At 65.6% G+C, this 87,383-nt stretch carries 92 protein-coding genes and 2 tRNA genes (1 of these 94 only partly in view); 52 read left to right on the top strand and 42 right to left on the bottom strand.

All coding sequences use genetic code 11. From position 1 onward, the window contains the following. The 4 genes from IEW02_RS17575 to IEW02_RS17560 all read right to left on the bottom strand — a co-directional run. Positions 1–195, bottom strand: a 195-nt coding sequence (locus tag IEW02_RS17575) for a hypothetical protein (RefSeq protein WP_188546093.1), incomplete at its 3' end; no start/stop codon positions are given. Between the two features lie 315 nt (positions 196–510). Beyond that, on the bottom strand, positions 511–1,038 hold the full coding sequence (locus IEW02_RS17570; protein ID WP_188546092.1) for a hypothetical protein: 528 nt from the start codon (positions 1,036–1,038) through the stop codon (positions 511–513). A gap of 93 nt (positions 1,039–1,131) precedes the next feature. Further along, positions 1,132–1,533 carry a DUF1801 domain-containing protein gene (locus tag IEW02_RS17565; RefSeq protein WP_229746106.1) on the bottom strand — a complete coding sequence of 134 codons (402 nt, stop codon included), beginning with the start codon at positions 1,531–1,533 and terminating at the stop codon, positions 1,132–1,134. A 2-nt stretch (positions 1,534–1,535) separates the two neighbouring features. After that, positions 1,536–2,261: a CPBP family intramembrane glutamic endopeptidase gene (locus IEW02_RS17560; protein ID WP_188546091.1), complete on the bottom strand. Its 726-nt coding sequence runs from the start codon at positions 2,259–2,261 to the stop codon at positions 1,536–1,538. A 46-nt stretch (positions 2,262–2,307) separates the two neighbouring features. Between IEW02_RS17560 and IEW02_RS17555 the strand changes: the two genes are divergently transcribed. After that, positions 2,308–2,904 carry a TetR/AcrR family transcriptional regulator gene (locus IEW02_RS17555; RefSeq protein WP_188546090.1) on the top strand — a complete coding sequence of 199 codons (597 nt, stop codon included), beginning with the start codon at positions 2,308–2,310 and terminating at the stop codon, positions 2,902–2,904. Between the two features lie 21 nt (positions 2,905–2,925). On the opposite strand, the gene IEW02_RS17550 is transcribed toward IEW02_RS17555, so the two are convergent. The 4 genes from IEW02_RS17550 to IEW02_RS17535 all read right to left on the bottom strand — a co-directional run bounded on the left by IEW02_RS17550 (position 2,926) and on the right by IEW02_RS17535 (position 7,450). Further along, a tRNA-Arg gene (locus IEW02_RS17550) sits at positions 2,926–2,998 on the bottom strand. 19 nt (positions 2,999–3,017) lie between these two features. Then, on the bottom strand, positions 3,018–5,501 hold the full coding sequence (locus IEW02_RS17545; protein WP_188546089.1) for an FtsX-like permease family protein: 2,484 nt from the start codon (positions 5,499–5,501) through the stop codon (positions 3,018–3,020). Further along, complete coding sequence (locus tag IEW02_RS17540; RefSeq protein ID WP_371829971.1) at positions 5,498–6,205, bottom strand: ABC transporter ATP-binding protein; 708 nt, start codon at positions 6,203–6,205, stop codon at positions 5,498–5,500. Before IEW02_RS17540 ends, IEW02_RS17545 begins: the two co-directional genes overlap by 4 nt. 45 nt (positions 6,206–6,250) lie before the next feature. Beyond that, entirely contained in the window at positions 6,251–7,450 is a 1,200-nt protein-coding gene (locus IEW02_RS17535; RefSeq protein ID WP_188546197.1) for a PucR family transcriptional regulator, read from the bottom strand. Positions 7,451–7,878: 428 nt separating this feature from the next. Here IEW02_RS17535 and IEW02_RS17530 point away from each other — a divergent pair, with 428 nt between their 5' ends. Then, the gene (locus tag IEW02_RS17530) at positions 7,879–8,829 is read left to right on the top strand and encodes an acyl-ACP desaturase (RefSeq protein ID WP_188546087.1); all 951 of its coding nucleotides are present in this window, start codon (positions 7,879–7,881) and stop codon (positions 8,827–8,829) included. Between the two features lie 119 nt (positions 8,830–8,948). Here IEW02_RS17530 and IEW02_RS17525 read toward each other — a convergent pair whose 3' ends face one another. The 3 genes from IEW02_RS17525 to IEW02_RS17515 all read right to left on the bottom strand — a co-directional run bounded on the left by IEW02_RS17525 (position 8,949) and on the right by IEW02_RS17515 (position 10,692). Then, entirely contained in the window at positions 8,949–9,275 is a 327-nt protein-coding gene (locus IEW02_RS17525) for a cupin domain-containing protein (protein WP_188546086.1), read from the bottom strand. A 140-nt stretch (positions 9,276–9,415) separates the two neighbouring features. Beyond that, positions 9,416–9,895 carry a dihydrofolate reductase gene (locus IEW02_RS17520; RefSeq protein WP_188546085.1) on the bottom strand — a complete coding sequence of 160 codons (480 nt, stop codon included), beginning with the start codon at positions 9,893–9,895 and terminating at the stop codon, positions 9,416–9,418. Continuing rightward, a complete protein-coding gene (locus IEW02_RS17515; RefSeq protein ID WP_308933192.1) occupies positions 9,892–10,692 on the bottom strand; it encodes a thymidylate synthase in 801 nt (266 codons plus the stop codon). Before IEW02_RS17515 ends, IEW02_RS17520 begins: the two co-directional genes overlap by 4 nt. 26 nt (positions 10,693–10,718) lie before the next feature. Here IEW02_RS17515 and cobF point away from each other — a divergent pair, with 26 nt between their 5' ends. After that, positions 10,719–11,474, top strand: a complete 756-nt coding sequence (gene cobF / locus IEW02_RS17510; protein ID WP_188546083.1) for a precorrin-6A synthase (deacetylating) — start codon at positions 10,719–10,721, stop codon at positions 11,472–11,474. 5 nt (positions 11,475–11,479) lie between these two features. Continuing rightward, entirely contained in the window at positions 11,480–12,346 is an 867-nt protein-coding gene (locus IEW02_RS17505; protein WP_188546082.1) for an Fpg/Nei family DNA glycosylase, read from the top strand. A 6-nt stretch (positions 12,347–12,352) separates the two neighbouring features. On the opposite strand, the gene IEW02_RS17500 is transcribed toward IEW02_RS17505, so the two are convergent. Further along, the gene (locus tag IEW02_RS17500) at positions 12,353–13,912 is read right to left on the bottom strand and encodes a carboxylesterase/lipase family protein (RefSeq protein WP_188546081.1); all 1,560 of its coding nucleotides are present in this window, start codon (positions 13,910–13,912) and stop codon (positions 12,353–12,355) included. 53 nt (positions 13,913–13,965) lie between these two features. On the opposite strand from IEW02_RS17500, the gene IEW02_RS17495 reads away from it, so the two are divergent. Next, positions 13,966–14,517, top strand: coding sequence for a molybdenum cofactor biosysynthesis protein (locus IEW02_RS17495; RefSeq protein WP_229746105.1), 552 nt, complete (start codon positions 13,966–13,968; stop codon positions 14,515–14,517). Positions 14,518–14,556: 39 nt separating this feature from the next. On the opposite strand, the gene IEW02_RS17490 is transcribed toward IEW02_RS17495, so the two are convergent. Further along, the gene (locus tag IEW02_RS17490) at positions 14,557–15,999 is read right to left on the bottom strand and encodes a dihydrolipoyl dehydrogenase family protein (RefSeq protein WP_188546079.1); all 1,443 of its coding nucleotides are present in this window, start codon (positions 15,997–15,999) and stop codon (positions 14,557–14,559) included. Between the two features lie 37 nt (positions 16,000–16,036). On the opposite strand from IEW02_RS17490, the gene IEW02_RS17485 reads away from it, so the two are divergent. Then, complete coding sequence (locus IEW02_RS17485) at positions 16,037–16,789, top strand: SDR family oxidoreductase (protein WP_188546078.1); 753 nt, start codon at positions 16,037–16,039, stop codon at positions 16,787–16,789. A gap of 7 nt (positions 16,790–16,796) precedes the next feature. On the opposite strand, the gene IEW02_RS17480 is transcribed toward IEW02_RS17485, so the two are convergent. The 5 genes from IEW02_RS17480 to IEW02_RS17460 form a co-directional block, all read right to left on the bottom strand. After that, on the bottom strand, positions 16,797–17,042 hold the full coding sequence (locus tag IEW02_RS17480) for a DUF2630 family protein (RefSeq protein ID WP_188546077.1): 246 nt from the start codon (positions 17,040–17,042) through the stop codon (positions 16,797–16,799). Positions 17,043–17,074: 32 nt separating this feature from the next. Then, a complete protein-coding gene (locus IEW02_RS17475) occupies positions 17,075–18,331 on the bottom strand; it encodes a hypothetical protein (protein ID WP_188546076.1) in 1,257 nt (418 codons plus the stop codon). Continuing rightward, positions 18,328–19,089 (bottom strand): crotonase/enoyl-CoA hydratase family protein, encoded by a 762-nt coding sequence (locus tag IEW02_RS17470; RefSeq protein ID WP_188546075.1) that lies wholly within the window; start codon positions 19,087–19,089, stop codon positions 18,328–18,330. The genes IEW02_RS17475 and IEW02_RS17470 overlap by 4 nt, the downstream gene beginning before the upstream one ends. A gap of 184 nt (positions 19,090–19,273) precedes the next feature. Then, positions 19,274–20,917: a glucose-6-phosphate isomerase gene (gene pgi / locus IEW02_RS17465; RefSeq protein ID WP_188546074.1), complete on the bottom strand. Its 1,644-nt coding sequence runs from the start codon at positions 20,915–20,917 to the stop codon at positions 19,274–19,276. Between the two features lie 123 nt (positions 20,918–21,040). Further along, the gene (locus IEW02_RS17460; protein WP_188546073.1) at positions 21,041–21,355 is read right to left on the bottom strand and encodes a chorismate mutase; all 315 of its coding nucleotides are present in this window, start codon (positions 21,353–21,355) and stop codon (positions 21,041–21,043) included. A gap of 387 nt (positions 21,356–21,742) precedes the next feature. Here IEW02_RS17460 and pcrA point away from each other — a divergent pair, with 387 nt between their 5' ends. Then, complete coding sequence (pcrA, locus tag IEW02_RS17455; protein WP_188546072.1) at positions 21,743–24,178, top strand: DNA helicase PcrA; 2,436 nt, start codon at positions 21,743–21,745, stop codon at positions 24,176–24,178. Between the two features lie 65 nt (positions 24,179–24,243). On the opposite strand, the gene IEW02_RS17450 is transcribed toward pcrA, so the two are convergent. Continuing rightward, entirely contained in the window at positions 24,244–25,419 is a 1,176-nt protein-coding gene (locus tag IEW02_RS17450; protein ID WP_371829965.1) for a M23 family metallopeptidase, read from the bottom strand. Between the two features lie 220 nt (positions 25,420–25,639). Here IEW02_RS17450 and IEW02_RS17445 point away from each other — a divergent pair, with 220 nt between their 5' ends. From IEW02_RS17445 to purH, 10 genes are all read left to right on the top strand, one after another. Then, entirely contained in the window at positions 25,640–27,463 is a 1,824-nt protein-coding gene (locus IEW02_RS17445; protein WP_188546070.1) for a hypothetical protein, read from the top strand. Between the two features lie 149 nt (positions 27,464–27,612). Next, positions 27,613–28,776: an ADP-forming succinate--CoA ligase subunit beta gene (gene sucC, locus IEW02_RS17440; RefSeq protein WP_188546069.1), complete on the top strand. Its 1,164-nt coding sequence runs from the start codon at positions 27,613–27,615 to the stop codon at positions 28,774–28,776. A 7-nt stretch (positions 28,777–28,783) separates the two neighbouring features. Then, complete coding sequence (gene sucD / locus IEW02_RS17435; RefSeq protein WP_188546068.1) at positions 28,784–29,677, top strand: succinate--CoA ligase subunit alpha; 894 nt, start codon at positions 28,784–28,786, stop codon at positions 29,675–29,677. Between the two features lie 94 nt (positions 29,678–29,771). Continuing rightward, on the top strand, positions 29,772–30,728 hold the full coding sequence (locus IEW02_RS17430) for a zinc-binding alcohol dehydrogenase family protein (protein WP_188546067.1): 957 nt from the start codon (positions 29,772–29,774) through the stop codon (positions 30,726–30,728). 125 nt (positions 30,729–30,853) lie between these two features. Beyond that, entirely contained in the window at positions 30,854–32,074 is a 1,221-nt protein-coding gene (locus tag IEW02_RS17425; RefSeq protein ID WP_188546066.1) for an acyl-CoA dehydrogenase family protein, read from the top strand. A 12-nt stretch (positions 32,075–32,086) separates the two neighbouring features. Then, a complete protein-coding gene (gene sfnG / locus IEW02_RS17420; RefSeq protein ID WP_188546065.1) occupies positions 32,087–33,211 on the top strand; it encodes a dimethylsulfone monooxygenase SfnG in 1,125 nt (374 codons plus the stop codon). Between the two features lie 59 nt (positions 33,212–33,270). Further along, positions 33,271–34,290 (top strand): DUF5336 domain-containing protein, encoded by a 1,020-nt coding sequence (locus IEW02_RS17415; RefSeq protein WP_188546064.1) that lies wholly within the window; start codon positions 33,271–33,273, stop codon positions 34,288–34,290. Between the two features lie 53 nt (positions 34,291–34,343). Next, positions 34,344–35,750, top strand: coding sequence for a cell division protein PerM (locus tag IEW02_RS17410; protein ID WP_188546063.1), 1,407 nt, complete (start codon positions 34,344–34,346; stop codon positions 35,748–35,750). A gap of 70 nt (positions 35,751–35,820) precedes the next feature. After that, complete coding sequence (gene purN, locus IEW02_RS17405; RefSeq protein WP_188546196.1) at positions 35,821–36,432, top strand: phosphoribosylglycinamide formyltransferase; 612 nt, start codon at positions 35,821–35,823, stop codon at positions 36,430–36,432. Beyond that, a complete protein-coding gene (purH, locus tag IEW02_RS17400; RefSeq protein ID WP_229746104.1) occupies positions 36,425–37,981 on the top strand; it encodes a bifunctional phosphoribosylaminoimidazolecarboxamide formyltransferase/IMP cyclohydrolase in 1,557 nt (518 codons plus the stop codon). The genes purN and purH overlap by 8 nt, the downstream gene beginning before the upstream one ends. Here purH and IEW02_RS17395 read toward each other — a convergent pair. Beyond that, a complete protein-coding gene (locus IEW02_RS17395) occupies positions 37,978–38,454 on the bottom strand; it encodes a glutathione peroxidase (protein ID WP_188546061.1) in 477 nt (158 codons plus the stop codon). The two genes, purH and IEW02_RS17395, sit on opposite strands and share 4 nt — an antisense overlap. Before the next feature lie 81 nt (positions 38,455–38,535). Here IEW02_RS17395 and IEW02_RS17390 point away from each other — a divergent pair, with 81 nt between their 5' ends. From IEW02_RS17390 to IEW02_RS17375, 4 genes are read left to right on the top strand one after another with little or no spacing between them, the layout of a single operon-like run. Then, positions 38,536–38,892, top strand: a complete 357-nt coding sequence (locus tag IEW02_RS17390; RefSeq protein ID WP_188546060.1) for an ArsR/SmtB family transcription factor — start codon at positions 38,536–38,538, stop codon at positions 38,890–38,892. After that, positions 38,889–39,809: a cation diffusion facilitator family transporter gene (locus tag IEW02_RS17385; RefSeq protein WP_188546059.1), complete on the top strand. Its 921-nt coding sequence runs from the start codon at positions 38,889–38,891 to the stop codon at positions 39,807–39,809. The genes IEW02_RS17390 and IEW02_RS17385 overlap by 4 nt, the downstream gene beginning before the upstream one ends. 38 nt (positions 39,810–39,847) lie before the next feature. Continuing rightward, the gene (locus IEW02_RS17380) at positions 39,848–41,227 is read left to right on the top strand and encodes a sigma 54-interacting transcriptional regulator (RefSeq protein WP_188546058.1); all 1,380 of its coding nucleotides are present in this window, start codon (positions 39,848–39,850) and stop codon (positions 41,225–41,227) included. Continuing rightward, positions 41,227–43,203: a vWA domain-containing protein gene (locus IEW02_RS17375; protein WP_188546057.1), complete on the top strand. Its 1,977-nt coding sequence runs from the start codon at positions 41,227–41,229 to the stop codon at positions 43,201–43,203. The genes IEW02_RS17380 and IEW02_RS17375 overlap by 1 nt, the downstream gene beginning before the upstream one ends. Here the strand turns inward: IEW02_RS17375 and IEW02_RS17370 are convergent. From IEW02_RS17370 to rpmB, 6 genes are read right to left on the bottom strand one after another with little or no spacing between them, the layout of a single operon-like run. Continuing rightward, a complete protein-coding gene (locus tag IEW02_RS17370; protein WP_188546056.1) occupies positions 43,190–43,645 on the bottom strand; it encodes a hypothetical protein in 456 nt (151 codons plus the stop codon). The two genes, IEW02_RS17375 and IEW02_RS17370, sit on opposite strands and share 14 nt — an antisense overlap. 19 nt (positions 43,646–43,664) lie before the next feature. Further along, positions 43,665–44,588 carry an AEC family transporter gene (locus IEW02_RS17365; protein WP_188546055.1) on the bottom strand — a complete coding sequence of 308 codons (924 nt, stop codon included), beginning with the start codon at positions 44,586–44,588 and terminating at the stop codon, positions 43,665–43,667. A 14-nt stretch (positions 44,589–44,602) separates the two neighbouring features. Continuing rightward, positions 44,603–44,860 carry a 30S ribosomal protein S18 gene (gene rpsR / locus IEW02_RS17360; protein WP_188546054.1) on the bottom strand — a complete coding sequence of 86 codons (258 nt, stop codon included), beginning with the start codon at positions 44,858–44,860 and terminating at the stop codon, positions 44,603–44,605. Between the two features lie 9 nt (positions 44,861–44,869). Beyond that, positions 44,870–45,175, bottom strand: coding sequence for a 30S ribosomal protein S14 (rpsN, locus tag IEW02_RS17355; RefSeq protein ID WP_188546053.1), 306 nt, complete (start codon positions 45,173–45,175; stop codon positions 44,870–44,872). Beyond that, on the bottom strand, positions 45,175–45,345 hold the full coding sequence (gene rpmG / locus IEW02_RS17350; protein ID WP_188546195.1) for a 50S ribosomal protein L33: 171 nt from the start codon (positions 45,343–45,345) through the stop codon (positions 45,175–45,177). The genes rpsN and rpmG overlap by 1 nt, the downstream gene beginning before the upstream one ends. Next, positions 45,342–45,578 (bottom strand): 50S ribosomal protein L28, encoded by a 237-nt coding sequence (gene rpmB / locus IEW02_RS17345; protein ID WP_188546052.1) that lies wholly within the window; start codon positions 45,576–45,578, stop codon positions 45,342–45,344. The genes rpmG and rpmB overlap by 4 nt, the downstream gene beginning before the upstream one ends. A gap of 53 nt (positions 45,579–45,631) precedes the next feature. On the opposite strand from rpmB, the gene mrf reads away from it, so the two are divergent. From mrf to rpmF, 3 genes are read left to right on the top strand one after another with little or no spacing between them, the layout of a single operon-like run. Further along, positions 45,632–46,783 (top strand): ribosome hibernation factor-recruiting GTPase MRF, encoded by a 1,152-nt coding sequence (gene mrf, locus IEW02_RS17340; RefSeq protein ID WP_229746130.1) that lies wholly within the window; start codon positions 45,632–45,634, stop codon positions 46,781–46,783. Continuing rightward, the gene (locus IEW02_RS17335; protein ID WP_188546050.1) at positions 46,780–47,061 is read left to right on the top strand and encodes a type B 50S ribosomal protein L31; all 282 of its coding nucleotides are present in this window, start codon (positions 46,780–46,782) and stop codon (positions 47,059–47,061) included. Before mrf ends, IEW02_RS17335 begins: the two co-directional genes overlap by 4 nt. After that, positions 47,061–47,228, top strand: coding sequence for a 50S ribosomal protein L32 (rpmF, locus tag IEW02_RS17330; protein WP_188546049.1), 168 nt, complete (start codon positions 47,061–47,063; stop codon positions 47,226–47,228). The genes IEW02_RS17335 and rpmF overlap by 1 nt, the downstream gene beginning before the upstream one ends. On the opposite strand, the gene IEW02_RS17325 is transcribed toward rpmF, so the two are convergent. Next, the gene (locus IEW02_RS17325) at positions 47,221–48,078 is read right to left on the bottom strand and encodes an aldo/keto reductase (RefSeq protein ID WP_188546048.1); all 858 of its coding nucleotides are present in this window, start codon (positions 48,076–48,078) and stop codon (positions 47,221–47,223) included. The two genes, rpmF and IEW02_RS17325, sit on opposite strands and share 8 nt — an antisense overlap. A gap of 56 nt (positions 48,079–48,134) precedes the next feature. Between IEW02_RS17325 and IEW02_RS17320 the strand changes: the two genes are divergently transcribed. The 3 genes from IEW02_RS17320 to IEW02_RS17310 are packed head-to-tail and all read left to right on the top strand — an operon-like array spanning position 48,135 to position 50,678. Then, entirely contained in the window at positions 48,135–49,016 is an 882-nt protein-coding gene (locus IEW02_RS17320; protein WP_188546047.1) for a DUF3089 domain-containing protein, read from the top strand. Between the two features lie 9 nt (positions 49,017–49,025). Next, entirely contained in the window at positions 49,026–49,505 is a 480-nt protein-coding gene (locus tag IEW02_RS17315) for a cation:proton antiporter regulatory subunit (protein ID WP_188546046.1), read from the top strand. A 3-nt stretch (positions 49,506–49,508) separates the two neighbouring features. After that, entirely contained in the window at positions 49,509–50,678 is a 1,170-nt protein-coding gene (locus IEW02_RS17310; RefSeq protein WP_188546045.1) for a cation:proton antiporter, read from the top strand. A gap of 3 nt (positions 50,679–50,681) precedes the next feature. On the opposite strand, the gene IEW02_RS17305 is transcribed toward IEW02_RS17310, so the two are convergent. Genes IEW02_RS17305 through IEW02_RS17295 form a run of 3 tightly spaced genes read right to left on the bottom strand, consistent with a single transcriptional unit; the run spans position 50,682 to position 53,943 of the window. Continuing rightward, the gene (locus IEW02_RS17305) at positions 50,682–51,161 is read right to left on the bottom strand and encodes a DnaJ family domain-containing protein (RefSeq protein ID WP_188546044.1); all 480 of its coding nucleotides are present in this window, start codon (positions 51,159–51,161) and stop codon (positions 50,682–50,684) included. 15 nt (positions 51,162–51,176) lie between these two features. Next, positions 51,177–52,676: an HNH endonuclease signature motif containing protein gene (locus IEW02_RS25365; protein WP_188546043.1), complete on the bottom strand. Its 1,500-nt coding sequence runs from the start codon at positions 52,674–52,676 to the stop codon at positions 51,177–51,179. Between the two features lie 34 nt (positions 52,677–52,710). Continuing rightward, positions 52,711–53,943, bottom strand: a complete 1,233-nt coding sequence (locus IEW02_RS17295) for a L,D-transpeptidase (protein ID WP_188546042.1) — start codon at positions 53,941–53,943, stop codon at positions 52,711–52,713. Positions 53,944–54,100: 157 nt separating this feature from the next. Between IEW02_RS17295 and zwf the strand changes: the two genes are divergently transcribed. The 5 genes from zwf to IEW02_RS17270 all read left to right on the top strand — a co-directional run bounded on the left by zwf (position 54,101) and on the right by IEW02_RS17270 (position 60,083). Beyond that, positions 54,101–55,579 (top strand): glucose-6-phosphate dehydrogenase, encoded by a 1,479-nt coding sequence (zwf, locus tag IEW02_RS17290; protein ID WP_229746103.1) that lies wholly within the window; start codon positions 54,101–54,103, stop codon positions 55,577–55,579. Positions 55,580–55,637: 58 nt separating this feature from the next. Beyond that, complete coding sequence (locus tag IEW02_RS17285; RefSeq protein WP_188546040.1) at positions 55,638–56,573, top strand: endonuclease/exonuclease/phosphatase family protein; 936 nt, start codon at positions 55,638–55,640, stop codon at positions 56,571–56,573. A gap of 115 nt (positions 56,574–56,688) precedes the next feature. Next, positions 56,689–58,011 (top strand): hypothetical protein, encoded by a 1,323-nt coding sequence (locus IEW02_RS17280; RefSeq protein ID WP_188546039.1) that lies wholly within the window; start codon positions 56,689–56,691, stop codon positions 58,009–58,011. Beyond that, on the top strand, positions 58,008–59,321 hold the full coding sequence (locus IEW02_RS17275; protein ID WP_188546038.1) for an outer membrane protein assembly factor BamB family protein: 1,314 nt from the start codon (positions 58,008–58,010) through the stop codon (positions 59,319–59,321). The genes IEW02_RS17280 and IEW02_RS17275 overlap by 4 nt, the downstream gene beginning before the upstream one ends. Before the next feature lie 117 nt (positions 59,322–59,438). Continuing rightward, complete coding sequence (locus IEW02_RS17270) at positions 59,439–60,083, top strand: LysE family translocator (RefSeq protein ID WP_188546037.1); 645 nt, start codon at positions 59,439–59,441, stop codon at positions 60,081–60,083. Positions 60,084–60,104: 21 nt separating this feature from the next. On the opposite strand, the gene IEW02_RS17265 is transcribed toward IEW02_RS17270, so the two are convergent. After that, entirely contained in the window at positions 60,105–60,752 is a 648-nt protein-coding gene (locus IEW02_RS17265) for an MSMEG_1061 family FMN-dependent PPOX-type flavoprotein (RefSeq protein ID WP_188546036.1), read from the bottom strand. A 23-nt stretch (positions 60,753–60,775) separates the two neighbouring features. On the opposite strand from IEW02_RS17265, the gene IEW02_RS17260 reads away from it, so the two are divergent. The 3 genes from IEW02_RS17260 (at position 60,776) to IEW02_RS17255 (ending at position 64,035) form a co-directional block, all read left to right on the top strand. Beyond that, entirely contained in the window at positions 60,776–61,444 is a 669-nt protein-coding gene (locus tag IEW02_RS17260) for an ABC transporter substrate-binding protein (RefSeq protein ID WP_229746102.1), read from the top strand. Continuing rightward, the gene (locus IEW02_RS25175) at positions 61,441–61,752 is read left to right on the top strand and encodes a TroA family protein (protein WP_229746101.1); all 312 of its coding nucleotides are present in this window, start codon (positions 61,441–61,443) and stop codon (positions 61,750–61,752) included. The genes IEW02_RS17260 and IEW02_RS25175 overlap by 4 nt, the downstream gene beginning before the upstream one ends. A gap of 180 nt (positions 61,753–61,932) precedes the next feature. Continuing rightward, a complete protein-coding gene (locus IEW02_RS17255) occupies positions 61,933–64,035 on the top strand; it encodes an FUSC family protein (RefSeq protein ID WP_188546035.1) in 2,103 nt (700 codons plus the stop codon). Between the two features lies 1 nt (position 64,036). Here IEW02_RS17255 and IEW02_RS17250 read toward each other — a convergent pair whose 3' ends face one another. After that, entirely contained in the window at positions 64,037–65,131 is a 1,095-nt protein-coding gene (locus tag IEW02_RS17250; RefSeq protein ID WP_188546034.1) for a PucR family transcriptional regulator, read from the bottom strand. Between the two features lie 76 nt (positions 65,132–65,207). On the opposite strand from IEW02_RS17250, the gene IEW02_RS17245 reads away from it, so the two are divergent. Further along, positions 65,208–65,801, top strand: coding sequence for a TetR/AcrR family transcriptional regulator (locus IEW02_RS17245; RefSeq protein WP_188546033.1), 594 nt, complete (start codon positions 65,208–65,210; stop codon positions 65,799–65,801). Here the strand turns inward: IEW02_RS17245 and IEW02_RS17240 are convergent, their stop codons facing one another. Further along, complete coding sequence (locus IEW02_RS17240; protein WP_188546032.1) at positions 65,802–66,788, bottom strand: fumarylacetoacetate hydrolase family protein; 987 nt, start codon at positions 66,786–66,788, stop codon at positions 65,802–65,804. A gap of 22 nt (positions 66,789–66,810) precedes the next feature. Beyond that, positions 66,811–68,655, bottom strand: a complete 1,845-nt coding sequence (gene ilvD / locus IEW02_RS17235) for a dihydroxy-acid dehydratase (protein ID WP_188546031.1) — start codon at positions 68,653–68,655, stop codon at positions 66,811–66,813. 89 nt (positions 68,656–68,744) lie between these two features. On the opposite strand from ilvD, the gene IEW02_RS17230 reads away from it, so the two are divergent. From IEW02_RS17230 to IEW02_RS17220, 3 genes are read left to right on the top strand one after another with little or no spacing between them, the layout of a single operon-like run. Continuing rightward, complete coding sequence (locus IEW02_RS17230) at positions 68,745–69,872, top strand: alpha/beta hydrolase family protein (protein WP_371829970.1); 1,128 nt, start codon at positions 68,745–68,747, stop codon at positions 69,870–69,872. 8 nt (positions 69,873–69,880) lie between these two features. After that, complete coding sequence (locus IEW02_RS17225; RefSeq protein ID WP_229746100.1) at positions 69,881–70,705, top strand: helix-turn-helix transcriptional regulator; 825 nt, start codon at positions 69,881–69,883, stop codon at positions 70,703–70,705. Beyond that, the gene (locus IEW02_RS17220) at positions 70,702–71,046 is read left to right on the top strand and encodes an MmcQ/YjbR family DNA-binding protein (protein ID WP_188546029.1); all 345 of its coding nucleotides are present in this window, start codon (positions 70,702–70,704) and stop codon (positions 71,044–71,046) included. Before IEW02_RS17225 ends, IEW02_RS17220 begins: the two co-directional genes overlap by 4 nt. Here IEW02_RS17220 and IEW02_RS17215 read toward each other — a convergent pair. Then, a complete protein-coding gene (locus IEW02_RS17215) occupies positions 71,043–71,417 on the bottom strand; it encodes a VOC family protein (protein WP_188546028.1) in 375 nt (124 codons plus the stop codon). The genes IEW02_RS17220 and IEW02_RS17215 overlap by 4 nt on opposite strands. Before the next feature lie 197 nt (positions 71,418–71,614). Here IEW02_RS17215 and IEW02_RS17210 point away from each other — a divergent pair, with 197 nt between their 5' ends. Beyond that, positions 71,615–72,121: a hypothetical protein gene (locus IEW02_RS17210; protein WP_188546027.1), complete on the top strand. Its 507-nt coding sequence runs from the start codon at positions 71,615–71,617 to the stop codon at positions 72,119–72,121. Between the two features lie 9 nt (positions 72,122–72,130). Here the strand turns inward: IEW02_RS17210 and IEW02_RS17205 are convergent, their stop codons facing one another. Then, positions 72,131–72,550: a hypothetical protein gene (locus tag IEW02_RS17205; RefSeq protein WP_188546026.1), complete on the bottom strand. Its 420-nt coding sequence runs from the start codon at positions 72,548–72,550 to the stop codon at positions 72,131–72,133. Between the two features lie 70 nt (positions 72,551–72,620). On the opposite strand from IEW02_RS17205, the gene IEW02_RS17200 reads away from it, so the two are divergent. From IEW02_RS17200 to IEW02_RS17175, 6 genes are all read left to right on the top strand, one after another. After that, on the top strand, positions 72,621–73,307 hold the full coding sequence (locus tag IEW02_RS17200) for a response regulator transcription factor (protein ID WP_188546025.1): 687 nt from the start codon (positions 72,621–72,623) through the stop codon (positions 73,305–73,307). A 2-nt stretch (positions 73,308–73,309) separates the two neighbouring features. Next, a complete protein-coding gene (locus IEW02_RS17195) occupies positions 73,310–74,764 on the top strand; it encodes a HAMP domain-containing sensor histidine kinase (RefSeq protein ID WP_188546024.1) in 1,455 nt (484 codons plus the stop codon). Positions 74,765–74,868: 104 nt separating this feature from the next. Continuing rightward, positions 74,869–76,353 carry a S1C family serine protease gene (locus IEW02_RS17190; protein WP_188546023.1) on the top strand — a complete coding sequence of 495 codons (1,485 nt, stop codon included), beginning with the start codon at positions 74,869–74,871 and terminating at the stop codon, positions 76,351–76,353. Between the two features lie 74 nt (positions 76,354–76,427). Next, positions 76,428–76,967 carry a MogA/MoaB family molybdenum cofactor biosynthesis protein gene (locus IEW02_RS17185; RefSeq protein ID WP_188546022.1) on the top strand — a complete coding sequence of 180 codons (540 nt, stop codon included), beginning with the start codon at positions 76,428–76,430 and terminating at the stop codon, positions 76,965–76,967. 751 nt (positions 76,968–77,718) lie between these two features. After that, the gene (locus IEW02_RS17180) at positions 77,719–78,360 is read left to right on the top strand and encodes an MspA family porin (protein ID WP_188546021.1); all 642 of its coding nucleotides are present in this window, start codon (positions 77,719–77,721) and stop codon (positions 78,358–78,360) included. A 184-nt stretch (positions 78,361–78,544) separates the two neighbouring features. Then, positions 78,545–78,979, top strand: coding sequence for a hypothetical protein (locus IEW02_RS17175; RefSeq protein WP_188546020.1), 435 nt, complete (start codon positions 78,545–78,547; stop codon positions 78,977–78,979). 445 nt (positions 78,980–79,424) lie between these two features. Here the strand turns inward: IEW02_RS17175 and IEW02_RS17170 are convergent, their stop codons facing one another. The 5 genes from IEW02_RS17170 to IEW02_RS17150 all read right to left on the bottom strand — a co-directional run bounded on the left by IEW02_RS17170 (position 79,425) and on the right by IEW02_RS17150 (position 82,159). Further along, complete coding sequence (locus IEW02_RS17170) at positions 79,425–79,742, bottom strand: ANTAR domain-containing protein (RefSeq protein WP_188546019.1); 318 nt, start codon at positions 79,740–79,742, stop codon at positions 79,425–79,427. Positions 79,743–79,905: 163 nt separating this feature from the next. Further along, positions 79,906–80,349, bottom strand: a complete 444-nt coding sequence (mscL, locus tag IEW02_RS17165) for a large conductance mechanosensitive channel protein MscL (RefSeq protein WP_188546018.1) — start codon at positions 80,347–80,349, stop codon at positions 79,906–79,908. Positions 80,350–80,397: 48 nt separating this feature from the next. Then, positions 80,398–81,039: an SAF domain-containing protein gene (locus IEW02_RS17160; RefSeq protein WP_229746099.1), complete on the bottom strand. Its 642-nt coding sequence runs from the start codon at positions 81,037–81,039 to the stop codon at positions 80,398–80,400. Between the two features lie 78 nt (positions 81,040–81,117). Next, positions 81,118–81,471 carry an FmdB family zinc ribbon protein gene (locus IEW02_RS17155; protein WP_188546016.1) on the bottom strand — a complete coding sequence of 118 codons (354 nt, stop codon included), beginning with the start codon at positions 81,469–81,471 and terminating at the stop codon, positions 81,118–81,120. Between the two features lie 109 nt (positions 81,472–81,580). Next, entirely contained in the window at positions 81,581–82,159 is a 579-nt protein-coding gene (locus IEW02_RS17150; protein ID WP_188546194.1) for a 5-formyltetrahydrofolate cyclo-ligase, read from the bottom strand. 108 nt (positions 82,160–82,267) lie between these two features. Between IEW02_RS17150 and IEW02_RS17145 the strand changes: the two genes are divergently transcribed. The 6 genes from IEW02_RS17145 (at position 82,268) to IEW02_RS17120 (ending at position 86,685) form a co-directional block, all read left to right on the top strand. Beyond that, on the top strand, positions 82,268–83,224 hold the full coding sequence (locus IEW02_RS17145; RefSeq protein WP_188546015.1) for a UTP--glucose-1-phosphate uridylyltransferase: 957 nt from the start codon (positions 82,268–82,270) through the stop codon (positions 83,222–83,224). Positions 83,225–83,244: 20 nt separating this feature from the next. Then, positions 83,245–84,504, top strand: a complete 1,260-nt coding sequence (glp, locus tag IEW02_RS17140) for a molybdotransferase-like divisome protein Glp (RefSeq protein WP_188546014.1) — start codon at positions 83,245–83,247, stop codon at positions 84,502–84,504. Positions 84,505–84,547: 43 nt separating this feature from the next. Then, positions 84,548–85,198 carry a GNAT family N-acetyltransferase gene (locus IEW02_RS17135; protein WP_188546013.1) on the top strand — a complete coding sequence of 217 codons (651 nt, stop codon included), beginning with the start codon at positions 84,548–84,550 and terminating at the stop codon, positions 85,196–85,198. Positions 85,199–85,334: 136 nt separating this feature from the next. Next, complete coding sequence (gene sepX, locus IEW02_RS17130; protein ID WP_188546012.1) at positions 85,335–86,084, top strand: divisome protein SepX/GlpR; 750 nt, start codon at positions 85,335–85,337, stop codon at positions 86,082–86,084. Between the two features lie 65 nt (positions 86,085–86,149). After that, a tRNA-Ala gene (locus tag IEW02_RS17125) sits at positions 86,150–86,225 on the top strand. Between the two features lie 43 nt (positions 86,226–86,268). Then, on the top strand, positions 86,269–86,685 hold the full coding sequence (locus IEW02_RS17120) for a phosphate acetyltransferase (RefSeq protein ID WP_188546011.1): 417 nt from the start codon (positions 86,269–86,271) through the stop codon (positions 86,683–86,685). 7 nt (positions 86,686–86,692) lie between these two features. On the opposite strand, the gene IEW02_RS17115 is transcribed toward IEW02_RS17120, so the two are convergent. After that, positions 86,693–87,383, bottom strand: partial view of an SDR family oxidoreductase gene (locus IEW02_RS17115; protein ID WP_188546010.1) — the 3' portion only. Its footprint extends 239 nt past the window's final position; only the last 691 of its 930 coding nucleotides appear in the window; its start codon lies beyond the right edge, outside the window — the gene reads right to left on this strand; the stop codon is at positions 86,693–86,695.

Genomic DNA, 87,383 nt, shown 5'->3' with positions numbered 1-87,383 from the left:
CGCCAACCACGCGTTCGATGCGCCCTCGAGCACGCGGCCCAACCGAACGGCCTCCGCCCACACCTTCTGCAGATCCTCGGTGTGCAGCATCGAGGACTGGGCATCGGTCAGCGCGAGCACCGACTTCTGCGCCGCGGCAAGCAGATCGGCGAACACGACGTCGCCGACCTCACCCGATGCTCCCCCCGAAACCATGCCCACACAGTAGCGAGCACCACCGACAATTATTCGAACACACGTGCGACGTTTCTCCCTCGTGAACCACGGAACAGCACCGCGATGGACGGACAATCCGCGATCTGCCCGGAGCGAAGAAGAGTCAGCTCAGAGGAGAAGTCGGAGGCCGAGGACGCACACACATCTGCCGGCCTCATAGTGGCGGGTGTAGGCCTGTCGAGTCGTCCGATGCCGACGTCCCCAGCACGCACGAAAACCGCTGTGTCTCTCGATGTCCGACCGATCGGGAGGTCGAACCGGTCGCCCTGGAGGGTGATGTACCGAGGAGCGACCTCACCGGTTCCGCAAGCCTGAAACCCACATCGGCACGTACCGGGCCGTCATGTACACGAGCGGACCGACCGCCAGGCTCCACTTCGCCACCGCCAAGGCGGATGCGGCGCGGACGGTCGTGTCGGTGACCGCGGTGTCGTCGTCGAGCATCCGCAGTCGGAAGACGTTCTCGGTGATGTCGGCCGCCGCACCCACGCACGGTCCCAGTGTCAGCAGCTTTTCGACGGTCGGTGACAGCGGGGTCAACTGGGCGAGACGTTGCCCGCCGGTTCGCAACGCGATCGCGTACAGGAGTGGGTGTCCGAAGTTCGGGATGTAGTGACTGCGCAGCTTCGCTTTTGTTGTCGGAGTCAGTCGCGCAACGGATGTGCGATACGACGCTGCCGACGGTGAAGTCTGGATTTCCTTGTAGACCGCACCCGCGGACGGTCCGACCATCCGGATGATGTTGAGCTCGGAGAGGGCGTAGGCGGTGCCGAATCCTATGAGCTTCTTGTCGATGGGCTCGAGCTGGGAAGTCAGTGACATGCGGAGAAGGTAGCGGTGATTCGGTCTGTTTCGATCGCGGTTGCGCAGAGTCCGTGCGGTCTCACAGCCGAGCGTCGGCAGTGGTGGGGGCGGTCACTCAGCCAGCCGCTTTACGCACACGATGGCGGCGATCCGCTTCTCGGTCGGTCCGTCCAATTCCTTGATGAACCAAGCAGATTCGATGAGGAGATCGGGTGCGCCGTCGTCGACCGACAACTGCGCCTTCTCCGTCAGGCCGAACGACATGTACTGGTCCACGCGAAAGAAGATCTGCACGGGACCGCTCACGGCATACCCGGCTTCGCCGTACCAGAGCTTCGGCCGCAGGGCCGGCACAGCGTCGAGAACGATTTGATGAATGCGCTCGCCGACCTCGCGGTACGGGGCCGGCCAGGATGCGAGCTTCGCAAGCAGCTTCGTCGTCTGCTTCTTCTCCACCACGGTGGTCCCGCCCTGTTCGCCCGATAGTTGGTTGGATCGGTTCGACGGTGTCACAGTCAGGGCTTCGCCGCCGCGGAAGAAGTCGTGGTCGGCCTCAGCGCCTGTCGCGCCGCGAGCAAGAGAAGGCCGAGTAGGACGATGCCGACCAACGACGCTTCCGCACCGAAGTCGCCGCCGGTGAGCCATGTCGGTCCGTCCAGCCGGATGCCGACGAGCGGAACGTCGAGCCGAAAATCGCTGTCGGGCCAGCCCAAGGCGATCATTCCACCGTTCCACGCGATTTTGAGGGCGAGTCCGGCCCAGATGCGGCCGGTGCGGATTCGGGCAGCACCGAGAACGAGGTTGGACAGAATTTGACTGACGACCGCGAGCACGCTGGACGCGTCGTTGAATGCGTATGCAAGCGCAACCAGCACGTTGACCACGATGGTGGCAGGCCAGAGTCCCACGAACGCGGCAAGCCCGCCGGTCCCGAGCCCTCGAAAGACCACCTCTTCGATCAGGAACAGCACGGCGAAAAAGCCGATGACGCCGGCCGACGCGGCCAGTCCCTCTCTGCCGCCGAACGGGCCGGCGTGCGCAAGTCCGGTGACCACGACGGTGAGCCAGAGAACGAGCAGCCCCGACAGTCCGACGACCGCACCCCTGGTGAGGTCTACGCCAAGCCTTCCTGCGGGGCGAAGTCCGAGATCGGTCCGCTGTCGCCGCGTCGCCAAGGCGACGCCAGCGATTGCCACCGACGCGATTCCGACCACCAGGGTGGTCGTGTCCTGCATGTCCATCGTGTCCTCCCACGGTCGAGTTACTCGGTCGAGTAAAGTGTTACTCATGCAAGTAAACGACGCAAGCCCCGCACGGTTGTCCCGACGACGACAAGTGGTCGACGCGTACATCCGACTGGTCGCGGCCGAGGGGTACGACGCAGCGACGTTCGCGCGCCTCGCCGCCGAAGCCGGCCTGTCGTCGACCAGGCTGATCAGCTACCACTTCGACGGGAAGGACGACGTTGTCGGCGCGGCCGTAGGTGAGATCTACGAACGGATCGGAGCCTACTTTTCCGACGCCGGCCCGCTACACGATCTCGCCGGTTACATACGTTCGGCGATCGGGCTGAATGTTGCTCTGGCGGCCGAAGTGCGCGCCCTGACAACCACATTCATCAGGCATCGGTTTCCCGCCGAGCAGCCGGTGTACTCGGGTGCACAGGAGGACGGTGCAATCGGTCGAGTCGCCGACATCGTGCGCGAGGGTCAACGCGTCGGTACGGTCCGGGCAGATCTCGACCCACTCGTGGTGGCCACCACGGTTCAGCGGTCCGTGGACGCTCTGCCGTTCACGCTGCAGAGTGATCCGGAACTGGACCTCGATCACTGGGCGGAGCAGTTGATCTCGCTGTTCGAAGACGGAACACGACATCGAGAGTGACGTCTGCCAGGACGAGCGCGGTGCCCTCGGCAGGATTCGAACCTGCGACCTACCCTTTAGGAGAGGGTTGCTCTATCCCCTGAGCTACGAGGGCGCAGCTGTGAGTGTAGCGGTCAATCCGCAGCAATCGCGTCCACGATTCCGAGCCTCGCCGCGTGGAGGGCCGGTGGGATTGAGCCGAGCAGGCTGAGCAGCAGCGCGATCAGTCCGTAGACCAGCACCGACGGTCGCAAGGTGTACGAGATCTGAATTCCTGTGCTCGCCCCGAGGATGAAGGTGCTGAGGTATTGCAGTGCTGCGCCGATGGCCAGTCCGAGCAGCCCGCCGACGACACCCACGGAAACTGCTTCGGCGAGCACCATTCGGGCGAGGGTGCCTCGGTTGCCGCCCATGGCCCGCAGTACGCCGAGCTCGCGTCGCCGTTCGAGAACGGAGAGCATGAGGGTGTTCAGCAGGGCGACGGCGGCGACGAGCCCGACGATCCACTGCAGCGCCACAGCCAGAGCGCCGGCTTGTGCGATGGAACCGCTCGCTCCGTCCAGAGCCTCTTGGCCGGTATAGACGTTGAATTGCGACGGCAGTTCGCCGACCAATGACGCCTCGACTGCGGATACGTCGCCGTCGACGGTCACCTCCAGGTAGGTCGCTCCGGGGCGATCGAAGAACCGCTCCATGGAGTCCAGCGAAATGGCCATGGTGCCGCCGGCGGCATTGAGGTAGTCCACCAACGACAGCACCTCGACCCGCTGAATGCCTGTTGGAGTGGGCAATTCGATGAAGTCGCCCGCCGATATCCCGAGCGCCTTGCCGAGTGTCCGTGAGATGGCGACGCCGTCACCGGCGAGAACTCGTGAGCGGACATCGGGTGTGAGTGCCGACAGGCTGACGGCGTTGCTGCCGTCTGCCACGGCCTGAATGGACACGAACTGCTCGCCGATGGTGGCGTAGGCCCACTGCCCTTCGACGACGCGCGACACCCCTGGTGTTCGTCGAACCTGTTCCACTGCAGCAGGATCGAGAGTATCGCCGGCAGGCACGGCATCTGCTGACTGCAACGAGACGTAGAGGTCGGTACGGCTCAGCGACGACAGTGACCCCGTCGCGGAATTGGTCAGATCGCTCAGTGCGCCCGACACTCCGACGCTGACCGCGACCGCGATCACGATCGTCATGACCGTTGCCCAGATACGCCGAGGAGCGCGTTCGATGGTTGCGGTCGCAAGCCTCCCCGCGCCGCCCCATCGGCGAGGGAGTTCGGCGGCGCACTTCACGATCGGCTCGGTGGCCGCGATGCAGAGCGCAAGAACGCCGAACAGGAAGACCGCCCCGGCGGCGAGGGCCAGTTGTCCCTCCACCGACCGAGCGAAGATCCACGCGCCGATCACGGCCGACACGCCGAATGTGCCTGCAGCGGCGGTGAAGAGGACCCGGCGTTGGGTCCGCGTCTCACCACCGCCGACGGACAGGGCTTCGATGGGGGAGATGCGATACACCTGGACGGCTGCGAGTCCGGACGCGGCAACACATGCCGCGACACACGCCACCACCGCGACCGGGATGGCGAACGAGGGCAGCACGTACTCGATCTGAGCGTCGAAGGACTGCAGAAGGAACGGCGGCAGACTGCCGATCGCCGCTCGCCCCATCAGGATCCCGATGGGAACTCCGACGGCACCACCGATCAGGCCGACGAGCGCTGCCTCGCCCAGAAGGTCGCGCACGATGGTGCCTCGGGTGCCGCCGATCGACCGCAGCAGCGCCAAGGTAGGTCGCCGTTTCGCGATGGTCATGTTCATGACGTTGAAGACCAGGAACCCGGCGACGACGAACGAGATGAGCGAGACCATCAGAGTGGCGTTGCGCGTCAACGAGAGGGCGGCATTCGCGCGATCGGCTCGAAAATCGGTGTTGTTGACAGCAACTCGCCCCGCCACGGCGTCGTTGATCGCCGCTTTGACTGCTGCCGGATCAGCGCCGTCGTCGTCGAGGACGAAGATCGAGTCGACCTGCCCGGTGCGGTTCGTGATGTTCTGTGCCGCGGGAAGTGGTGCAACCACGAACTTGCCGCCGTTGATTCGCTCGGACCCCGCGTTGTCGATCGTGCCGACCACGGTGGACTCGGTGCCGTCGAGGGTGAGGGTGTCGCCGCTCCTCAGACCCGTTGCGCTGCCGACGAGTACGCCTCCCGGCGTGGAGAGAGCCGACGGGTCGGCCGTGATGCCGTCGCGCAGACCGGAATCGAGTGCGGCGATCGACGGGTCGACGCCGAACAACTGAAGCTCACCGCTGCCGGTGGTGACGGTGCTGCGCAACATCGGTACAGCCGCCTGCACACCGGGAACCGCCCGCACCACGTCGAGTTCCGTTGCTGCGAAACCGCTGTCGGTGACTCCGGTGATCTCGAGGTCGGCGTTGCCGGCGATCGACACCGCCAAGCGTTCCACCGACCCTGTCAGCGAGCCGTACGTCCCCAGCACCGCGATGAGAAGTCCCGCCGCAACGGCCACCACCGCGGTCGAGACGAGCGAACGGACCCAGTGCGCGCGGAGGTCACGCAGACCGAGAACTCGAAACCTACTGAGGGCAGTACGAATCACCGGCCGGGACTCGCGACCACGGCAAGCACGTCATTGTCGATGCGTCCGTCGATCATGCTGACGGTCCGATCGGTGAAGCGGGCGGCCGACGCGTCGTGTGTCGCCATCACCACCGCGCGGGACCCGTCGCTGCGGTGGGCGACGTCCGCGAGAATCTCGAGCACGTTGAGCGAGGTCTTGGAGTCGAGGTTGCCGGTCGGCTCGTCGGCGATGAGCAGCGCGGGATCCATGATGAGCGACCGCGCGATGGCAACACGCTGAATCTGCCCGCCCGACAACTGAGCCGGGCGATGCTCGGCACGGTTGCCCAGCCCGACCATGTCCAACAACGCCAGTGCGTCGGCTTTCGCCTTCTTGATGGGCAGGCCGTCGAGAAGCTTGGGGACGGCCACGTTCTCCCACGCCGACATCGTCGGCAGAAGGTTGAAGAACTGGAAGACGAACCCGACCTGGTGGCGACGGAACTCGGACTGCTCGTTGTCGCTCAGCGACGTCACTTCGACGCCGTTGAACAGGATGGAACCGCAATCGGGCACATCGAGCGCGCCCAGCATGTGCAGCAGCGTGCTCTTGCCGGCCCCCGACGGCGCGACGAGCGAGACGAATTGTCCACCCTCGATCGTCAGGTCGATTCCGTCCAGTGCCCGAACGGGTTCCGACCCGGTGCGGTACTCCTTGACGACACCAGAGAGCGTCAGTTCCAACTCGGCCATACCGTCGACGCTACTGGTCGACGACGAAGCGCCAGCTCAGGCCCCGATCGACGAACCTTCGAGCCGACGTGCGACGAGCGCCGCCTGCAGGTGCCGAATGCCCGACGGACGCGTCGGATCGAATCCGGTGAGGTGTGCGATCCGCTTGAGGCGGTAGTCGACGGTGTTGGTGTGCAGATGCAGTTGCCGTGCGGACCGTTGGCGGTTGAGATCGTGCGCGATGTGGATCTCGAGGGTGTCCAGCAGCTCCGGGCTGTTGTCGAGCGGCTCCAGGATGCGCATCAGGAACTTGCGGCCGGGGCCCGGGCGAGTCAGCTGGTACTCGAGGACGAGATCGTTCATCCGGTAGACGCCGGGCCCGCGGCGGAGTTGCTGGCTGAGGTCGAGGAGCTCGTGCACCTGGTCGGCTGCGGTCGGAATGTCCGACGTGGCGGCCTGCTCGACGGTCATGATGACGGGCACCTCGGCGGCGGCACTGATGCGCGCGACGAGGTCGTCGACCCAGGTGTCGTCGTGATGACCCGGCACCAGCACGGTGCCGCCCTCGGGACTGAGCATCGACAGCGGCGTGCGGCCGCAGATGATCGCGAGTTCCGCCTGAACCCGTCGCAGCTTGCGGCGCGCAGCGACCGGTCGCTGCACCGCGGGGTTGGATTCGTCCGGATGCGGCGGGATGGACAGGGCGAGAACCAAATACGTCTCGGCCAGCTCGATACCCGATTGCCGCGCCATCGAGCGCGCGTTGTGTCCGCTGAGCAGCGAGGTGACGAGAGTGTGTGCGGCCGTATGGTGTTCGCTCGCGACCACCTGCAGCTCTTCGACGTAACTCGTGGCTGCGGCGGTCGACACCATCTCCGAGAGCGAGACGAAGGCCTTCGCTGCTTCGACCACATCGGCGATGTCACCGGCGCCCGCGCGTTCGGCGACGAGATCCCACCCGATCTGAATTCCCTCGTGGTAGACGCTGAGAACAGACTGGAGAGGGACGCCTTCACGGGCCCACTGAGCCGCCTTCGACCCCAGTTCCGTCACCTCGGCATCGGACGGTCCGCGGCGTTCGTCGAGCAGACGCACGGCGAGTGTGAGGCACTTGACCGTGAATTCGGTGACGTCGCCGCGCAACTGCTCGCCGGGAAGGGTGTGGCACGGAGTGTTGGCGGCGAAGTGGCCGACCATGCGGCGTGCGACGGATTCGAGGTCGCGTAGCGGAGTGGACGCAGGTTCGCCCGCAACCATGAGGCCGGACGCGGGCTTTCCGGCCACGGTCAGTCCGGGTGCCGCCTTCGCGGCGGTCTTGGCCGCTGTGGCGGTGTGTCCGGCCGTAGATAGGTTGTGAACGCTCACAGGTCATCCTCTCGTCGTACGCCGACGCTGCCTAAGTTACTGGTTCGTAGCTTTGTGCGGAAGCTCGAAACACGGTCGAGAGTTTTTTACTTCCGTCAAAACAGGGCGTAACTCCGGATACTAGGTCCAAACAGAGCCAACAGCAGCGTTTTGACCATCATGCCTGGAAATTGCTCTGTGACCAATACCAGGTCTGGGTGTGGCGGATTGCGACTTGACCCAACATCGCCGGGAAAGTCTCGAAAGTGTCACGGAAACGGTCTTGAGTTGACGTCGAGGCCGGTGCGTTGTGCCGCCTCGGCTATCCGAAGGGGACTTGCATGGCCAAGCAGATGACGCAGCTCGAGTTGCTGCGCGAGCTTCAACCCGTGGCAGAAGAGAACCTGAACAGGCACCTGGGCCTGTCGAAGGAGTGGCACCCGCACGATTACATCCCATGGAGCGAGGGCAAGAACTTCGCGGCCATGGGCGGAGTCGACTGGTCGCCCGAGCAGTCCAACCTGACCACCGTCGCCAAAGCGGCCATGGTGACCAACCTCCTCACCGAGGACAATCTGCCCTCTTATCACCGCGAGTTGGCCGAGAACTTCACGATGGACAGCGCCTGGGGAACGTGGGTCGGCCGGTGGACCGCGGAGGAGAACCGGCACGGAATCGCGATGCGTGACTACCTCGTGGTCACCCGCAGCGTCGACCCCGTCGCGCTCGAGCGGGCACGCATGGAGCACATGACCGTCGGCGTCTCGTCGCCGCCGATGGAAGGAAACAACCTTCTGCACGGTCTCGCCTACGTGACGTTTCAGGAGCTGGCGACGCGCGTCTCGCACCGCAACACCGGAATCGCGTGCAACGATCCGATCGCGGACAAGCTGCTCGCCCGCATCGCGGCGGACGAGAATCTGCACATGATCTTCTACCGGAACCTGTGCGCTGCGGCGATCGAGCTCTCGCCCGATCAGGCCGTCAAGTCGATCACCGACATCGTCATGAACTTTCAGATGCCGGGTCTGAACCAGCCGAACTTCCGTCGCAACGCGGTGCTGATCGCGAAGTACGGGATCTACGACCTGCGTCAGCACCTCGACGAGGTCCTCATGCCAGTCCTGCGTAAGTGGAAGATCTTCGAACGCACCGATCTCGGTGCCGAGGGCGAGCAGGCTCGCACCACCCTTGCCGAGTACCTCGACGACATGGGCAAGCAGGCAGCGCGTTTCGAGGAATCTCGGGACCGTGCACTCGCCCGCGATCGCGATCGTCAGGTCGCCGTCTGAGCTGCACCCGACGGACCCGGTGATCGAGAAGGTCCCGGGGACGCCGCTGGTGCGACATGCCGTTCTCTCCCGTCAGGTGGGTCGGGAGAGAACGGCATTCGCATGTCTCGGTGGAGCAGCTAGATGGCGACTGTCAGCAGGAAGGCCACGTCTTCCACTGCCTCGACGCTGTGACGTGCATCCGGGATCACCAACAGGTCTCCGGTGGACCCCTTCCACGACTTCTCCCCGCTGACCAGTTTGAGTTGGCCGCTCAGGACCAGAACCGTCGACTCACCGCTCAGGTCGTGCTCGGCCAGGGACTTGCCGGCCGCCAGGCCGACCACCGTCTGACGCAACTTCCGCTGGTGGCCGCCGTACACGGTGTGCGAACTACGTCCGCTGGTCGCGGTCTGTGCCATCTTCAGCTGCTGCCGCGCAAGCGCAGTCAGCGATTTCTTGTCCATGGTCTTCGTCCACCTCTGACTAGTGGCCGACCGGCCTCCGGCCTGCCCGTGCGGTTTTCGGCAGTGCCGCTCCGGGGCTGTGGAGGGGCGTGCTCACCGCAAGTATCTCCCACCGACCCCGCGCCGGTGCTGCGAATCGCTCAGCCGCTCGTGTACCGCACGTACCGGTAGCGAATGCCCGAGGGTGAACTCGTCTGCCAGTCACCGACGGTTGCAGCGAACGTCGACGGAACCTCCGGCGCGACGGTGTCTCCTTCGATGTCGACGTCCACCTCGGTCACCTCGAGGACGTCGGCGAACGGCAGTGCCGCGCGGTAGATTTCACCGCCCCCGATCACCCAGACGTCACCACCGTCGAGGACCTCGTCGAGCGACGCAACGCGCTGTGCACCCTCGGCGCTCCATTCGCTCGACCGCGTCATCACCAGGTTCGTCCTGCCCGGAAGCGGACGAAAACGGGCGGGCAACGAGTCCCACGTCTTGCGGCCCATGACCACGCGACCGCCGGCCGTCACCTCGCGAAAGTGCGCCATGTCCTCCGGGATTCGCCACGGGATTCCTCCGTCGGCGCCGATCACTCCGGAGAGCGACTGAGCCCAGATCAGTCCGACTCGGCTCATACCGCGACGGGCGCCTTGATGGGTGCGTGGTGCTGATACCCGACGATCGCAACATCGTCGAACGTGTAATCGAAGACCGAATCCCGTTGTGCCAGTTGCAGAGTAGGGCTGGGAAACGCGTCGCGAGAGAGCTGTTCGCGAACCTGGTCGACGTGGTTGTCGTAGATGTGGCAGTCGCCGCCGGTCCAGACGAAGTCGCCCACGGCGAGACCAGCCTGCGCTGCGACCATGTGGGTCAACAGCGCGTAGCTGGCGATGTTGAAGGGAACGCCGAGAAAGAGGTCGGCGCTGCGCTGATACAGCTGGCAGCTCAACTTGCCGTCCGCGACGTAGAACTGAAAGAACGCGTGGCACGGCGCGAGGGCCATCGACGGGATGTCTGCCACGTTCCATGCCGAGACGATCATCCGCCGCGAGTCGGGATCGGTTTTCAGGGTCTCGATTACCTGCGAGATCTGGTCGATGTGCTCGCCCGACGGCGTGGGCCACGATCGCCACTGCACGCCGTAGACCGGGCCCAGCTCGCCCGCCGGATCGGCCCATTCGTCCCAGATACTGACCCCGTGTTCCTGCAACCACCCCACGTTGGACTCCCCACGCAGGAACCACAGCAGCTCGTAGACGATCGACTTCAGATGAACCTTCTTGGTGGTGACGAGAGGGAAGCCCTCGGACAGGTCGAACCGCATCTGATGTCCGAACAGGCTGGTGGTGCCGGTTCCGGTGCGATCGGCCTTGGCGGTGCCCGTCTCGAGGACGAGGCGCAGCAGATCTTCGTACGGGGTGGGAACGATCACGAGAGCTGAGTTTAGGCTCATCTCCCATGCGAGTGCTGCACCTCATCGGTATCGGCGCGGGTGATCGCGACCAGGTCACCGTGCAGGCCGTCAAAGCCATGAACACGGTCGACGTCTTCTTCGTGATCGACAAGGGCAACCCCAAGCAGGGCCTCGTGGACGTCCGGACAGAGATCTTGGCCGAGCACGTCACTCGGGAACATCGAGTCGTCGAGATCGAGGACCCGCCGCGTGACCGCACCCCCGCCGACTACGGGAACGCGGTCGACGATTGGCACGCCCGTCGGGCAGCGCGCATCTCCGACGCCATCGCCGCCGAACCCGAGGACGCCGTCGGCGCAATCCTGGTCTGGGGCGATCCGTCGTTGTACGACAGTACGATTCGCGTGATCGAACGGATCCTCGCGCTCGGCCGAGTCGGTTTCGACTACGACGTGATTCCCGGCGTCACCAGTGTGTCCGCGCTCGCCGCGCAGCACCGCATCGTGCTGAACCGAGTGGGGGAGGCCGTGCACGTCACCACCGGCCGCAATCTGCGCGACCACGGACTGCCGGAGGGTGTCGACGCCGCCGTCGTGATGCTCGACTCCGACTGCAGCTTCACCGCACTGCCCGAGTGGGACATCTGGTGGGGCGCCAACCTCGGAACTGCCGACGCGCGAGAAGTCGCCGGCAGGGTCGCGGACGTGGTCGACGAGATCGAGCGGGTACGCGCCGAGGTCAAAAGCCGCGCCGGGTGGGTCATGGACACTTACCTCGTGCGCCGATCCCGCCTATCGTAGAAGTCATGCCCGAGTTACCCGAGGTCGAAGCCCTCGCGGGATTCTTGCGCGAGCACGCTCTCGGCGCCGTCATCGGCCGGATCGACGTTGCCGCGCTGAGCGTTCTGAAGACGTTCGAGCCGCCCATCACCGAGATGCAGGGCAAGGACATCACCGACGCCGCCCGTTTCGGAAAGCACCTTGCGGTGCAGGCGGGCGGATTGTGGATGATCACGCACCTCTCGCGCGGTGGTTGGCTGCGGTGGACGGACAATCCCAGCGCGACGCCGCCGAAACCCGGCAAAGGTCCACTGGCACTGCGGGTTCACCTCTTCACCCCGGAAGGTCTGACGCCCGCGTTCGACCTCACCGAAGCCGGGACCAAGAAGCGGCTTGCGGTGTGGGTGGTGCGAGATCCGCAGGAAGTTCCGGGCATCGCGCGACTCGGTCCCGATGCCCTCGAGGTGACCGAACTCGACTTCGCCGAAATTCTGCGGAGCACCACGGCGCGCATCAAGAACTCCATCGTCGACCAGTCGCTGCTGGCCGGCGTCGGCAACGCGTACAGCGACGAGATCTTGCATCTGGCCAAGCTGTCGCCGTTCGCGACGTCGAAGTCGTTGAGCGATGCGCAGATTCACACCCTCTACGAGGCCATGCGCACGTTGCTGCTCGATGCCGTGGACCGATCGGCCGGCCAGGACGCGGCCAGGCTGAAGGGCGAGAAACGCTCGGGCATGAGAGTGCATGCGAGAACCGGACTTCCGTGCCCCGTGTGTGGAGACACGGTGCGCGAGGTGTCGTTTGCCGATCGGTCGTTCCAGTACTGCCCGACGTGTCAGACGGGCGGCAAGGTGCTCGCCGACCGTCGACTGTCGCGTCTGGTCAAGTAGGGCCGATCAGCCCACGTTGTCCTTCTGGCTCGCGGTCTCGGAGTCGAGGGCACCGTTGTAGCCGACGTACCCGTCCCAGGCGATCCGCTTGCGGAAGTTGGGATCGTTCTCGACTCGGCTCTGCGCGTCCAGGATTCGCGTCGACCTCGAGGTGGTGTCGAACTTCGGCCACGTGGGCAACGGAGATCCGGTGCGCGCGAACGAGATCCAGTGCGCCTGCATTTCCTCGGACACCCTTGCCGCACCCTTGCGGTCCCCGATCAGGGTTACGAACTTACCGAACAGCGTGCTGTAGATGTCGAAGACGGCGAACAATTCCGATCCGTGGGTAGCGTGCAATCCGAGCAGCCGCAGCAACCGCGGGGCGAAGTCGTAGCGGTATGCGAAGGTCGGTGCGAACTCCGAGTGTGCCTCCATCAATTCCACGGACGGTTTCCAGAACGTGTAGTCACCGCCGACGTCGATGGCGGCGGCGGACTTCGGGTAGCCCGTGTACGCGCCGGTCACACGCTCTTCCGCCGCTGGGTCGGTGTTCTGGAACAACGTGTGGATCCGGACCGGGTTGGTCGGCAGGGCGTCGAGGAACCGCGGGAACAGGGTTCCCTCGCGCTTGTTCGTGCCGATGATCAGGGGCACGCGCGTGGCGTCGCCGTTCTCGAACGTGGCGAGCGGCGCGTCGGGAATGTAGTCACCGTCGATGACGGGACCGAAGGGGAGGAGGCCGGGAGAGCGCTCGGAGATGATCTTGGCCAGTGTGTTGCCGGCCTTCCCGAGGGTCTTGGTGTCCAGTGCTTCGAGCCGCGCGGCGGCGTCGGCGCGGTCGATGCCGAGCAACTCGATGTATTCGCGTGCGAAATCGGCGGTCTGCGCGGACGTGAGAACCAGGCCGGGCGCTGCGCTCTCGGCGATGACCTTGTGGAACAGCCCGCTCGCTGCCGGGGTCGCCATCAGCGTGGTGACGGCGGTACCACCGGCTGATTCGCCGAAGATGGTGACGTTGTCGGGATCGCCGCCGAACCGTGCGATGTTGCGCTTCACCCATTCCAGAGCAGCCACGTGGTCGCGGACGCCGAGGTTGTTGTCGATGGGGCGAGTCGGTGTGGAGAACGTCGACAGGTCGAGGTAACCGAGCGCACCGAGGCGATAGTTCATCGACACGTAGACGATCTCGCCCTTGCGCGCCAACGAAATGCCGCCGTACAACGGTGTCGCGGAGGTTCCGAGGATGTACGCGCCACCGTGGATGAAGACCATGACCGGACGCGGCTTCACCGGTGTGGTGGCCGGTGCCACGACGTTGAGGGTCAGGCAGTCTTCGCTGGTCTCCTGGTACTTGCCCGGTCCGAGCATCGTGCCGGCGCGACCCTGTGACGCAGCTTTGCCCCAGTCGAGCGCGTCACGCACACCCGTCCACGGCTGCACCGGCTGCGGTGCGCGCAGACGCAACGGTCCGACCGGGGGAGCGGCGTAGGGAATTCCGCGCCAGGTCACCACGTCTCCCTGCCTGCGACCCCGAAGGGTGCCTTCGACAGTGTCGACGTCGGTGGTCTGCGCTGCGTTGCCCATCCTTCGGACTATACGTAACACCGTTCCACGGGTAACAGGAGACAATGAATGGTGTGACACATGAGTACCCGATCCAGATAATTCAGTTGCTCGTCTCACCTACGCACGCGTATTTCGGCCGCGCAAAGAACGGGCCGGCCGACGTTCCGACGACATTGCCCGACCACGTCGACATCGTGGCCGGCAAGGGCATCCGCGGCGACCGCTTCTTCGGCGTGAAAGCGCACACGGAAGCAGCAGTGACGTTCCTGGCCATGGAGGCGTGGGAGGCAGTGGCGCAGGACGTCGATCCGGCCGTCGCGCGCAGAAACGTCGTGGTGCGCGGGCTCGAGCTCGACCCTCTGCGGGGTGAGGAGTTCGTCCTCGACACCGGCGACGGGCCCATCCTGTTCCGCGGAGGCCGACCGGCGCACCCCTGTTCGTGGATGGACACGATGGTGGTCGACGGCACCCGCAAGGCACTGATCGGTCGCGGCGGACTACGCGCGCAGCCGATCAGTTCGGGAATTCTCCGCGTCGGGCAGGGCATCGTGATCTCACCGGTCGAACTCGATGCCGGGCGCGCCGCCGATTCGGTCCGCCGCGCCCAGCCGCTGGGCCACTGACTGCCCGAGTTCGCCGGCCCGCATCGCCGCGAATTGGGTCTACCTCCGCGACTCCAGCAACCGCAACCAGATCTCGCTGACCGTCGGGTACGACGGGACCGCGTGCCACAGGCTGTCCAGCGGGACCTTGCCGACCACGGCGATCGTCGCGGCGTGCACCAGTTCGGCCACACCCGGACCGACGAACGTTGCACCAACGATGGTGTCGGTGGTCTTGTCGACCACCAGTTTGGCGTGGCCGGTGTAGTTGTCCTGCTGCAGCGACGATCCCGCCACGGCGATGTCGCTCTCGACGATTTCCACGTCGATGCCCTGGTCGCGGGCTTCTTTCTCGAAGATGCCCACCGCCGAGACCTCTGGCGAGGTGAACACGACCTGCGGGATCTGCCCGTGATCGGCCGACGCGCTGAATCGCGATTCGCCGAGTTGTTGTGCCGTCGCGCGCGCTGCGATCACGTCTCCGCACACTCGACCCTGATACTTGCCCATGTGGGTGAGCAGCGCCCGGCCGTTGACGTCGCCGACGGCGTAGAGCCACTCACCGTCGACGCCCCGGACCTGGAGATGATCGTCGACCTCGATGGACGTACCGCCGTCCACGCCGACCGATTCGAGACCGAGATCGCCGGACGCGGGCCGTCGTCCCGCGGCCACGACGATTTCGTCCGCAGTGACCGATTCGCCGTTCACGGTCACGGTCACCGGCCCGCCGTGGATGTGTCCGTAGCCGGTATCGCGGGCGTCGGGTCGATCGACGCCGTCCAGCGAAGCGCCGAACAGGATCCGTACGCCCTTGTCCTGCAGCGACTTCGCGACGGCTTCTCCGGCGAAGGGTTCGTTCCCGGACAGAAGCGACTTCCCGCGCACCACCATGGTGATCTCGCGAGTGCCGAGCGACAGCAGCCAGGTGACCGATTCGCATGCCACCACCCCACCACCAACCACGATGACCCGCTCGGGAACCTTGTGGAGGTTGGTCGCGTCGCGCGAGACCCAGGGGAGCGCTTCGCGCAGGCCGGGGGTGGACGGGATCGATGCCGTCGTGCCGGTGGCCAGGACGACCGCGTGACGTGCGGTGATCGTGCGATCGCCGACAGTGACCGTTCGCGGCCCGGACAGCCGCCCGTGCCCGCGGATCACGTCGATGCCGGCACCCTCGGCCCAGTCCACCTGCGACGAATCGTCGAGGCCGTGCGTGTAGCTCTCGCGCCGGGCGAGGACGGCAGCCGTGTCGAGCTCGCGGTCTCCGACGATCTCCTTGACGCCGGGCATGTTTCGAGCCTGTTCGAGAACCGAGCCGGGCACCAGCAGGGCCTTGCTGGGCATGCATGCCCAGTAGGAACATTCACCGCCCACGAGTTCGGCTTCGATGATCGCGGCGGTGCGGTCGCTGCCGGCGATCGCGTAACTTGCGGCGTTCTCGCCGACGGGTCCACCGCCGATCACGATGACGTCGTATTCGGACTTGGTCTCTTGGCTCATCACACCACGGTATTCCCGCGCCCTAAGGTACTGAACCATGACGCGGCAGAAGATCCTCATCACCGGTGCGAGCTCGGGTCTCGGCGAAGAGATGGCGCGACGATTCGCGGCCATGGGACGCGATCTCGCGCTGTGCGCCCGGCGCGTGGACCGGCTCGAGGCGGTGCGCGACGAGTTGCGAACCTCGGCGCCGGGGATCACCGTCGCGATCGCGCCGCTCGACGTCACCGATCACGACGCCGTGGTGCGCGTGTTCAGTGAACTACGCGACGAGCTGGGCGGGTTGGACCGGGTGATCGTCAACGCCGGCTTGGGCAAGGGGGCGAAGATCGGCACCGGCAAGGCTGCAGCGAATCTCGCTACGGCGCAGACGAATTTCGTCGGCGCCCTGTCGCAGGCGGAAGCCGCTCTGGAGATTTTTCGGGCCCAGAAATTCGGACACCTGGTGCTGGTGTCCTCCGTGAGTGCGTCCCGCGGGCTCCCGGGTTCGAAGGCGGCGTACTCCGCGTCCAAGGCCGGGGTGTCCGCGCTCGGCGAGGCGCTCGACATCGAACTGTCGGGAACGAAGATCGTCGTGACGACGCTGCTTCCCGGGTACATCGCGACCGACATGTCGGCCGGTGCGGGCGACACCGGACCACTTCTGGCCACTCTGGACGAGGGCGTGTCGGCAATGGTGTCCGCGATCGAGAAGGAGTCGACGCGGGTGCCGTTGCCGGGTCTGAAGTGGCGCGGTATCGACGCGGCGTTGCGTTTTCTCCCCACCGAGGTGACGCGACGGTTCGCGTGAGCGACTCCTACTGCAGGTAGCCCTCGACCTGGTTGACGCTGGCCGTCTCCGCATCGTCGGGGGACAGCCCGCCGTCGATGCGAGCGCGCCTGCGACGCAACAGGTCCCACGCCTGGTCGAGAGACTCCTCCAGCGCTTTGAGCTGTGACCGCTCCTCGGCCGGATCGAGGTCACCGGCCTCGGTCTTGGACCTCAGCTCGTGCTCCTGGTCGATCAAATCCTTGATGCGTGCGTGGATGTCCGAATCACTCATACCGACGAACTCTAGTCTCACCGGACTCGCGTTCACCAGAACCGAGGTTCGAGGTTCCACTGCGCCGACGCCTCACGAAGAACCCCCTCGAGCTCGACTCGCGCGAGCGGATCGGTGCCGACGATCGACATCGTGTACCGGTCGTGAAACCGAGAGATGTACGCGGACAGCGTCGTTCGCATCTTCAAAGCCCCGGCTGCGTCGAGGCGGGGATGAATGGCACGCGTCGAAATGCGAGTGCCTCGCCCCAGGCTCAACGTGTCGGGGAGAGGTCCGATGTTGGAGCACAGCGCATCGCGCTGACCGGGCATGGGCGCCAGCTTGGACGCCACGCGGTCCGACACCACCTGCAACAGCTCCTCGGGGAATCCGGCCGGCCCTCCGATCGGAACACCGTAGGCAGATTTCGCCGTCGTCCGAATGGTGGCGAGGGTGTCCGAGGCCCGGACGGCCACCTCGCTCATCGAGACCGAGTTCGCGGCCGACCCGGCGCGCACCATCCGCACGGGGATGCTCAGGGTCACCCGATCCCGTCCGAGAAGCAGTCGCGTTGCGGTGGCAACGACGGCCGCGAACAACACGTTGGAGGTGCCGCCGCCTGCCTTGGCAACGGTGTTCCATTGCGCTGCAGAGTAATCCACGACGAACGACGGGGGAGACCAGTTCGCTTCGGGCGCCGCCGCCACGGGCGCGGACCGGTTGTCGCGCACGTAGGCGATCAGCTCGGCGCGTCGCATCGGGTCGGTGATCAACGTGCCCAGTGCGCGAGCGGTCCCGCCTCCGACGATCCGAAGCTGATCCACCGCGTCGGAGCGGTCGGTGCCGTCCGGTTCGTCGGTCACCGGTGCGGGGCGACCGGTGAGCGCCGCATCTGCCGCGTCGACGAGACCGGCAGCGTCGGCGAGCGCGTGCGAACACACCAGCGAGACGACGGTTCCGCCCCCGGTCACCCGAGCGGTCGACAGCCGCCATCCGACGCCGAACTCGGGGTCGAGTTCGAGGTCGCCCTGCCGGTCGGCCCATGCGATGACGTCACCGTCGGCGAGGGTGTCGTCGACCGTCAGAGGCAAGGTGTCCCGCGACGTCACCCACCGTCTGCGTGCCCCCGGAATGCGCGGTGTGACGACCTGCCGGCCGAGAGTTCCGAGGGCGAGGCGGCGATGGAAGTCCTCGAGGACACCGAGTTCGACCTCTTCGTCGACGACCCACAAACCTTGCAGCGCAACGGGAGTTCCCAGACCACGATGAGTTCTCAGGAACATCTCGTCCACGATGGACAGACGGCTCACTCGTCGAACGATCCGTGTCTGCCGGCGCCGGCGGCGAACCGTGCGGCGCCGTCGAGTGCGTCGACGATAGAGGACGTTCCGTGCCGGAATTCGTTTCTGATCGCCGTTTCCTCGTCCTTGCCTTCCTGCTCGAGGGCAGAGAGGCGATCCCCGCGCATGCACGCCTGCGGGAACGCTGCGAGTTGGTGTGCGAGTTCCTCTGCGGCGTCGCGCGCCGTTCCGGTGGGTACGACTCGATTGGCGAGCCCCATCGCCTGCGCCTCGGCCGAGTCGACGGCCCGGCCGGTGAGGATCAGATCCAGTGCGCGCGAGAGGCCGATCAGGCGGGGAAGGCGCACCGTTCCGCCGTCGATCAAGGGAACTCCCCACCGGCGGCAGAACACACCCAGCACGGCGTCCTCCTCGACGACACGAAGGTCGCACCAGAGGGCGAGTTCGAGCCCGCCGGCGACCGCGTGGCCCGCGACCGCGGCGATCACGGGCTTGGAGAGTTGCATGCGTGTCGGACCCATGGGTCCGTCTCCGTGTTCGGTCGCCGAATTCGATCTGTCGGTGCCGAGGGCCTTGAGGTCGGCGCCGGCGCAGAACGTGCCGCCCTCGCCCCAGAGAACGGCGACGGCGGCGTCTGGATCGGCGTCGAACTCCTCGAACGCCGACACCAGGGCGGCGGCGGTGGGTCCGTCGACAGCGTTGCGGGACTCGGGCCTGGACAGAACGACGGTGAACACCGGTCCCGAACGCTCCACGCGGACAGTCATGTCGCGAGCTCCGTCATACCTTGACCGTACCTCCGGTCACCCGTTGTGGGACGTCCTGAATCGCCGCGAGTTTTTGTTGTGAGAAGTGTGTAACGGATTGTTGGGTGCCGCCGACATACCGGTCGAGTCCGTGCGGCACTGTCAGACCCCCGACCCGGCAGCGCCGCACGGACTCGCCTATCGATCAGCGACCCCGCTGGGTGCGGTACCAATCCACCAGTGCCGAGGTCGACGAATCCAGTTCTGTCGCAGGCTTTTCTGCCTCCGTGAGCACCGGCGTCAGTTCCTGCGCTTGCGTCTTGCCCAGTTCGACACCCCACTGGTCGAACGAGTCGATACCGAACATGACTCCTTCGACGAACACCTGGTGCTCGTAGAGTGCGATCAGTTGGCCGAGAACCGACGGTGTCAGCTTCGGCGCGAGGATCGATGTCGACGGCCGGTTCCCCGGCATCACCTTGTGCGGCACGATGTCGGCCGGAGTGCCGTCCGCAGCAATCTCTTCCGCATTCTTGCCGAACGCCAACACCTTGGTCTGAGCGAAGAAGTTGCTCATCAGCAAGTCGTGCATACTGCCCGTTCCGTCGGCGGTCGGGAGATCGTCGATCGGCTCCGCGAATCCGATGAAATCGGCCGGAACGAGGCGAGTTCCCTGGTGCAACAGCTGGTAGAAAGCGTGCTGGCCGTTCGTTCCCGGTTCGCCCCAGAAGATCTCACCCGAGTCGACCGTGACCGGTGTGCCGTCGTGTTTGACGGACTTCCCGTTCGATTCCATCGTCAGCTGCTGCAGGTAGGCGGGGAAGCGGGACATGTCGTTGGCGTACGGCAGCACCGCTCGTGACTGGGCTTCGAAGAAGGTGGAGTACCAGAAACCGATCATGCCCAGCAGGACCGGCGCGTTGGCTTCGAGTGGTGCGGTGACGAAGTGTCGGTCCATGGTGTGAAAGCCGTCGAGGAACTCGGAGAACTGGTCCCTGCCGATCACCAGCATCACCGACAGTCCGATTGCCGAGTCGACCGAGTACCGCCCGCCGACCCAGTCCCAGAACCCGAACATGTTCTCGGTGTCGATACCGAAGTCCGCCACCTTCTCTGCATTGGTGGACACTGCGACGAAATGCTGCGCGACAGCAGCATCACCCAGGCGTTCGGTCAACCAACGCCGCGCGGCTGTGGCATTGGTGAGCGTCTCGAGGGTCGAGAACGTCTTCGAGGCGACGATGAACAGGGTGGTGGCCGGATCCAGATCGGACAGCGCGGCGATCATGTCCGCGGGGTCGATGTTCGAGACGAACTTGGCAGAAATGCCGGCGTCGGCATAGTGGCGGAGGGCGCGGTACACCATCACCGGTCCGAGATCGGATCCGCCGATACCGATGTTGACGACCGTGGTGATCTTCTCCCCGGTAGCGCCGAGCCAGTGTCCCGATCGGACGCGGTCCGAGAAGTCGCCCATGCGGTCGAGAACCTCGTGCACGTCGGCGACGACGTCCTGGCCGTCCACGACAAGAGTTGCGTCCTTGGGCAAACGGAGCGCGGTATGGAGAACGGCGCGGTCTTCCGAAGTATTGATGTGTTCACCGGAGAACATGGCATCGCGGCGCTCGTCCAGCTCCGCTGCTCGCGCCAGACCGAGAAGCAATTCGATGGTCGTCCGATCGACGCGGTGCTTGCTGTAGTCGATGTACAGATCACCGGCCGTGAGTGTCAGGTCACTGCCTCGCGCCGGGTCGTCGGCGAAAAAATCCCGCAGATGACGGTAGGCGATGCGGTGCTGATGATCCTTCAGCTTCTTCCAGGCTTCGGTGCCCGTGATGTCGACGCTCATACTCGCCAACAGTAGTGCGCCACCGATCCGATCGCCTGCTACGACGAAAGCCCCGAACGAACGCTTTCGCGCCGTCGGGGCCGTCGTGACAGGGAGTCGGTAGTGGGGGTGCTGCGGGGTGGATCAGTGACCGAGTCGACCGCGGCCGAGACGGAGCAGCAGCATCGCGAGGGTGTGGCCTTCCTGACCCAGATCGCTGAAACGCTGGAGGACCTTCATCTCGCGGCTGTGCACCAGGCGAGGGCCACCCGATGCCATGCGAGTGCGGCCGATGATGCGCGAGACCTCGGTACGGCGCTTGACAGCGGCCAGGATCTCGGCGTCGAGTCGGTCGATCTCCTTGCGAAGCTCGTCGATCTCGGCCTCGGAGGTCGGCAGATCGGAGTCAGCCGGCTGGGAGGGCTGGGACGATGACGCGGACTGCAATGTTGTGCTCATATCTACTCCTCGTGTCAGAAGGTGTGTCGTCGGTCGGATGTGGTCTGTTACAACGACCACTGCCTGCGTACCGACACATACCTCGTGACTATCCGTACGCGAACGGTGGAACCGATCGGTTCACATCATGGATCAAGCTGTCTTTGCTGGCGAAACAAACCAACCTTGCCGTAGAGCACGGCCTGCATTGTGCCACCTGGCGGGCGGCACCGGGACCGAGAACAGAATCCCATCGCGGCTCCTCGGGTCGGAAGCGTAGTTCACTACGTGATTCGCACCCGGCGTCGCCGAAGATTACTCGTACCGCTCACTTGTTTTTCTCGATGTGTCGGTGGCGACCTCGTCGTGGCGAACCATGTCGGCACCCGCCGGTAGCCTGTACAGGCGATGAACACCGATCTCCCCGTAGCCCCCGCGACCAGGTCCTCCGATGCGTTGTTGGAGGGTCTGAACCCGCAGCAACGGGAAGCGGTGATGCACACCGGATCGCCGCTTCTCATCGTCGCCGGTGCCGGATCGGGCAAGACGGCGGTACTCACGCGGCGCATTGCGTATCTGCTCGCGGAGAGAAACGTCACCCCCGGCCAAGTTCTGGCGATCACGTTCACCAACAAGGCTGCGGCGGAGATGCGGGAGCGCGTCGTCTCGCTCGTCGGCCCACGCGCCAACTTCATGTGGGTCTCCACCTTTCACTCGAGCTGCGTACGCATTCTGCGCAGCCAGGCGACGTTGCTGCCGGGACTCAACTCGAACTTCTCGATCTACGACGCCGACGATTCACGACGGTTGCTCACGATGATCGGCAAGGATCTGCAGCTCGATCCCAAGAAGTACTCGTCGCGGTTGCTGGCCACCCAGATCTCGAACCTCAAGAACGAGCTGATCGACCCGGATCAGGCGGTGTCCGACGCCGAGAAGGATCCGGCAGAGCTCCCCGCCATCGTGGCCAAGGTCTACTCGCATTACCAGCAGCGGCTGCGCGCGGCCAACGCGTTCGACTTCGACGACCTCATCGGCGAGACCGTCTCCCTGCTGCAGAACTTCCCCCAGGTCGCCGAGTACTACCGACGTCGGTTCCGCCACGTACTGGTCGACGAGTACCAGGACACGAACCATGCGCAGTACATGCTGGTGCGGGAACTGGTGGGCACGGGAGCCGAGACCGGGGGTGACGGCGTCGGTCCGGGAGAGCTCTGCGTGGTCGGTGACGCCGATCAGTCCATCTACGCCTTCCGCGGCGCCACCATTCGCAACATCGAGGAGTTCGAGCGGGACTACCCGGACGCGCGGACCATCCTGCTCGAGCAGAACTACCGGTCGACCCAGACGATCCTGTCGGCGGCCAACGCCGTCATCTCGCGCAACATCGGTCGCCGCGACAAGAAGCTGTGGACCGATTCGGGCGACGGGGAGCTGATCGTCGGCTACGTCGCCGACAACGAGCACGACGAAGCGTCCTTCGTCGCGTCCGAGATCGACCGACTGGTCGACGGTGGGGACATCAAGTTCTCCGACGTCGCCGTGTTCTACCGCACCAATAATTCCTCGCGAGCGCTCGAGGAGATCTTCATCCGGCTCGGCCTCCCGTACAAGGTGGTCGGCGGCGTGCGGTTCTACGAGCGCAAGGAAGTGCGCGATATCGTTGCGTACCTTCGGGTTCTGGCCAACCCGGACGACACGGTCAGCATGCGTCGCATCCTCAACACCCCGCGCCGCGGCATCGGCGATCGGGCCGAGGCGTGCGTCGCCGTGCACGCCGAACGCAAGAACGTCAGCTTCACCCGCGCGCTCTACGACGCAGCCGACGGGCGCGTGGCACTGCTGAACACGCGCTCGCAGAAGATGATTGCGGCATTCGTCGAGATGATCGACGAGTTGCGAGCGGTCATGCACTCCACCGACACCGACGGCAACAGCGTCGGAGACATCGGCGAGGTCGTCGAAGCCGTACTCGACCGCACGGGCTATCGCGCCGAACTCGAAGCCAGCTCCGATCCGCAGGACGGCGCGAGGTTGGACAATCTGAACGAGTTGGTCAGCGTCGCAAGGGAATTCAGCGCTGATGCCCGCAACGCGGAGGACATTCCAGACGTGGACATCTCGGCGGATCTCGCCGAGGAGCAGGACGAGGAGTCCGACGGCTCCCCAGACCCCGGCTCTCTCGCAGCGTTCCTCGAACGAGTCTCGCTGGTGGCAGACGCGGACCAGCTGCCCGACAACGGCGACGGCGTCGTCACCATGATGACGCTGCACACCGCGAAAGGCCTCGAATTTCCGGTGGTGTTCGTCACCGGCTGGGAAGACGGGCAGTTCCCGCACATGCGCGCACTCGGTGATCCGGCGGAGCTGTCGGAGGAGCGGCGGCTGGCGTACGTGGGTATCACTCGCGCCCGGCACCGTCTCTACGTCACCCGCGCCATCATGCGGTCCGCGTGGGGGCAGCCCATCAACAATCCCGAATCCCGCTTCCTGCAAGAGATTCCGCAGTCACTCATCGACTGGAAGCGTGAAGATCCGGGTGTGGGGTCGGGCCGCGGCGGATTCGGGTCGGGGCTGCAGCGTGATTGGACGTCACCGGTGCGCAGCGACAACTGGCAGTCTCGACCGGCGCAACCGGCGACTCCCAGTTTCGGTGCGGCACGAGCGCGCAACAACACCCTGGTGCTGGCGGTCGGCGACCGGGTCAACCACGACAAGTACGGGCTGGGCACGGTCGTGGAATCCGAGGGTTCCGGTCAGCGAGCGATGGTGCTGGTCGATTTCGGTACGTCCGGCCGCGTGAAGATGATGCTGATCGGCGGAGTGCCGATGACCAAGCTGTAGAACGCGGGACTGAAAAACGCGGGCCTGTAAGACGAGAGGCTGTAAAACGCGAAGGTGTAAGGCGCTCAGTCGCGCTCGGGGCCGAGGCTGATGCCGCGGGTCGCGAGCCACGGCAGCGGGTCGATCTTGTTCTCGCCCGCGAGGTGTACCTCGAAGTGAAGGTGCGGCCCGGTCGACTGACCACGGTTGCCCATCTTCGCGATCTCGTCGCCGGCCATCACCTTCTGGCCCACGGTGACCTCGGTGCTGTCGATGTGGCCGTACACGGTGATGGTTCCGTCGGCGTGCTGCAGACGAACCCACATACCGAAGCCTGCGGCCGGCCCGGAATCGACGACGACTCCGTCGGCCACTGCGTGGATCGGCGTTCCGATGGCGTTGGCGATGTCCACGCCGGCGTGCAACGTGCCCCACCGCGAACCGAAACCGGAGGTGTAGGTGCCGATGGCGGGAAGGGAGAACAGCGGACGAAGCTTCTCGGCCTCGGCTGCCGCGCGTTCCTGCATGTAGCGCTGGCCTTTGGCGAGCAACTCGCTGAACTGTCCGAGATCGGCAGCCGACGCGACGTTCAAGATCTGCGGAGCGGCCGAGTTCGAGGCCGTGACCATGGGTGCACCCGTCGACGTGGCGGCAGGAACGAGACCCGCCGGCGTCGGGATGGTGGTGACACGGTCCGCAACGACGGCGGCAACGTTGTTCGCAGCGGTCACGGGGCTCTCGCCCGCGGCAAGCGCGACGTCCGAGGACACCGTCTGCTCGGGAGCGGGGCTGTGGTTCATCGCTGCCTGCCCGGCAGCGACGACGGCGCCGGCGGCCACGGCGACGACGGCCACCCGGCCCTTGAGGGCATTCGGAGGTGCGGGGATGCGGTGCGCTCCGGAGCGACGAACGTTCGTCGGAGGGGTCACGTCACCGGAGACGACCTTGTCGGCCGGGGTGAAGAACGTGCTGGCCGCGACGGACCCGGCCGAGCGGCGGGATTCGCGTCGAGGTGAAACGGGAGTGGACGGCAGCGCCGCAGCCGACGCCGGGTACTCGGCCGACTCGTGGTTGCGGTCCCACGGGGAGTCGAGCAGATCGCGGAACACGTCGTCGGAATCGTCGAAGAACCGATCCATCGTGAAGACGGTGGAGTCATGCTCGTCGGGGGTGGCCGGGGGGCGAGAGGAGGGGTCCGTGTGGTCGGTGACGAAGCCTGAGGAGAATCGACTCGAGGTGAACGGGGTGCGGTGTTGCTGCAAGACCTGCCGTCCTCCTGATTCGTGATCTGCTCGTTATGCGGACTGGGCGACGGTAACGAAATGGTTGCGAGGCGCGCAAGCCAAACGCGATATGGGGTCCAATATGTGGGATGGCTCACATCCTGAGCTGGCAAAACCCGGTTTGAGACTCGAAGACATAACAAGGGCCTGCGTGTCCCTGCACACGACGGACGGTCGCACACCGATAACGTCGGTGCGCGTGAGCAGTTCTTCCGGGCCGTCGGTTCGGCCGCAGCGTATAGCTCCGACGGGTTCGGTCGACGTCCTTCGTGACCCCACCGCGCCGTTGCGTCACGGTGTGTTGTCGTCGTCGCTCGGTGCCGTCTCCGTCTGCGTCGCCCCGATCGTGGGAGTGACTTCCGGAGCCGGGTCCGGTTCGCTGCCTGGGATTCTGTTCGTCGTCTTCTGCACGCTGGTGGTGCCGGTGCTGGCGTTCCTCTCGCTCGTGCGGGGGCGGGTCGGTTTCGGCGGCGCGCTTCTCGCGGGGTCGGGAGCCGTCGCCGTCGGATTCGCGGTGATCGACGTGCAGCTGCTGACGGGCACGATCGACGCCAACCGTCTCGAGCTGTTCCGGCCTCTCAGCGCCGCCGTGCTCGATCCGGGAGCCGGGGCGTACCTCGTTCTCGTCGGACACGTTCTGATCGCTCTCGCCGGCGTCGGTGGGCTCGTCGCAGTGGGCCGTGCGTCACTGCTCGACGGATACGGCGATGCCGGATCCGCCGCCGGCCGCATCGGGGGATGGGCGGCGACTCTGGCGGCGGTGGCGACAGTGGTCCTCGCAGGTGCGCTGTTCGCGCCCCCGTTCGACTCCGCAGATCCGGTGTTCCTCGTCGCCACGGTGGTCGACGGTCCGACCCTGCTGGCCGTCGGCTCCGCGCTGATGGCGGTTGCCGCGCTGGCGGTCGTCGGTGCAGGACTGTCGTCGGTCTCCACGTCCGCGGCATCGGGTGCGCTGATCGGCACTGCTGTCGCGGCCCTCGGTCTCGTCGGCACGCGCTGGATTTCGGCGGCGACCACGCAGGACCGCATCGGTTCCGGTGTCGGGTCGATCGCTGCCACCGCCGCGGCGACGGTGCTCCTGGTGGTCGGTCTGTCCGTACCGGCGCTGGCCCACCGCACCCGCGACGCTCCATCTGTGAAGCCGATTGCAGCGCCCGCGGCCAAGATGGGCAAGTCGGCACGTGCTCGGGCGGCGGCCGAAGCAGCCGCTACGGCACGGGCGCGGTCCACCCGCCGGCATGCGATCGCAGGCGCCACCGGTGTCGCGGCGGGAGTGCTGCTCGCAGCCGGCGCTCTGCTACCGCTGCTGCGTGTTCCGGACGGGCTGGCCGAGCCGAACATTCTCGGCGCTCGCATCGCCGTGCTCGGCGCGGTCGTCCTCGTTCTGCTCAGCGTCACGCTGTTCTTCTCGGAGCTGGCCCCATCGGTTCGGCCGACTGTCGGTGTCTTCTGGGTTGCCGCGGTGATGTGTGCGACGCCGGTCCTGCAGGCGTTGGTCCTGGCACTCGGAGTTCCAGAGGTGCGTATGGGTTCCGGCGCCGTCCTGATCGGCGTCGGCGTCGTTGTCACCGGAGTGACCGGTGTACTGCTGTGGGTTGCTGGGTCGGCCGAGCGTGAGGACGTCGACACCTCGATCGACCAATCGCCGTCGCAGGCCACGGTGTGGACCGGCGCACTCGGAGCACTCGTTTCCGTCGTCGCGCTCGGTCTGCCGCTCTACACGTCCGACGAGACCGCGGCCGCCACCTTCGCCGAGTTTCCGTGGGGATGGGACGCCTGGGGCCAAGCGCTGTTCGGTGTCGCGGTCGTGGTCACGGTGATCGTCGCTGCGCGTGCACGCCCCGCTCGCGGCGCCGCACTGCTGTGGGGAGCCGCGGCGGGAATGGCCGTTCACATCGCCGGCTGGCCGCTTCTCGAAGTACGCGGCGGTGCTTCAGGTCCCGGTGCCGGTGCCCTGGCCGGTGCCGTCGGAGCGGCGATGCTCGTGGCTGCGGGCGTCGCACGACGACGTACTCGTCGGTAGGTTGCGCCTACGCCCTCGGAGGCGTTCGGTGACATGAGCCACAAGATGCACGGGGTGTCGTCTAGGGCTCCTCAGCGGTGGCTAAAGTCCCAAGTCGGACCCGCTCCTACCCCTCGAGCGGGCGTCAACGCAGACGAGATGGTGAGCTGATGGATCTCTTCGAATACCAGGCGAAGGAACTCTTCGCCAAGCACGAAGTACCGACGTCGGCCGGTCGTGTCACGGACACGGTCGCCGGTGCCACACAGATCGCCGAAGAAATCGGCAAGCCTGTCATGGTCAAGGCTCAGGTCAAGGTCGGCGGCCGCGGTAAGGCCGGCGGCGTGAAGTACTCCAAGGACGTCGCCGAGGCGACCTCCAACGCCGAGGCCATCCTCGGACTCGACATCAAGGGCCATGTCGTCAAGAAGCTTCTCGTCGCAGAAGCCTCCGACATCGCGGAGGAGTACTACATCTCCTTCCTGCTCGACCGCACGAACCGCACGTACCTCGCGATGTGCTCCGTCGAAGGTGGCGTCGAGATCGAGGTGACGGCCGAGGAGAACCCGGACGCCCTCGCACGCATCCCCGTCGACGCCGTCAAGGGTGTCGACCTTGCATTCGCGCGTGAGATCGCCGAAGCAGGAAAGCTGCCCGCCGAGGTGCTCGACGCGGCCGCCAACACGATTCAGAAGCTGTGGGAAGTCTTCATCAAGGAAGACGCTCTCCTCGTCGAGGTGAACCCGCTGGTGCGTACGCCCACCGACGAGATCCTCGCGCTCGACGGCAAGGTCACCCTCGACGCCAACGCGGACTTCCGTCACAAGGAGCACGCCGAGTTCGAAGACGCCGACGCGGCCGATCCCCTCGAGGCCAAGGCCAAGGAGAACGACCTCAACTACGTCAAGCTCGACGGTCAGGTCGGCATCATCGGAAACGGTGCGGGACTTGTCATGTCGACACTCGACGTCGTCGCGTACGCCGGTGAGGCGCACGGTGGCGTCAAGCCCGCCAACTTCCTCGACATCGGCGGCGGCGCCTCGGCCGAGGTCATGGCCGCCGGCCTCGACGTCATCCTCGGCGACGAGCAGGTCAAGAGCGTGTTCGTCAACGTCTTCGGCGGCATCACCGCCTGCGACGCGGTGGCCAACGGAATCGTCGGCGCCCTGCAGAAGCTGGGCGACGACGCCAACAAGCCGCTGGTGGTTCGACTCGACGGCAACAAGGTCGAAGAAGGCCGCAAGATTCTCGCCGATGCTGCGCACCCACTGGTGACGCTGGCCGAAACCATGGACGAAGGCGCCGACAAGGCCGCCGAGCTGGCTGCGAAGTAAGGGAACCATGTCTATCTTTCTGAACAAGGACAACAAGGTCATCGTCCAGGGCATCACCGGCGGCGAAGGCACCAAGCACACCGCCCTGATGCTCAAGGCGGGCACGCAGGTCGTCGGTGGCGTCAACGCGCGCAAGGCCGGAACTACGGTCAGTCACGATGGTGGAGTAGAGCTTCCGGTCTTCGGCACTGTTGCCGAGGCCATCGAGAAGACCGGCGCCGACGTGTCCATTGCGTTCGTGCCGCCCGCCTTCGCCAAGGACGCCATCATCGAGGCCATCGACGCCGAGATTCCGCTGCTCGTGGTCATCACCGAGGGAATCCCCGTGCAGGACAGCGCATACGCGTGGGCCTACAACGTGGAGAAGGGCGAGAAGACCCGCATCATCGGTCCGAACTGCCCCGGAATCATCACCCCCGGTGAGGCTCTCGTCGGCATCACGCCGGCGAACATCGCGGGCAAGGGCCCGATCGGCTTGGTCTCCAAGTCCGGCACCCTGACCTACCAGATGATGTTCGAGCTCCGTGACTTCGGCTTCTCCACCGCCATCGGCATCGGCGGCGACCCGGTCATCGGAACCACCCACATCGACGCCATCGAGGCGTTCGAGAAGGACCCCGAGACCGAGATCATCGTGATGATCGGTGAAATCGGTGGTGACGCGGAAGAGCGTGCGGCCGACTACATCAAGGCCAACGTCACCAAGCCCGTCGTCGGCTACGTCGCCGGATTCACCGCGCCCGAGGGCAAGACCATGGGCCACGCCGGCGCCATCGTCTCCGGCTCTTCGGGTACCGCGCAGGCCAAGAAGGACGCCCTCGAGGCGGCCGGTGTCAAGGTCGGCAAGACGCCGTCCGAGACCGCGGCACTCGCACGCGAGATCCTGAACGCGCGCAAGTAGTTTCACCCTTTCCCGACTCGGGGGCACACTCACGTCGATCGATCGATGGGGTGTGCCCCCGAGTCGTTTCTCGAGGCACGGCTACGTTCTTCTCATGACCACCAACCGCACCTTCGCCGCGACCAGAGATTCCTTCGTCGTCTTCGAGGCGCCCGTTCCCGAGCCCACCGGCCACGACCTTCTCGTGGAGGTGCGCGCCGTGTCGGTCAACCCGGTGGACGTCAAGGTCCGCGCCGGACTCGACGAACCTCGGGTGCTCGGCTTCGACGCAGCGGGCGTCGTGGTCGCCGTCGGGCCCGACGTCACGGGTCGCGCAGTCGGCGACGAGGTCTACTACGCCGGTTCGATCGACCGTGACGGCAGCAACGCCCGCTACCAGCTGGTCGACGAGCGGATCGTCGGCCGGAAGCCGGCGACCTTGTCCTTCGCCGACGCGGCGGCACTGCCCTTGACCTCGATCACGGCCTGGGAGGCGTTGTTCGACAAGCTGCACCTGAGCGAATCGTCCACCGGCACACTCCTCGTCGTCGGCGGCGCCGGCGGCACCGGCTCGATGGTGATTCAGCTCGCGCGCGCACTCACCGGAGTGACCGTCGTCGCATCGGCCGGTCGCACGGAATCCGCACGGTGGGCGACCGACATGGGCGCTCACCGCATCGTCGGCCGCGATCTGACCGAGGCCGGCGCTGTCGACTACATCTTTTCACCGTTTTCCGACGGCAACGTCGAGGTCTACGCCGAGATCCTTGCCGTGCAGGGTCAGGTGGTGGCGATCGACGATCCCGAGGGCCTCGACACCATGCCGCTCAAGTCCAAGAGCCAGAGCTGGCAGTGGGAGTTCATGTTCGCCAAACCGCTTCATCTGCCGGAGGATTCGTCCCAGCAGCGGTTGCTGGACCGAGTCGCCGACCTCGTCGACGACGGGACCCTTCGCTCTACCGCGACCACCACTCTGTCGCCGATCGACGTCGAGACTCTGACCGAGGCGCATCGAGTCGTCGAGAGCAGCGGAGCGATCGGCAAAATTGTGGTGGCTCTCGAATCAGCGTGATTCGAACTGTGGTCGCAGGGCCGCCCGACGTCGTCTACTGAGGTCATGACGTCGAACCACTCCTCCTGTCGCCAGTGCCGATCGGTCTGACACCCACTCGACACTCACACAGGAGACACCCAGCAATGACCACCACCGAGAACCGCCCACTCACCCAGAACTGGCCCGACGCCCCTACGACCTCGGAGGGGTGGATCGCACGCGCGGCCAATGTCGCCACCCTGCTCGCGGTCGATGCGGTCGAACGCGACAAGGGCATCGCCGCTCCCGTTCACGAAGTGCAGCTGTTGAAGGATTCCGGTCTCGTCACCCTTCTCGGACCGGCGGAACACGGTGGCGGCGGCCAGGATTGGCCCACCGCGTACCAGGTGATCCGCACAGTCTCGACCGCCGACGGCTCGATCGGTCAGCTGCTCGGCTACCACCTGCTGTGGTTCTGGGCGGCTCGACTGGTGGGCACGCCAGAGCAGATCCAGGCGGTCGAAGAAGCCGCGACGACGAACCGGTGGTTCTTCGGCGGCGCAGTCAACCCACGAGACAACGACGTTCAGGTCACCGAGGAGGGCGACCAGATCGTCTTCACCGGCGAGAAGTCCTTCTCCACCGGAAGTCGGGTTTCGGATGTCACCGTCCTCGAAGGTGCGCTGCCGGACGGTCAGCACGTCTTCGCCATCGTGCCGTCGGACACTCCGGGGCTGTCGTTCCACGACGACTGGGACAACATCGGCCAGCGCCAGACCGAGAGCGGCAGCGTCAGCATCGACCACGTGCGGGTGAACTGGAGCGACGCAGCAGGTTTCGTGGACAAGAAGTTCCAGCCTCGGGTCTACAACACCCTGAACGTGCCCACCATTCAGCTCGTGTTCGTCAACTTCTACCTCGGAATCGCCCGCGGGGCACTCGATCAGGCGGCGTCGTACTCGCGGGACAAGACGCGTGCGTGGCTGCACAGCGGTTTCGACAAGGCCATCGACGAGCCGTACATCATCGACATCTACGGTGACCTGACCGCCAAGCTGTGGTCGGTCGAGGCACTCGCCGATACCGTTGCGCTGGAGGGCAAGTCGATCCACGACAACGCCTGGAACGTCACCGAGCAGGAACGCGGTGAGCACGAGGTGCGCGTCGCAGCCGTCAAGGCGCGGGCCACCGAGGTGGCGCTCGAGGTCACGTCGACCATCTTCGAGGCGCTCGGCGCACGTGCGACGGCAAGCAAATACGGATTCGACCGATTCTGGCGAAACGTCCGTACACACACCCTCCACGACCCGGTCGCCTACAAGCGTCGCGAAGTCGGTCGATGGGTTTTGACGGACGAGTTGCCCGAGCCCACCTGGTATTCCTAGAAAGAAGGTTCCATGACCACCGAGCGCATTTCCGACGAGATCAAGTTCGCGTACTGGGTACCCAATGTCAGTGGGGGACTGGTCACGAGCACCATCGAGCAGCGAACCAGCTGGGACTACGAATACAACAAGAAGCTCGCGCAGACCGCCGAGAACAACGGATTCGAGTACGCGCTGAGTCAGGTGCGCTACGAGTCGAGCTACGGCGCCGAGTTCCAGCACGAATCGACCAGCATCTCACTCGCCCTACTCCTCGCGACCGAGCGGCTCAAGGTCATCGCGGCTGTCCACCCGGGTCTGTGGCAGCCGGGCGTGCTCGCGAAACTTGGTGCGACAGCCGATCATCTGTCGAACGGCCGGTTCGCGGTTAACGTGGTGAGCGGATGGTTCAAGGACGAATTCACCCATCTCGGCGAGCCGTGGCTCGAACACGACGAGCGGTACCGTCGCAGCGCCGAGTTCCTACAGGTGCTGCGCAAGATATGGACCGAGGACGACGTCGACTTCCGTGGTGACTTCTATCGAATCCACGATTTCACGTTGAAGCCGAAGCCGCTCAACACCCCGGAGCGCCCCAATCCCGAACTGTTCCAGGGTGGTAACTCCTCGGCAGCGCAGGAGAACGCCGGCAAGTACTCCGATTGGTACTTCTCCAACGGCAAGGACTTCGACGGCGTGACCGAGCAGGTCGACAACATTCGCCGTGTCGCGCGTGAGCACAAGCGTGAGGTCAAGTTCGGGCTCAACGGTTTCATCATCGCCCGCGACACCGAAGCCGAGGCCAGGGACACCCTGCGCGAGATCGTCGAGAAGGCGAACAAGCCTGCGGTGGAGGGGTTCCGGGACGCGGTGCAGCAGGCCGGCAACTCGACGAAGGACAAGAAGGGGATGTGGTCCGACTCGTCCTTCGAAGATCTGGTGCAGTACAACGACGGATTCAAGTCGCAGCTCATCGGTACCCCGGAACAGATCGCCGAGCGCATCGTCGCGTACCGGAGCCGCGGCGTCGACCTGATTCTGGGTGGGTTTCTGCACTTCCAGGAAGAAATCGAGTACTTCGGGGCGAAGGTGCTTCCGCTGGTTCGGGAGATCGAGGCGTCGCAGTCCGAGAGCCGGGAGCTCGTCGGGGTGAGTTAGGGCGTCGGTGGGTCGACGTAGGGTGGTCGGGTACCGCGAACCGAGGAAGAGGATGAGACATGACCTTCTCGTCAGGGGAACCCGACCAGCCGAGCACGCCCGAGCAGCCTGCTCGTCCGGACCCGACGCCGTCCGAGACCACTTCCACCGACGCGACGGCCTCCGCCCTGCGCATCGTCAGAATCTTGACGCTCGTGTTGGTGGGCTTGGGAGTCGTGAACTTCCTGCTCGGCCTCGCGCCACAGATCACCGTGGCCGGGTTCAGTCAGAACTTCTTCGGGGGCGACCCGACGTCCGTGGCGCTGTTCTTGGCCGCCGGTGCCGTCGCAGGCGTCGGGTTGCTCCCCAAGCAGCGTGGCAACTTCCCCATCGCAGCCGCGCTCTCCGTTGCCGCGTTCCTGACGCTGGTGTTCCAGTCGTTCAACATCACGCCCGACGTGTCCGGCTTCGGTGAGAGCATCGACGCCGGCATCGGCACGGGCACGATTCTGGTGCTCGTCCTGGGATTCGTTCAGACCGCCGCAGCAGTTGCCGGGTTGCTGCTCGAGTCGGGAGTGGTGACGCCCCCTGCCCCGAAGCCGAAGGCTCCGCAGCAGCAGCCGGGTGGGTTCGGCCAGCCCTACGGTGGCCAGCCGTACGGATACGGGAATCAGCCGCAGGGATACGGCCAGCCGCAGGGTTCGCAAGGCTACGGCCAGCCGCAGGGTCAGCCCGGATCCCATGGGCAACCCGGGTCGCAGGGGCAACCCGGACCGCAGGGTTACGGGCAACCGCAGGGCTACGGCGCACCGCAGGGCTACGCACCGCCGCAGGGCTACGCACCGTCGCAGGGTTACGGCGCACCGCAGGGCTACGCACCTCCACAGAACTACACCGGACCGCAGGGCTACCCCGTCGGTCCCGGCCAGCAGGGCCCCGGACAGGGTTACGGACAGCCGCAGCCCTACTCGGCCCCCGGGTACTCCGATCCGCGCCCGTCGAACGAGCCGACCCAGGGTTACCCGAGCACGCCGAAGCCGGCCGACGACAAGACCACTGCGCTCCCCGAAGCGACACCCGACGACGAGCGGAATCGCTAGCCTCTCGGCGCGCCTGTCCTGCAGCTGGGGCGGTGAATGAAACCCTGTGACGGGTGAGTTCCCTCCTGAGTTCCCAGACATCGAGAACCGGGGCACCGAGAACCCAGACGTCGAAAGATCGTCGTACCGGTGGCCCGGGCCCGTCGCCTGAACTTGCGAAGAAGCTGGTGGTCGTCGGTCTTCGGCCCGTCGGTGTTCTGCTGGCTCTCGTCGCCGCACTCTCCATCGTCACGCTGGTCTCCGCGAACAGCGACCTGACGGGCACCTTCGGAGCCATCGCCGGGTCGTGGTTGGCCGTTCACCACGTTCCGCTCGGGATCGGTGGAGCCGATCTCGGCATCCTGCCGCTCCTGCCCACCATCGTGTTGATGGTGTCGGTGGCGCGGGCATGCGCCGGTGCGGTGTCGGAGACCAGCACCAGACGTGACGTCTGCTGGGTGCTGGCGGCCGCTCTGGGTGCGCCTCTCGTCTTCGCGGCCGTGATGCTCGCAATGATCCAGGATGCCTCGTCGGTCATCCCTCTCACGACGCCGAATGCGCTCGTGACGTTCGGCTGGGTTCTAGCAGTGCACGCAACCGCCGCGGCCGTCGGCCTTGTCGTCGGTACGTGGCCCGGGGTGCTGCAGCGAGTTCATCTGGCGCCGTGGGCGGTCGCCGCGTTCGTTCCGGCGGCTCGCGCAGTGGCAACTCTGGTTGCGGGCGGCGCGGTGCTGGTCGTCGCGTCGTTGGTGATGTCGTGGTCCACCGTCGGAGCGCTGCTGGAGACGGGCGACGGAGTCATCGGTTCGCTCGGGCTCACCGTCGTCTCGATCCTCTATCTACCGAACGTGGTGATCGGTGCGGCCGCGGTCGTAACCGGATCGTCCGCCCACGTCGGAGCGGCAACGGTGTCATTGTTCGACACCGCGGGCGGCCCCATCCCGGCGGTTCCGGTGCTGGCTGCGCTCCCCGAGTCCTCTGCGCAGGTCTGGTGGCCGGCGATGCTGGTCGTTCCCGTGCTCGCCGCGTACCTGCTCGGCCGGGGATGCGCGTCTGCGACTCTGTCTGCTCCCGACGCCCTCCGCGCCGCCGCGACCGCCGCCGTGATGGTCAGCCTCGTCGCCGTGATCGCCGGATTCGTCGCCGGTGGGGTGATGGGCACGTTCGGTGACCTGGGCGTCGACGTGCTGATCCTGGGTGTGGCGACGTTCGGATGGTCGCTCGTGGTCGGTGGGTCGACGGCAGCGGTGGCCGGGCATCTTCTGCACCGCGACGAGGTCACCGACGCCTGGCTCGACCATCATGACGAGGCCGACGAGCCGGTCGAGCTTGCCGAACCGATGGCCGCCATCGAGGCTGCTCCGGAACCGGAGGACGACGTCGTAGAAGAGGACGTCCCGGCCGAGGAGCCCGTCGCGAACGACGACGATGTCGTCGACGCCGAGGTCGTGGAGATCGACGACCCCGACGAGACGCGCTGACCTGCTCGCGGTCTAGGGTTTCGGATGGGTCGAGACCGACCCACGCCCCGATTCGTTCAGGAGAAGCGCGCTGTCTGCCCCGCTGTCGCACCCGGCCCGCGTGGTGGTCCTCGCATCGGGCACGGGGACACTTCTCAGGTCGCTCGCCGACGCGGCCGGCGACGGCTACCCCGCGCGCATCGTGGCGGTCGGCGTGGACCGAGACTGCGACGCCGCCCGCTCCGGAATCGAGACGTTCCGCGTCGATCTGGCCGACCATCCCGACCGTGACGCATGGGATGCCGCTCTCACCGCTGCCACCGCAGCGCACCGACCCGATCTGATCGTCTCCGCCGGTTTCATGAAAATCCTCGGCCCGAGGTTCCTCGCCGAGTTCGGTGGGCGCATCATCAACACGCATCCCGCTCTGCTGCCGTCGTTTCCGGGCGCGCACGCGGTGCCCGACGCGCTTGCGCACGGTGTGAAGGTGACGGGGACGACGGTTCATCTCGTCGACTCGGGTGTCGACACCGGACCCATACTCGCGCAGGAGGCGGTCCCGGTTCTCGACGGGGACGACGCGTCGACTCTGCACGAACGAATCAAGACCGTGGAACGACGGCTGTTGATCGATGTGATCGCGGCCGTTGCCTCTCGAGGTGTGATCTCCGATGGACGAAAGGCTCAGATTCCCAGTGAGTGACAACACGAAGGCGATTCGCCGCGCTCTGGTGAGCGTCTACGACAAGACCGGACTCGAAGAGTTGGCTGCCGGATTGCACGCTGCCGGAGTGGAATTGGTGTCGACGGGATCGACCGCCGGCCGCATCGCTGCCGCCGGTGTCCCGGTGACCCGCGTCGAGGATCTCACCGGCTTCCCCGAGACCCTCGACGGTCGCGTCAAGACCTTGCACCCCCGCGTGCACGCCGGCGTGTTGGCGGACACCCGCAAGCCCGAACACCTCGCGCAGCTCGAGGAGTTGGGCGTCGCTCCGTTCGAGCTGGTGGTGGTGAACCTGTATCCGTTCACCGAGACGGTGGCGTCGGGTGCGACGCCGGACGAGTGCGTCGAGCAGATCGACATCGGCGGTCCGTCGATGGTCCGTGCCGCGGCGAAGAACCACCCGTCGGTCGCCGTGGTGGTCGACCCGGCTCGGTACGCGGACGTCCTCGCTGCGGTCGACGCCGGAGGATTCACCCTCCAACAGCGAATCACCCTCGCTGCCACGGCTTTTCAGCACACCGCCGCGTACGACGTGGCTGTCGCCTCGTGGATGACCACTGTCCTCGACACCTCCGATGACGCATTTCCGACGTGGATGGGCGGTACCTGGGAGCGTGCATCGGTGCTCCGATACGGCGAGAACCCACATCAGGGCGCCGCGCTGTACATCGACCCGTCTGCGCACACGGGCATCGCTCAGGCCGAGCAGTTGCACGGTAAGGAGATGTCCTACAACAACTTCACCGACGGCGACGCCGCGTGGCGCGCCGCGCACGACCACGACGCTCCCTGTGTCGCGATCATCAAGCACGCCAACCCGTGTGGGATCGCGGTGGCCGACGACATCGCCGACGCCCATCGCAAGGCGCACGCCTGTGACCCCGTCAGCGCCTACGGCGGCGTGATCGCAGCCAACCGCGAAGTGACGGTGGAGATGGCCGAGCAGGTGGCCGAAATCTTCACCGAGGTCATCATCGCTCCTTCCTACGCCGACGGCGCACTCGGAGTGCTGCAGCGCAAGAAGAACGTTCGCGTTCTGCTGGCCGCTCCGCCCCTCGACGCGGGTTCGGAGCTGAAGCAGATTTCGGGCGGTGCGTTGCTTCAGCGGAAGGACGTTCTGGACGCCGGTGGTGACGACCCGGCCAACTGGACCCTCGCGGTCGGCGACCCTGCCGACGCCGCGACCCTGAAGGACCTGGAGTTCGCCTGGATCGCCTGCCGTGCGGTGAAATCGAACGCAATCCTCATCGCGTCGGACGGCGCGTCGGTCGGTGTCGGAATGGGTCAGGTCAACCGGGTCGACTCGGCGCACCTCGCGGTGCAGCGTGGGGGGGAGCGCGTCGAAGGCGCGGTGGCCGCGTCCGACGCGTTCTTCCCGTTCCCCGACGGCTTTCAGATCCTGGCGAACGCAGGCGTGAAAGCAGTTGTGCAACCGGGCGGTTCGATTCGCGACAACGAAGTGATCGACGCTGCGCGTGAGGCCGGTGTGACGATGTATCTCACCGGCTCACGACACTTCTTTCACTAGAGGATCTTTTCGATGTCCCCGGTCAGCTTCTCGGGCTTCGTCGTGGGACCGAAGCGCTTGACGACGTTACCGTCCTTGTCGACGAGGAACTTGGTGAAGTTCCAGTTGATGCGACCGCCGAGCAGCCCGGACTTCTGCTTGCGCAGCCATTCGTAGAGCGGATGCGACTCGGGTCCGTTGACCTTGATTTTCTCGTGCAAGGGGAAGGTCACGTCGTAGCGCAGGGAGCAGAAGTTCTTGATCTCGTCGGCGTCACCGGGTTCCTGGTGTCCGAACTGATCGCAGGGGAATCCGAGGATGGTCAGGCCCTTCTCGGCGTACTTCTTGTTGAGGGCTTCGAGGCCCTCGTACTGCGGGGTGAACCCGCACTGCGATGCGGTGTTGACGATCAGTAGTGGTTTGCCGCGGTACGCACCGAGGTCGACGGGCTCGCCGTCGATGGTGGTGGCCGTGAAGTCGTAAGCGGTGGTCATATTCGTCCTGTTCCCCGTGGTTCGATCTCGTCAATGGTTCGTTCCTGGTGCGGGGGCGGATCGTAACGCTACTATCTGCGTATGAATGCAGACAAGCGACTTCCGGACGACCAGGTCGACCTGATGGTCGAGGTGTTCCGGATGCTCGCCGACAGCACTCGTGTGCACCTGCTCTGGGCGCTGGTCGACGGCGAGCAGTCGGTGAACGAACTTGCTGCTCACGTGGGCAAAGCGGCGCCGTCGATCTCCCAACATCTGGCGAAGCTGCGCATGGCCCGTCTCGTCCGAACCCGCAAGGACGGTACCCGGGTGATCTATCGGCTCGAGAACGATCACGTTCGGCAGCTCGTGACCGATGCGGTCTACAACGCCGAACACGCCGGACCCGACGTCCCGAGTCACCACCGGAGCGAACTGAAAGCGGTACCCCGCGCATGACGCACGGCCATGGTCATGGGCACGGGCACGGCCACGCGGAGAAGGTAGACGACGCGCTCGAGTCCAGCGAGATCGGCATCCGGGCGGTCAAGATCAGTCTCGTGGCACTCGGTGCAACAGCGGTCGCTCAGGTGATCGTGGTTGCCGTGTCGGGTTCCGTTGCTCTCCTGGCGGACACGATCCACAACTTCTCCGATGCGCTCACCGCGGTACCTCTGTGGATCGCCTTCGTCCTGGGTCGGCGAGCTGCCACCAAGCGATACACCTACGGGTTCGGCCGCGCCGAGGACCTCGCCGGGTTGTTCGTCGTCGCGATGATCGCGTTGTCGGCCGTGATAGCCGGAGTCGAAGCAGTGCGGCGGCTGGTCGATCCGCAGCCGATCCACCATCTCGCAGCCGTTGCCGTCGCCGGCGTCGTCGGGTTCGTCGGCAACGAACTCGTGGCCCACTACCGGATCTCGGTCGGCCGCCGCATCGGGTCGGCCGCGCTCGTCGCCGACGGGCTGCACGCTCGGACCGACGGATTCACCTCGTTGGCCGTCGTGCTCGGCGCCGGAGGTGTCGCGCTCGGGTTTCCCCTCGCCGACCCGATCATCGGCCTGGTGATCACCGTGGCCATCCTCGCGGTGCTGCGGACCGCAGCGCGTGATGTGGTTCGGCGGCTGATGGACGGAGTCGAGCCCGACGTCGTGGACGCCGCCGCGGCTGCACTTGCCGCGCAGCCGGGGGTGCTCGCCGTCCGGACGGTCCGCATTCGCTGGATCGGGCACCGCATGCACGCCGACGCGGAGCTCGACATCGACGCGAACACCTCGCTCACCGACGCACATCGACTGGCGCACGACGCCGAACACGTCCTCGCGCACGCGGTCCCGAAACTCGAGTCCGCGGTGGTTCACGCCTACCCCCACCACTAGCGCGTGCCGATTGGGGCAAAGGCTCGTACGTTGGAGAGGTGACTGCTCCCACCATTGCAACCGTCGGCGCCCTGCGGGCGTCGGGCCACGTGCAACGCTCCATCAAAGAAGAACTACGCGAGAACCTCCTGGGCTACCTACGCGACGGTAAAGATGCCTGGCCCGGCATCCTCGGCTTCGAGAACACCGTCATTCCGCAACTCGAACGAGCCCTGCTCGCCGAACACGACGTCGTCCTCCTCGGCGAACGCGGCCAGGGCAAGACGCGCCTGCTGCGTACGCTCGTCGGCCTGCTCGACGAGTGGACTCCGGTGATCACCGGGTCCGAGCTGGGCGAGCACCCGTACGACCCGATCACGCCCGCGTCGATCCGCCGAGCCGGTGAGCTCGGCGACGACCTGCCGATCACCTGGAGGCACCGCAGCGACCGTTACTCGGAGAAGTTGGCGACGCCGGACACCTCGGTGGCCGACCTCGTCGGTGACGTCGACCCGGTCAAGGTGGCCGAAGGTCGCAGCCTCGGTGACCCCGAGACCATCCACTTCGGGTTGGTTCCGCGGACCCACCGCGGCATCGTCGCCATCAACGAGCTGCCCGACCTCGCCGAGCGCATTCAGGTCTCGCTTCTGAACGTGATGGAGGAGCGCGACATCCAGATCCGCGGATACACGATCCGCTTGCCGCTGGATGTGCTGCTCGTCGCGAGTGCGAACCCCGAGGACTACACGAACCGCGGCCGCATCATCACACCGCTCAAGGACCGGTTCGGCGCCGAAATTAGAACGCACTACCCGCTGCTGCTCGACGACGAGATCGCGGTCATCGAGCAGGAGGCCACGCTCACCGCCACCGTGCCGGGGCATCTTCTGGAGATCCTGGCGCGGTTCACTCGACTGCTGCGCGAGTCCGCGTCCGTCGACCAACGATCCGGAGTCTCTGCTCGCTTCGCGGTCGCCGCGGCCGAAACCGTCGGCGCCGCAGCGGTTCACCGTGCGGCCGTGCTCGGTGAGGCCGACCCGGTGGCCCGTCCTGTCGACGTCGGGACCATCGTCGACGTACTGCGCGGCAAGGTCGAGTTCGAGTCCGGCGAGGAGGGACGCGAAACCGAAATTCTCACGCACCTGCTGCGCCGCGCAACGGCCGACACCGCCCGCGAACGGCTCGGCGGCATCGACATGAGCTCCATCGTGAATGCCGTCGAACAGGGGGAGCCGGTGGTCACGGGCGACCGCATCACCGCCAAGGCGCTTCTCGACGAACTGCCCGATCTGCCGGTTCTCGACGAGATCGCCGAGCGACTGGGAGCGAAGTCCGACGGCGAGCGTGCGTCCGCGGCGGAGCTGGCTCTCGAGGGTCTCTACCTCGCGCGCCGGATTGCCAAGGACACCGGCGACGACGGGCAGACGGTGTACAGCTGATGCGCAATACCCGCTACGGCCCGTACGACGGAGGGCCGGATCCACTCGCTGCTCCCGTCGACCTGCGGGAAGCGCTGGAGGCGATTGGCCAGGACGTGCTGGAAGGGTCGTCTCCGCGCCGGGCGATGCAGGAGATGCTGCGTCGCGGAACGAAGAACATGCGCGGGCTCGACGACCTTGCGGCGCAGGCCAATCGGCGTCGACGGGAAATGCTGAAGAAGAAGAATCTCGACGGCACCCTGCAGGAGGTGCGGGAGCTGCTCGACAAAGCGGTCCTGGAGGAGCGCAAGACCCTCGCCCGTGCGCTCGACGACGACGCCCGGTTCAAGGAAATGCAGATCGAGGACCTTTCGCCGTCGACTGCACAAGCGGTACAAGAGCTCTCGGACTACGAGTGGCGCAGTTCCGAGGCGCGGGAGAACTACGAAAAGATCAAGGACCTGCTCGGACGCGAGGTGCTCGATCAGCGGTTCGCCGGCATGAAGCAGGCTCTCGAGGGAGCGACCGAGGAGGACAAGCAACGTGTCACCGACATGTTGTCCGACCTCAACGAGCTGCTCGATGCCAACGCCCGCGGCGAGGACACGCAGGAGAAGTTCGACGAGTTCATGGACAAGCACGGCCAGTTCTTTCCGGAGAACCCGAAGAACGTGGACGAGCTCATCGACTCGCTGGCGCAGCGTGCCGCGGCAGCGCAGCGTCTGCGCAATTCCCTCAGTCCGGAGCAGCGAGCCGAACTGGATGCGTTGGCGCAGCAGGCGTTCGGCAGCGCCGACCTGCAGGATCAGCTCAGCAAGCTGGACGGTCACCTCCAAGCGGCACGGCCCGGTGAGGACTGGAACGGATCGCAGGACTTCCGCGGGCAGGAGGGCATGGGTCTCGGTGACGGCACCGGCGCTCTGCAGGACATCGCGGAGCTCGAGCAACTCGGCGACCAGCTGAGTCAGCAGTACAACGGCGCCGCACTCGACGACATCGACGCAGAAGCGTTGGTGCGTCAGCTCGGACCCGAAGCGGCTGCGGACGCCAGAACGCTGGCCGACCTCGAGAAGGCGCTGCAGCAGCAAGGTTTCCTCGACAAGGGTGCCGACGGTCAGTGGCGGCTGTCGCCGAAGGCGATGCGTCAACTCGGACAGTCGGCGCTGCGTGACGTGGCGAGCAAGCTCAATTCTCGTGGCGGCGAGCGCGATACGCGCAAGGCCGGCGCGATGGGGGAGCCGACCGGCGCGTCACGAGCGTGGGAGTTCGGCGACACCGAGCCCTGGGACACGGTGCGGACCATCAACAATGCCGTCTTGCGGACGGCGAGCACGGGCGGCACTCTCCTGGGCGGGCAGGCCGGAGGCCGGTCGTCGAAGATCAGTCTCGCGGTGACCGATGTGGAGATCACCGAGACCGAGCAACGGTCCCACGCCGCGGTGGCCCTGCTCGTCGACACGTCGTTCTCGATGGTGATGGACGGCCGCTGGGTTCCGATGAAGCGCACCGCACTGGCGCTGAATCACCTCGTCAGCACCAGGTTTCGCGGCGACGACCTGCAGATGATCGGTTTCGGCCGGCACGCGCAGACCCTCACCGCGTCCGAATTGGCCGGGCTCGACGGTGCGTGGGATCAGGGAACCAACCTTCACCACGCGTTGATGCTCGCGGTGCGGCACCTGCGCCGCAATCCCAACGCGCAGCCGGTGGTCATGATCGTCACCGACGGCGAACCGACCGCGCACCTCGAACCGGACGGTCACGCGTTCTTCGACTACCCGCCGCATCCGAAGACGTTGGGTTTGACTGTGCGAGAGCTCGATACGCTCGCCAAGCTCGGCGCTCAGGTGACCATCTTCAGGCTGGGAGACGATCCGGGCCTCGCGCGAGTGGTCGACAGGATGGCGCAGCGAGTCGGCGGGCGAGTGGTGGCGCCGGATCTCGACGGACTGGGCGCGGAGGTCGTGAGCAACTACCTCAAAGCTAGGCGCCGTTGAGGACTTTTCGGTCCCCGACGGGAGTGGAGAGGTCGAGCACCATCGTGCCGTAAACGGCAATCATGATGCACGCCTTGTCTTCTGCCGACACGAGTGTGCCGGTGCGCAGGGTGATGGTGACGTCGGACGGCGTCTCCACCACCGTCGCGTCGGCGCCGTAGCACTCGGGTGACCCGGTGACGAAGTGGACGGCGATGCGGTTGCCCGACAGCGGAGACCACGCCTCGAACGGGGTGGTCTGCGCGCGGAGCAGCGTGGGCGTCACGGTGAACTCGGTGCCCACCTGATCGTCGGACACCTCCATCGGTACCGGTGGGGCGCCGGGAGTCGGGACCAGGTCGGTGGGACTCGGGGTGGTGACGTCGTCCTCGTCGGTCGCGGACGCGCCGCCGCACCCGGTGAGGGCGAAGCACAGCAGTAGACCGAGCGCGAACAACCTCATGACTCCAAGGTAGCCGTCATCACGTGAGTAGCGCCGAAACCAGGGCAATTACCGGAATCGAGATCAGGGTGGTGACGAAGGCGCTGTCTCGTGCGAGCACCACACCGCGTCCGTACCGGCTGGCGTAGATGAAGACGTTCTGCGCCGTCGGGAGGCTGGCGATCACGACGACGCCGAACAGTTCGGTGCCCTCCAGATGCCAGACGAAGCGAGCGAGCACCCACGCCAGGACGGGAAGCACCAGCATCTTCAGTGCTGCGGCGACGGCGACGTCGCGCCGCGGACTCGTCCCGCGCTGCAGTACCCGGACGCCGTAGAGGGACATTCCGAAGGCCAGCAGTGCTCCCGGTACCGACGCCCCGCCGATGAGGACGATCGGCTGCATCAGCGGGTCGGGTAGGTCCAATCCGACGGCGGCAACGACGAGGCCGGCCAATGCAGCAAGCACGATGGGGTTGCGAAAGGGCGCGGTGACCGTCGCCCGAAGCGATGCCCCCGCCTTGGAGGTGGACACGTCCAGGAGCGTCAGAGCCAATGGCGAGTAGACCAGGATCTGGAACAGCAGCAGCGGCGCGACGAACGACGCGTCGCCGAGCACGTAGACGGCGATCGGGATTCCGAGGTTGGACGCGTTGACGTAGGACGCCGACAGTGCCCCGACCGTCGCGTCGGCGACATGACGCTTCGCGACCAGGGCTCCGGCGAAGTACGCCGCACCGACCGCGAACGCGCTGACGGACGTGACGGCGAGCGTCGGGGAGAAGACCGACCTCAGGTCTGCGCGTGCCAGCGTCTCGAACAGCAGCGCTGGAGTGGCGACGAAGAAGACCAATCGCCCCAGGACCTGCTCACCTGCGTCGCCGAGGACACCGGCCCTCGCGATGATGTACCCGACCGCGATGACGACGAAGATGACGGTGAATCCCGCGATGACACCTGACAACGCGGGAGCACCTCTCAGCGGCTGGTGGTGAAGGGCAGCAGCGCCATCTCTCGGGCATTACGGACGGCGGTGGCGACCTGCCGCTGTTGCTGAGGCGTGAGTCCGGTGACCCGCCTGCTGCGAATCTTTCCACGATCGGAGATGAACTGACGCAGCAGGTTGACGTCCTTGTAGTCGACCTTTTCGACCCCTGCCGCGATCAGCGGGTTCTTCTTGGGCTTGCGGCCTTCGTCGGCTCGCGCCTTCTTGGACGGGACTCGTTTGTTCGCCATCGGCTTTCCTTACCAACTCGATTTGTGAACGCCGGGAAGTTCGCCCCGGTGTGCCATCTCCCGCACCCGAATACGGGACAGGCCGAACTTGCGGAGATACCCACGCGGACGACCGTCGGCAGCATCCCGATTGCGTAATCGTACTGGACTGGCGTCGCGCGGAAGTGCTCTGAGGGCAGCTGCTGCGGTTGCCCGTTCGCTCTCGGGTGTCGACGGTTTCCTGATGGTCTCCTTCAGCTCCGCGCGGCGGGCGGCGTAGCGCGCGACGACGGCCCTGCGCTGCTCGTTCTTCGCGATCTTGGACTTCTTGGCCACTACCGCTCCTCTCGGAAGTCCACGTGCTTGCGAACGACGGGGTCGTACTTCTTCACGACCAAACGGTCGGGATCGTTCCGACGGTTCTTGCGTGTGACGTACGTGTAGCCCGTCCCCGCGGTGGACTTCAGTTTGACGATCGGTCGGACGTCGGTGCTCTTGGCCATCAGACCTTCTCCCCGCGGGCACGGATGCGAGCGACGACGGCATCGATGCCGTCCCGGTCGATCGTTTTGATTCCCTTCGCGGAAAGGGTGAGCGTGATGCGTCGTCCCTCACTGGCGAGGAAGTACGTCTTCTTCTGGATGTTCGGATCCCACCGGCGGCTGGTCCGGTGGTGCGAGTGTGACACCGATTTTCCGAACCCCGGTTTCCGCCCCGTCACCTGGCAGTGCGCTGACATCTCGACTCTCCCTTGTTGACAACAGTTGTCGATAGCGTAGCTTATCGACAATGATTACCGAAAAGACGGAAGTCGTACTGGTGTGCGGATGGAGCGGGCCCGTGTCACGAACTGCCCGGTCGCTGCTGCGACCGGGGACAGCCATCGTTCGACTCGATCTGGCCCACGTCGGAGAAGGTGTCGTTCGGCGAACGGTCACGACCGTCGACGCCGAGCGCGACACGATGCTCGAGTTGGCCCACGGTTGCGTGTCCTGCACGGTCCGCGAAGGACTGCTTCCCCTGCTTCGGACGTTGTCTCAGCGCAGCAACGTCGACCGTATCGTCGTTCGACTGGACCCCGAACTCGAACCGGATGCCGTGATCTGGGCGATCGACCATGTGGTCGTGGCGGGGATCAACGGCCGAGTCGACGGGCCCGCATCCGTGGATGTCGCCGCTCCGTCGGTCGTCGTGTGCGTCGATGCCGACACGTGGCTGAGGGACGCGACCGGTGACGACGCCCTGGACGACGACCGCACGGTGGCGCAGATCGTGGTCGGTCAGGTCGCGTGCGCCGACGTCGTCGTGACAGTCGGCGACGTGGACGCGTCCACGAATGCCGTTCTGTCCCGTCTTGCACCGGAAGCGGTTGTCTGCCAGTCGCTTCCGAGGCGACTTCCGATCGGTCGGAACCGAGGTTTCGATACCCACTCGCCCCTGTTACGCGGCGAGCCACCCCTGGACGTCGACCACGGTGTCTCCCTCGTCGAGTTCGCCGCTACGCGGCCGTTCCACCCCGAGCGCCTGCACGAGGCGGTCGACGTTCTTCTCGACGGGGTGGTGACTGCGCGAGGGCGTGTCTGGGTTGCGACGCAACCGGACGATGCCCTGTGGCTCGAATCGGCAGGCGGCGGACTGCGTGTGGCGAGCGGGGGTCGTTGGCTCGCGGCGATGACGTCGGACGAGCAGGAGCAGGAGTCGGCGGAACGGCGCGCGATGGCTGCGCTGCACTGGGATTCGCGGTTCGGTGACCGGCATATTTCTTTGGTCGTCCTGGTCCACACCGCGGATCCCGACGAGATTCACCGAGCCCTCACGTGGGCCCTGCTGACCGACGACGAGATGTCCGGGCCGTGGGTCTGGCACGACCCGTTCGGTGAGTATCACGAAGATCCCTGCGAGACAAGCGGTGTCACGCTGACAGAGAAAGAGGCACACGAATGAAGAACGGCATTCACCCGGACTACCACCCGGTGGTGTTTCAGGACTCGGGAACGGGGGGAGCCTTCCTCACCCGATCGACTCTCACGAGCGAGCGAACGGTGACGTGGAGCGACGGCAACACCTACCCGCTGGTGGTCGTGGACGTCACCAACGAGTCGCACCCGTTCTGGACCGGAGCGGCGCGCGTCATGGACACCCAAGGTCGGGTCGAGAAGTTCGAGCGCAAATACGGGAAGGCCGGAGGCCGGTCGACATCCGGCGGAAGGCGAGCACGCTGATGGCGGTGCCGAAGAGGAAGATGTCGCGTTCCAACACCAGAAGCCGACGTGCGCAATGGAAAGCGACGCCACCCGATCTCGTCGAAGTGACGGTCGGGGGCGTCGCTCACCAGGTTCCGCGCAGGCTCGTCAAGGCCGTGCAGAGGGGGTTGTACGACCCTACTTGACGGCTGCCTCGAGCTCGGCGAACTCGTCGGCGCTCAGGCTGACACCCGCGGCGTCGATGTTGTCGTCGACGTGCGCGACGGACTTGGTGCCGGGGATAGGGAGCACGACCGGCGAACGCTGAAGAAGCCACGCCAGCGCGAGCTGCGAAGCGGATGCGTTGTGCCGCTTGGCAAGTGTGTCGAGTTTGCCACCCTCCTTGGCAAGCTCACCGGTGGCCAGTGGGAACCACGGAATGAAGGCGATGGAGTTGTCGGTCGCGTAGTCGAGGAGCTTCTCGGCGTCGCGGTTCGCGAGGTTGTACAAGTTCTGCACCGACGCGATGGTGGCGAACTCCGATGCGGCCTTCACATCGTCGACCTCGACCTCGCTGAGGCCGATGTGCTGAATCTTGCCTTCCTGCTGCAGCTTTGCGAGTTCTCCTACCTGATCGGCGAGGGGAACCTGCGAGTCGATGCGGTGCAGCTGGAAGAGTGGGATACTGTCGAGTCCGAGGTTCCGAAGGCTCATCTCCGCCTGCTGACGCAGGTACTCCGGGCGGCCCACGGGACGCCAGTCGCCGGGGCCCGAGCGCGTCAGACCCGCCTTCGTGGCGATCACGACGTCGTCCTTGTACGGGTGCAGCGCCTTCTTCAGAAGCTGCTCGGCGACGACGGGACCGTACGAGTCGGCGGTGTCGAAGAAGGTGACGCCGCGCTCGACGGCGCGCTGCAGGACGCGAACGGCCTCGTCGGGATCCTTCGGATCACCCCAGACGCCTTCTCCCGTCAACTGCATCGTTCCGAAACCGAGGCGGTTCACCGTGGTGGTACCGCCGATGGCAAATGTTCCTGAGTCTGCTGCTGATGTCATAAGAGGCGCAACGCGGATCGCTCCTCGACAATTCCTTCCGGCTATACGATCACGCGGTGACTCGTGCCCTGCTGGCTGTGCTGGCCATCGTCGGAGCGTTCTTCGTTGCGACCCCCGTTGCGTCCGCCGACCCGTCGACGGTGTGGCTGTGCCGGCCGGGAGTCGCCGGACCGTGCGGTGGGGGAGCGAGTTCTCCGGTCGACTGCTTCTACGTCTACCCGACGTCGTCGCTGCAGCCGACGTCCAACGCCGACCTCACCGCCGGGCCGGAAATCTCGGCAGTGACCGGCTTTCAGGCACAGCCCTTCGGCTCGGCGTGCAACATCTGGGCGCCGGTGTACCGGCAGAGCACGTTGCTCGGACTCGCGACGCAGCCCGGACCGGCCCGGGATGCGGCGCTCGAGATTGCGTTCGGCGACATCCTGCGCGCCTGGGACGACTATGCGGCCCAGAGCGACGGCCGCGGTGTCGTCCTCATCGGCCACTCACAGGGAACGACGATGCTGCGCAAGCTGATTCAGCAGCGCATCGATACAGACCCCGCCTCTCGCGCGACGCTGGTGTCGGCGATCCTGCTCGGCGGCAACGTCCGGACCACCGACTTCGCGACCGTAACGCCGTGCACCGACCCTGCGCAGACCGGGTGCGTCGTCGCCTACTCGACGTTCGCGGACGCACCGCCCGCCGACTCGCGGTTCGGTGGTGACGGCGTCGTGTGCACCAACCCCGCGGCACTCGGTTCGATGTCGGTTGCTCGACTCGGTAGCGGTTACACCGCCCGGTGCACGGCTGACAACGTGCTGATGGTCGGCGGCGGCCCGTTGCCGCCGCCGCTGCCGAACGCCACGTGGGGACTGCATCTGCTCGACGTGAACATCGCGCAGCAGAACCTGGTGGATCTTGTGCGGTCTCAGACCAAGACATTCCTTGCGGGTTAGCCTTGCGACATGAACGTCGAGGTGACCCTTTTGCCGGGTATCGGGGTGCGCAAGGACTTCGCGCTGTCGAACGGCCGGCGCATCGGCGTCATCACCCGCAAAGACGGCAAGAACGAGCTGATCGTGTCCAAGAAGGACGATCCCGATGCCACGCAGGCATCCATCACGCTCAGCAACGAGGAAGCGGCAGCGCTGGGCAACCTTCTCGGTACCCCGCAACTCGTGGCGCAGCTCGGCGAGGAGCACCGCGAACTTCCGGGGATCCGAACCAAGCAGCTGCCCATCGCCGAAGGGTCCAAATTCGACGGCCGCCAGCTCGGGGACACCGCCATGCGCACCAAGACGGGTGTGTCGATCGTCGCGGTGATGCGAGCGGGCCAGGTTCAGCCCTCTCCCACACCGAGGTTCACGCTCGTGGCGGGTGACCTCCTCGTCGTCGTGGGCACGGCCGAGGGCCTCGACGCCGCCGCCAAGATTCTCGGCGGCTGACGCATGGGCGAAACCGCACTGGCGCTCACCCAGCTCGGTGCGGTGTTCTTCGTGCTCGGGCTGCTCGCTCGGCTCGCCGGGCGGATCGGCATCTCTCCCATCCCCTTCTATCTGCTCGCCGGGTTGGCCTTCGGTGAGGGAGGGTTCTTTCAGCTCGGCGGTATCGACGAGTTCAGCCATCTCGCAAGCGAAATCGGCGTCGTGCTGCTGTTGTTGCTGCTCGGTTTGGAGTACACGGCCACCGAACTCGTTACGGGGCTTCGTCAGTCCTGGATCGCCGGCCTGGTGGATCTGGTCCTCAATTCCGTTCCGGGAGTAGCGATCGCGTTCGTCCTGGGGTGGGGTCCGGTGGGCGCGTTGGTCCTGGGGGGCGTCACCTACATCTCCTCGTCCGGCATCGTCGCCAAGGTGCTGAGTGATCTGGGTCGGCTCGGTAACCGTGAGACGCCGGTGGTGCTGTCGATCCTGGTGTTCGAGGATCTGATGATGGCGCTGTACCTGCCCATCCTCACGGCAGTGCTTGCGGGCGTGAGCTTCTGGGGCGGGCTCGAAGCGGTGGGGATTTCGTTGGTGGTGATCACGGTGGTCTTGGTCGGGGCGCTGCGATACGGCCGGTTCATCTCCGCGCTCATGGACAGTCCGGACCGCGAAGTGGTGTTGCTCAAGGTGCTCGGTTCGGCGCTACTGGTCGCTGGAGTCGCGTCGGCGATGCAGGTGTCGGCGGCGGTGGGAGCGTTCCTGTTGGGTATCGCGGTGTCGGGTTCGACCGCGCAGACGGCGACGCGGGTGCTGGAGCCGCTGCGAGATCTGTTCGCCGCCATGTTCTTCGTCGTGTTCGGGCTGAACACGGATCCTGGCAGTATTCCGCCGGTCATCGGTTTCGCGGTGCTGCTGGCGGTGGTGACGACCGCGACGAAGATTTTCACCGGGGCGTGGGCGGCGAAGCGCCTCGGGATCGGTCGGTTGGGCCGGATGCGCGCCGGAGCGGCACTGGTGGCGCGCGGCGAGTTTTCTATCGTCATCGCCGGTCTCGCGCTGGCTGCGGGCGCGGTGGAGAGCGAGTTGGTGGCCTTGGCGACGGCCTATGTGCTGCTGATGGCCGTGCTCGGCCCGATCGCGGCTCGTGTGGTGGAACCGGTGACGCGGTTGGTAACCGAGCGCGCGGCGACCTGACCGCTACTTTCGACGAAACCAGCGCCGCTTGGTGACTGCGGGCATCTCGACCGTCGGTGCCGGCTCCGGTGTGCGCGTGAGAGGGTGCGACTCTCGCCAGGCCGCGACGGTGTCTTCGGCGTCGACTTGCCGGATCCAGATCTGCGGCCCGATCGGTGTGCGAGTCCAGTCGACTATCCGCTTGTTGAGATCACTGATCCGCTGTCGCACAACATCTTCGGATCTGACCCTGCGCAGTTCGTCCGGGAGCCGTTCGATTTCCTTCCTGAGTTGCAGGGGAAGTGGAAGCAGCGCATCGGCGGGAACGTTCTCGCGATGCAGGTATCCCCGAAGCCAGGCCGAATCGTCGTGCCGTTTACCGGCCCCGGGTATCGGCTTCCCGAGCCCGGGGAGGTTCTCGAAGGCGCCCCGCTTTTCGGCGTCGCTGATCTGCCGCTCCACCCAGGACTCGATGGAATCAGAACGCGGTTTCCGCTGCGTCATCACACAATTCTGCCATCACGCGGCGTTTCGTCGTCGTTGTCGGTGGTAGGTCTCGGTGGGTTGTCGTTCGGGATCGAGTGTGGCCGGAGGGATGATGCGGGGGTGTCGGTCGTCGCCGAGGACGATCTCCCAGCCGTGTTGGTGGACGTGTCGGTGGCATTCTCCGCAGAGCAGGGCGAGGTTGTCGAGGTCCGTCGGTCCGCCGTGCGCCCAATGCACGAGGTGGTGCACTTGGCACCATTGGGGTGGTCGGCCGCACATGATGCAGCACCGGTCCCGGACGGTGACGGCGGTGCGTTGATCGGCGGTGACGGTGCGGACCGTACGGCCCATGGCCAGCGGGACGCCGGCGCCGTCGACGACGATGGGGTCGATGTGCGCGTCGCAGGTCACCAGCAGGGCGAGGGCGTGGCTGACGGGTCCGGTCCAGGCGAGTTGGAACGGCCAGTCGCCGGTGCCGGTGCCGGTGTCGGTGCCGGTGGGCGGGGTGGTGAACGCGGGTGGGATGCGTCCGGCGTCGGGTGCGATGCCGGAGGTGCTCGGGCCGGTGGCGTCGGGCCCGCTATCAGAATCGGTCGGGTCGGTGTCGGTGTCGGCAGGGTTGCGGCGGGTCAGCGCGGCGAGGTCGATGGTCCCGGCGAAGGTGGGGCGTCCGCTGCCGGTGACGTCGCGGTCGAGGAGGATCGCGAGGGCGTCGGCGGTGCGTTGGGCGGCCGGTCTGGGGTCGCGTTCGCCGTCGGGTCCGGGTGTGGGGGCGGAGTGCACGTTCAGCGACGCCTTGAGTTTGTCTGTGGTGAGGGTGTCGAGGTTGCCCTGGATCTGGTTGCGGCCGTTTGCGAGTGAGTGAATAGTCAGCCGGTTGAGGGTCGCGTCCTCCGACGCCGGGACCGGTGGCTTTGGGAGCGGTTGTGGGTCGGGTTCCGGTGTGGGTGACGGTGAGGGATTGCCACTGTCCTTGCGCCGCGCTTCCTCGTCGGCTCTCCGTCGCTCCTCTTCGGCTGCGGCGCGGGCTTTCTCGGCGTCGGCGTGGGCCTTCTCTGCCCGCTCTCGTGCATCCCGGGCGGCGGCGAGGGCGAGGGTGGTGGCGCGTCGGCCGATGGTGTGGGCGGTGCCGGTGCGGGCGACATCCAGTAAGTCCTCGACGATCGTGGCAACGCGTTCGACGGACAGGCCAGGGTCGGCGGCGATGACGGCGTCGAGTCCGTCGTGGATGGCGACGGTGTGGGCGAGGTGAACCTCGGCGACGAACAGGGATTGGTGGACCATGGGCCAGGCGCACAGCCAGTGTGCGTGCTCGATCTGTTTCGCGGCGTTGCCGTCGGTGACGCGGGTGCCCCGCGCCCACCAGCGTGTGATCGAGGATGCTCCGAGTGGGATGGCCAGTCCGCGGCGGTCGATCTCAGCTAAATATGCCAGTTTCTGTGCTGTGACGGTGTTTTCGCGTTCAGCGAGCGTGACAGCGTCGACGACCAGTTGCCGGTCGTCGACGTCGGTGAAGTCCCCCAACTCCTTCATGCCGCCAAGCTACAACGACCCACCGACAAACAATTCAGACCGCGCTACCGGCAACCCATTCGCTCCACGGGACGCTCCAGTCACCGTTCTGCCACTGCTGCAACGGCGCACCACCGGTGTTGCGTACCTCGACCACGTCACCCGGCACCGAATAGTTGTAGAACCACTGCGCGTTGGAACTGTTCAGATTCAGACATCCGTGCGAGGTGTTCGTGTTGCCTTGCGCCCACACCGTCGAATCGAGCTGGTGGAGGTAGATTCCGTCGTTGCTGATCCGCGTCGCGTAGCTGATCGTCTCCTTGTATCCGAGACGGGAGTTGACGGGAAGTCCGAACGTGGACGAGTCCATGACGACCGGATTGGCCTTGTCGAGCACGGTGTAGACACCGGGCTGCGTCCAGAACGTGATGGTCTGATTGCCGACCTGCTCGCTGCCGCCCATCCCCATCGACGTCGGCATGGTGCGGACGAGGTTTCCGTTCTCGTAGACCTCGACCTCTTTGGTGTTGTCGTCGGCGATGGAGACGTGCGAGTCACCGATGGTGAACGACGTGCTCGCATCCTCTTGGCCGAAGAGGCCGGGACTGACTTCCTTGCCGTACACGTCCGCTCGGATCGTCACTTTGGTTCCGGGCGCATAGTAGTTCTGCGGCCGCCAGTGCACGTTCTGGTCGTCGGCCCAGTACCACGACCCCTGCACGGCGGGCGTCGTCTGGACGGACAGCGTCTTCTGCGCCGCTGCGCGGTCGGAGATCGGCTCGTCGAAATGAACCACGGCGACGATGCCGACGCCGAATGTTCCGCCGTCGGTCAAGAGGTTGCCGCCCGACGAGACGAACGTGGGCAGAGTTTGGTTACCGGGTGTGACGGTGGTGAAGGTGCTCGTCTGCTGGACCGGCTTGCCGTCGGCGTTCGACGCCGAGACGGCGATGGAATACGTCCGGCCGTATCCGAGCGGAACGGACGGCTTCCATCCGATCTTGTCGGGCGTCAGAATCCCCTCGACGGGCGCGCCCTCGTCGTTGGTCATCGCAACCGTGTCGAGCGTTCCCTGGGCGACGTCGACCGTCACGGGTGCGAGCGGGTTCACCGCCGCGGCGCCGTCACCCGGGTTGAACGTGATCACCGCATCGGGCGCCGCCGGCGTGGTGGTCGTGGCGTTCGAACCACCGTCCGTCCCGCCTCCCGCGCCGCATGCAGCGACGACGGCCACGACGATGGTCAGGGCAATCCACAGCGGGAAACGCCTGATCAAACGGTGCAACATGGTTGTACTACTCCCGACTCGGTGCTGATTGCGGCCCTGACGCGGGCCCGCGTACCTCCACGGTACGTGTCCATCATCCCAGAAACCGCACCGATCGTTACTGTCTGCAACGGCCGAACCGAGCGGAACCGGTCATTCGGTGCAAGCATCTCTTCTTGTGACCGCACGCCATTCGGAGCAGACCGATCCACTGTCGCCTCAGGTCGTCGTCGTTTTCGGCGCCACCGGAGACCTCGCCCGCCGCAAGTTGTTGTCCGGAATGATGCACCTCGCGCTGTCGGATCTGGCGCCTCGGATTCGCGTCGTCGGAACGTCGTTGGAAGAGATGTCCAGCGAGGATTTCCGCACGCTTGCCTTCGACGCGATCACCGAGTTTTCGCGGCGCAAGGTCTCGCGGGAAGTGTGGGACAAGTTCGCGCCGAAGCTCAGCTATGTCTCGCAGAAGAAGGGCCCGCAAGCCCTGGCCGACGCCGTCGCCGCGGCCGAGAACGAGCTCGCCGATCCGATGACACAGCGTCTGCACTATCTGAGCGTGCCGCCGAAGGCCGCCCTGTCGGTGATCGACATGCTCGCGCAGGCCAAGCTGGTCGAGCGATCGCGCGTCATCATGGAGAAGCCGTTCGGCACCGACCTTGCCAGCGCCATTGCCCTCAACGCCGCTGTACACGAAACGTTCGACGAAGACCAGGTTTTTCGGATCGACCACTTCCTGGGTAAGGAACCGGCCCAGAACATCCTGGCGTTCCGATTCGCGAATGGGCTGTTCGAGCCCATCTGGAACCGCAACTTCATCGACCATGTGCAGATCGACATCCCGGAGACGCTGGGTCTCGACGGGCGAGCCAATTTCTACGAGTCGACCGGGGCGTTCAAGGACATGGTGGTCACCCACCTGTTCCAGGTTCTCGCGTTCATGGCCATGGAGCCGCCGACCGCTCTCGAGCCGAGGGCTATCGGCGAGGAGAAGAACAAGGTGTTCCGATCGATGATGCCGATCGACCCGAACAACGTTGTGCGAGGCCAATATCAGGGCTACCGGCAGGAAGTCGGCATCGCGGCGGACTCGGACACCGACACCTTCGTCGCGCTGAAATGCCATATCGACAACTGGCGCTGGGCCGGGGTGCCGTTTTATCTGCGAACGGGCAAACGTTTGGCGGAGGGGCAACGCATCATCTCGATCGCCTTCCGCGAGCCACCCAAGAGCATGTTTCCCGCGGGTTCGGGGGTGGGGGCGCAAGGTCCTGACCATCTGACGTTCGACCTGGCCGATGCGTCCAAGGTGTCGCTGTCCTTCTACGGAAAGCGGCCGGGGCCGGGTATGAAGCTCGACAAGCTCAGTCTTCAATTTGCCTTGCAGGACACCGAAAGCGCCGACGAGGTTCTCGAAGCGTACGAGCGCCTCATTCTCGACGCGATGCATGGCGACCACACTCTGTTCACGACGGCGGAGGGCATCGAACGGCTGTGGGATCTGTCGGCGCCCCTGCTCGAGGACCCGCCACCCGTGCGCTTCTACGCCCCGGGCACCTGGGGGCCCAACGCGATTCACCAGATGATCGCACCGAACGCGTGGCGGTTGCCGTTCGAGCGGGCGTGGCGCGAGAAGAAGGAACCGGTGACGTCGAAGGACTGACGTGGTCAGGTGGTGTCTGACGAGCACCACTCCACCCCTCTCGAGTAGCCTCGGCGCCATGAGTGTCGGACGCGTCATCGCAGGATTCGTCGGCATCACGGGCGTTCTCGTCGGTGTGCTGGGCTTGTTCGCGTTCTTCACCGGCCACCTCGTCCTTCTCGCGTCCTTCGTCCCGATCCTTCTCGTCGTCGCCGCGATCGGCACCGTTGTTCTTGCCGCAGTGCGGCAATGGGTTCTCGTCATCGTCGGCGCGATCGTGATCGTCATCGGCGCCGTGACGCAAGCCCCGCTGTTCGTGGAGAATTCTTCTGCCGGCGCGGACGGTCGGTCGGTGCGGTTGATGCAGGCCAACCTGATGCTCGGCAAGGCCGACGCGTCCGCGCTGGTCGCGATGGTTCGCGACCGGAACATCGACATACTGACGGTGGAGGAACTGACCGACGAGGCCGTCGAGGGTCTCCGTGAGGCGGGCCTCGAAGACGTTCTGCTGCATCAGTTCCTGGCACCGTTCACTCTCGGAGGCGGAACCGGAATCTACAGCCGGTTCCCGGTCTCGGACGGCCGCAACCTCGACGGGTACATCCTCGGCAACCTGGTTGCCGACCTGGATGTTGGCGCGTCACAACCCCTGACGCTGTTCGCGGTGCATCCGATTGCGCCCTTTCCTCGCTCCTCGGAATGGATGAGCGAGATGACGCGCCTGCGCGGCGACGCCGCGGCGGTGGGCGACGGAACGGTCGTTCTCAGCGGGGATTTCAATTCGACCTACTCGCACCGCAAGTTCCGTGACTTCTTCGACGACGGGTTCACGGATGCCGCGGATTGGCTGGGAGCCGGGATCATTCCGACGTATCCGACGGACATGGCGTACCCGCCGGTGGTGGCCATCGATCATGTGCTGACCAAGAATGCGGATGCGACGTCGATCGAATCCTTCCATATCGCAGGATCGGATCACCGCGGACTGGTGGCAGACATCAGGCTCGCGGAGTAATTGCGGTCGGTGCAGCAGTCGTCCCCGCGATTGCGGAGCGGGTTCAAGTCTGACGACACAGACTGTCGGATCCGGATGTAACGGACATCATGAGCGACGCGAAGAAGGTGTCGTGGTGCAACGTGGGAAGTCGGGGCGACGGTTGACCGTCGGCTTGGTCGTCCTGTGCGCGGGTGCATCGGCATTGGCCACAGCGTCCGATCGACCCCAAGTCGACGATGGATACAACTACGTGTCCGAACCGGTCGACGTCGAGGCCGCGATTCCCGGTTGTGATTCGGTCGAGCGGCCCTCTACGAGTCGGTCATTCGGATTTGCCACTTTCGGCGGAGCGTCGTCGTACGACAGCCCCAGATATCCCTGGTACTCGGGCCCGAAGGCGTCCGCGATGACCTCGTCGCTCACGGAAGCGCTACCGAGCGGCATCTCCGTCGACTACGCACCTCGCAGCCAGTCGTTCGAGTTTCAACCCATCGACGACTATTCGAATGAGGATGTCGGCGAGTTGCCGGACGGCATCACCGCGGACGACCTCGGCGGAGAGGCGCGGGCAAGTGGCTCCCTGACGCGGGCGGGGGTCACTGCCACACTGTCGGTCTCGGTGGAGGAGTCGACGCGTGATGTCCCGCCCTGCACTGCAGGAGTTCTCGACGAGCGCCGCCGGACCGACGACGGCGCAGTCGTCGACCTGAACGACACGTGGAGCGAGTACCCCGGGACGGACGAGCAGACTGTTCGTACCTACACCCGGTCGGTCGATGCCTGGCTGCCCGACGGTAGCGTCGTCCGGGCCTCGATGTCCTCGGACGTCGAACAGTGGCCGTTGACGCGCGACGACATGGTCACCCTCGCACTCGAACCCGGCCTCCAGACCACGGCCGCGGTCCCGCCTGGAACGCCGTCTCCTGCGCCCGCGTGCCCGTCTACCTATGACGACGAGGGTCCGTACGTGAAAGTGACTCCGGACATGGTCGACGCCTGGAACTCCGCGCTTCGCTCCGGGTGGCCGGGCGGTGTGCCGGGGCTCGAGATCGACAGGAATCTTGCATCTTTGGAACCAGCCGATACTTTTCTGTCCGGTGCCTGTGCCACTTTCGACCTGACCGGCCCGACCACCACAGGCGCGGTCGGCATCTCGATCTCGAGTGACAACGCACTGCCCGTCGCCCCGGATCCATACGACCCGCAGTACTCGGAGAGTCTGCCTGAGCTGACGATGCTGGCCGATGGTTCGGTGGAGGTGATCACGGATGACTGGTATTCCTCGGTTCCGATGAATCCGACTCCCGATGATCCCGGTGGCATGGAGCGGTATCTGTCGGTCGAGGTCACGCATCCGTCGGGCTACGCGGTCGATGTGTTCGCCAGGGGTACGAATCCTCCTCCAGTGCAGTTACTTCAGGCCATCGCCTCGACGCCCGGGCTGGACGGAAAGTGAAGCGCAGCTTTCTTGCGTCGGCGGCTGTAGGTCTAGCGGTTCTCGCCGGGGCTGCCGTCGCCGTCGTCGTGTTGCGCGGCGCCGATACGACCACTGTCGGGGCCGTATGGACGGCCGATGCCGAGCAGATCTACGGTCGTGATTTTGCGCAGTTCCGGTCTCCGGTCGGAGGAAGCGAGTACGACTCGGACGATCTCGGAGTCGTCGAGGTAGACGGCACGATCGTGACACTGATCGGGCTTCCCAATCCTCGAAGCTATCAATTGGATTCGGCCATACTGGTCGGCATCGACAGCGCCACCGGGGATGTGCGCTGGAAGTCGCCGGCCGAAGGCCTCGGCGGGTGCGCGTACGAGCCAGTCGACGGCGACATCGTGTGTTACAGCGGATTAGCCGACATCGAACCGGCCTTGATCACCTATGACGCGGCCACCGGAGACTCCGATCGATACCCCACCGCTTTCGGCGACACCGCCTTCGGCATGACGGTGAGCGATGGGCGTGTCTTTCTGATAGAGGGCAACGCGGAGGACAACGACGTGCGCGTGCACGCCGGGAGCGTCGCCGACGTGGATGAAGGTTGGGCCCGATCGTTCGACGTCGGTGACGCATGGGAAAGCGTTCCACCGCAACCGATTCAGGTATCCGGCGAGCTGGGCATCGTTCCGATGGGGTTCGGCAGCGTGGTGTTCGACGTATCGGACGGGCGCGAGCTGTGGTCCGGCGCGTATCCGGAGTGCTTCACGCCTCCGGAACTGCGAGGCGACACCGCACTGGTGACCGAGACGGACTGTGACACCGGAGACACCACCGCCGTACGATCGGTGACCCGGGCCGGCACCACATTGATCGCCGATTCCGGATCGACTGTCTCGCAGTCGAGATCGGGCCCCGATGCGCCGATCGTCATCGGGACCACCGCCTACGATTCGGGCGGCGGGACGCTGTTCACATCGGCACTGCTGTCTCAGGTTGTCGCCTCGACGTCCGAGACGATCGTGGTGCAGGATTCGGCTGGAAGTACTTCGCAGACGGTCGGTCTCGACGCCAGAACCGGTGAGGAGAAGTGGCGAAGCGACAACGGTGGGCTGTACAGCGGAATAATCGAGCTCGACGGGTCTTCCGCGCTGTCCGTCGACGGCCTCTCGGTCGAGGCCATCGATCTCGGTAGCGGCGACGTCGTGTGGACGGCGCCTCTCGAAACGAACAGTGGCACCGGTGCAGGTGTCAGCAGTGTGTGGCCCGTCGAGTCCGGGGTCGTTGTCAACAGTGGACAAACGATGACGATTGTGCCGAGACCCGTCGGGTGAGAGGCGGACAGCAGAGAATCGCCTCGGCGTACCGTGACAAACTTCGGTCGACGTAGATAGCCAGCGAACTTCCACTGGCACTTCCCGCGCCGCGACGGCCACGGCACCGTGAGCGCCATGATCACCCTCGCCGCCGCGGCCGGCGTCGCCGCCGTCGCCCTTGGACTGGTGCTGACACCGGGTCCGAACATGATGTACCTGATCTCGCGCAGCGCATCACAGGGAAAGCGGGCGGGCTTTGTCTCGCTCGGCGGCGTTGCTGTCGGATTTCTCGTCTACCTCGTAGCCGTGACACTGGGGATCTCCGCTGTGTTCGCGGCAGTGCCGTCGCTGTACTTCGCGGTGAAATTGACCGGAGCTGCGTATCTGTTGTGGTTGGCGTGGAAAGCGCTTCGTCCCGGCGACCGATCGATTGTGGGCGACGTGGGCATGCCGCACGACACCGCGCGTCGGCTGTTCGCGATGGGTCTGACGACAAATTTGCTCAATCCCAAGATCGCCGTCATGTACGTCGCGTTGATACCGCAGTTCGTCGACCCGTCCGCCGGCCGGTTGTGGTTGCAATCCTTGACGCTGGGGTCGGTTCAGATTGCGATAGCCCTCGCAGTCAACGCGCTCGTCGTCCTTGCGGCAGGCTCCATTCGAGCATTCCTGGTTGCGCGCCCAGCGTGGCTACGTGCGCAGCGGTATGCCATGGGGACGGCGCTCGGTCTGCTGGCCGTGAAAGTGGCCACCGACGGGTCTCGCCCGGTGTCGGCATGACACTTTCGGCCTGAGGCGAGCTCAGTACAGCGCCGTGCGGTAATCCTCCGAGCGCTTGGGCTCCGTCGACACCTCGGTGATGCCGTGCAGTTCGTCGCTCATCTCGCGCAGCGTCGGTACGCCGTCGGTGTCCGGCCAGGTCTGCGGCTCGAACACCTTGGATCGCAACACGGCGCGTGCGCAGTGGACGTAGACTTCGTCGACTCGGACGACAAGTCCCAGCTGCGCGGGCCTGGATCCGATCGACATCTGTTGCAGCATATCGGGATCGACGGTGAGGGTTGCCCTTCCGTTGATTCTGACGACTTCGTCCACGCCGGGTACGAGGAACATTATGCCTACGTGCGGGTTGTCCAGAATGTTGCGGTAGGAATCGGCTCGACGATTGCCCGGCCGGTCCGGAATCACCACGGTGCGGTCGTCGGGAAAGAGAACGGTGGATTCGATGTCGCCGCGTGGGGAGCTGTCGCAGTTGCCGTCGGCGTCGGATGTGGCGAGCACGAAGAACCGCGCCATGGAGACGAATGTGCGGACCAGTGGGGTGGTGAATGTTCGGTGTTTGTCGAGGATGTTCGGATGTGGGACGCCGAGAACTGCCTCGAGTTCCGCGGCCGACGTGAGGGACGTGGCCACTAATCGGTCGACGTCGATGCTCGGGGGTACCGTCATGAACATAGGGTAGGCTAACCACGATGACAGCGCGGAAGTCAGTCTGGCTCCTGGTCCTCGCGATCGTGCTCACGGCGTGCGGAAGCGGACCTTCGGACGACGAAACAGCCAGTACGACAAACGATTCCGCTTATCCGGTCACGGTGGAAACCAAATTCGGCGGCGTCACCCTGGACGCACGACCGACACGGGTTGTCGCGCTGGGCTGGGGCGACGCCGAGACCGCGCTGGCCCTGGGCGTGCAACCGGTCGGAGCGAGCGACTGGTTGGCGTTCGGCGGCGACGGCGTCGGCCCCTGGGCGCAAGGACTCTACGACGAACCTCCGACGATCATCGGGACGCTGGATCCGTCCTACGAGCAGGTAGCGGCGCTCGCCCCGGACGTCATTCTCGACACCAAGAGCTCCGGCGATCGGACCCGGTTCGACACCCTGTCGGCAATCGCTCCCACCGTCGCACTACCGCCGGGAGCGGACAACTACACGACGTCCTACGAGGACCAGGTCACACTGGTCTCGGCTGCGTTGGGGGTTCCGGACACGGGGGCCGAGCTGATCTCCGGCTTGAACGACAAGTTCGCGGCCGCCGCGGCCGCCATCCGGAGTTCCGCGGAAAAACGGTCACCGTCGGAGCATTCAGCGGCACCGGCTACGGCGCGTACATCGAGGCGAGCGAACGCGTGCAGTTCATGACGCGCCTCGGATTCACCCCGAACCCCACCATCGCAGAGCAGACTGCAGTCCGTTTCTCGGTCCCGATCTCCAACGAACAGTTGAATCTGCTCGACGCGGACCTGGTGGTGATCTTCCCCATCACCACCTCGGCGGAACAGGTGGAGCAAGACCCGATCTTCCGCGAGGTCCCCGCCGTGCGCGACGGTCGCTATCTCGTGTTCGACGACCCGGAAGCGTCGAAGTCGTATTCGACCAATTCGGCTCTGTCCCTGGGCTATGCGCTCGACACCGTCGTGCCCATTCTTGCGGAGAAGCTCAGTACCTGAGCTCGTCCACGATGGCCGTCACTGCGTCGACCGGAGCGGTCGTTGCGGTGTCGATCACCAGATTTGGCTCGTATTCGCGCTCGACAATGTCTTGCCATGTCGGGGCGGCCGCCGCTCACCAGTACGGACGGTTCCTGGCCGGTGATCGTGTACGCGTCGATCATGCGGCAAGCTTGACCGATGGGTCTCGCCACCGCCGTTCGCCGGCCGATCGAACGAACCATCCGGTTCGGCGTCGTGTCCGACCCGGGTCAGCTCCGTCTGCGTAGCGCCGGAGCGACCACGATTACCCTCGTCCTGGCCCTCGTCGTTCTCTACGCCGTCACTCGCGTTCTCGGCCAGCCCATTACCGTGGCCATGCTCGGCACGGTCGTCGCGATGTTCACCTCGTTCGTCGTCAAGGACCGCACCACGCGCGACAAGCTGATCACCACCGCGCTCATCCCTGGTCCGGCAGTCGCGGCGGTCAGCCTGTCGGCAGTGCTGGCGCAGCACGGCAAGATTGCCGACGTCGGCTTCATCGCGGTCCTGTTCACCGCGGTGTGGGTCCGGCGCTTCGGGCCGCGGGGTTTCGCGTTGGGGATGGCGTCCTTCATCTCGTATTTCTTCGCTCTGTTTCTTCGCGCTTCGCCGTCGCAGATTCCCCTTCTTGCGCTGAGCATCGTCATCGGTGTCGCCGTCGCGTTCGCAGTCCGCGTCGCCTTCCTCCGCGAACCGGCCGGTGCCGAGCTCCGCAGGCTGACGAATGCGCTCCGCGCGTCGTGCGTGTCGGTTCTCGAGATCACCGCACCGAACAACGCCGGCGATTCCGACGACATCCGGCGCGGCCTCGAACGGCTCGCCAACACCGCGTTGATGATCGAGGACTGGCTGGACCGCAACGAGGCGTCCATCCACCTGTCGGTGACCAGCGACGATCTCTCGCGCCGAGTGTTCGACGCGCAGCAAGCGACCGAACAACTGGTGTTCGCGCTCGATCGACTCGACCGGGCGTGGCCGCCGACCTTGGGTCGGGCGATGCTCGCAGTCGCTGCCACACTGCACAATTCACCGTCCGACCAACAACTCCGCGCGGCTCGCAAGGTGGTCTCCGTCGGCACCGCCGATCCCGTCGACCAGACCGGGGTGGCCCTGCACTACGCGATGCGCACCGTCGCTGCCCACACCGCACTGCACCGGGTGGCGGTCAACGCGGTGCAGGCGCCGCCGTCCACGAAGAACGTAGACGCCGACGACGACCCCGACGATCCGTCGACCGTCGAAGGGTCGTGGATCTCGCGTCTGGAACCGTCGACTCGCTCGGCGATCCAGGTCGCGATCGCCACCAGCATCGCCACGGTTCTCGGGGAGTTGGTGTCGCCCGACCGCTGGTACTGGGCGGTGCTGTCCGCGTTCGTGGTCTTCACCGGAACCACCACCCGCGGGGAGATACTCACTCGCGCCGGGCACCGCGTGGTGGGCACGGTGGCGGGAGTCTTTGCCGGAGTGCTCCTCTCGGCGCTCGTGGGACAGCGGCCGGTTCTGCAACTGCTGCTGATCGTGGTGTGCGTGTTCTTCGCGTTCTATCTCGTCACCATCGCGAACAGCCTGCTCGTCTTCTTCGTCACCATCTTGCTCGCCATGTTGTACGGCCTTCTCGGCACGTTCAGCATCGCGGTGCTCGAGGTGCGCATCGAGGAGACGCTCGTCGGTGCCACCGTCGGGATCGGCGCAGCGTTCTTCATCCTCCCGACGCGGACCCGTCAGAATCTGGTCGAGAAGGTCGACGACTACCTCGACAAACTCGACGCGGTCATCGTCGCGAGTGTCGATTCCGTGGCGGCACCGGGAAGTGGCGTGGACCTGGTTCCACTGGCTCGTGAACTGGACACGGCGTTGCAGGACACCATCACCGCAGCAAAGCCGTTCGGATTCGGTCCGACTACCCGAGCTCGACGGGGGACCGCACGGTTGGTCCGTGTGCTCGAGACCTGCGATCGTGCCGCTCGGTCCCTCGCCAAAGCGGGGATCAGTGCGGCGGGCGCCGACGCCGACACCGCACCCCGGGCGGAGACGATCGACTCCCTGCGCGCAGGAACCGACCTGGTGCGGTCGTCGTTGTCGTCACTGCGCGAGGTCGTGCGCGGCGAATCCGACGAATACGAGGACGGACTCGACGAGTCCGACCCCGCGGGCGCGTTCACCTTCAGTGGTCGGTCGCCGGAGTCCGGTGCCACCCGCGCCGCCGTTCGCGCACTGAACCGTCTGGACCACGCGGCGGCGTTGACCAGAGTGCCCGTGTGAGCTAGCTGTACCGGTCGAGGTCGTCGATGAAGATCGCGGCCTCGAGTCTGCGCTGACCGGCGACCGAGCTGATGTCGAATCCGAGCAGCTCGGAGATCTTCTTGAGGCGCGAATCGAGAGTGTTGTTGTGTATGTACAGCTTTCGCGACGTCGAACGGCGGCTCTGCTGGCTCTTCATGTACGCCGTGATGGTCTCGAGCAGCACCGGCCGGTCGCGCAGTGGATCGAGGACGGTTCCGATGACCTCGCGGCCGGGTCCGGGGCGCGACATCTGGTACTCGAGCACCAGGTCCTGCGTGCGGTACACCTTGGGTGGACGCCCCAATTTGGCTGCGAGGGCAATCAATTCGTTGGCGAATCCCATGGCGTCGGGCACATCGGTGTTGGCCGCGTCCACGGTTGCGCCGAGAAGTGCCGAACCGAACGACTGGTTGAGGCGCGAGGTCAGACGGTCGACGGACGGATCGTCTCCCGTCGGCGGAACCAGGATCGTCACCGTTGCACGGTCGACGGCGGCCAGAACGTCGTGTCCGGATCCGAACGTGGCGTCGATCGCGTCGTGCACCACTGCCACGCGGCGCTCGCTGACGGCGTCGGGCACTCGAAGAACCACCACGTGGTACCGAGCCGGAATGTCGACGCCGAGCTGCACGGCGAGCTCGGACCACCGGGGGCGGCCGAGAATGAGGGCGCGCGCCAATCCTTCACGTGTGGAGGAACTTCCGGATTCGCGGCCCGTGGCCAGTGCGTACTCGTCGCCGATGGCGGTGGTGGCGGCGCTGACCAGGGCGACGACGGCTCGAGACGCAGCGGTGGCGTCCGATCCCGCTTCGCCCATCCACTGCGTCAGGACGTACGTTCCGCTCTCTCGGCAGGCTTCCAGCGCGGAATCGACCGAGATTCCGCAGGAGATCCAGTCGGACGATGCTGCACGGACGGCCACGAGGTCGGTGTCGTTCACCTCGGAACCGCCGCGGACGGAACGCGCCGTGACGTCCTTGGTCCATTCGGTGAGGAACTCGCAGGGCGTCACGCGTCGTCGTCGTCGGTCGGCCAATCGCTTCGATCCGCCTGTTGCGCCGTTGTGTATGACCATCGAAAACCCCACATCTGTTGAGAGTAGAACCGAGTCTACTGCCGAAAGGCCCGCAAAGCTATGACAGAATTCGGCGGTGGAAATCCGGTCCAACAGCCGTCTCGGCGTCGAAGGTCGTAAGGAAGCGATCGTGGACGCCGCATCGACCTTGGTGCGCGAGACGGGTCTGACCGACTGGACGCTCGACGATGTCGCGCAACGCGCCGAGGTGTCCCGAGGCCTCGTCTATCGGTACTTTCCCGGTAAGGACGCACTGCTCATCGCCCTCATCGAGCGACTGTCTCTGCAACTCCGAGGTCTCACCGCCGACGCTGCGGACAGGGAGTCCTCGGGCGAGGACAAGATGCGAGCATCTCTCGGCGCGTACTTCGACTACGCGGCCGCCAACCCCGCGCTCTACCGTGCAATGTTTCACGGTGCGGTCAGTGGGTCTCCGGAGGTCGCGGCGCAGCGCGACAACAACCTCGGGATCCAACGCGATCGCATCGTCGCCGGACTGACAGAGGCGGGTGTTCACGGTGCGCTGCTCTCGTCCGGGGTGCGCGATTGGCTGGACTTCATGGTCTCGTGCACGCTGTCCTGGCTCGTGCGCGGCGCTCCGCGCTCGCAGACCCCGATGGCACTCCTGCTGCGCACGCTGGGCATCGTGATCGAGGAATGCAGCACCTGATCAACCCTGCGCCGCAACGACATTGCTGACGGATCCAATCCCGTCGATGGTCAGTACGACCTCGTTGCCGGGCTCGATCCACCGGTCGAGTTCGAGTCCACATCCCATCGGCAGCGTGCCCGAGGTGATCAACTCACCGGGATAGACCTGCTCACCGCGCGACGCGTAGGCAACGGTCTCGCCGGGTGACCAGTGCAACCCCCGCGTACTGGTCGACGACCAGGTCTGGCCGTCCACGACCACCGACGCATCGAGACGATCGATGCGATCGAGCACCTCGTCGGGAGTCACGATCACCGACCCCAGCGAACTGCCGAAGGTCTTGGTCTTCACGACTGGCCCGAAAGACCCCTTCCTCTCCTCTTCCCACTGCACGTCTCGGGCGCTGAAGTCGTCGAACACGACGAATCCGCCGATGGCGTCCGCCGCCTCCGTGGAGGATGCGTCCTTCAGTGGCCGATCCACGATCATCGCGAACTCCAGTTCGAAGTCCAGCGCCTGCGTGTACGACGGCCACGGCATCGGAGCGCCGTCGGCGACGATCGTCAGATGGTTGCCCGTGTAGTAGGCCGGGTGGTCGTAGAAGGAGGCTTTGGGTTTGAGGGCGGGAAAGGTTCTGCGAGTGAGCGTCTCGTATCCCCGAACGAACGGAGCGGCCGCCGGCAGGTTGGTTCGAACCATCTGGTGCGCCGCCCGAATCCAGTGCGCCTCCCACCCGAGGAAGCATCGTAGCGACGACGGCGCATAGGGGAGGAGCGGTGTGCAATCACGCACCGTCGCAACGCCTTCGGCGACGGCGGCGTCCATGAGAGACGACACCCGATCGCGTCCGCGCTCTCGTGCAGCGAGCAACAGTACGAGGTCGGAGCCGACCGACTCCCCTCCGAGCGTGTGCTGCGCCTCCTCGAGGTCGATCCAGGTATCGGTGGGCTCGTGCCGTGCGGCGAGCGCGGTGCCGGACCGGGTCGAGATGCGACGCAGCTTCATTCCTTTAGTAGAACACAGTCTACTAGTGTTCGAGAAGGCTCACATCGCGCACGGCCCCCTTGTCTGCGGACAGCGCCATCGCGGCGTAGGCCTTCAATGCAGTGGACACCGTACGGTCGCGGCCACGTGGTCGGTAGATGCCGCCGCGGGCGCGTCGACGGTCGTCGAGCATCTGCTCCGACACCTGCAGATCGATGCGCCGCCCGGGGACGTCGATGGTCACCGTGTCCCCGTCCTCGATCAACGCGATGGCACCGCCCGCCGCTGCTTCGGGAGAGACGTGTCCGATAGAGAGCCCGGATGTGCCTCCCGAGAAGCGCCCGTCGGTGACGAGAGCACACGACTTGCCGAGTCCGCGGCCCTTCAGGAACGCCGTGGGATAGAGCATTTCCTGCATTCCCGGGCCGCCACGCGGACCCTCGTACCGGATGACGACGACGTCGCCGGCCTGCACGCGGCCGGCCAGAATTCCGTCGACGGCATCGTCTTGAGACTCGAATACGACTGCAGGACCGGAGAACACGAGAATGGAGTCGTCGATTCCTGCGGTCTTGACGACGCATCCGTCGACCGAGACGTTTCCGCGTAGAACTGCCAGACCGCCGTCGACGCTGTACGCGTGATCGACCGACCGAATGCATCCGTGCTCGGAGTCCACGTCGAGGTCGATCCATCGTTCCGACTGCGAGAAGGCGGTGGACGAGCGTACGCAACCCGGTGCGGCGTGAAAGAGTTCGACGGCGTCGGGAGAGGGTGAGCCGCCGCGGACGTCCCACGTCGTCAACCATTCGGTCAGCGAGTCGCTGTGGACCGAGGCGACGCCGTCGTCGAGCAACCCGGCTCGATGAAGCTCGCCGAGTATCGCCGGGACCCCGCCCGCACGGTGAACGTCCTCCATCAGGTAAACGCCGTTCGGGGCCACCTTGCTCAGGCACGGAACGACTTTCGACCGCTGTTCGATGTCGCCGAGGGTGTAGTCGAGTTCACCCTCACGCGCCGCGGCCAGCAGATGCAGAATCGTGTTGGTCGAACCGCCCATCGCGATGTCGAGCGACATCGCGTTGTCGAACGCAGCGCGGGACGCGATCGAGCGCGGAAGCACTCCCGTGTCGTCCTGCTCGTAGTGACGCCGCGTGATGTCCACGATCGTTCGTCCTGCGTTCTCGTACAGCGCCTTTCGCGCCGTGTGCGTCGCCAGAGTGGACCCGTTGCCCGGCAGCGCCAGACCCAGTGCCTCGGTGAGACAGTTCATGGAGTTCGCCGTGAACATCCCCGAGCACGAACCGCACGTCGGGCAGGCGGCCTCCTCGATTCGAGCCATGTCGTCGTCGGACACACTCGGGGCGGCCGCGTCGGAGATGGCGGAGACGAGGTTGAGGCGGGTACGAACCGTCCCGTCGACGAGCACCGCAGTGCCACCCTCCATCGGTCCACCCGAGACGAAGACGGTGGGGATGTCGAGCCGCATCGCCGCCATCAGCATCCCGGGGGTGATCTTGTCGCAGTTCGAAATGCACACGAGCGCATCGGCGCAATGAGCGTTGACCATGTACTCGACCGAGTCGGCGATCAGGTCGCGAGAGGGAAGCGAATAGAGCATCCCGCCGTGACCCATGGCGATTCCGTCGTCGACGGCAATGGTGTTGAACTCGCGCGGAATACCCCCGGCCTTCGAGATGGCGTCGGACACGATGCGGCCCACCGGTTGCAGGTGGGTGTGTCCGGGGACGAACTCGGTGAAGCTGTTCGCGACGGCGACAATAGGCTTTCCGAAGTCCTCGCGGGCTACTCCGGCGGCGCGCAGCAACGCCCTGGCGCCGGCCATGTTGCGGCCATGGGTGACGGTTCGTGATCTCAGTTCGGGCACAGAACTCACTGTCGCCGCAATCGTTCGTCGGCGGAAGACGCCGCTGGTACTAGTAGTGCCGGTACCACCCCCCTTAGGATTTGCCCATGATGCGCGCTCGGTCGGTTGTCGGCTCCCTGGTCTGCGCGCTGGCGGCCGCGCTGGCGCTGGCGTTCCCCGCCGGTGCGCAGGAGTCGGGCGACGTGGTCCGCGTGGAACCGATGCCCGAGTCGTTGCGGATTCCGGGAAGCTCCGCGCCGCAACGCATCACATACTGGTCCACCGGTGTCGACGACACCCCCGCGCTGAGCAGTGGCGCGGTGTTCACTCCCGACGGTCCGGCCCCGGCAGGTGGGTGGCCGGTCGTCGCGTGGGCGCACGGCACCGTCGGGTTGGGTGATGCCTGCGCCCCGTCGCTGGTAGGGCCGGCCGCACCGGAACGTGAGAAGCCGTACCTGGGGCGGTGGATCGCCGCGGGATACGCGGTGGTCGCCACGGATTACGTCGGACTCGGTACGCCCGGCCTCATGCCGTACCTGGACGGCAAGGTTCAGGCCCATAGCGTGGTCGATGCAGTGAAAGCGGCTGTGACGATCGATGATTCGTTGTCCGACAGGTGGGCGGTAGTGGGACAGTCGCAGGGTGGGGGAGCGGCGATCACGACGGCCCACTACGCCACCCGGTTCGGCGGACCCGATCTCGATTTTCGCGGTGCCGTCGGGACCGGTGTTCCCGCGAACATCGAGCTGGCGTTGCTGCCGCTCGGCCCTGGTTTCGCCCCGGTGCCGCTCTCGCCCAACTTGACGACGTACCTCTCCTACATCTTGGCGGGCCTGCGTTTTGCACATCCAGAGATCGACCTGAACTCGTACCTGACTCCTGAGGGCCGGCACTTCGTGGATCGCGCCGAGACGGAGTGCATCTTCCCGCTCGCCGCGAAGTCGTCGGGCATCGTGACCGGCGGGCTGTTCACCAAGCCGCTGAACGAGATTCCGAACTTCTACGCACTGCTGAACGCGTACATGGGTGTTCCGACGAGCGGGTACGACCGTCCTCTATTCATCGGGCAGGGAGCGGCCGATCTCGACGTGCCGGCTCCGTCGGCGCTGTCCCTGCTCGCGCAGATGACGGCGAACAACGTGCCGGTGACGTTCAAGATGTATCAGAACGACCACATCGGGACCGGTCTCGCGGCGCAGGCCGACGCCATCGCCTTCGTGAACTCACTGATGGGCTGACAGGGACCGTGAGCGAGCTCGGTGACTTCCTGCGGGCGCGGCGCGGTCAACTCGTGCGGTCCGAGTTGGGCCTGCCGATGCTCGGTCGCACCCGCACCACCGGGCTACGGCGGGAAGAGGTGTCGTTTCTTTCCGGCGTCAGCGTGACCTGGTACACGTGGCTCGAGCAGGGTCGCGACATCAATCCCTCGCGGCAGGTGCTGGACGCCGTTGCTCGCACGCTCCAGCTGACCGGAGCCGAGCATGCGTACATGCTGTCGCTCGCCGGGTACCCCGGCCCACGGCCGGAGACGTCCGCCTCCGATCGGGCGCCGGACCACATTCAGCGCCTGCTCGACGCACTGGCCGATTCGCCGGCGTTCGCGATCGAGCCGGACTGGTCCATCTCGGGGTGGAACCGTGCGTATGCCCTGCTCTACCCGAACATCGCGAAGGTCCCGGCGCGGGATCGGAATTTGTTGTACCTCGTCTTCACCGATCCGTACGTTCGAGAGCTGTTGCCCGACTGGGACATCGACAGTCGACGGTTCCTTGCCGAGTTCCGCGCCGAGGTGGGCCCTCGGGTGAGCGAACCGACCTTCGTCGACCTCGTCGACCGATTGCGGGAGTCCAGCGCAGAATTCCGGGCGTGGTGGTCGAGGCACGACATCGAGGGATTCACTACCCGTGAGCGCTTGTTCCACCACCCCCTCGTGGGGGATATTCGTCTCGAGCACCACAGGCTTGCCCCGTCCGATCACCCTGACCTGCACCTCGTGATCTACACGCCGGTTGTGGCGACGGATGCTCCAGCTCGTCTACGGCGACTTCTCGATGCGGAGGACCTGCTGTGACCATCGACGACATCATCGCGGCCTGCGCCGCATTTCCCTCGGCCGAGCTGACGCGGCCGTTCGGCCCGACCACGGCCGTGTTCAAGATCGGGGACAAGATGTTCGCGGCCATCGGTGAGGACAGCGAGCAGGTGACGCTGAAGTGCGCACCCGACGATGCGTTGGAGCTCGTCGACCGGTTCGACGACATCGTTCCCGGCTATCACATGAACAAGAAGCACTGGATCACCCTGAACCCCAACGGGTCCGTGCCGGAGGATCTGGTCGACGAATTACTCCGCGGGGCTTACGATTTGGTTTTCGCGTCATTGCCAGCGCGGCTGAGAAAAGAATTGGCCTAGACATAGGGCCGCGTAATTATCTCCAGACCATGACCGGCTGGGTCCTTGAAGTACACACCGCGGCCGCCGTGTTCGGTGTTGGTCTCACCAGCCCGCTGCATCTGCGGATCCGCCCAGTGGTCGATACCGCGGTCCACGAGTCGCTGATACGCCCGGTCGAACGCCTCGTCGTCCAGAAGGAATGCGTAGTGCTGCATCTGAATGTCGACGGGCGGTTCGGCGAACTGCAGCAGCACGCCCGCATCGAGGCGAACGTTGACGAACGGACCCCAGGAGGGGGCTTCGGACAATTCGAGGATCTCGCGATAGAACCGTGCCGATTCGTGTCGATCGATAGACGCAATGATGGTGTGGTTGAACGTGACTGGCATGGATCAGCCTCAGGGCTTCGACGCCTCCATGCCTGACGCAGTCCGCCATCGGCACGCGACGTTGGCAGTCATGCTACTACCGAACGCGGAGATTCGGTCGGCGGTGAAAAGTGTCGATCCGACGTCGCTCGCGTCACGACCCCGTCACGAATTCCTCCGACTATGTCGACATCGCTGGGAACTTGCGATGGTGTTGTATGCGAACAACATTGCGGCGGGCGGCATCGACAGTGACGATCTCGCTTGCACTTCTGCTGGGACTCTCCGCGGGCACGGCCACAGCGGCTCCGCAGACGTCGATTCTGCAGGTTCCTGTCGTAACCGGATTCGAGGTCGGCCCGTGGTCCGTACCCGGCGACCCGATCCAAACCACCCCGATCCGAGCCACTGTGGGTGAGACGCCGGGGTCGGTGCGGTTCGCGGCCGTCGACGTGAAGCCGTACTACTACGAGTACAACAGCCGCTGGTTGACCGTCCAGTGGCGGAACCTGTCGACCGGCGCCGCGGGTGCCGTCGATCTGCGCAAGAACGACGTGGTCGACGTCCCGAACATCGGTTATGTCTATGCGCGCGAGCTTCCACTGGAGGTGGTGGCGAACACCGGCCCCGGGCAGGTTGCCGTGATGGTCACCCAGAATCGGTCCAGTCAGGTTCCGATCATTCTGACCCTGTTCCCCGGCCTCGGGTTGCTTTCCGTGCCGTGACACGAGCGTCTATTCGTCTGTAGTCGGAGGCTCGTCCAGAAGCAGATCGTCGGCGGGAAGGGGGAGGGGCAGCTCGACCATTCGTTCCGTGTAATCCGGGTAGGCGGGTCGTATCCACACACGGGTATCGTCGAGCTGCACCATCACCATGCGCCGCCAACGCCAGTCGTCGCGGGGTCGGCGGAGGTCGGTGTGTGCATCGATCGGAAGCGGCGCCTTCGCCCAGTACGGCGCCGACAGCGACGACAGTCCACGTGCTTCGAGTACGTCGATGGCGGCATCCACCGGCACAGCCGCTTCCACCACATGGCCGACGGGATTGACCGCGTCGACAATCTCCTCGCTCACCAGCGAGACCGTCCATCCCACGAGCTCGCCGTCGGAGGCGCGGGTGACGGGCATGCGGCTCCGCCAGAGGTCGATGTCCATGTATTCGACGGTACCGAGGTATCCGCGCGCCTCTCAGCACGATCTCAGCCGAACCGGCCACACTGTACAAATGCGCATATTGGTGACCGACGACGATCGTGCGGTCCGGGAATCGCTACGACGCTCGCTCACGTTCAACGGCTACAGCGTCGACCTCGCCGTCGACGGTCTCGACGCGCTCCAGCAGGTGGCCGCAGAGCGTCCCGACGCTCTCGTTCTCGACGTCATGATGCCCCGGCTCGACGGACTCGAAGTGTGTCGTCGTCTGCGCAGCACAGGCGACGACCTGCCGATCCTCGTCCTGACCGCACGCGACTCGGTGTCCGAGCGGGTGGCGGGCCTCGACGCCGGCGCCGACGACTACCTTCCCAAACCGTTTGCACTCGAAGAGCTGTTGGCGCGGCTTCGGGCACTGCTGCGTCGTACGGCCATGGAACTCGGCGCCGATTCGCAGGCCATGACGTTCGCCGATCTCTCCCTCGATCCGGTCACTCGAGAGGTGACGCGCGGTGAGCGGCAGATCAGCCTCACCCGCACGGAGTTCTCGCTGCTCGAGATGCTCCTCGCCAATCCCCGTCGCGTGCTCACCCGTAGCCGGATCCTGGAAGAGGTATGGGGTTACGACTTCCCGACGTCCGGCAACGCCCTCGAGGTGTACGTCGGATATCTCCGTCGCAAGACCGAGGCCGAGGGTGAATCTCGACTGATCCACACCGTGCGCGGCGTCGGTTACGTTCTGCGCGAGACGCCGCCGTAAATATGGTCGCCTTGCCCGGAAAGAAGACGCCGTCCGATCAGATGCGTCCTCCGATGCCACTGACGCGGTCGGTCTCGCTGCGGTGGCGCGTCACCCTGCTCGCTGCCTCGGTGGTGGCGATCGCCGTCGCCGTCATGGCGATTGCCGCGTACGCGGTGGTGTCGCGCGCGCTCTACAGCGACGTCGACAGCCAACTCCGCACCCGCGCTTCGGCGTTGATCGGCAGCAACCTGGTGCAGTACGACCCCCGATACGTTGCCGGAGCGACGCTGTACAGCACCGATGTGTCTGTGGCACTGATCTTCTCCGACCTCTCGAAGTACGTTCCACCCGGATCGTTGGTTCCGGTGGGGGATCCGGAGATGGCCGTCGCGCGCGGGGAGAGCGACAGTTCGCTGCGCACCGTCGGTGGTCAACGCGTACTCAGCGAGCGCACGCCGGACGGCAGCACCGTGGTGATCGCGCAACGCCTCGCGCCGACGGGGGAGGTGCTCGACCGTCTCGCCTGGGTCCTCTTCGTGGTGGGCGGGTGCGGCGTGCTGTTGGCTGCGGTGGCCGGTACGGCTGTGGGCCGCACCGGATTACGGCCCATCGCTCGTTTGACTGCCGCTGCCGAACGGGTGGCGCGGACGGATGATCTGACGCCCATCCCGGTGACCGGTAACGACGAATTGGCGCGCCTCACCGAAAGTTTCAACACGATGCTTCGCGCTCTCGCGGAGTCCCGGGCGCGGCAGTCGCGGCTGGTCGCCGACGCCGGCCACGAACTGCGCACCCCGCTCACGTCGCTCCGCACCAACATGGAGTTGCTGATCGCGTCGGGCCGCCCCGGTGCGCCGCGGATCCCGGCGGAGGACATGGCCGAGTTGCGTGCGGACGTCGTCGCCCAGATCGAGGAATTGTCCACTCTGGTCGGCGATCTCGTCGACCTGGCACGTGAGGATGCGCCGGAGAACGTGTACGAACGGGTCGATCTCACCGATGCGGTCGAGCGTAGTCTCGAGCGAGTTCGACGGCGGCGCAACGAGATCGAGTTCGACTTCGAGCCCACACCGTGGATCGTGTACGGCGACCCGGCGGGTCTGTCGCGTGCGGTGCTCAACGTCTTGGACAACGCGGCGAAGTGGAGTCCCACCGACGGAACGGTGAAGATCACGATGGCAGCGAGGGACGACGGTCTCCTCGAGCTCACCGTCTCCGACGCCGGTCCCGGAATCGCCCCGGAGGAGCGGGAACTCGTGTTCGAGCGCTTCTACCGGTCCACTGCGTCACGGTCCATGCCGGGATCGGGGCTGGGCTTGGCGATCGTGCGGCAGGTCGTCGTCAAGCACGGCGGAACCATCGCGGTCGAGAGGTCGGACATGGGCGGAGCGTTGATTCGCATCGTGTTGCCGGGTGAACCCGGAACGGTGGAACCGGCGGATCTGATCGACGGTGTGGGAGTCACACCAATTTGATATGCCCATCTCAGCACCCTCTCAGTCCGACCGTGCATCGTCGGTGACGAAGACGAGGGAGTGACCGCCGAACAGGGTTGTCACCGAAAACGAAAGCGACGCAGATGAGCGAGGATCGCCCCAACACCGGGAACTCCGACGGGACCGACGCAGCGGGCTCGGCCCCACGGCACGAGAGCGGCGGGCACAATCCCGAGACGCCCAGTCCCCAGTCCCCGGAGACGCAGGCTCACGGCACCGCGCAGTTTCCGACTGCGTCGCAGGGCAACTACGGCCAGCAGTACCCGCAGGGTGGTTTCTACGGGCGCCCCGGTTACCCGCAGCAGGGACAGCCTCAGCAGGGTCAGCCGTACGGAAACCCCGGCTACCCGCAGGGCCCGTACCAGCCCGGCTATCAGCCCACCGAGCAGTTGACCGGCGGCGCACCCGGGAACCCCGACGTCGGCCCACAGCACGTCGGCGCCATCACGACGTCACCGAAGCGCTCCGGACGGTCGATGATCGTGGTCGGTGCCATCGCGCTGGCTCTGGTCAGTGGCGGCATCGGCGGGGCGGTCGGCTCGCTCGCCACTCGCGACGGGTCGACGGGCACCGTCACCAATTCGCTCAACGCACCCACCGCCACGGCGAACCAGACAGCGAATGCGCCCGACGGTTCCGTGCAGGCGGTGGCAGCGAAGGTGCTGCCGAGCGTCGTACAGATTCAGGTCACCGGCCGGCAGGCGGAGGGTGAAGGATCCGGAATCATCCTGTCCTCGGACGGGCTGATCCTCACCAACAACCACGTGGCCGCCGGGGCCGGCGCGAACGCTCAGCTTCAGGTCTCGTTCAACGACGGCACGACGGCGTCGGCCACCGTGGTCGGCGCGGACCCCGCGTCCGACATCGCCGTCATCAAGGCGCAGGGCAAGTCCAACCTGACACCGATCGAGCTCGGTACGTCCGACGGACTCGCAGTCGGCCAGCAGGTCGTCGCAGTCGGCTCGCCCCTCGGTCTGGCCGGAACGGTGACGTCGGGCATCATCTCCTCGCTGAACCGTCCCGTGTCGACCACCGGTGAGTCGAGCAACCAGGCGACGGTCATCGACGCCATCCAGACCGACGCCGCCATCAACCCGGGCAACTCCGGTGGCGCACTGGTCAATTCGCAGGGTCAGCTGATCGGCGTGAACAGCGCCATCGCCACCCTGGGTGCGAGCAGCGGCGGGGGCGGGCAGGAATCCCAGAGCGGATCCATCGGCCTGGGCTTCGCCATCCCGGTGGACCAGGCGCGGCGCATTGCCGACGAACTGGTGAAGACCGGCAAGGCGACGCAGGCCATCATCGGCATCACCGTGCCGAGCCAGGACAACGCGAACGGTGCAACGGTCATGGACGTCACGGCTGACGGGCCCGCAGCCAAGGCGAGCATTCCGACGGGCGCGGTCATCACAAAGGTCGACGATCGCGTCATCGACAACGGCGACGCATTGATTGCTGCCGTTCGCTCGCACGCCCCTGGAGACACCGTCTCTGTTACATACGACAACGGCGGCAGCCCGACCACGGTTCAGGTCACCCTCGGCACCGCCCCCAGTGGAGGCAACTGATGAACGAGACAGGCAGCCGTAGCGCGACGTTGAACGGGCGAGATGGTCGCCATCTCGCATCGATCCTCGGGCACATGACTACCGACCTGCCCGTGGGCACTACGGTGAGCGGCATGGAACTCGAAGCAGCTCCCGTCTCCGGGCGTGCCCTCGTCGTGATCGTCGACGACCGCGCGGCGCACGGCGACGACAAGGCCGCCACCGGCCCGTTGGTCACCGAACTCCTCACCGAGGCGGGTTTTCTCGTCGACGGTGTGGTGGCCGTGTCCAACGACGAGGTCGCCGTACGCAACGCGCTGAACACGGCCGTGATCGGCGGCGTCGACCTGGTCGTCTCCGTCGGCGGAACCGGAGTGTCACCTCGCGACGTTGCGCCCGACGCCACCGCCGATGTTCTCGATCGCGAGATCCCCGGTATCAGTGAGGCGCTGCGTTCGTCCGGACTTGCCGCCGGCGCTCTCGACGCAGGGCTGTCGCGAGGCCTGGTCGGCGTCTCGGGCAGCACGCTCGTGGTGAACCTTGCGGGGTCCAGGGCTGCGATCCGCGACGGAATGGCGACGCTGACGCCGCTGGCCAGTCAGGTCATCGGCGAATTGTCCAGCCTGGACGGGTAAGTCATCTCCTCGGAAGAAGAAACAGAACGTGCGAGCCGGGCCCGAGAGAAACGGGCCCGGCTCGCACGCATTTTCGGCGACGTGCTCCCCGATACGAGCGGCGACGAACGGTCCGAATCCGGATCGAACTCGTCATCGGACGAGTGGTTGAGACAGCAACGGCCCCCACACCACGAGTAATCAATGTGATCCAGGACACATTTACCCATCCGTTGCACGACCGCTCGTTGGGCTTTGTTAACCGCCCGTTTGCCTCTGCTCGCGGTACTGCCGTCATGGTGAGCAGGGACTTCGGAGAGAGCACAGCATTGGGCTCGAGGTGATGCGAAATGTCCTCGGTGTCGTGAATTCTGAATCGGTGCACGTCAGGTGCACGGACCCGCGCGAATGGTGCGCTGGCTCGGTCCAATAGTGCCGGGATTGCAGGTCGACGCCGTCGACGAGACGCGTGTGACGCAGGTTCACATGTAGGAAACAGAAACTGTGTGACTAACAACGACACGGCGGCTCGTAGGGATTGTCTCGATTCGATCTACCCTCTAAGGTTCCGATCAGGTTCAGCCCTCGGGTAACGAAATTCCGGTTTCGTTGCTCGCGAATGATGCCTGCACTGCCCGGCGCGAGGGTCAAGAGCCCCCGTCGTCGTCCCCGCCCTGATAGGTTTCGCAAAGATGCGTGGCCTTTTTGGGTGGAAGAGCCCGACAGCGCACCTCACGCAACACGCGTGAGGACGAACATGATGAGGAAGTAAATGACCGTAATTCAGAAGCCGCGGCGTAGCCGGGGGCTCAAGTCCATGCGTGCAGCCGTAGTCGCAAGCGCCGCAGTTGTCGGCCTGGTGCTCGGAAACGGCACGGCGTCTGCGGCTGTCGACAACGCCAACTCGGTTGTCGACGGAACCGGCAACACCATCACGGTGAGCCAGTCGGACACGTTCATCAATTCGGTTCCCCCGCTGGACAACAACCCGCTCAGCCGCGAGATCTTCCACAACGGCCGCGCGAGCTTCGACGTCGTCGGCCCCGAGGCGGACGACTTCTCGGGCACGCTGTCGATCGGCTACCAGATCGGCTTCCCGGCAGCCATCGCGCCGACAATCACGTTCTCGTACTCCACCCCTCAGCTCGAGGTCGGTGACGGAAACGCGTTCACCGTTTCTGACATCCTCCCGCAGCTCGGTGTTTCGATTCCGATCAGCTCCGGCGGCGGCATCGCCGAGGTCGAGGCTGCTTCCGGCTCGGTCGAAGGTGCAAGCGGCTCGGTCCAGCTCTCCAACTTCCACGGATTCGTCACCGGCGTTCTCGGCAACGTCACCGTCCGTCCGTACGTGAAGCTGGTCAGCGACAAGGGCGACACCGTCGTCACCTACGGCTCCCCGTGGCGCCTCAACTGATCTTGGCCTAGCCACAGATCAGGCTGAGACACACTTCAGCTGTAAACAAGTCAGGCCCGTTCGGATTCGTCCGAGCGGGCCTGACTTGTGTTGTGCGACAGCGGCGTGCGGGTAAGCCTGCTGGAGTGTCACAGAGCATCTGCCCGAATTGGGTTCGACGCCGTTTTCTGGTGAAATAACCTCCATGCGAACCACATTCATCTCCGCCCTGGCCGTCTCCACCGCGCTGCTCCTGGCCGGCTGCGGTAGCAGCGACGATTCGGCGGCCGCGCCGTCCGGACAGAATGCGGATGTTTGCACCCAGTTCGCTGCGTCGTACAACTCGTTGGCAGCGTTGGCAAAGGGCCCCACGGACGCCGACGTCGACAAGTGGACGGCAGCCAAGGAAGCCGAGATCGCGAACTTCAAGACGCAGAGCGGGACAGCCACGGGCGACGTGAAGGGCACGCTGACGACGCTCGTCGGCGCCTTGCCCGCGGACACCCTGGCGCTCTCCGAGCCCGACAGCGAGTCCGGGCAGGCCTACGTCGACAACGCGAATGCGGTCGCGAGCTCCTGCGCGGCCGACGGCACCACGATCACGCTCGACGAGTTCGCGCTCCCTAAGTTCACCGGCTGAGCCGACCTACCCACCCGTCACGCGGTGATCACGGCCGAATTGTTCGGTTTCTGCCGATTTGCGAGCAATCTTGCCCTGATGGCGATGCCGAGGTGGGCGAACTTTGTGACAAGTCAGCATGGCGCGCTGTATTAGTCAGCTGTAGCCGTTTAGCGTCCTTCTCGGATCCAGCTCGATAGCGTGGACAACGCGCGTTATCGAGAAATGGCGATGAGGAGTAGCAATGGGAATCAACGGCGAATTCGTGCAGTTCTTGATCGACAATGCGGACAATGGCTTGGTCCGAGCACTCGGTGCACTCTATGTGCTCGGAAACATCGTCGCGGCAACGCTCTTCTGATTCCGCCCTTCTGATTGCGCGAGAAAAACGTCACCTGCTAGGGACACTGCACTCGCAGGTAACGATCGGACTCGCAGAATCAGGAACGCGGATCAGGACAGCGGCTCAGGCGGTCGTCGCCAACCCCGGCTGCGCCACCGCACCCCGGCCCAGCGCTCCGCCCCACTCGAGCTCGGCAACGGACCGTGCGGCCGGTGAATCGGACGCCGACGGGGCGCCGTGTGCAGCCAGCGTGATCAACGCGCGCGAGAGTTGGAACAGGCTGAGATGATTCGCCACCGCGCACGCCACGAGTTCGGCGTTGGCGGCGTCGGGCGAGATGGACCGCACAGCCACCAGGATGCCGGTGGCGATGTCGACATCGATCCGCGACGCGACAGTGCGCGAGCGGTGAGACGGAGTGATGGCAGAAACTTCGGACATAGCGTTCCTTCGAGAAAGTGGGTCTGGCTATTCACAGCCGATCCCCATGGTGCACCCTCGACGTAATACCCGCCTGAGAATCGCCGCACACTCGCGAAGTTGTGGAGAAATGTTCATCCGATAGGCGAAATGTCCGCCCCTGTCACAGGTCTGGCGGTGCCGGTCAGCGTTCGTGGGCGCCCGTCGACGAGGTGCCGGGTCCCGCCGTGGGTCGGCTGTCCGCGAGAAGATCGCGGATCTGGATCAGGATGTCCTGGTCGCTGAGCGAGTCCTCGGCGGTCGAGGCCTCGGTCTCCTTCTTGGCGTCGAAGCGTGTCTTGGCTGCGTTGACCGGAACGATCAGAACGAAGTAGACGACGGCCGCGATGATGACGAAGTTGATGATCGCGGTGATCACAGCGCCGATGTTGACGAACGATTCGGGGCTGTCGGTGATCAGAAATCCGAAGCCGTACTCGTTCGATCCGCCGATCGCGGCAACGAGGGGGTTGATGATGTTGGTGGTGAAGGCGGTGACGATCGCGGTGAACGCCGCGCCGATGACGACGGCGACCGCGAGGTCGACCACGTTGCCCCGAAGCAGAAAATCCTTGAAGCCCTTCAACATGCGACTGCACCCCTCGACTCGACAGCAAAACCGTTTCGCCGGGGAATGCTAGTGCAAAACGACGGTCAAGGCGCTCACTAGCGACGCGGCGGCTACCGAGGTGGCAGCGTCGGTGGCCAACGCCAGGAGAATCAGTCGTTCCCGCTGCCTACTGCTTGCGTCGCCGGTGGGAACGAGGACGACGACCGCTCCCTCGGCCAGCACTCGGGTTCCGTCGTCGCCGACGGTCAAGACGTCCACGACGTCACCGGCTCGAACGATGTCGGCCAGCGACGGATCTGCGAGCCTGATCGGGACCACTCGTGCATCGGGGGTGGACAGCGCCGCGCCGGCCAGTCGTGGGCCGAGAAGCCGTACATCGGTGAGGGTTTCGCCCGATCGGACCGGCCCTGCGACCGTTCGGCCGGCGGCATCTGCGCTCGCCGTGGTCGCTCCGTCCGGCAGGGAAGCGCTGTCGACCCGAGTGATTGTCAGGTCGTCCTCGGTCAGAACGGTTCCCGGACGCAAGTCGTGACTGGCGGTCACCACCGTCACTCGGTCACGGTCGGGGTCGCCCCGAAACGCCGACACGGCGGCCAGCACCACGAGCGCCGCGGCGATCGACCGACGCACCATGATCGATCGAGTCCAGGCGGGACGCGGGATCGAGCGCTCGAACCAGCGCGCGTTCAGGCGTGGTTCGTTCGGCATGTCCGAACGGTAGATCTGCCGCGCCGACGGTGTCGACGACCTGTGGATGGACGAAGAATTCATCCACAGGCGACGAGATCAGCTTGCGGCGGCGGACTTCGACGTGCTGGACGAACTCGACTTGGAATCGGACGACGACGTGGAGGACGAGGACGAGTCGGACTTCTTCTCGGATTTCGTCGACCCGCTGTCGGACTTGGAGTCGGACTTCGACTCGGACTTCGCGGGCGAGGAGGACTCACTCGCGGTGGATCCGGCACGAGAATCGGTGCGGTAGAAGCCGCTTCCTTTGAACACGATTCCGACGGTGTTGAACAGCTTGCGCAGCTTGCCCGAGCATGCGGGGCACACGGTCAGCGTGTCGTCGGTGAACTTCTGCACGATGTCGAACTTGTTGTCGCACTCGGTACACGCATACGAATAGGTAGGCACGTCAGCAATCCTCCGAAACTTCTGGTCGGCCCGTAGACCGTCGTCCCAGGGACGCACCGGGGCAACTGGCACTCTACAGCTGACAGTGCCAACGTCGGAAACCGAAGGGCTATTCCGCGCCCGCGCGGCGCAGCCCGAGGCCGGGCGTCACCACGTGCGTCATCGCGATGTCGTGTTGCTCACCCGGCAACAGGTCCACGTACTCGTCGTCGTACACCACACCGACGAGGTCGGCCGACGCGGACACCAACGACAGGGTGCGGTCGTAGAACCCGGCGCCGCGGCCCAACCGAACGCCGCGGCGGTCGATCGCGAGGGCAGGGACCAGCACGATCTCGGCGTCGGCCACGGCCTCCGGCGGCAGGACGGAACCCGACGGTTCCCGCAGGCCGTACGGCGCCGGAACCAGCGATTCCGGCCCGGAATAGAACGCCCACTGCAAGGGGCCCGGTTCGCCCGCCAGGGGGAGAAGCACGCGTGCACCCGCCCCGCGCATCGCATCGAGCATCGCAATCGAACCCGGTTCGCTGCCCACCGGAACGTACGCGGCAACGGTGGAAGCTCCGGACGCCAATTCGGACAGGACGTGAGAGAGTGCTGATGCATCGGCGGCGCGCAGGTCCAGAGATCGGTGCCTGCGAGCGTCGAGAATGCGGCGTCTCCACTGGGCTTTCCCGGCGGGAGCCATCGAGGCTTTGCCGACTGTGGCCGTGCAGGGTTTGTCACCAGCGGGCATGGGGAAAACCATAAGGTCTCGCGCAGCGACTTCGCGATCTACTTGGATAGGGTGTGGGCCATGAGCTCAGAAGCAGGTACTACCGGTCAGGCTGCGGGACGCACTCCCTTCCGCACGGCCGTCGTCCCCGCCGCGGGAATGGGAACCCGATTCTTGCCCGCCACCAAGACGGTCCCGAAAGAGCTGCTACCGGTCGTCGACACCCCCGGAATCGAATTGGTCGCCGGTGAAGCGGCCGACGGCGGCGCGACGCGTCTGGTGATCGTGACCTCGCCCGGCAAGGACGGCGTGGTCGCACACTTCGTCGAGGACCTGGTTCTCGAATCCAAGCTCGAGGCGAGCGGCAAGCTCAAGCTCCTCGAAAAGGTCCGCGTCGCACCGTCTTTGCTCGAGGTGCAGTCAGTCATCCAACACGAACCGCTCGGCCTCGGACACGCGGTGTCGTGCGCCGAACAACTGCTTGACGACGACGAGGACGTCGTTGCAGTGTTGCTTCCGGACGATCTCGTGCTCCCGCGCGGCGTACTCGATGTGATGGCCCGCGTGCGCGCCAAACGAGGCGGGTCGGTGCTGTGTGCCATCGAGGTGCCGCACGAGCAGGTGTCGGCCTACGGCGTGTTCGACACCGAAATCGTCCCGGACGCAGTCAATCCGAACGTGCTGAAGGTCAACGGCATGGTCGAGAAGCCGAAAGCGGAAGACGCACCGTCCAATTACGCAGCGGCAGGGCGTTATCTGCTCGATCGCGCGATCTTCGACGCTCTGCGGCGCATCGAACCCGGAACGGGAGGTGAACTTCAGTTGACCGACGCAATTGCATTATTGATCGCGGAAGGTCACCCCGTTCACGTCGTCGTGCATCGTGGTTCGAGACACGACCTCGGAAATCCCGGGGGTTACCTGCGCGCTGCGGTTGACTTTGCGTTGGAACGTGACGATTACGGTCCCGCGTTGCGTGAATGGCTCAACGAGCGCCTGTCGGACGACTGGGCACCGCAGCTCACCACGTACGAATAGGTCGACAAGGGAAGGACCAGATGCGCTCGGTCGAGGACCAGCAGTCCAAAGTGACAGCGGCGGCCGTGGCACCACGTCCGGTCAGGGTTGCGATTTCCGAGGCTCAGGGACTTCTGTGCGCTGAAGAAGTGGTGACCGAGCGGCCGCTACCCGGTTTCGATCAAGCCGCGATCGACGGGTTCGCGGTTCGCAGCGTCGACATTGCCCTCGCCGGCTCGGACCAGGTCGACGACAACGGCGACCCGGTCGTGATCTCGCTTCCCGTGGTGGGAGAGGTCAAGGCGGGGTCTCGTCAGCCGATCCGTCTGCAGCCGCGGCAGGCGGTACGGGTCGATACGGGCGCGCCGCTGCCGACGTTGGCCGACGCGGTTCTCCCCGTCGGCCGCACCGACGACGGGCGCAACCGCATCGTCGTCCGTCAACCCGTCAGGTCGGGCGAATACGTCCGCAAGGTGGGCGACGACGTGCAGCCCGGTGACGTCGCGGTACGGTCCGGCACCATCATCGGCGCTGCTCAGGTCGGCCTTCTCGCCGCAGTCGGACGGGACAAGGTGCTGGTGCACCCCCGCCCACGTCTGTCCGTCATCTCCATCGGCGGTGAGCTCGTCGACATCGACCGCACCCCCGGTCAGGGTCAGGTCTACGACGTCAACAGCTATGCCCTCGCCGCGGCCGCCCGCGACGCCGGTGCCGACGTCAACCGCATCGGCATCGTCAGCGGAGACACGAAAAGACTGCGCGAAGTCGTGGAGGGCCAGCTCATCCGCTCGGAGATCGTCGTGATCTCGGGTGCCGTCGGCGGCGAAGCGTCGGAGTCCGTTCGCGAAGCGCTCAGCGACTTCGGCAACATCGAAGTCGACCGCATCGCCATGCACCCGGGATCGGTGCAAGGCTTCGGCCAGCTGGGTCGCGACGAGGTGCCCACATTTCTGTTGCCGTCGAATCCGGTCAGTGCGCTGGTGGTGTTCGAGGTCATGGTGCGTCCACTCGTGCGAATCGCGCTCGGCCGTCGTCAGCCCCTGCGCCGCATCGTGACCGCGCGGACGGTGGGTCCCATCACCTCCATCCACGGTCGGCGCGCGTATCTGCGTGGACAGCTGATGCGCGACGAGTCGACCGGGGAGTACCTGGTCCAAGCGCTCGGAGGTGCGCCCGGATCGTCGTCGCATCTTCTGGCGACGTTGGCCGAAGCGAACTGTCTGGTCATGGTCGACCCCGAGGTCACCGAAGTTCGGACCGGTGAAGAAGTCAGCGTTGCGTTCCTCGCGCAAAGGGGTTGACGCCCGAGGGCTGTGTCTGCGCAGCCGAGGTTAAAGTTTGAGGATGTCGCGTAAATGGTCGAGCCATCCCGGATGGCCGGCGAAGCTGGGACCGCTGACGGTCCCTGCCGGAGACGTGACGCTGCGGCCCATCCGCCTCCGCGACGCTGCAGTGTGGTCCCGGACCCGCATGCGCGACCGCGCCCACCTCGAACCGTGGGAGCCCAGCGGTGACGCGTCATGGGAACTGCGACATGCCATTTCGTCGTGGCCCCCGCTGTTCTCCTCGCTCAAGGCCGAGGCGCGACGCGGCACCATGCTGCCCATGGTGATCGAATTGAACGGTGAGTTTTGCGGTCAGATCACCGTCGGCAACATCGTTCGCGGCGCCCTGCGATCGGCGTGGATCGGATATTGGGTGTCGAAGGACGTCGGTGGTCAGGGCGTCGCGACCGCAGCTCTCGCCCTGGGGCTCGACCATTGCTTCGGTCCGGTCGGGTTGCATCGAGTCGAAGCGACCGTGCGGCCGGAGAACCAGGCGTCGCAGGCCGTGCTGCGGAAAGTCGGCTTCCGGGAGGAAGGCCTGCTCAAGCGTTATCTGGACGTCGACGGTGCGTGGCGTGACCACATCCTCGTCGCCATGACGGTGGGGGAGACGCCGGGAACGGTGGCCGATGTGTTGGTGCGCAGCGGCCGGGCGGCCTGGGCGAGGTAGTTGGAAGCGCTCGACCCTTGTGACTGATGTGACACGAGTTCACTCCGGTGTCGGCGCGTCTACGCGGGTATGAACCCCCCGGCCACTAACGTCGTGACGGTCCATCAATGCAGGTCGCACGGGAGGAGGGCGCCGGATGCCGAACTCGATCATCTGGGTCGGACTCGTCGCCGTCTGGATCTTCGTCCTCGTTCCGATGGTGGCCAACAAGCGTCCTCGAATCCGTCGCACCACCGACGCAGCACTCGCAACGCGGGTACTGCACCGCGGCGGCGCGACCCCCATACCAGCTCGCGGGCCCGCATCCGGGCATCGCAGCGACCCGAACTGGCGCCCGACAGAAGACGACGCGGAGGACTTCATGGAGAACGACCTGGACCACGAGCAGGACGAGTTCTCGGGCGACTCCGAATTCGACGACTCCGAGTTCGTGCCGCAGCGCCGTGGCCGCGGTGGGTTCGACCCCGAGGCCGACGCCATCGCCCGCGCCGCACGCTACTCGTTCCGGCAGCGGTCGGTTCTGGCGTCCGGGTTCATCCTCGTGATGTCGGCCGGTCTCGGAGTGCTTGTCTCCCCGATCTTTTGGTGGGCCTTCGCGGTCACCCTCGTCGGCCTGTCGAGTTACCTGTTCTACCTCCGCCGCCAGGTACGAATCGAAGAAGACATCCGCCGTCGACGGATGACGCGTCTGCAGCGCTCGCGACTGGGCGTCGAGTCGCGTACCGACCCGGAGCTCAACCTCACCCCGGAACGCCTCCGCCGCCCCGGTGCGGTCGTCATGGAGGTCGACGACGAGGACCCCGAGTTCGAACATCTCGAGCACTACGCCGAGCGGACCTCGGACGCGCATCTGGACGTACGCATGCGCCGCGCGTCGGGCGAATAGCCGATTCGATTCCGCCCGCACGGGGCTGCTAGAGTTTGGCAGCGCCCTGCGGAAGCGGGACGCAAGGGGCTGTGGCGCAGTTGGTAGCGCGTCTCGTTCGCATCGAGAAGGTCAGGGGTTCGATTCCCCTCAGCTCCACCACGTACGGTTCGGACACTCGTCCAGGGAAGGCATCATTGACCCGATGAGCGACCTCGAATACCTCGGCACACTGCTCGGCCAACTGGACGCCGAACTCCAGCGTCTTTCCTCGTCGGAGCCCGACTCCGACGAGCAGGCATCTGCCGTCGACGACGCGGCGGCCGCAGTCTTCAAGCTTCGCGAGAAGGTCAAGGCCGGCTACCCCAGCAAGAAGGCCTATTACCTTGCAGCGTCGACGGACCCCAAGGGAATCAAGGTCGAGGGCATCACCGCGTTGCACGGCAAACGCATTCACGAACTGGTCCGGGACCGAGGGTGGCTCCAGGTCGACGACAGTGCCGTGCTCGCCGCGCTGGACGACGACCAGATCAGCCGCTATCGAGCGGTGGCCGGGCGGGGCGTGGCGAGCACGTTCGCCGAGGCCCGTGAATACCTGGCGGCGGCAACAGGTCTCGCCTGACCTCCCGCTAGAACGTCACCCCCGTCAACTTCTCCGACACCTCCCACACCCGCGTCGCCTCGTCGGTATTCTCGAGTCGCGAATACAACTTCTGCGCGGCCGGACCGCCGCCCAGGTGGCCGAGTCCCTTGGGTCCGTAGAAGTGCGCGGCGTCGGCGGACGTGGCGGCCATCAGCGCCGGCAGCTTCGCTGTCTCGACGGTACCCAGCAGGATGCCGCGCTGGGACATCAGTCGAATCAGGCGGCGCCCCAACAGTTCACGGTCGCGGCCCAGTTCCGGGCGCGCCGCCAGCAGGTTCGTCGGAGCGACGCCCGGGTGTGAGAGGTTGCTCGTGATTCCCCACCCCCCGGCCGCGCTCCGACGGTCGAGCTCGAGACCGAACAGGCCGAACGCGATCTTCGACTGGCTGTAGGCCTTCATGCCGTTGTAGGAGTTCTCCCAGTTCAGGTCGTCCCAGTTGATGGAGTTGCTGTTCGCAGAGACGCTGATCTGCGACGTCACCCTCGCGTGGCCGTCTCGCAACAGCGGCAGGAGGTGGCCCACGAGAGCGAAGTGGCCGAGATGATTGGTGCCGAACTGCAACTCGATACCGTCGGCGGTCGTCTGGCGGTCGGGTGGGGTCATGACCCCGGCGTTGTTGACGAGCAGGTGGATCGGTTCGGCATCGTCGAGCAAGGTGCGGCCGAGTGCCGCCACG

Source organism: Rhodococcoides trifolii (assembly GCF_014635345.1).
GTDB lineage: Bacteria > Actinomycetota > Actinomycetes > Mycobacteriales > Mycobacteriaceae > Rhodococcoides > Rhodococcoides trifolii.
Note: the sequence above shows the minus strand (reverse complement) of the source record. Positions and strands in the feature narration are given on the sequence as shown.

Excerpts from the sequence above, each read along its gene's own strand:
- IEW02_RS17260 (WP_229746102.1), top strand. The coding sequence starts at position 60,776 with ATGACAGCGCGGAAGTCAGTCTGGCTCCTGGTCCTCGCGATCGTGCTC.
- IEW02_RS17525 (WP_188546086.1), bottom strand. The coding sequence starts at position 9,275 with ATGGACAAGAAATCGCTGACTGCGCTTGCGCGGCAGCAGCTGAAGATG.
- IEW02_RS17570 (WP_188546092.1), bottom strand. The coding sequence starts at position 1,038 with ATGTCACTGACTTCCCAGCTCGAGCCCATCGACAAGAAGCTCATAGGA.
- IEW02_RS17285 (WP_188546040.1), top strand. The coding sequence starts at position 55,638 with ATGAGTGTCGGACGCGTCATCGCAGGATTCGTCGGCATCACGGGCGTT.
- IEW02_RS17530 (WP_188546087.1), top strand. The coding sequence starts at position 7,879 with ATGGCCAAGCAGATGACGCAGCTCGAGTTGCTGCGCGAGCTTCAACCC.
- IEW02_RS17415 (WP_188546064.1), top strand. The coding sequence starts at position 33,271 with ATGACCTTCTCGTCAGGGGAACCCGACCAGCCGAGCACGCCCGAGCAG.
- IEW02_RS17120 (WP_188546011.1), top strand. The coding sequence starts at position 86,269 with ATGAGCGACCTCGAATACCTCGGCACACTGCTCGGCCAACTGGACGCC.
- sucC (WP_188546069.1), top strand. The coding sequence starts at position 27,613 with ATGGATCTCTTCGAATACCAGGCGAAGGAACTCTTCGCCAAGCACGAA.
- IEW02_RS17265 (WP_188546036.1), bottom strand. The coding sequence starts at position 60,752 with ATGACGGTACCCCCGAGCATCGACGTCGACCGATTAGTGGCCACGTCC.
- IEW02_RS17160 (WP_229746099.1), bottom strand. The coding sequence starts at position 81,039 with ATGCCGAACGAACCACGCCTGAACGCGCGCTGGTTCGAGCGCTCGATC.
- glp (WP_188546014.1), top strand. The coding sequence starts at position 83,245 with ATGCGCTCGGTCGAGGACCAGCAGTCCAAAGTGACAGCGGCGGCCGTG.
- IEW02_RS17500 (WP_188546081.1), bottom strand. The coding sequence starts at position 13,912 with ATGGGCAACGCAGCGCAGACCACCGACGTCGACACTGTCGAAGGCACC.
- IEW02_RS17195 (WP_188546024.1), top strand. The coding sequence starts at position 73,310 with ATGGTCGCCTTGCCCGGAAAGAAGACGCCGTCCGATCAGATGCGTCCT.
- IEW02_RS25175 (WP_229746101.1), top strand. The coding sequence starts at position 61,441 with ATGACGCGCCTCGGATTCACCCCGAACCCCACCATCGCAGAGCAGACT.
- IEW02_RS17325 (WP_188546048.1), bottom strand. The coding sequence starts at position 48,078 with ATGACATCAGCAGCAGACTCAGGAACATTTGCCATCGGCGGTACCACC.
- sepX (WP_188546012.1), top strand. The coding sequence starts at position 85,335 with ATGCCGAACTCGATCATCTGGGTCGGACTCGTCGCCGTCTGGATCTTC.
- pgi (WP_188546074.1), bottom strand. The coding sequence starts at position 20,917 with ATGAGCGTCGACATCACGGGCACCGAAGCCTGGAAGAAGCTGAAGGAT.
- IEW02_RS17250 (WP_188546034.1), bottom strand. The coding sequence starts at position 65,131 with ATGGTCATACACAACGGCGCAACAGGCGGATCGAAGCGATTGGCCGAC.
- IEW02_RS17175 (WP_188546020.1), top strand. The coding sequence starts at position 78,545 with ATGCGAACCACATTCATCTCCGCCCTGGCCGTCTCCACCGCGCTGCTC.
- IEW02_RS17200 (WP_188546025.1), top strand. The coding sequence starts at position 72,621 with ATGCGCATATTGGTGACCGACGACGATCGTGCGGTCCGGGAATCGCTA.
- IEW02_RS17180 (WP_188546021.1), top strand. The coding sequence starts at position 77,719 with ATGACCGTAATTCAGAAGCCGCGGCGTAGCCGGGGGCTCAAGTCCATG.
- IEW02_RS17555 (WP_188546090.1), top strand. The coding sequence starts at position 2,308 with ATGCAAGTAAACGACGCAAGCCCCGCACGGTTGTCCCGACGACGACAA.
- IEW02_RS17255 (WP_188546035.1), top strand. The coding sequence starts at position 61,933 with ATGGGTCTCGCCACCGCCGTTCGCCGGCCGATCGAACGAACCATCCGG.
- IEW02_RS17490 (WP_188546079.1), bottom strand. The coding sequence starts at position 15,999 with ATGAGCCAAGAGACCAAGTCCGAATACGACGTCATCGTGATCGGCGGT.
- IEW02_RS17460 (WP_188546073.1), bottom strand. The coding sequence starts at position 21,355 with ATGAGCACAACATTGCAGTCCGCGTCATCGTCCCAGCCCTCCCAGCCG.
- IEW02_RS17535 (WP_188546197.1), bottom strand. The coding sequence starts at position 7,450 with ATGGTTGCGGGCGAACCTGCGTCCACTCCGCTACGCGACCTCGAATCC.
- IEW02_RS17385 (WP_188546059.1), top strand. The coding sequence starts at position 38,889 with ATGACGCACGGCCATGGTCATGGGCACGGGCACGGCCACGCGGAGAAG.
- rpmF (WP_188546049.1), top strand. The coding sequence starts at position 47,061 with ATGGCGGTGCCGAAGAGGAAGATGTCGCGTTCCAACACCAGAAGCCGA.
- IEW02_RS17135 (WP_188546013.1), top strand. The coding sequence starts at position 84,548 with ATGTCGCGTAAATGGTCGAGCCATCCCGGATGGCCGGCGAAGCTGGGA.
- IEW02_RS17390 (WP_188546060.1), top strand. The coding sequence starts at position 38,536 with ATGAATGCAGACAAGCGACTTCCGGACGACCAGGTCGACCTGATGGTC.
- IEW02_RS17470 (WP_188546075.1), bottom strand. The coding sequence starts at position 19,089 with ATGACTGTCCGCGTGGAGCGTTCGGGACCGGTGTTCACCGTCGTTCTG.
- rpmB (WP_188546052.1), bottom strand. The coding sequence starts at position 45,578 with ATGTCAGCGCACTGCCAGGTGACGGGGCGGAAACCGGGGTTCGGAAAA.
- IEW02_RS17295 (WP_188546042.1), bottom strand. The coding sequence starts at position 53,943 with ATGTTGCACCGTTTGATCAGGCGTTTCCCGCTGTGGATTGCCCTGACC.
- IEW02_RS17310 (WP_188546045.1), top strand. The coding sequence starts at position 49,509 with ATGGGCGAAACCGCACTGGCGCTCACCCAGCTCGGTGCGGTGTTCTTC.
- IEW02_RS17505 (WP_188546082.1), top strand. The coding sequence starts at position 11,480 with ATGCCCGAGTTACCCGAGGTCGAAGCCCTCGCGGGATTCTTGCGCGAG.
- IEW02_RS17230 (WP_371829970.1), top strand. The coding sequence starts at position 68,745 with ATGCGCGCTCGGTCGGTTGTCGGCTCCCTGGTCTGCGCGCTGGCGGCC.
- IEW02_RS17395 (WP_188546061.1), bottom strand. The coding sequence starts at position 38,454 with ATGACCACCGCTTACGACTTCACGGCCACCACCATCGACGGCGAGCCC.
- IEW02_RS17430 (WP_188546067.1), top strand. The coding sequence starts at position 29,772 with ATGACCACCAACCGCACCTTCGCCGCGACCAGAGATTCCTTCGTCGTC.
- IEW02_RS17370 (WP_188546056.1), bottom strand. The coding sequence starts at position 43,645 with ATGAGGTTGTTCGCGCTCGGTCTACTGCTGTGCTTCGCCCTCACCGGG.
- IEW02_RS17150 (WP_188546194.1), bottom strand. The coding sequence starts at position 82,159 with ATGGCTCCCGCCGGGAAAGCCCAGTGGAGACGCCGCATTCTCGACGCT.
- IEW02_RS17240 (WP_188546032.1), bottom strand. The coding sequence starts at position 66,788 with ATGAAGCTGCGTCGCATCTCGACCCGGTCCGGCACCGCGCTCGCCGCA.
- sfnG (WP_188546065.1), top strand. The coding sequence starts at position 32,087 with ATGACCACCGAGCGCATTTCCGACGAGATCAAGTTCGCGTACTGGGTA.
- IEW02_RS17270 (WP_188546037.1), top strand. The coding sequence starts at position 59,439 with ATGATCACCCTCGCCGCCGCGGCCGGCGTCGCCGCCGTCGCCCTTGGA.
- IEW02_RS17520 (WP_188546085.1), bottom strand. The coding sequence starts at position 9,895 with ATGAGCCGAGTCGGACTGATCTGGGCTCAGTCGCTCTCCGGAGTGATC.
- IEW02_RS17215 (WP_188546028.1), bottom strand. The coding sequence starts at position 71,417 with ATGCCAGTCACGTTCAACCACACCATCATTGCGTCTATCGATCGACAC.
- sucD (WP_188546068.1), top strand. The coding sequence starts at position 28,784 with ATGTCTATCTTTCTGAACAAGGACAACAAGGTCATCGTCCAGGGCATC.
- IEW02_RS17485 (WP_188546078.1), top strand. The coding sequence starts at position 16,037 with ATGACGCGGCAGAAGATCCTCATCACCGGTGCGAGCTCGGGTCTCGGC.
- IEW02_RS17145 (WP_188546015.1), top strand. The coding sequence starts at position 82,268 with ATGAGCTCAGAAGCAGGTACTACCGGTCAGGCTGCGGGACGCACTCCC.
- IEW02_RS17305 (WP_188546044.1), bottom strand. The coding sequence starts at position 51,161 with ATGACGCAGCGGAAACCGCGTTCTGATTCCATCGAGTCCTGGGTGGAG.
- IEW02_RS17425 (WP_188546066.1), top strand. The coding sequence starts at position 30,854 with ATGACCACCACCGAGAACCGCCCACTCACCCAGAACTGGCCCGACGCC.
- IEW02_RS17205 (WP_188546026.1), bottom strand. The coding sequence starts at position 72,550 with ATGGACATCGACCTCTGGCGGAGCCGCATGCCCGTCACCCGCGCCTCC.
- IEW02_RS17190 (WP_188546023.1), top strand. The coding sequence starts at position 74,869 with ATGAGCGAGGATCGCCCCAACACCGGGAACTCCGACGGGACCGACGCA.
- mscL (WP_188546018.1), bottom strand. The coding sequence starts at position 80,349 with ATGTTGAAGGGCTTCAAGGATTTTCTGCTTCGGGGCAACGTGGTCGAC.
- pcrA (WP_188546072.1), top strand. The coding sequence starts at position 21,743 with ATGAACACCGATCTCCCCGTAGCCCCCGCGACCAGGTCCTCCGATGCG.
- IEW02_RS17375 (WP_188546057.1), top strand. The coding sequence starts at position 41,227 with ATGCGCAATACCCGCTACGGCCCGTACGACGGAGGGCCGGATCCACTC.
- rpsR (WP_188546054.1), bottom strand. The coding sequence starts at position 44,860 with ATGGCGAACAAACGAGTCCCGTCCAAGAAGGCGCGAGCCGACGAAGGC.
- IEW02_RS17560 (WP_188546091.1), bottom strand. The coding sequence starts at position 2,261 with ATGGACATGCAGGACACGACCACCCTGGTGGTCGGAATCGCGTCGGTG.
- IEW02_RS17185 (WP_188546022.1), top strand. The coding sequence starts at position 76,428 with ATGACTACCGACCTGCCCGTGGGCACTACGGTGAGCGGCATGGAACTC.
- IEW02_RS25365 (WP_188546043.1), bottom strand. The coding sequence starts at position 52,676 with ATGAAGGAGTTGGGGGACTTCACCGACGTCGACGACCGGCAACTGGTC.
- IEW02_RS17210 (WP_188546027.1), top strand. The coding sequence starts at position 71,615 with ATGCGAACAACATTGCGGCGGGCGGCATCGACAGTGACGATCTCGCTT.
- cobF (WP_188546083.1), top strand. The coding sequence starts at position 10,719 with ATGCGAGTGCTGCACCTCATCGGTATCGGCGCGGGTGATCGCGACCAG.
- IEW02_RS17480 (WP_188546077.1), bottom strand. The coding sequence starts at position 17,042 with ATGAGTGATTCGGACATCCACGCACGCATCAAGGATTTGATCGACCAG.
- IEW02_RS17335 (WP_188546050.1), top strand. The coding sequence starts at position 46,780 with ATGAAGAACGGCATTCACCCGGACTACCACCCGGTGGTGTTTCAGGAC.
- IEW02_RS17170 (WP_188546019.1), bottom strand. The coding sequence starts at position 79,742 with ATGTCCGAAGTTTCTGCCATCACTCCGTCTCACCGCTCGCGCACTGTC.
- IEW02_RS17315 (WP_188546046.1), top strand. The coding sequence starts at position 49,026 with ATGAACGTCGAGGTGACCCTTTTGCCGGGTATCGGGGTGCGCAAGGAC.